Source organism: Lapidilactobacillus bayanensis (assembly GCF_003946695.1).
GTDB lineage: Bacteria > Bacillota > Bacilli > Lactobacillales > Lactobacillaceae > Lapidilactobacillus > Lapidilactobacillus bayanensis.
Genome location: NZ_RHOX01000010.1, coordinates 1 through 87,739, shown reverse-complemented (window position 1 = coordinate 87,739; position 87,739 = coordinate 1). Strand labels below are relative to the sequence as shown.

Genomic DNA, 87,739 nt, shown 5'->3' with positions numbered 1-87,739 from the left:
TCGACTTATGATTCCGACTACTACGGCTCATAGCGGACTTTCACCGCCTAGATAACAATCATGCCGAGCGCACCAAAAAATGGAACTGGGCTTTTCATCCCAGTTCCATTCTACTCGCTTAGTCACCAATACTGTAATTTGGTGCTTCTTTCGTAATTTGCACATCGTGTGGATGTGACTCGCGTAAACCTGCACCCGTTATTTTTACAAATTGAGCTTTATCTTGTAATTCTAAGATGTTAGCTGCGCCAACATAACCCATGCCTGAACGTAAGCCGCCTTCCATCTGGAAGATAACATCAGCCAAGGCACCCTTATAAGCAACCCGACCTTCAATTCCTTCAGGAACTAACTTATCAGCTTCGTTAACACCAGATTGAAAATAACGATCAGCCGAGCCATGCGACATAGCAGCCAGAGAACCCATTCCTCGATATGTCTTGAAACGACGACCTTGGAAAATTTCGAATTCACCGGGAGCTTCGTCGGTACCTGCTAACATACCACCAAGCATAACGGCTGTACCGCCAGCAGCCAGAGCCTTAACAATATCACCAGAGAACTTAATGCCACCATCGGCAATAATTGCTTTGCCCCGTTTACGCGCCTCACTAGCAGCGTCATAAACAGCTGTAATTTGGGGAACACCAACACCGGCTACAATTCGTGTCGTACAGATCGAACCAGGACCAATTCCAACCTTAACGACATCTGCACCTGCATCAAATAAGGCAGCTGTACCGGCTGCAGTAGCCACATTACCAGCAATCAACGTCTTATCTGGAAAAGCAACACGAATTTCTGAAATTTTACGTAAAACACCTGCCGAATGCCCATGAGCTGTGTCAATAATAATTGCATCTGCACCTGCATCAAACAAGGCTTGAGCGCGTTCAAAAGTATCCGAAGTAACCCCAACTGCCGCAGCAACTAATAAACGGCCATCAGCATCTTTAGCCGAGTTAGGATATTGTTTAACATTTTCGATGTCTTTAATTGTAATTAGACCACTTAAGCGACCGTTCTCGTCAACTAATGGTAATTTTTCAATCCGATATTGTTGTAAAATCTTTTCGGCAGCCGTTAATGAAGTTCCGGCTTTAGCCGTAATCAAATGATCACTGGTCATAACCTGTTCAACTGGTGCCTCAAAGTCGGTTACGAAACGCAAATCGCGATTCGTGACAATCCCAACTAATTTCAAGCTTTTACTATCCGCAACAACTGGTACACCACTTATTCGATAACGTCGCATTAATTCGGCTGCTTCTTTAGCGGGATGATCGGGTGTCATATAGAACGGATCCGTTATAACGCCGCTTTCCGAGCGTTTAACCTTGCGAACTTCATCGGCTTGCTGAGCAACACTCATATTCTTGTGAATCACACCTAGGCCACCTTGACGCGCCATCGCAATAGCCATCTTAGCTTCAGTAACCGTATCCATACTTGCACTAAGGATTGGTACATTTAAGTGCAGATTAGCTGCCAGATCAACAGACAGATCAACATCATGCGGTAGCACATGGCTTTCAGCTGGAATTAACAACACATCATCAAAAGTAAGTGCCTCTTTTACAAACTTGTGGTCCCAATTACTCATTAAAGATAGCCTCCAGATATATTTTTTTGTTGTAACTTGCTAATAGTTGTTGTTCATTATAGCAGTTAATTTGTTCTTTTTCAGGGAATTATCACGAAATCGCAAATAATAATTCTGCGCAACTTGAGATTGATCAAGAACCGCGTTGTAATGACTAATTAAACGAGCCGTTCTGTTTAACTAAATCTTTAATTAGACCGGACGACAATGTTAAGACATTGGGGCTTAAGTTGTTATTCTCAAACAATATAAAACAAAAGGAACTGGGATTTCCCCACTTCCTTAATTTTAACTTTACATTAATCGTCCCGTAATATGATAGTAGCGGCGGAATAAGTAGCGTGCGCCATAGGCAAGTGCAGCTAACACCAAGTAACCCCAACCTGGTAAAACTGGATTTAACGCTGGGTTAATAAAGGCCGTAATTGAGACTAGCAATAAAACACCAACAGTAGCCAGCGCCCCTTTACCGATAACACCCCAGCTCATTTTTGACTTCTCGCCATTCTTACGACGATCACGGGCAGCTTGCATCTCATCAGTAAACCAAGTTAATAAGAAACCAAAGGCAACTGACATGATTAAGAGACTCAACAGGCCAGACGAGCCGTTGTTTTTGGTATTACTGTTAGGTATTAGGCCCATAACGCTAAATAACACACCCAAAATAACTAGGTACAAGAAAGTCCAGTCAACAGAACGCATCCAATATTTTAATTCCGTTGGTTTTTTCTTTGGATGCAAAAGTTGGTCTACTTGGAAACTTGGTGAACCGAAGATTTGATTGGCCGGCTTACCGATACGTTGATTTTTGATAATTTCTGGTAGAATGCTATCGAGTTTCGCGTCTGCATCCGCATCAGTATAACCAGCCTCAACAAGTAATTTATGCAGTTTAAAAACGTAATCATTATTCTTATTTGTTAATTCAGCGCGTAACTCAGCTGGAGACATCGCTTCGATTTGAGCGTTAGCAGCCTCTTTTGATGACTCTTTGTCGGTCATTTTTTGTGTTTGTTCGTCACGTGCTTGTTGATTTCTTTCTTCTGTAGATGCCAATATGATGTGCTCCTTTTCAACTCATTCATTTAATTCATTAGACGTTAAATCTAAATTCGATAATGTCGCCATCTTGAACTTCGTACTCTTTACCTTCAGAACGCAACCGACCAGCTTCGCGAGCAGCTTGCATACTGCCGTACTTGTCCAAATCAGCGAACGAAACCGTCTCGGCCCGAATAAATCCGCGTTCAAAGTCAGAATGAATCACACCAGCGACTTGTGGTGCCTTCATCCCTTTCTTAAAAGTCCAGGCGCGTGTTTCTGGACCACCAGCAGTGAAGAAAGTAGCCAAGCCTAACAATGAATATGAAGCCTTAATCAACTTATCAAGGCCAGACTCACTGACCCCTTCAGCAGCTAAGAAATCAGCTTTATCAGCATCATCTAACTCGGCGATTTCTTCTTCGGTTCTTGCAGAAATGGCAATCGCCTCAGCATTATCTTGAACAGCATAATCACGGACAACTTGGAAGTATGGATCAGAATCAGGATCAGCCATTGCTTCTTCGGCAATATTTGCAACATAAAGCACCGGTTTAGCTGTTAGTAAGAATAGCCCCTTAACGATCTTTTGTTCTTCTTCATCGAATTCGATTGAGCGAACTGGTTTACCAGCTTCCAATGCAGGTTTGATTGTTTCAAGAACGTTAAATTCTGCGACGGCTTCTTTGTCCTTGGTTGTTCGTGCAACTTTGGCAACGCGCTCATAACGTTTATTAATACTATCCAAATCAGCGAAGATTAATTCCAGATTAATTGTCTCAATATCATCTTTGGGATCAACCGTACCTGTAACGCTGGTAATATTGTCATCATCGAAAGCTCGAACAACATGAACAATGGCATCAACTTGCTGAATATTCTCTAAGAATTTATTGCCGAGGCCCTCACCTTTACTGGCACCTTTGACAATTCCAGCAATATCGGTAAATTCAAAAGTTGTGTGCACTATTTTCTTAGCGGGAATAATTTCATCAATTCGAGCTAACCGAGTGTCAGGGACTTCAACCATTCCCACGTTAGGGTCAATTGTCGCAAAAGGATAATTGGCCATCTCGGCACCTGCTTTAGTAATTGCGTTAAATAAGGTTGACTTGCCAACGTTTGGTAAACCAACAATACCAGCTGTTAATGACATGATTATACTTCCTCTTTTTTATTTATTTGCATGATTTTTTAGAGTCGCGGACGTTTAATCTCTGCAGGGACTAAGTATTCAGGCTCCGTGCTGGGATCAACTTCTGCAGCTGGTTGCATGATCTTTTTCATCTTTCTAGTGAAATCATGACGCGACAGCATCACTAAATGACCACAGCCCATACATTTGATTTTAATATCAGCGCCCAGCCGGATAATTTCCCAACGGTTTTCGCCGCAAGCGTGAGGCTTTTTCATTTGAACTAAATCACCTAATTCAAACATTGAACTACCTCCTTAATCGACTTGAATGTTTAAAGTATCAAGAATTCGATTTAAATCTTTAACTGATGTGTAGTTAATCTCGATTTTACCAGCGCCGCGTTTATTAGCGTTGATCTTAACTTTAGTCCCTAAACGATCAACTAGCGCTGTTTCAGTAGCCCGAATATAAGGCGATTTCACAGCTTTACTAGTTTTTGCCTTTGGTCTATCTGCATTCAACTGGAGCACCAATTGTTCCAACTGCCGCACTGTTAAGTTTTCTTTGATCGCTTTTTGAGCAACATCGTTAATTTCGTCTTTTTTCTTCAGGCTTAACAAGGTTCGTGCCTGCGCCATTGATAATTTACCAGCTTGTAAATATTTCTTTGTTTCATCTGGCAAAGTTAAGAGCCGTAGATAGTTGGCAATGTATGGCCGACTTTTGCCGATTCGTTCAGAAACTTCCTCCTGCGTTAATGCTAACTTCTTGATGAGCGTTTGATAAGCTTCTGCTTCTTCAAGTGGTGATAAATCTTCTCGTTGTAAGTTTTCCAACACAGCAATTTCCATCATTTGTTGCTCATCCATCTGCCGGACAATTGCGGGAATGGTTTCTTTACCGGCCATCTTGCTTGCTCGATAACGACGCTCGCCAGCAATAATTTCATAACCATTTAAACTTTTACGTACGATAATAGGTTGAAATACTCCACTTTGGGCAATCGAATCAGCCAATTCTTGTAACGCCGTTTCGTCAAAAGTTTTACGTGGTTGGTAGGGATTCGGACGAACATCAGTTAACGCTAATTCTTCAACGACTTCTTGATCCGTATTTAAAGATTCAATGTCAGAGAAAAGTGCGTCAATTCCGCGGCCAAGTCCTTTTGAATTCTTATTTATCGCCATTAGCTATTAGAACCTCCCTTGCTAAAGCTTCATAAACTTCCGCGCCACGGGAACGATGATCATAATCAATAATCGCCATGCCGTAACTTGGCGCTTCTGCTAAACGCGTAATGCGCGGAATGACTGTTTGGTAAACTCGTTCTCTAAAGGTCTTGCGCACTTCTTCAATCACTTCTGCACCAAGGTTCGTTCGCACATCGTACATAGTTAACAGAACGCCTTCAATACTTAGCTCTGGATTAAAATGCTTTTGAACTAAGCGCACGGTGTTTAGTAGTTGGCTCAATCCTTCCAAGGCATAATATTCACTCTGCACCGGAATAATAATCGAGTCGCTGGCGGTAAAAGCGTTGATTGATAATTGGCCCAAAGACGGCGGGCAATCAATCAAGACATAATCATAGTCTTTCTTAACGCCGGCCAAGCCTTTCTTCAACCGTTGCTCGCGGCCAGACTGATTGGTCAATTCGATCTCCGCACCGGCCAATTGAATTGTCGCGGGTACAATATCAAGGTGTGGTCGCTTCGTGTGATAGATTGCCCTTTTCACCGGGGTTTCATTAATCAAAACATCATAAACATCACGGGAAACATCTGATTTCTTAATTCCCAGACCACTGGTTGCATTACCTTGAGGATCACTATCGATAATCAAAATCCGTTTGCCAGCCTCATTTAAGCAAGCTGCTAGATTGATAGTAGTGGTGGTTTTACCCACGCCGCCTTTTTGATTTGCTATGGAAATAACCTTGACCATTTAATTCTCCTCTTTACTGTTGGGCTGATCTACTGAGACATCGATCGTAATCGTGTAATGATCCTGGGAATGCTTTTCTTGATAAGTGATTTTTGTTTGGTCCGTCGTCATTTTTTTAAGTGTTTGTTTAATCTTGACTGCAACTTTGTTTAAATCTAGCGGTTTATCAACTATTTGCTTGGTTGCCTTTTTTTGCTTGGCAACTGTTTGTGGCGCCTCATTCAAGCTAGCAATCAATTGATCCGTCTGGCTAACCGTCAAATGATCCGTCAGAATTTGCTTTAACACAATTGTCTGTGTGATCGAATCTAACTTCAGAAGTGTCCGGCCATGGCGTGCGGTAATCTGGCCAGCAGCAATTGCTTTTTGCGCCGCTTCTGGTAGCTTTAATAATCGTAACTGGTTAGCCACATAAGACTGACTCTTGCCTAAACGCTGCGCCAATTGACCCTGTGTCACATGAGTCACATCTAGTAACTTCTGATAAGCATTTGCTTCATCAATCGGATTTAAATTCTCACGCTGTAGATTTTCGATAACGGCCATTTCTGCAGACTCTTGGTCCGTCATCTGCTTAATAATTGCGGAAATGTTGGCCCACCCTAAAGATTGGACCGCACGAAAACGACGTTCACCAGCAATAATCTCGTAATGATCACGACTGTATTCACGCAAGACAATTGGTTGCAATAAGCCATGAGCAGCAATTGTGCCCGCTAATTCAGCAATTGACTCCGCACTAAATTGCTTACGCGGTTGAAAACGATTAGGTACGATTTGCAAAACCGGAATCTGCTGAATATCTTCTTCAGTCTGATCATGACTGTTTTGCCTAATATTATTTGAATGATTTGGTTGTGAATCAAAGAAAGCCATTTAGATCCCCCTTAAGTCAGCTAAACGTCTAACCTATTAGTGGTGCTTTGCTAATCGTCCCCGGTTTACGCGGATAGGTCTTGGGCGTCTCTTTTGTTTTCTTAACAACAATAATTGCGCGTTGGTCATCTGTAATTGGTAATGCTAAAGAAACCGCCTGTTCCAACTTGCCGCCCAAAACATGCAAGGCGTGATCAGCAACATCAAGTTCAGTGAGCCCCTTACTGCCCTTCATGGCAATAAAGTAGCCACCTTTTTTCACTAATGGCAAGCACAGCTCTGCTAAGACTGGTAAGTTGGCTACCGCGCGTGCTGTTACGACGTCATAGCTTTGACGATATGGCGACCGTTTGCTACCAAAGTCCTCAGCTCGTTGATGATAAAACGCCACGTTTTCTAAAGACAATGTGGTGGCCAGTTCTTCCAAAAACTTAATGCGTTTATTTAATGAATCAACAATACTAACTTGTAATTGCGGAAAAGCAATTTTAATTGGGATTGATGGAAAACCAGCACCAGCACCAACATCTAATAAAGATAGCGATTCCGTTCGTAGCTGTGGAAAAGCCAATACTAAAGTAAGTGAGTCATAAAAGTGCTTCAAATAAACGTCATTTTTTTCTGTGATTGCAGTTAAATTAACGTTTTTATTCGTTTCCACTAACAATTGATAGTAGTCAGCAAACTGCCGCATTTGTTGTTCAGTTAAGTTGATGCCTTGTTCTGCCAAAGCAATTCGAAATTCTTCGGGTGTCATATTAACCTCGCGTTCTTCGTGAAACAAATAGTTGTTTCACGCACTGAATTAACTTTAACGAAAAACGCCACCATTTGCAAGTTCATAACGCGTTATATCGCGCAAAACTATTAGGAAACTTACGGATTTGACAATCGCTCAACAGCAATCTTTTACGTAATCAAACCTTTAAATTCAATTTTAAAAAAAGAGTCTTGCTAACAATCTTAGCCTCGGTCTCCCAGTCAATCCCGCGAGAAGCTTTTTAGAAAAGATAAATTACGCTTTTTCGCCAACAGACGTATAAAACAGCCGTGTAATCGATTACAATGTGGTGGGAGGTTTTAACCATGAAAATAGATAAAATAAACATCGCCATTATTGGTTGCGGCGTCATTAGTGATATTTATATCACTTCTCTGCAATCTAAGTTTGAAATTACTAATGTTGTCGCTTGTTTTGATCTTAATCGTAGTAAAATGCTCGCTCAAGCCGCTAAATACAACATTAAAGCCATGAGCTACGAGCAAATCTTAAATGATCCTGATATTAATTTGATTATCAATCTAACTAATCCGGCGGCGCATTACTCAATTACGAAGCAAGCGTTAGTACACGATAAAAATGTTTTTTCAGAAAAAATGCTTGCTGTAGATCTTGAGGAAGGTCAAGAATTGTGTCGGTTAGCCAGAGAGCATCACGTTCGGCTGGGTGTCGCGCCTGATACTTTTTTAGGTGGTGGCATCCAAACTGCCCGTTATATTCTTGATCAAGGCTTAATCGGCACACCACTTTCCGCTGTCGTTTCGCTCAATCGTGACTTTGGTGTCTACGCTGATATTTTCCCCCATATGAATCAAAGGGGCGGGACATTACCCTTCGATACTGGTTGCTATTACCTGACAGCACTTGCCAATCTTTTCGGTCCGGCCACTTAAGTTAGCGGTATGGGACGAATTTATCACAAACAGCGCATCGGCTTACGAACGGACAAACCCTGGTTTAACGAACCAACAACCGTAGCAGCTGCAAATATTCTCACCGCGTTAGTTCAATATGATAATGGTGTCTTAGCCACTGTTCACGTCAATTCTGAAAATATTTTAACGGAAGAACCGATTCTAACTGTTTATGGGACAGAAGGCATTTTGAAACTCGGTGACCCTAATTGTTTCGGTTCACAAAACTATCTTCAAAAACCAAACAACGAAATTACAGCATTTCCATTTACACACGGTTATCTAGCTGATTCTCGTGGTCTTGGTGCCGCTGAAATGGCTTGGGCAATGCGTGCAGAACGCCCACATCGCGCAAGTATGGAAATGGGCTATCACGTCTTTGAACTCATTCACGGCATGTACATTAGTTCTAAAACCGGTGACCGTTATCACATGCAATCCACTTTTGAAAAACCACAGCCCTTACCATCCGGTTTTCTTGATAACGGATTTTGGGGACCAACTGAAGAAAGCGCACTAGTCTGACTGGAGGACAAAACGATGCAAATTAAACAAATTGCTCATGTTTCTTTTAAAGTAACTGATATGAATGCCGCCTTAAAGTATTATGTTGACGGCCTCGGCTTTACCGATAAATTCGAGCTTAATGACGAAAAGAATCGGCCTTGGATTAAATATTTAGAAATTACACCGGGCCAGTTTCTAGAACTCTTTTATGATCTTGATAATCGAGAAAAGGCCACTCACGGCTATCAGTTTGATGGTTATCTGCATTTAAGTCTGGAAGTTGAAGATATTCAAACGCTTGAACAATCGTTACGTGCCAAAGGACTGCCCGTTAACAGCGAGATTTGTTTTGGCCCAGACAATTCCTACCAATTATGGAGCGAGGATCCTGATGGGAACCAAATTGAATTCATGCAATACACACCCGACTCATTTCAGCTACGTTAAACATCGCGCTAATTAAATCGACGACGATCAGAAAGTAGAACAAAATTCTAACGCTAGGTATTTTAGATTGTTGTAAGACAAAGCCTGAGTACCAATACCTAACCACACTGTTTTATTCGAATAAAATGGTCAAACAAAGTGACTAAGTTTATTAGCCAACTCAGCGCGGCTTTCGTCCCACTTTTATTTTTGTACCTTTATTCATTGAATCAGATCAGCAATCGTAGCGGTGTCATTTTTTGACTATCTCTGCAACGGCCGTTTTATTTGTTGATATCGAAGCAATTAGCATGACGTTTCAAAATAGATTTGCGCAAATTCATCAGAATCATCATTCTTTAAAATATGTTCGATTGATATTGAGTTAACAACAGTTTCAAACTGCCAGTTTTTTGCTTGCAGTTGACTAAGTAAATTCTTAGCCACTTCTTCATTTAATCCTTGCCCAATCGTCACGTGAGGAATATAGGCCAAGTCTGCCCGTAAATAGCGACTGAATTCAAGCTGCTGATACAAGGCATCGTGAAGTGCGGTAATAATTGCTGAGCCATTTGCAACTTCCAGCCAGACATAACCGGCTTCCGGAGCACCACCAACGTTACTTAATTGAATTGCAAATGAACCAAACTGCGTTGCTATTCGTTTAACCGCGTCGATAATTAAAACATCTGGGCAACTACTTTCAAATGGAAATACCAAAGAAATATGCGGGCGAATATGTGTTGCCAATGAATCATACTGAGCTCTAATCTGATCAATTTCGAATTGATTTTCAAAGCTGGGGAAAAGTAATATTGACCTGAACATAATCATGGCCTCCTGTCCTGAAATAAGCTGCTAACGACACTGTTTTCTAGCCGTGCGTGTTACGATGGTGACATTTCAACCGGTTCCAGCAGGTGCCAACATCACTTGTGGTATGGACTGCCTTCATTAATCATAAACGCGCGATAAATCTGTTCCGTCAGAACAACCCGCATTAATTGATGCGGCAGTGTTAATTTACCGAAGCTTAACGTATCAGCACCGCGTCTTAGCACTTCTGGGCTTAACCCTAATGAGCCACCAATAACAAAGGTGAGATCGCTATGACCATAAGTGGTTAGTCGTGCCAATTCTTTAGCAAATTCCTCAGAAGCTCGTTGTCGCCCTTTAATCGCTAAGATAATCACGTATTCTTTATCTTTAATTTTGTCGAGAATCCGTTCACCTTCAAGTTGCATCACTTGATCCATTTGAGCCTGGCTTAACTTTTCCGGTGCTTTTTCATCTGGAACTTCAACAATTTCGAACTTGGTAAAGCGACTTAATCTTTTGGCATACTCCGCAATCGCCGCCTTGAAATATTTCTCTTTTAATTTACCGACACAAACAATTTTAATGTTCATCATCTTCAACTCCCTACTTCAACTAATACTCATTTTACACTCAAACACCTGAAACGAAAGTGAGATCAAAAAAGATTCGCCGCGATGATGAATCAATCGTTTCATTTAGCTAAATTCTGTGGTCATGTAGCACAAAACTGACAGGATCAGTTTGACCCAAGCCTTTCCGTCACAACAACGTCAAATAATCGTGGTTAGTATTTTGACCCGCGATTTTAGAACCTTCCGATTAAAAAATCGCATTGTAGTAAGTTGACCATTTAATTTACTGAACAACATTATTTACGTTGGATTCTGCGTAACGTCACTAGAATCCTTGCTATTTGATGAACATCTGTTATATTAGTAACCGGACAATGTCCACTGTAGCACTTCTGAATCCGCGAGGTTTCTCCTTTGGCTACAGTTAATTAGTGGCACAATTCGTGTCATAAAGGAGTGCATGAAATGACAAAAGAACAGAACCACTTGCGCGATTTAGTTATCGCCGCAATTATTGCCGCATTATATGTGGCACTGACTTATTTAAGTCAGATGTTTGGCCTCGGTTATGGTGCAATTCAGTTACGTCTTTCCGAGATGTTGGTTTGCTTGGTGGTTTTCAACAAGCGTTATATCTGGGGTGTTACCATTGGCTGTGTCTTAGCCAACTTATCCAGCACTTTAGGGCCGGTCGATATCATTTGGGGCTCGTTAGAAACTTTGCTAGCATTGACTGTAATCTACTTTGTTAGCAAGCGTCTCCACAACCTCAAGGCCAAATTAGCTAGTGCCGTCATTATTGGTACGGTCTTCATGTTCATGATTGCTGCAGAATTAATGGTTTTACTTAAGTTTCCTTTCTGGATCACTTATTTAACCACCGCTGCTGGTGAATTTGCTTCACTAACAATCGGCGCCGTTTTACTTTACTTTATCAGCAAGCGCGTCGATTTAGTTTCGTAATTGAATAATCCTGCGACAAGGAACTGGGAGAAATCCCGGTTCCTTTTATTTTGCACTGTTGTAAACCGAAAACCTGCATGCTAATCACTTAACTACACCGTTTTATTCGATCAAATAATTGATCCAACTAAACAGTGAAGTCAGTTACTGCATTCGATTCAGCGCTCTCCTTTTTCTGTGTCATTTTGACCACGCGAATAACTTATCCACATCTTTATTTTGCAACCGAAACAAATTAGGAACGAAAAAAACAAATTCCAGAAAAATCCACAGCTTTTACGGGTATTTATAGTTAGTCAGACTTTTAATATGTGAATATCCCCAAGTTATCCACATAGTTATCCACTTGTACACATGTTCGCCGCGAAATCTTGTGTCAAAAAATAGGCTTGATACAAAATAAGCGATTGAACGATGTCAAGCAATTTATTTTATTTTTTATTTCTCAGCGTTTATACACACTAAGAAAAGTTCTGCCGGTATCGTGAAACAGTTGACCTGATGGGGGTTATCGTAGATTTCACTCATCTGTTCAAAAGTTATTCACAGCTGTGAACAATTATGTGCATAACTTTTGAGGTTCGCTAAATCCCATTATTATTGACTATGCACAATTTTGTTCACAGGCTGTGGATAAGTATTAAACAATACACAGGTACTTGACAAATTTCCAATCTTTGCTTAGCAATTATTAAGAAAAGGTTAAGAGACTTCAATGTCTTATTTGCGAACAATCTTGTGAAACCAAAACGAACTGATTATTCAATTTTATTAAGTTATCAAGACTAATTTGATATGGCTTTGCTGCTAAATTAACTTTGATGACTAATATTTTTATGCGTTCTGGAACAAAATACGAGTTGTCAATAAAACATGTCCCAGCAATAACCGAATAATTACTAATAATTACTGCTTATTCAAGTCTAGTTTACAAATATTAGTTACTTACCACTAATAACAGCCCTTGCTAATTGTTGAAGAATTTGAACTTGACTCCACAAAAAACGCCTAACCTTATTTAGGTTAGACGTTCTCACTGATCACTTTAATTTAATTAATTACTGCTACTGCTTGAACTTGTCGAACTACTACTAGCTTCTTGATCTAACGTAACTGTTGTCGTATGGGCAGTACCATCACGATAATACTTGACTTGAATCTTATCACCTAATTTATGGGCATAAACAATCGTATGAATCGTGGCGATACTATCAACTTTCTTACCGTCAACTGCAACAATCGTATCATACTTCTTTAAGCCAGCAGTTTTTGCTGGTGAACCGGAATTAACTGATGCGATTACCACGCCGCTCGTTACTGAAGATGGTAATTTCAAGGTTGACTTTTGCGCATCAGACGTTACATTGGCTAAGTCGACAATTGAAACCCCTAATGCCGGACGGGAAACTTTACCGTTCGTCACTAATTGATTCGTAATTGAAACAACTTCATCACTAGGAATAGCAAAGCCCATTCCTTCAACTGAAGTACCATCTGAACTTGAAGCCAACTTACTAGAATTAATTCCAATGACTTGACCGGAACTATTAACTAGGGGACCACCAGAGTTACCTGGATTAATCGCCGCATCAGTTTGAATAACAGTTGCTTGACCTGTCACCTGATTAGAATCTTCATCCGTAACGTCGATTGTCCGCGCCTTGGCCGAAACAATTCCTTGCGTCACTGACGTTGCATAGTCACTCCCTAATGGCGAACCAATCGCAATGACCGGTTCACCAGTCGTAATTGTCGAAGAATTGCCAAAAGTAGCAACTGTTTTAACTTTGGCGGCATCAATTGACAAGACGGCTAAGTCAGTCGTTGCATCAGTCCCGACAATTTTAGCAGTTAACTTCGTCCCATCTGATAAGATAACTTCGATTTTATCAGAGCCGGAAACAACGTGATTGTTAGTGGCGATATAAGCTTTGCCATCGGCTTTCTTATAAATCACGCCAGAACCTTCACTAACTGTTTCCAATTTCGAATCGCTACTAGAAGAACTGCTGCTGTCATCATCACTACTGTCACTACTACCGCTATTACCAAACAAGCTTGCAAAAGGATCATCAGATTGTTGACTTTCCTTTTGCTGATTAATCACTGAAACAACCGCCCCTTCCACTTTGCTGAAGGCTTTAGTCATTGAACTACTTGTTTTAACCGATACATTACTAACTTTGGTTGTTCCTGCTGCACTTGAAGTTGTACTGCTATCAGAAGAGGTTGCTTGATCTTTATTAACCATTTCAAAGCCAGCAAAGGCGACACCACCACCAATTAAAGCAGAAATAACAGCTACAATAGCGATTTGCCACAGGGAAACACCTTTTTTGCCCCGATGTTGACCGCCATTGGCGTTTTGACTATTAAAATCATTTAGATTATTTTGTTCGTTCATTATCTATCCATCTCCTTAAAAAAATCACAGTATTGACTGATCATTCAATTTACATATTACTGAGAAAGTATGAAAAAACTATGAACTAACCTTTGCTAAATCGTTAACTAATCATGTTATTTTTCGTAAGGAAAGATAACAATTCAATTAACAACACAATTAAAGCAATTTTGGTTTTGTCCATAGTTAAATAATAAAACAAATCACAAAACTGAGCTCTAAAAAAGCTCACTAAATTTTAGTCAAGGGATCAGCAAGCGCCGGATCTGTATCAAGGATCTTAAAATCCTGACCCACTGCATAGTCATGGTCCTTTAAAAACTCGGTGACCGTTGCATGCGCTAAATCTTTAAAATTATTTTCCTGACTTAAATGACCAAGAAAAATATGCTTAGTACGATGGCCGAGAACCTCCATTAATGTCTGGGCACCATCATCATTAGATAAATGTCCGCGATCACTAAGAATCCGTTGCTTTAATGACCAAGGATAGGCACCATTGCGCAACATGTTTAAATCATGATTACATTCCATTAAGTAGCCGTCGGCGTCCTTGATTGTCCCCGCCACACGGTCAGAAACATACCCTGTGTCAGTTAAAATTGCAAAGGCCTTATCATCGTGATGAAACTGATAAAATTGCGGTTCAGCTGCATCATGAGACACGCCGAAACTTTCAATATCTAAATCACCCAACGTCAAAACTGTTCCCATTTTGAAAATATGTTGTTGCTCTAGCGCCACCTTACCAATTTTAGGAGCCATCGCTTGCCACGTTCCCTCATTGGCATAGACAGCCATATGATAACGCCGCGCCAAAACACCAACACCATGAATATGGTCCGTATGTTCATGCGTCACAAATAAAGCATCGACATCATTGAGATCGCGGTGAATACTGCTCATTAATTCTGCTAATTTTTTACCAGACAGGCCGGCATCAACTAATACCTTTTGCTGTGGTGTTTCAATATACGTCGCATTACCTGAACTGCTGCTAGCTAAAACACTAACGTACATTCCCTGACTTTGTTCCAAAGTCATCTTATAAAGCTCCCCTTCGCTAAAAAATAAACCATCGTTAGCTTAGCATGAACAACGCCAAGATGCGATTGCTAAAGACTAATTATTAGAAAAATAAAAGAGATTGCGCCAATTTCAAGCATTAGCCTCAATCTCTGATCATCGCTGAATTGTTAATTCGTGGCTGGAATTGCCGCGGAATCTGTGGTCGTACTACTGGAGGTATCAGAACTAAGAATTGAACTGGCATCAACACTTGTTGAGGCATCATTCGTTGACGTATTTGAATTTGTCTCTGTCGTACTCGAAGACGAGCTAGAGGACGTTGTGCTACCACTAGAACTTTGATTTTTAATAACAGTGCTATTTAAAGCGTTGACCTTCTTCAAGGCTTCATTATTCGTTCCTTTATGCTGAACCATGACATTCCACACCGGCACAAAAATCACACTGCCACGAACATTTATTAATTCTGAATAACCTAATTTACACCAAATAATTTTAGAATTTTCAGGAATTTCACTGGAAATATAAAGTAATTGCACAGCGTCGTAAGCACTGATTGTCGTTTGCTTTTCCCGCAGAACTGTTAAATCACTGACATATGTTTGCGTGTAACTGACTACCGCATTATTGGAGATTTTAAAAACCAGTTCCCCCTGTGAATCGATAATTGCCCCGTGCTTAGTCTTTTGAATAAAAACAATATTATCATTCGAGGACAGACCAGCAGAATATTCATAGTGACTACCAAAAATAATATTATTACCAGTCTTAACATAGAGCTTTAATTCAGCGACTGCCTTCTTCTTAGATAACAGTACTGGAATCCCGAATTCACTGCGCAATATATGTGTGGCACGGTTGTATGAATAAGTTTGATTACTAAGCTCACTAAGATATTGGCGCAGCGGATCAGTGACCTGACTAGAAAGATAATAACCTTCACTTTGCTTAGTCGAAAGTGAACCAACCGTAATATTATCATCGCGCATATCGCGTAAGATTGTACTGCTAGTAGAAGCAGTTTGATCATCGGAGAAAACAATGTTGTTATTATTTTGCATGTAAGAAACGCCTAGGAAGATATCAAGACCGATAAAAACGATCAAAAAGATCCATTCAATGCGACGAAAATCCATTCAGTTCACCTCCTACTTCGTTTTATCTGCTAACCAATCTTGGTAATCACGCCAGCGATTATCAATTTTAACATAATAGGTTGGCCTTAAATCAACAATGTCCGTTTCATCAGTGTCAGGTACCCAGCGATAGCCAACCGCGAAATCTTGAATTTGTTTTTCCGTATAGCCAGCCGTTACTAATTGTTGAATCATTACTTTAGTTGCTGGTAAAACAACTTTAGTACTCTTGGATGGCACTGGCACTTGCAACGTTCGACTTGAAAAGTTAATCGTACTACCAGTATTGTTAAAATTAGCTTCAAAGGCACCATAATCACTTTGTTGAAAAATCGGGTAGCCTTCAACATAACTTCGATAAGAAACACGATGCGTTTTTTCATCGGCACTAAAATAACGAATGTCCGCCAATGGATTGCCAACATCGTTGATGGCAGTAAAGCCCTTTTCTAATAAACCTTGTAATGAATCAGGCAAGCTCGTAACCGTGTTATCAACAAATTTCAATTGATCACGGCGATGGTCAACCGTTAATTGACGATTACGATAACTACCGCCATAATAAATCGTCTTACTACCAGACTCGCGTGTGTCGACAGCAGAGTTGGTACTATCGCTCAACAACGCGGAAATATAGGTGTTTTCATTGCGACGATTAATTAAATAGCTGTAAGGCGTTAACGAAACTGGTTGTTCATAATAAGTTCGTAGCTGGCCATGTAAATGTTGTTGGTCAACAGTGGTAGAAAAATCTGCCGCTTTAATCAGTTTCGTTACTTGGCTAATCTTTACATTACTTACTGAACTTTGCCAAACCTGCTTTGTCTTATCATTAACGAAATAAACAGTCCCCATTTGCGTATCAGTCGAGAAAATAATCCGAGTAAATTTATGATCGCGATTAAGTTTCTGCAAGGTTGTTTGCGATTCAACTTTACCGAACAACTTCAATGAAATAAAATCGCGATAACCTAATTGCAACGTCGACGGCGAATCAATCAAGTCTGAATAATTAGTGTAACTGGCGCGGACAATTCGAAAACGCCATTTCTTCATCACATCGCGCAATTCTGCCGCCAAGCTAACCTGATGATCATAAATCAAATGGTGCTGCTTACTAGCGGTCACATTCACAACTTGAGTTGGCAAGTAAACTTGTTCAAAGTTGGTTTGTTCAGTCGTCGTTTCTTCACGTTTAGCACTCGTTTCAGTATCTGTTTTACGTTCATAACGCTGATTATTCGTCCAAATTAAAACCGACAACACCAGACTAATAATAACCGCAATAATCAATAATAAACGGACCAAAAGATTTGTTCTACGCATCCCATTCATCTCCGTCTTCATAAGGCTGATAAGGTAAAGAAATATAGAATGTTGAACCACGACCCTCAGCACTATCAACCCAAATACGACCATGATGTGCTTCGACAACTTCTTTAGAAATCGCTAAGCCCAACCCAGTACCGCCTTGTTTACGCGAGCGGGCTTTATCAACCCGATAAAAACGGTCAAAGACTTTGGAAATATCTTTACGGGGAATACCCAAACCTTGGTCACTGATACTAACGACCACATTATCATGGGCTTCAATTAATCGAGCGGTGATCACACCGCCATCTGGTGAATATTTAATCGCATTGTTCATGATGTTGTCGATGACTTGCATCATTTTATCGGTGTCAATTTCAACCCAAAGATCTTTCTGCGTTAATTCGCGTTTAATTGAATAGTGCTTCTGCTTAGAATCAGGCTTTCCTGTTTTCAGCATCATATCAAAACGGTCTAGAATATAACCGAAGAACTCATTCAAGTTGACGTATTCCAAATCCATCTTAGCCGTGCCCTGATCCATTCGCGAAAGCGCCAGTAATTCGTTGATCATGCGAATCATCCGATCGGTTTCTTCTTGAGTAACGGTTAAGAACTGCGGTGCCAACTTCTCATCTTTCCAGGCACCATCAGTCAAGGCTTCTATATAACTACGTACACTAGTTAGCGGCGTCCGTAATTCATGGGAAACATTGGAAACAAACTCTCGCCGTTCGCGTTCATTTTTTTCCTGCTCCGTAACATCATGTAAGACGCAGACAATACCTGATATGAATCCTGTCTCTCGTTGAATCAAGGAGAAATCAACTTTCAAAATCAACTTGCGCTCATTCAACGGTAGTGGCTGAATCGTCTTATTAGCAGCATCGCCGGTGGCTTTCTTGCTAGGTTCAATCACCATGTCGCGTTTATTCTCTAATAAGTCACGTAAAGAATATTCGTTCTCAATACCCAGAACATTTAAAATTGATTCGCCAATTGTTTCATCCACATTTGTACTTAGAAACGTTTGTGCTGCCTCATTAATAATCGTCACGTTGCCACGCCGGTCAGTCGCAATCACACCATCGGTCATGTGACTCAAAACCGAATCTAGCCGCCGCCGTTCCGCATCAGAAACCTCTTGAGCTTCTTCCACACGAATCGACAAATTATTAACCGCTAATGCTAATTGCCCTAATTCATCATGACCGTAAACGCGTACTTGTCCAGAATAATCCCCATCAGCAATTCGAATCGCTTGTTTCTTCATTTCATCAATTGGTTGCGTAATCGCGCGGGCGATGAAAATTGCAATGACCATCCCCAATAAACCTGCGACTAAAGAAGCCGTCAAAAAGATGACCGTCACTTGATTAATATTACGATAAACCGTGTCCATGCTTGCGCGCACATAAATTGCCCCAACAACTTGGTTCGCATCGGTACTTTGATTCGTTAATGGTGCAATCGACGTGTAGAAGCTGCCATCAGAAGTTGACGTGATTTCAGTTTTTTTATGATTGGAGTAAATGACACTTTTAATATCAGACCGCGGTGTCCGCAGACCAATACTTGCTTGATCATTGGCATTACTTGTGCCACGAACAATCCCTTTATTATCGACCACCAAAACTTCAGAGATTGACGAGTTGTCAACATCAGCAACAATATTTTTGATATTGCGGTTAGCTGTTTCGGTATCTTCATCAGCCAGTTCTGTTGACAATTGCGTTGTAATATAGGGTTGAATCGTGACCAAGTTTTCAAAATTAGTGATATTCTGCTGTTCCAATTGCTTCACAAAATAAGCCCCAATGATTTCAATGGTGACTAATAGCAATAGCACAAAGACAATCGCAATTTTGAAATGAATTGATTGAAATGGTTTAATTTTTCCGTTCATTCAGTAAGTCACGCATTAATTGCGCCCTTCACTTCCTTGCTTCTAACTAAAAAAGCCAAAATAATTGGTGCGTGTTACCACGCTTCATGCATGCTCAGTTATCCCTCGTTACTAAAGTTCAACTGATGAGCTGCCTAACCTAATTATTTTAGCCCTTTGATTATTATTCGTTATCTGGATTCTTCAAGAAATAACCAACACCGCGTCGCGTTATGATCCATTTAGGATAACTAGGATCATCCTCGATCTTCTCTCGCAATCGTCGAACGGTCACATCAACCGTCCGCACATCGCCGAAATAATCATAACCCCAAACAGTTTGTAATAAATGTTCACGCGTCATGACTTGACCTAAATGTTTAGCTAAATAATGAAGCAATTCAAATTCACGGTGAGTTAATTCAATCTTTTCACCACGCTTTGCGACATCGTAAGCATCAGGATAAATTGTCAAATCACCGATATCAATTTCGTGATGCGAGCTCTCATCAGCGTCTGCTACTGCAGTCGCTTGCCGGCGCAAGTTAGCTTTAACACGTGCAACTAATTCGCGGTTAGAAAACGGCTTGGTCACATAATCATCAGCACCTAATTCCAGACCAATTACTTTATCAATCTCGGAATCTTTCGCCGTGACCATAATAATGGGCATGTCATGAGTTTTGCGCACTTCACGAGCAACTTCCAAACCATCAACTTTTGGTAACATCAAGTCCAACAAGATTAAATCAGGATTAACTTCTTCTACTTTCTTTAAGGCCTCTTCACCATCATAAGCCACTGAAACATCGTAGCCTTCTTTGGTTAAAGAAAACTTGACAATATCAGAAATAGGCTTCTCATCGTCAACAACTAAAATTTTCTTTGCCATCTACATGGTTCCTCCTTAGGAAACGCTACTCCCATTATACTAACTTTGTGGCAAAAGCACAAAACTTCATTAAAAGCACGAAAAATAACGGTCTGGTGACATAAATTCAAACGGAAGATCATCGCACATCAACACAGTGAGCTTCACGCTTAAACTCACTGGCACCAGTTGTTTTAAGCGCGTTTCAGCTTACTCTCAAGGTCCGCGAATTGGTAAACCTGTCAGCATTTTATTTACGTTGAGACAAGATGTACTGCAAACTTATCTAAAAAAAAATGGACCATTATAAGCAGTCAACGTATTTCAACGCCACTACTTATAATTGCCCGTTTTTTCAAAACTTTTCTTTAATAACTTACTTATTCTTGATCATACGCTTCTTGGAACAATTGAATTAACTCTTCTTTAGTTCCTTTACGCGGATTAGAGAAGGCATTGCCATCCTTTAAAGCATTTTCTGCCATCAAAGGGAAGTCCTCTGGCTTTGCGCCGATCTCTTTAATGCTACGCGGGATCCCAACATCATCTGCCATTTGCCGCATCGCTTTAATTGCTAATTCAGCAGCAGCACGTGTTGAAAGACCCTCCGTATTCTCGCCCATTATCTTAGCCAACTCAGCGAAGCGCTCTGGTGCAGCAATAATATTGTAACGTTCTACAATTGGTAATAATAAGGCACAACAAACACCGTGAGGCGCATCATATTGACCACCTAATTGGTGCGCCATCGCATGAACGTAACCTAAATCGGCATTGTTAAAAGCCATACCAGCTAACATTTCAGCTTCGACCATTTGCGTCCGAGCTTCAACGTTGTGACCATTAGCAACAGCTTCGCGCAAACTACCTTCAATTAACTTGATCGCTTGAATACACATACCGTCAGTTAATTCATTCCGGTTAGTTGACACATATGGTTCGATAGCTTGAACGAAAGCATCCATACCGGTGGCAGCAGTTAGCTTAGCAGGAACATCAAGCATTAATAGAGGGTCATTAAACGAAACCAGCGGAATATTCCGCCATGAAACAACCACAAACTTCAAATGAGTTTCTTGATTAGTGATTACACAATGACGCGTTAATTCTGAACCAGTTCCAGCAGTCGTATTAACGGCCATCAATGGTGGCAATGGTTTATCCAACGTTTCAATACCAGCAAGTGATGTGATATCTTCGCCATTAGTTAGAATGATGCCAGTACCTTTACCAGTATCATGAGCAGATCCACCACCAACAGTAATAATACTGTCACAGTTTTCAGCTAAATAAAGTGCCTTAGCTTCTTGAATATTATGAATCTTAGGATTAGGTTCAACGCCGTTATAAATGGTATAAGTAACACCAGCTTTGTTCAATGAAGCTAAAGTTTGCGCAACAGGACCATCTGCGACACTCTCTAGAAATTTGTCAGTGACAATTAAAGGATGATTCATATTTAACATCTTAGCGCGATCGCCGATCTTTTCGATGACACCAGGGCCAAAGAAGTTAACGCTTGGTGATAAGAAATCAAAATTTGTTTTCATGTTTTTTCCTCACTAGCTTATAGAATAAGTCGATTATAAATCAACGCGTAAAAAAATAATATTGACAGCTATTATCATCTGTCAAAATTTTAGACAAATCTCACAAAAAAGTTAGAAATTCAAACTTTTTCACCACCAAGGGTTGCAGGTATACGTTTCCTATGATAATATATTTAAGTCGTCAAGTTCATATGGGTGGTTAGCTCAGCTGGCAGAGCAACGGACTCTTAATCCGTGGGTCCAGGGTTCGATCCCCTGACCACCCATCAAATGACATTAACCAGTGATCACGCAGTGGTAAAACACCGTGGTTGCTGGTTTTTTTGTTGCCTTGAATGTCATTGAAAAGTAGCTAGTGACCGTCAATGACCGTCAAAATGACCGTCACGGATCAACTAAAAATTAGCATAATTAGCTAGCTTTTCAACCGCTTCTTTATTTTGCTTTTTGGTGACATGAGTATAGATATTTAACGTTGTAGCCACATCAGCATGACCTAATCTAAGTTGTACTTCTTTAATGCTTGCGCCTGCTGAGAATAAAAGCGATGCATGCGAATGCCTAAAACCGTGGATCGTGATAGGTTTTAAATTATGATCGGCGATGATAGGTTTCAACCACTTAGCAGGTGTATTAAGCGAATGGTAGCCGTTCTTAGTATTTGAAAAGATTAATTGGTTAGGTTGTAACGTATTGATGCCTAGCATTAAATATTTGCGTTTCTGAACGGCTTTCCAGTGCTTTAGATAATTAACCGTGGCTGGATCTAAATCAATCGTACGCCGTGAATGCTTAGTCTTAGGCGACTGGACTATTTGCTTTCCGCCCTCTCCTTGTGTCAACGTCTTATTAATTCTCATCGTGCTATCAGTGAAGTTAATATCGTTCCAAGTTAAGGCTAAACACTCACCACGGCGGACACCACAAAATGCTAACACTCTAAATAAGGTATACTTTTCGGTTTCCTTATTTGGGTCAATGTAACTAAAGAATGTTTCTAATTGTTCTTTATCCCAAAAATTCTCTGGAGCATCGCCTGCTGATGCGTGTTTCTTAGGCAATGTAACCAATTTGGCAATGTTTTTCTCAATATAACCACGCTTTAAGGCAAATTCAAAGACATTAACAACGTAGTTATACCACCGCTTATAGTTACGGGTAGCAATCTTAAACCACTTATTAACTTCTTTTTGTACTTGATCTACCGTAATCGTCCTAATGCGATATTTTCCTAAAGCTGGTAGAATATGGTTATCAAACATACCCGCCGTTCTATTCCAAGTGCTTTCGCTAACGGTATTGATATAAGCTTGATACCACTCATCATAGACGGCTGAAAATAGAATATTGTTTTCCTTTTCAAGGTTTCCTTGCGATGCGTCCAGTTCTAACCTAGATGCTACAAGCGAAGCCTCTTTTTTTGTCTTAAAACCACGTCTAACCGTATGTTTTGGCTTTCCAGTTTGTAGATCAATACCAAGATAAACATCTGTTTTCCACAACTTAGTGCCGTCTTTTGTTTCATATTGCTTGAATGATGCCATAGTTATCAACCTTTCATAGCTTGCTGGCGGGCGTGCTATGTATTGGTTATGCTGTGATAAAAGGAATTACTACAAATATTGCTTAATATATTAAAAATTGTTTTATAACCTGGACTAATTCTTTTTTAAAATTTATTCACATTAGATTTATATTCATCGTTCAAAGTGTTAATTTCTGTCTTGAAACTTTCAATTAGATTATACATTCTTCCCGAATAATAACTTTCATAGACTGACCGTGGATCGTCTCTAGAATCTCCCCCGTATAACTTTACATATTCATCAATGGTCATATTTTCAGGAATTAAAGTAATGTTACTCGTGTTACTAATATCAATCAGTGCATTTTTTAATCTTTGGACTTCACCAGAAAACGTTGCTCCCCGGCCTATGGTTTCTGAAACAATGCATCGCGTAGCAACTTGAATGATTTTTTCATCTTCATAGCTAATATTATTGTCTTTTAACTCCTTCATTATATCTGGTAAACATGCTTGTAATAAGCTTTCAATGTAGTGTCCCTTCAATGCTAGTTGAGAAATCATTGTATCAGTAGGTGGTGTCATAGTGAATTTTTCTGCATCTTGTTTAATCGTTGTCAATCGTGAAAGATATTCATATATTGCACTTGTAAGTTCATTAGGTTCATTATCCATTTGTTTCCATTGATATTTAATTAAGTCAACAACATAACTTTGGAGTGAACCAAAAAGGATATAATTTTCATCGACCCCTAAAAAATCAGCCAACTTTCTTAAAGTCTTTTTATTGGGTAAAGTTCGTCCTTTTTCCCACTCATTAACAGTACTTTTCCCTGAAACGTTAATTTTATTCGCTAATTCAGACATACTTAAGTTTTTAGCAGTTCTTAATTCATATATACGTCGACCGACTTCTATCTTATTTACTTTCAATAATCACACCGCCTTTCATCAGTATGTTATTACAAAGTCCTGAAAAAGTACATAGTTACATTTGATTTTACAATTAGTTTTGTGTATTATGATAACGTACATCGAAAGTACATTTTAAAAAGGAAGGTGCAAAAATGATTTTAAGCATCAAACGCTATCGTCAATTTGCTGGACTAACTCAAAAAGAATTGTCTAGTTTAGCTAATATGAATCTCTCATCTTATCAAGCAAAGGAGCAAGGACGAGTTTCTTTCAGCGATGATGAAAAAGTGACTATTAAAGAAATTATTTCAAATAGAATTAATGGTCCTGTTAGTATTGACGAAATTTTTTTTGGTAGCAATGTACAGAAATAGTCCATAGAAAGAAAGGGTGCTAATCATGCAACACATTAAAGAATATTTTGGCTTAGGTAACGGATTAGATGCTGATTTAATTATTATTGCTTTTAGTTCATTGCTCATCGCCGTTTTAAGCGTTTGGCTATGGTCAGTATCAATCACAGGACTTTAAAGGAGGTGAGAAAATGGCAAGCGAGTTAAAAATAGCTATTCCCGATGAAGCATCAACAGAGATCACAGAAATGTTTATTTCATCAGCAAAAAAGGCTTTTGATGCGTTAGTACAGGCGCAAAGCTATCCGCCCTATATGAACCAAGGACAAGCGAGCGACTACTTACATGTGAGTGTTAAGACTTTTAAACAGCTTAATATTCCAGTAGTAAGCCTAGACGGTATAAGCCGTTATTCAAAGGCTACTTTAGATCAGTATTGCAAAGAAAACGAAATTTAGACGCTGGCGGGCGCGCATATTAATTAGGAGAGCAAACATTATGGATAATACTAATCGTTTTTTTATTAAAGAAGATGACGAACCAATAGAACCACTAGTAACCGTTATAGAGATTCTATGTAATATTGCTGGTCTTTATCGAGGTACTGAAAATATAACGTTAGAACACGCTAGAGACTTAGCGGAAATAGCAATCAATGAATTAAGTGATACTGAAACTTATGGCGATTTAGTTATGAAGTTGCTACCAGATACAAGGAACTAGCGATGCTTTTAATTATGAATAAGGGCAAAAAAATAGCCGTTGCATTTAGTCCTAGCAGACCACAACGGATATACAGAAAACGGCTTTATATAGCTGTTTATTGCCTTTATTATACAGTATTTTTACTAATTAATAAAGAGGAGATTAACAATCATGACTAAAGAGAAATTAGATATTACCGAATTAGGCGAGATCACTTATAACATCGAACAAGCAAGAAATTTATTATTAGTACTTTCAGATAATTTAGATCGAGCACAGCCAAAAACAGATACTGTTAAAGAAGCCACTCAATCAGAGGTTTTTCTTTTAGCTTACGAAATTTATCGTGATTATGATAAATGGATCGTGCTTATAGATATTGCAACAGAGAAGTTAAACGACCAGATTAAGCGATTGGAAAATGCCCAATGATTTACGGTCAGACAGGGCTTCACACTAACCAACTAATAAGCGTGAAAGAAACTCAACATAACGCTACTTTAGATGATTTTAATTTCATTAAGAGCATTAGTCCGCAGAACGCAACGAGCACTCATACAGGCAATGCTATTGAGATATTTAAGCAGACTAAAGCTAAGTATTTCATCGCTGGTGATATGGCTAATCTAACTCGTAGCAATGACAATCTATTAACTCGATCAGTCCTAGCTTTAGATTTTGATGAAACGGACAACGAGCAAGCCCTATTAACAACGTTCGATAACGTCTTTAGAAATACCGCGTTTATTCGTTATCCAAGTATTAGTTATGGTTTCAAAGGCGCGCGTTATCGATTGATATTAGCCGTTGATCGTTCATTCAATGCTAGTGAGTACGAACAACTATATTCTTATTTTGCCAAGCATTTACCACTAGATACAGGCGCTAAGGCATGGGCTCAAGTATTCGGTTTACCAATTATCAACCGTTACAGCGCGAACTTGACTAATAAAGGCTATCTGATGCACGAAGGGAAGCCACTAGCTATAGATAAGACGCTAGAATTATGTAAGGACATTAAGCCACAACCAACAAAAAGCTTTATCACCAGTAACCGACCAACTAGAAACTACACAGCAAGAGTGATTAATGAAACTAATACACCTATTACAGACGGACAACGCCACACCGCCCTAACTAGCTATTGTGGCAAGTTGTTTAGAGCTGGGATAAATTCGCGTATGGTTTATGAGTTATTATCTATCAAAAATAACTATTGTGAGCCACCTTTACCAGAGCGCGACGTTATAAGCATCTTTACCAATATCGCTAAAAAAGAACAAGCGAAGGGGGCGACAGGTTGAACGGCGAACTAGAACGGACAATTAAAGATACGGACGAAGCTATCAAAAAGCGCAATAACATTGTAACAATGGATAATAGTACCGCCCTACCGAACGGTATTAGAGCCAACGCTAACGGCGGTGTTAATTCAAACTCTATCCTTAATGTAGAAATATTTATCGAAACTGACAGTAAATTAAAAGAGCTATTGTCATATGATGAGTTTTCAGATCAGATAATAAAAACTAAAGATATTCCAGATTTACATTTTAAAAAAGGCTTTTGGGGCGATAACGACATCGCTCTACTTAGGGGCTATCTAGAAAAAAGCAAAAACGTATTATTTAGCAAAGATAATATATCTGATGCTGTAATAAATATTGCTTTAAAGCATGCCGTAAACCCCGTTAAAGCACGTATCGAAAGTGTTAAATGGGATGGCGTGAAACGTGCTAGCCGTTACTTTATTGATTATTTAGGGGCAGAGGACAACGCCTATACACGGTCGGTAACTAAAACGTGGTTAACAGGTATGATTGCCCGTGTTTATCGTCCGGGAATTAAGTTTGAACTTGTCCCTATCCTAGAGGGCAAGCAAGGCATAGGTAAAAGTACAGCCATTAAGAACCTGTTTCCTGATAAATTCAATGATAGCGTAAAAGGTCTTGGCACTAATAAAGATGATTATCAGCAATTACAAGACAGTTTAATTATTGAAATTGCTGAGTTATCGGCGATGAAAAAAACAGACGTTGAGAACATGAAGAATTTTATTAGCGCTGGCGTAGATAAGTACCGCGGTTCATATGGACGTTTCTCAACACCACACCCTAGAAAATGCGTATTTATCGGTACAACCAATCAGACCGATTATTTAAAAGATGCTACAGGGGAACGGCGCTTTTATCCGATTAAATGCGGGGTAACATCGCCAATTAAAGACGCTTTAAACGTTGATGATAATGAAATACTTCAAGTCATTGCAGAAGCTAAGAGTTGGTTTGACAACAACGAACCGCTATACCTGGATAAAAAAACCATTGAAACAGGCAAACAGTATCAAGAAGAAGCTAAAATTATTGATCCGTTGAAAGATACTATTGAACGCTATCTTAATACAGAAGTCCCCACTAATTGGGACGAACTGTCAGACAGCCTAAAGCATAGTTATATTGCCTATGATAAAGGCGACCTAGCTCATGAATTAAGTGACAAGTACGACAAAACAAAGATGCCACTTCAAAAAACTAGTTACCGTGAAATACTAGCGGTTGTGTTTGATAAATCGCCTGATAGGTATCTTAGCGGGCGTACTAATGCAGAAGCGAAGCACGTCAAACTCATTATGGATAATATGCCAGGTTGGGAGGCAAACGGCAACGTTAGCATTAACAGACATCGCCAACGCGGATATGTAAGAAGCAATACCTAATACCTTTATATATTAACCCGTGTAACCTGTGTAAGGTGTGTAATATCAATAGTATCAACGGTTACAGAACTTAGTTACGTGTGTAACACCTGTGTTGACCAGTGTAAGAGCATTTATTTCTACACAGGTAGGTTTAATCTTACACAGGTAAAAACCCTTATGTATCAACGTTTACGCACGTTACACACTTACACGGGTTGTTTTTAAACTTTTATACAGACAGGACAAACAAAAATTAACAGCCTATAAGAAGGAGATTGAATTATACATGAACACAATAGCAAACGACGAATTAAACAGAGTATTACATCTATTGCCACGCGGTAACGAACGACTAATAACAGCTAATGAAATCAGCCAAGTAATTGGAATTGATAAGAGAGCAGTATATAAAGACATCGCCCTATTAATTGATCGTTACAATATCCCTATTGGTGGCCTGCGAAGTGATGGCAAGCATGGTTACTTTATCATCACTAATGAAACGGAACGCAAACAAGCACTGTCTAGTCTTAGGAAACAGAGTATTGAAATGTTAAAGCGAATTGATAAAGTTGATAGCATCGCGCTATAAATAAAAGAGCACACGTTCAATAGCGTGGCTGTTTTAGTTTAAATTGGAGTGATGATAATGGACAAAGCTATTTATAACCACGTTAAAAAATTGCTTAGAGACTACCCTAAGCTTGATAAGTATATATAGAGATAGATGTATATAACATGTAGTTAATCATAGTGAGGTAAATAGTTGAACCAACTAACTAACTAAACCATTGAAAGCGAAGCTAACTTAATCAACTAACAAAGCGATGCAAGCAACTATTAATATCAATAACAGTAATAACAGATACAACCATAAAACGAGCAATACTCAACGACTGTCTAAGCGATCAAGTAATCAGTAGTAACGCAAACGATCAGCAATAGTTAGCCACACCCTAGCCGTTATGTATCGCGTTATACCATACCCCGTTGTTATTAGGGGGCTGGGGGTAAGAAATTTTTTTAAACGGCCTGAGGTTTTCTCTGTTTAAAATTCCCAAAATAAAATTAATTAAGAACACTTAATGTTATTACAGCAAGCATTAATACAGTGTGATGCTTTTGAGTAATATTTAATTCGATCTATATGCTAGCTAAAGTGTGCCGATAAAACAGATAGTATTAAGCAAGCTATTTTGTCTTATTTAGCCCTGCTATCAAGATTAAAGACTAATACACCTTTCACGGCAGGTTAGCATCATTTTAGTAGTTATATATTCAAAGTTACCCCCCGTACACTTGACTAGCGGAGGAGCACACTCATAGCCGTAACCTTATAAAAAAGTCGTATTTTGAAACTTTTACCCTAGGGGGCTACAACTAGATAAACCTTTCTAAAATGCGTTATTCGGATCACTCAGCATTGATATAAGTGCCCCGTTTTACGAGTAGTATAATTATATTAATGTGTACTGGAACGCGTCATACACAAGCTTAAGGCGCAATTATTACACCGTTAAGGACTGATGCACCGTGTTGAGTGGCTGTTACACTTTTTGTAATAACCACATAGTTCAGACATTGATTTTTGGGTTGCCCAAATTGTTTCATCGCCGAATAAGCTAGAATATTTTGAAGTTAGTTTTACCCCGTGTTATACTATGTATGCGATAAAGAAACGAGAAAAGTCCATAGGTAACACAAAAGCCCAACCTATTGCGAGTAGGTTAGGCCTTTTTTATACACTTGTTGCGACTACAAGCGTGTGTGGTTAGGGCAACCTTTTAATTATCGGCGATGATCTAACCAATCATTGAATAGCGAGATTGCTATTCCCACTACTAGCGGGGCGATAATTAAAGAAACGAGTTTATCCATAGGTTAACACCCCCTTAGAGGGCAGGTTGCCAATCAAAAGTATATCATGCTAGTAATGACTTATGTAAAACAACTTAAAAAACAAACAAAAACACTATCCAGTTTAACTTGAATAGTGACATGCGCGCCCGTCAAAATAGCTTAATTTTTGAATATGACCGTCAAAGTAACCGTCACTGTTTAAAATTGCATCACCTAATGCCATGTAAATGCTGGTATATAGGCGGTTATGCTATATGTGTACTCAAACCCCTGACCACCCATCAAATGACATTAACCAGTGATCACGCAGTGTTAAAACACCGTGGTTGCTGGTTTTTTTGTTGCCTTGATTGTCATTGAAAAGTACGAAATGGTAATCACGAAAACATATTATTAAATGAACTAAAGCCTGTCGAAGTATATAATATCACTGCTCAAATTTTGGGTAGTGTATTTTTTTAGCTTTTTTATGCTAACTGACATGTCAGTTAGCACTATAAGTTTGAACAAGTATTTACTGCGGATGATGTGTTTTAGCATATCTCCCTAAAAGCAACATAACGGGCAGCTATTTGTTATTCTTTCAAGATATCTCCTCATTTACGCACTTTTGGAGAGATATTACTAGCGCCTGATGTGACACACTTTACTAGATTTATTAAATTAGTTAAAAAATGAGGTTATTTCAATCATGAACTTTAACCCAATCTCGTTTATAAAACACTTTTTTATTATTGCTACTTTCTGAAATAATTGATAATAAGTTTTATTCAATTGCCATACTGATAGTTTCTACTTAGAGATTGTTTCATATAGTTTTAATCGCTCATTATGATTTTGTTCATCTGTCATACTGTTTGTGATGATGTCAGTTCCATAAAGACTATTTTCAAGAAATTGTTTAGTTGATTTTAATTCATAAATTGATAACTCTAGAAACCGATTAATATTAGTGATGAGAACTTTATCATTAGCTAATTCACTGGATGTAATATGAGCGTTTTTGCACTCATCAATGGCTAAATTTATTTTAGCAAGTGATTTTTTTAGTGGCTTTTTACCTGTACCCGGCCGTCTAAATAAATTCAGTGCTTCAAAAATTATTCCATCAACGCCATCTATGCGTTTATGTATTCTTTGTATGTTTTCAATAACCTCTGATTTATAGTCTGATTGTGCTTTTCTTAAACTGATTGCTGACTTGGAAGCAGCTTGAGAGGATGCTTTACTTGAGTTTACCGCTGCTTCTGTTGTTGCTTTATTTGAACTTGCTGCTGCTTCCTCGGCTTCTAACTTCTTTTGTTCATCAGTTTTTTTAGACGGTTGATATGCACCAAACTTTTCAGCATCCTTTGCAAGTGGCACCCACAGTTTCTTGGCATGTTCAATATCAGTCAGTAATTTATTCTTTTCTTTTGAGTCTTTAAGCTCTTTTACTTCTTGTTCAACAAGTTTAATTGTATCAGATGACGATGCCCCTCTTAGTAGCTTTGTATGACTATCATTATCGAATAATGCGTTGGTATCCTGTTGTGCAATTTTAAGTGACTTACCAATTTTCTTTTTAGAACTAACACGGCTACTTGTGCTAGATTTTATATCTTTATCGTTATTGCAACCAGACAAGGTCATGATCGATAGAAGTAAAACTATTACGGTAAGCCACTTTTTCATAATGATGTCTCCTAAAATGTTCTAGTTCGTTTTATGTTATTCCTTTATAGTCTGTCTAATTAGTTCGTAGAGACAAAAGAAGGATGATTTCATCACTTATTAAATAATGTTGGTTTATCTTAGTATTTAAAATGGCCTTAAAATATTTGTATAATGTATTTCAGTTGATGGTAAGATGGGGGCTTATATCAATACTAAATGAATCGTTAGCCAAACAGTCTAATAATAGCGAACTCCTCACATCATCCGTAAAATAAACAGTGCCTTTGTTATCAACAATCTATTGTCAGGGAGTGCACTTGTTACCAAGCGTGTTTAAATGCTAAGAATATGTGTTCCTAATAATGCGGATGTGTTGTCTGTGAAATTCGGAAGTTGATAAATTTCGTCGCAAAAATAGCCGAGATACTTTTGGCGTACGACCGGATCAATTACGATTTCCTTCTGGATTGGGCGAAGTTTGAGCAGTTTAAATAATGGGTTCGTTTGCTTTAAATAACAGTAGGATTGCGGTGCAAAGAAACGACCAGTTATTTCCTTAGCCTGTATCAGGCTAACAGTTTCGGCGAATATTTCAATTTTTTCGATCGGTATGGCGAACCTCGCACCTTCAGCTTCGTGTTGTTGAATTCTAATTATCCCCTGTTCATTGCCTGCCAGTTGTGTCGTCAATTGACTTAGCTCAAGTCGTTCTGAAACTAACATTCTGCCGACAATCGCTTTAATCGGCGCGGACAAATAAAGATAGACAATAACCTGATTCTCTGGAAATCGTGGACGATATTCAAAGCCCTTAATTCCGCTGCATAGTGCAGGAAATACTTGGGGCTGAAAGCTCATAATGATTGTCTCCATTAACTTCCTCCAGTAAAAGATTCATGAAAAACAGACGTATATTCTCTGAAAAAACCAGTGTAAGATACACGGCTATGCTACTGAACTTCTTCAAACTGCCAAGATCTCTTTACAATTCCTTTAGGGTTGTTACACATAAATTCTGTCACTCTCTCCGACAAAGTTCAATATGATAATTAATAATAACGTGTATTGTGAATTGAGTCATGCTATTTCGAAAAGAATCGGAAACAGTAACTATTATTCTTCAAGCCTTTTTAGCATTTATAGAAATTAAGCATTACCATCCATCAAAATAACATTAGCCAGCAGCCACGTAGCGTTATAACGCCGTAGTTACTGACCTTTTTGTTTTCTCTCAATAATTCTTAAGATCTTGAAATGATAACCACTAACTATATTAACAAATAAACAGCTAAGGCTTGTCGCGGACACGCACATCACGATCTATAGAAATAAATAGTGTTTTTAAAAAAGAGATTGTCACACACTACGCTATTACGTCAATAGCTAGTAACTAAGTGGTTAAGACATAAAATAAAAAATCATTTTGCTTATCTTCCAAAACAAAATGATTTTTGAAATTTTATCATTTATAATAATTCACTATTCAAAAATCGAATCATAAAAAGCCTGATAGTTCTTCTCAAGATTCCGACATTTTAAAATCCTAAAGATTTCAATTGAATCTACCATCATCTGCCTTCCTTTTTCTGCTTCTCCTAATTTAACGAAGTATGTACCCTCCGCGAATCTAAAAACATTCCTTTCATAAAGATCCGTTTCTTCTTCAATTATGTCCGCGATGTGCTGCCTAAAAAAGCTAGCTTTATTCAATTGATCGTTCTCAACACAAGCAATGAAAATATTGATCAGTGTTGACACAACAATCCGTCTGTTTTTCGGAATGTTTCTGTAATAATTTGTACGATGAAGCAATTCCGTAGCCAGCATGGTAGAAAGTTCCAGCCCGATAAAATAGGAAATATTACCGAATAATAAAATTTCGTACTGTCCCCACTCTGCAACACCAATCAAATAATCAGAAATTTCAGTCTTTTCAGACTCGCTTAAACTAACTTCATCATCTACATCCGACAAAACTGCTTTTACTAATATCTTGTTTAAACGATGAAATTTGACCTCTGATTTAAGATCTATTTGTTCGTTTTCTTTGATAAGTAATTTTTTCAACATTCGCGCATTCCGCTCAATAAAATATTTCCTTAAATCTAGCAATAATTCATCGAATTCGGACTTTTCAAAATCTCTAACGACTAAATTAAACTCCTCTGGTGCAACACCAATTGCATCCAAAGCTAAAAAAAGTTTACTTGCCGTAATCTCACTATCACCACGTTCAAACTTGGATAGCTGAGATGCGGAGAACTGTTCACCAGCAACATCGTTTAAACTCATTTGTTTACTTATCCGCAGTTCACGGAAAACCTCGCCAAGTTTTTTCTGCATTTTTCGACCTCATCTTGTCCAATTATCACATATGATAAGTTTCTATTCATGTCCTACTAATAGTGTAGGCTATAACTTATACCCGTTCAACCAAATTTATGCTAGTTAAGAATGAAGAACTATGACCATAAAAGTTTATAGCTACACCAACGTAGTTTTTATTAAGTGCCACAATTATTGTCACAGAGATAGCACTAAAAATAATATTTGATAACATGAAGCTGAGCTAATGGAAAAAGAGAAGAAGTCAAATCGACAACTGAGATGGTCCGTTATTAGCAATCTATTCGGTTCTTTCGGAAGTAATATTTTCGCATTCGGCTTAAGTTTGCTGTTACTTGATAAAACAGGATCTGTCTACAGTTTTGCAATATCTTCAATCGTTGGGCCAATCGTTAATTTATTATTATTACCGATTGTTGGACCGATCATTGATAAATTTCCACATCAACGTGTTATTTTCATTAGCCAATTTGGCACCATTATTAGTTTGGTTCTTTATTTTTATGCTCTTTTTCATTTTGAAAACCAACTCATGTTAATTAGCATCTTATTGATTATTTTATTGAAAATTAGTGATTCGTTCACGTCAACTGCACAATTAGCTGCGAAAGTTAATCTTGTATTACCTACTGACTTAACTAAGCTAGCCGCATATACACAAGCTGCAAATTCAGTCGTAGGAATTGTCTCTTCCGTTCTTGGGGCCGTCCTGTATAGTACTTTATCATTTAACGCCTTCATTCTTTTCGAATTGTTCACCGAAATTGCCACCTTGCTAATTACTTGGCATTTAGACTTTAACTTCATCATTGCCACGGTTAGCGATGAAAATAATACGCCCCAGAAATGGTCAAAAATGTTTCTTGCTGGCGTAAAATACGTCAAGCAGCAACGGTATTTACTCGGAATTACGTTATTAGCAACTGCAGTTAATTTTTTCTCAGCAATTCTGACAGTTGGATTGCCTATCTTGGCACTAACGGTCATGGGTAGCAGTAAAATTCAATATGGGTTCACAGAATCATGCTATGGAATTGGTATGATCATTGGTGGCTGGTGGCTTGGCACCCGAAAGCGGAAACAAACAGCTCCTTTAGGAACGATGTACTCAAATATTCTGATAATCGGATTATTTATCAGTCTGATTGGTTTATTACCAATCCTCCAGTTATCACGAATCCATCGTCTTATACTGTTAGATCTTGCACTTGCAACGTTAAGTTTCTTTATTGTCACCATGAATATCCCCTTTAACGTGTGGCTTCAGCTAGAGATTCCGCAAACAATGCAAGGACGTGTTTTCAGTATTTTGAATACTATTGGTCTGGCCATCACACCAATTGGTTCTTTTATTTATGGCTTATTCTTTGGATCTTCTATGTGGTCAAAAAAGACGGCAAGTATCTTAATATTCACACTGAGTGGTATTTCAATAATGATTGTCGCAACTTTTATCATTCACCTATTAAAGCTGGATCTTAAAAATGCGCAGATTTACTCAATACACGATGACGATAAATGTACTAAGGAAAGTTCCCTCCTGCAGAAAATTAAGTAGTCATTTTATTTACGTTCCTAAATACGCGTGATATCCTATAAGCATCGGCTCAGAAGCTTCAAAAATTACTTTCATCTTCTAATTTAGCCAATCGAAACACGGTCGCCGCTATCAACTTGATAGCGTTTTTTTACACAAAAAAGAACAGCACATTAGTCAGACTGCTGTCCTATTCTTCTTTTAACATTTCTGATTAAGATCAATCTATGGAGGATATTATGAAATATTTACTCACTTCTGGTGGTGTCAGCAATGCCTCAATTAAACAGGCACTAATTGAATTGTTAGGCAAACCAATTTCGCAGGCAAAAGCTTTGTGTATTCCTACAGCGGCGTATGGTCATCCGGAAGTCAATCCAGATGGCGTTTGGCGATTCATCAGCGGTCAATCAAGTGCCCCCATGGTTGACTTAGGTTGGCAGTCTGTCGGCGTTCTGGAGCTGACCGCACTACCAACAATTGCCACGAAACGCTGGCATCAGTGGATTGCTGATGCTGATGTGCTGCTCGTTGATGGTGGTGACGCGATTTATCTCAATTATTGGTTACATCAATCTGGATTGGCAGATTTATTGCCTGAGTTGACAGATAAAGTTTGGGTTGGTGTCTCTGCCGGCAGCATGGTACTGGCTCCACGAATTGGCCAATTTTTCGTTAATTGGGAGGCGCCAACACATACAGCAGATGCAACATTAGGCTTAGTCGACTTTGGAATTTTCCCCCACTGGCACCTGTTTCCAGAAAACAACCTTGCCAACGCCCAACAATGGGTGAAGTCCATCGGCATTCCTGGCTATCTTATTGACGAACAGACGGCCATTCAAGTCGTTGACCACCAAACCACAGTCATTTCAGAAGGACAATGGCGCTTATTAAAGCCTTAAAAAACGCGCAATTAGAAAATACAATAGCAAACCACATTGAACTTAATCCTTAATACCAGTCATCAAACCATTGACTGCTGTTATCCTCACTTATCAATTCCCACAAATGAATTACTAATGCGGTTATTGAATGTTGGGGATAATGAATTCATATACTTCAACACCGTAGTTGCTTCACTACCAGTGTATGGCGTTGGTTGATAATCGTTATACGCCGCTGTCGACGAAATTCGTGTAGGAATTACTCGGAATTTAGCCGCAGTAACTTTCTGATCCTGTACTGTCAAATCCGTCTGTAAAATAAAGGAACGCATATCAGATGGATTAGAGTTACCACCAAACGTAAAATTACTCATTGAGTAAGCAATTAACTTACCCTTATACAACTCCATTGACTGAATAACGTGCGGATGTGACCCAATTACCATGTCTGCACCATGATCAATCGCATAATGGGCCAAAGTTTTTTGCGTGTCGTTAGGATAGGCATCACGCTCAATTCCCCAATGAAAATATGGAATGACAATTTGGCAACCGTGTTCCCGTAACTTTTTAATATTATCGCGAATTTTTTTCTTATCAGCACTAGTTGCGGTCCAGCCTTGATAACCTAGAAAACCAAACTTAACGCCTTTAACCGTATGTGCGTATAGATAACCTTCACCGAAATATCCGATTTTATTTTCTTTCAGCGTTTTAATTGTATCGTCAAAACCTTGCTGTCCATAATCCATGATATGATTGTTACTAACGGTTACTGCCTCAATACTAGAAGCGGTCAGCGCTTTAGCAATCTGCGGATTACCCTTGAAGTGAAAAACACGACCAGTTCCTTTGTCGGCCTGTTGATCAGAAGTTGTTAAGGTTGTTTCCAAGTTAGCAATTGTTAAATCATCATTTTGAAAATATTGTTCAACGTTTTTGAAGAAATAATGAGGATCATTATTGTGCTGCGCCCAAACTGTCGGCAAACTTGTTGCAGAATTAAACTTTACATCGGTTCCCAATGTATTATCACCCATAAACGTCAGATGAATTGTCTCTGCTTTCGTTGACTTAGACGTAGACGTCGTTTTGCTTGATTTACTTACCTTAGAACTTGATTTTACTGTTTGACTGCTAGTCGCTTTCTTTGAACTGCCCTTAGTCGAACAACCAGCGAGAACTAACCCAATTAAAACTAAACCACCAATTAATCGTGCCCGTTTTTTGATCATTATTTTTCCTACCTACTTAATTTTTACTTTTCGATTTGATTTTTAACCCAAGTGGTAAATAAGTCTGGCCAAACTTGTACTTCTGGTTGAATGTTATCAAGATTACCCTTTTTTTGTGATTCTTCATTGCCCAAGCTCAAGCCATGACTGCCCGCTGGAAAAACATGTAGTTCAAAATTAATATTGTGGCGCCGCAAAGCTTCAGCAAACATTAGCGTATTTTCCATTGAAACTGCATGATCAGTAAAGGTTGTCCACATGAAAGCTTTAGGTGTGTACTCATCAACTTGATTCTCTAATGATTGGCAGGCACGCTTGTTATCGTCTTTAAAATCTGCACCTAACAAGTTAACCATTGAACCACGATGAGCAAATTGACCACTTGTCAAAACAGCGTAGCTTAACAAAAGACCATTGGGTTGAATTTCTTGAGCGTCATAACCATACTTCTTAAGTAACTCGCCATGCCATAATGTTCCTAATCCAGCAGCAATGTGCCCGCCAGCAGAGAACCCAGCAGCAATAATTTGCTCTGGATCAATATGCCACTCAGCAGCATGTTGGCGAACTATTTTAACTGACTCGGCCAATTCCAATAGTTGTGTGGGAAAGCGGGCTGGCGCAACACTATAGTGCAAAACAAAAGCTTGAAAACCACGAGCAACCATTTGAATGGCAACTGGTTCAGCCTCGCGAGCAGATACAAATGCGTACCCACCGCCTGGGCAAATCACAACTGCCGGACGCGTTTTATCCGCGTCAATTTCTGGTGAATTATCTATGATATAACCTGTTAATGTCGCATCATCTGATAATGATGTTTTTAAATACTGATGAATAATTTGCACACTCTTCACTCTCCTAATCTCACTTATATCATACCATGTAGCGCCGCACCCTGTTTATAAAAACTTAATTTGCTATAATGAACGTAGATTCCTAATAGGAGGTACTTATGGCGTACATTGGTCAAATTGCCATTATTCTAGGTGCAACATTAATCGCGAGTTTCATCAGTAATCGGATTGGCATTCCTGCCGTACTTGGTGAATTGCTCGTCGGAATTGTGATTGGTCCAGCTTTATTCGGTTGGGTAACACCAACAGAATTTATTAAACAAATGTCTGAGATCGGTGTTATTTTACTGATGTTCGCCGCTGGTTGTGAAAGTGATTTAGACTTGTTACGTAAATACTTCAAACCAAGTATGATCGCAGCGTTTTGCGGCATGATATTGCCCATTATTTTAATCGCACCTTTAGGTAGTTACTTTGGCATGATACCACTCCACGCTCTTTTTCTTGGTGTGGTTTTTTCAGCAACCTCTGTTTCAATTTCGGTCGTAGTGATGAAAGAATTGAATTTCACCAACAATCGGGAAGCTAGCACAATCTTAGGGGCCGCCGTAGTTGATGACATCTTAGCAGTAATTGTGTTAAGTATTATGATGTCTTTTGCCGGGCAAGGTAAAGTTGATTTATTATCATTAGCTAAACAATTGCTGATTCAGGTTCTTTATTTCGCCGGTTTATTCGTTGTCGTAAAATGGTTAACGCCCTTTATCTTTCGGATCATGGGTAAGTTACAAGTTCAATATGCCGATGTTATCATCGCACTGATAATCGCCTTCAGCCTCGCTTACCTTGCCGAATCTGTTGGTCTTAGTGATGTGGTCGGCGCGTTTTTTGCCGGTGTTGCCGTCGGTCAAACGCGTTATCGGCACGAGGTTAATTTGGCCATTGAAAATATTAGCAACAGTTTATTCACGCCGTTATTTTTCGTCAACATTGGTTTAAGTATGACCTTTGCCAATTTCTTCGGTCAACTTGGCTTTATTATTTCTTTAGTTATTATCGCAATTATCACTAAAATTATCGGCTGTGGTGGTGCAGTTAAACTACTAGGTTTTGATTGGAATAGTGCTTTAATCGTCGGTGCAGGAATGGTTTCTCGCGGTGAAATGGCCTTAATCGTCGCACAAATCGGCTTAACTAATCATTTAATGTCCGCAACCCACTACTCTGCCGTTATTATGGCAATTATTTTAACGACACTACTGGCACCACTACTATTAAAAAAAGCCATTAGCCGCCAAGCAACTAAATGACTTCAATTAATTTAAATTCAGCTTATTTTGCTAAATTGTGACCAAACACTTCAATTTCAGTTAATGCTGGGAAGGTTGAACTATCTTCATCTTTCTTAAGATCGTCCAGCCGTAACCATTCAATCTGACGTGGCGTGATGTCGAAGAATTGTTCTTCGGCAATTTTTTGGAGGGCAAAAGTCTCTTTACTGCCATCTGAGAAATAAACACTAACTTGTTTCCAATAACTATCATGCGGATAATCGCCGCGCAATACAATGCCAATTCGGTTAACATTCACCTTACGGCCAAAATCTAATTGTAAGTATGCATCAGCTTGCGCGTTAATCCCCCATGATTGGAAGGGATAATTACCATGATGAGCATTGGCGACAATGCCATCAATTGCATTCTTGGCATAAAAAACATATTCGCCGCGCGTTTCAGCATTGGCGCTAGCATGAGGATAGGCATTAGATTCATCATGTTGATCATAACTATTGAATGATAAATTCGTCTGCGTAGCAATTTCTTCTGTGGTTGCTAATCGCGCCGTTGCATAATGATTGCGGCCCTGAAATGCGCCGTCTGGATAAGGCCACTCCCGTTGTAAATTAAACGGAATTTTGTATTCCCATTGTTTAGTAGCAAGATAAATTAATGCCGGCCGAATTGCAGCATCCAGTTGTACGACAACGTAAGCTGGCACTTGATCAACTTCAACTCGGTAACTGTCATTTAACTTGTACTGACTTTGATAAGCTAAATAAGTGCTATTCACGCCAATTCGTTCCTTTTCGACATCAGTACTGTTGTGAACTAAACTTAATTTGATTGACATATTTGATCTCCTCTTTATAAAAAATGCGTTACATTCCTATAAGGAAAGTTAATTTCTAATCTATCCTTAGGCAATATAACGCATTTTCGCTTAGAATTCAATCCAATCACGACTTAATTAATAAGTTATTTAGTTAAATGGTTAAACGCTATCATCTGTTAATTCCGGAGAACACTTTCCCAGTTCAGTTTGAATGGTTAAATGACAAATATGAAAGTCGCTACTCAACTCACGATTCATTTTTGCAATGAATTCATTATTATAAGCCAATGTTGTCCGCACAACATGAACCGTCATAGCAACTTCAGTCGTACTCATGCCCCAAATATGCAAATCGTGAACATCAGAAACCGTGGGATCAGCTAAAATGATTTTTTTAATTCTATCAATATCAATTCCCTCTGGGACAGCATTCAGCGCTAGGTTAACTGACTTATGCAATAAATCCCAAGTGCCAATTAAAATCACTAGCGCAATTAATAGACTAATTGCAGGATCCAACCATTCCCAACCAGTCAACAAACCAATGAAACCGGCAATTACAACGCCTAAAGAAACACCCGCATCTGCTGCCATATGAAGAAAAGCACCACGAATATTTAAATCGCCTTTTTGATCTTTGGCAAATAACACTGCGGTCAAACCGTTGATCACGATCCCCACCGCCGCAACAACAATAACTGTCCAACCAGAAACCGGTTCTGGATTAGCAAACCGTTGAATGGCTTCTACAGCAATACCACCGATCGCAATTAATAAGATCACCGCGTTAGCCAACGCTGCTAAAATTGATGAAGATTTATAACCATAAGTGCGTTGTTTGGTCGGTTGTTTTTGCGACAACCAGACAGCAAACCAAGAAATTAATAAACCTAAAACATCACTGAGGTTATGACCAGCATCAGCCAATAACGCTAACGAACTAACTGAAAAACCGGCAATTGCTTCCACAATAATAAATGTTAAGTTCAAACCAATCCCGATTTTGAAAGCCTGTGTTTTACTGCTGAGCGCAGTTACATCGTGTTCATGTTGCGCCATTATCATCATTCCTTTGTAAAACATATTTATATATGAACATTTATGCATATGTATTTGATAACTATATTATGCCACCGTTTTCATTAAATAGCAATCACTTTAAGTTACGCAACTAATTAATTTTGTTATCTTAACCGAACGTTAAAGTCCATTAAAAAAGAACTGGAATAAAAATTCCAGTTCTTTTTTCGACGTTATGACGACATTTCGAAGCGATTAATCGATTTGAATTTGGTGTTCAGTATTGTTATTTGGCGCGGCCTTTGGCAATGTAATCTTCAAAACACCTTGATCATACTTGCCAGAAATTTTATCTGCTTCGATATTTGGTAAATGATATTGACGAACAAATTTACCATAACGACGTTCGCTCATCAATGTGTTACCTTTTTGATCACCATGATCGACAAAGCTGTCCTTTTGACCACTGATTGTCAAAACATCTTGATCATAACTGACTTTAATATCATCCTTATTCATTCCTGGTAACTCAACATTTACTTGATAATCCTTGTCTGTTTCTTTAATATCTGTTTTCAGTTCTTGATTTGATTCGCTCAGACCATAGAATGTGCGTCCTAGATTGTTAAAGAAATGGTCACTGAATAGATCATCAAAACCTCCAAATAAATCATTACGACGATTCATTACTTCATTTGCCATAATTTTCTACTTCCTTTCTCTAACTTACAAATACATTGTAGTGCCATTTTTTCTGGAGTTCAAATATTTAGCACTCTTTTACTGAGAGTGCTAAATATTTGGCTTTAATTTTTAACCACGTAGAAATTTAGAAAATTGGGATGAAGAGCGAACTGCTTTATCTTATATTGCGGTAAAACTCAACTGGCCTTCATTCGCCTTCCATTCTGGCATAGCGCTCACCGTCTCGCCAAACACCACCGTGCGCTTCTGCAGCATTAGCCACTAGAATAAACGCTTGTGGATCAATTGCTCTAATTGTCGTCAACAGATGATGATAATCAGGATTTTCAACAATAATCATTAACATTTCTCGTTCATTACCTGTATATCCACCAGTGACATTAAAGATGGTTAACGCCTTACCTAAATAAGCCATTTTTTGTTTTAACTCATCTAGATCGTGTTCACTCATCACATAAATAATTTTCTTGCGATCTAACCCAGTTTCAATAAAGCTCATCACAATCGTCGTTAAAATCTGCGATAAAATGGCCAAGAACATCGTTTCAATTCCGGCGACAAAAACGTTCAATAAACAAATCATGCCATCAATAATTAGTAGCGTTGTTGAAGTCTTCACGCCAAAGTACTTCCTAATAATTAACGGTGGCACCGTTGTTCCGCCACTCGACGCATCAAGCTGATAAAGAATGGAAATGCCCACCGCAAAAATTGCGCCACCCACAATGACTGTTAAAAGCGGGTCTTTAATTAACTTAATTTGTGGTGTCAACGCTAAACAGATCGGCAGTAAAATACTGCCAATAGCGATTCTTAATGTTGTCCCTTTACCTAAGAAAATATATGACAGCACTAACATAACCAGGTTAATTAACATGACGACAATTGAAATATTGAGCCCAAATGCGGCCTCTAATAAAATTGCAATCCCCGTTGCACCACCAGCAGCAATTTCGTGCGGTGCATAGAACATGTTGATACTCACTGCTAATATTTCGATGCCAACAAACAGCAATAATAAATTAAGTATTTTTGATTCTGTGCGTGTAATTCTAGCCACCCTGACACTCCTTTTGGTTTAATATGATTGATTTCTCATCAATACTTCCGCAAACGACAATCCATTTAACTAAATTATGACAGAAACAAACTATCAAACGCTAATATTTTGCTTATGACTATCATTATTGAAAAATTAAAATTAATTTTTCATTGACATTCTTTAGGTTGAACGTTATGATTACACCATAAAATTTAAAAGCCACAATGCAATAGAGGTCGCGAGAATCACGAAGCTTAGGAAGTGTCCAAACACGTCGAACTAAGTTATTCAGGAGGATCGCCGAAGTGAAATTATTTTTTGGAAAATAATTTTGTTGGGGCATGGATCAATAATCCATGAACTGTCTTAACGTTTTCTCGTTAAGGAGCGCTATGATTTTGGGATGAATCTATTTACGTAAATTTATTCAGCAATGAAATTATGGTTAAGACCTTTATTGAATGTTATTAACATTTGATAAAGGTCTTTTTTGTGGACTCGTTGGAGGAATGAGTCATGAAAAAGCATCGCAATTTTTGGTTTTTCCTGGGGGCACTGCTATTGATGATTTTAGCCGTACCTACTGTAACTAGTCAGGCAGCTAGTGGAACATTTAAGGTCGGTATGGAAGCTGGCTACCCGCCCTTTAATTGGACACAGAACGATGCTAGCAATGGTGCCGTCAAAATTCAGGGCAGTTCCACTTATGCCAACGGCTATGACGTGCAAATGGCCAAGAAAATCGCCATGGCACTCAATAAAAAATTAGTTGTCGTCAAGACCGAGTGGGATGGCTTGCAACCGGCCCTAACCTCTGGCAAATTAGACGCCATTATTGCTGGGATGTCCCCTACGGCACAACGACGCAAAGCAATCGATTTCACAGACACTTACTATCGTTCTAAATTAGTTATTGTTGTTCGTAAAGATAGCAAGTATGCCAAAGCAACTAGCCTCAAAGATTTCAAAAACGCCAAATTAACAGCACAACTCAACACCTATCACTACACTGCCTTAGGACAAATCCAAGGTGTAATTAAAGAACCAGCCATGAAAGACTTTTCGGCCATGCGCGTGGCGCTAGAATCAGGCACAATTGACGGCTATATTTCTGAAAAGCCTGAAGGTATTAGTGTAACTAGTGCGAACCCTAACGTTAAAATGATTCAGTTTAAAGGCACTAACGGTTTCAAAACCAACCCTGAAGATACCGATTTAGCAATTGGCCTTCGTAAAAACGATCCCGCTCGTGTCAAAATAAACGCTGAACTCGCCAAGATTTCTCAAGCTGAACGTGATAAACTCATGGCCAATGCAGTCAATGAACAACCTCAAACCAGCGGTAATTCTGAAAATTGGTTCTTGGCAATTCTGAAACAATACGGCAACATGTTATTACGTGGTACTGGTGTCACTTTATTAATCTCAATGGTCGGCACGATTGTTGGTTTTATAATCGGTTTATTGGTAGCAATTATTCGGACGATTCCCACTGCGGGTAGTCGTTTCCGCCGTATCCTTTTAAAAGTGATCGATTGGTTATTATCCGTTTATATTGAGGTTTTCCGTGGTACTCCTATGATTGTTCAAGCTGCTGTCCTATATTATGGGGCCGCTCAAGCATTCGGTTGGAACATGGATCGTTTAGTTGCAGCCTTATTAATCGTTTCAATTAATACTGGTGCTTACTTATCCGAAATCATGCGCGGTGGAATTATTTCTGTTGATGACGGCCAATTCGAGGCTGCTCATGCACTAGGTATGACTCATTTACAAACGATGATCAAAATAATTCTGCCACAGGCGGTTCGCAATAGTCTGCCAGCTGTTACTAATGAATTCGTGATTAACATCAAGGATACTTCCGTCTTAAGTATTATTTCTGTTTCGGAATTATTCTTCACTGGCTCAACCATTGCTGGGCAGAACTTCCAATTCTTCCACACTTATCTGGTTATCTGCTTGATTTACTTGATTTTAACGTTCACAATTACTCGAATCTTGCGGTTAGTTGAACGGCGTTTAGATGGTCCCCAGAATTACAACATCATGGCCAACCAAGATCAAGTTTCTACACCAACGGATCATAATTAGGAGCTTAAAAATATGACAAACTTATTAGAAGTCACGCACCTAGAAAAAAATTTTGGTACCCACAAAGTTTTAAAGGATATTAATCTACACGTCGAACCCGGCGAAGTTTTATCAATTATTGGTTCATCTGGTTCTGGCAAATCAACTTTACTCCGCTGTATTAACTTATTGGAACAACCAACCAGCGGTAAGATTGATTTTCATGGCGAAAATGTTCTAGCCAACAGTTTCAATGTCACTGATTACCGTGCAAAAGTCGGTATGGTCTTTCAATCCTTCAACTTGTTCAATAACTTAAACGTTTTACAGAATTGTACAATTGGGCAAACGACCGTTTTGCATCGCAACGCCGCTGAAGCTAAGACGATTGCCTTAGAACAATTAGAAAAAGTAGGAATGGCGCCTTATGTTGATGCCAAACCAGCACAACTTTCTGGGGGGCAGAAACAACGTGTCGGCATTGCCCGCGCTGTCTCGATGAGTCCTGAAGTTTTACTATTCGACGAGCCTACATCGGCCTTGGATCCAGAAATGGTTGATGACGTGCTTGATTCTATGCGCGCTCTAGCTCATACCGGCTTAACAATGATCCTAGTAACCCACGAAATGGCTTTTGCACGAGATATCTCTGATCATGTGGTCTTTATGGACCAAGGTGTCATCGCCGAGGAAGGAACTGCCAATCAAATTTTTGGCACACCACAAGAGGAACGAACGAAGACGTTCCTAAAGCGTTATTTGAATCGCGTCTAAGATTAAAGCAATTAATAATTCCGCTTAAAATAATTAAGACCCAAATCCGTTTTCTGGATTTGGGCCTTTTTGAGTTTATATTTTGTAGAACTTTTTCATACTTTCGAGAAACGCTACGAGCGTTAATTTAAGTCGTATCAAAATTAAATTGATTCAAAGATTGGACATGTTAGAACTATTATAATTGTAGTTCTTCATGCCTGCGGGAAATGCGAAATCCTAGAACTGTTATGTCGCGGTTCTTCGTGCCTGCGGGAAATCCGCTGGTGGAACGGAGCTGAATCAAAACTAATTCGTCTTAGATATGGACTTTATTTTAAATGCAAAGTCCTAGAACTGTTATGCTGCGATTCTTCGTGCCTACAGAAAATACGCTGGTGGAACGCTGCGAGTATTGGTTTGAGCCGAATCAAAACCAATTCGTCTCAAACTCAAGCTTTCTTGTAAATGGTAAACCATTAACAAGAATTCCGCGGCTGACCGCGATTTTCCTCCGGCACCGACAAAAGAGATGATATGGTATGATTTAATAGCAAATTTGTACTCCTGAAAATTAGAAGTACTTTAACCACACGTCAATTCAGCGCTTGCGCAAAGGTTGCCATCTTACTTGTTTAGTGAGGGAAAATAAATACCGCTCAGTGGTGATATTACTGTTGGTGGTTTACCACTTACAGTAAGACCTGTCTTGGAGACAATTTTGCAAAAATTGGCTTCAAGCAATGCCCACTACGTTCCAGCGCAAAGTATTTCTGTTCCTCACCACAACAACTGTCACACGCTACGTTCGTCTCTAAAACGTCTTAGTAACCGTTAACTGAATTGGCTTAACAGCTGTTAAATATTCAGTCCGTTCATCTGGTTGACCAACACCGATACTAAACGTGAACTGACCGGTTGCTGAATAAGTTTCACCTTGCTCATTAACGACTTCAAAAGCATAAGCAGGGACAGGAATGGTCACCGTCTTTTGTTCACCTACTGCTAATGCAACTCGTTGAAATGCCGTCAGTTTAGCATGCGGTGTCGCGTCTGTTGAATCGTCAGCATGAACATATACTTGCACGACTTCTTCAATATCAAAGTCACCAGTATTCTGAACAGTCACCTTAACCGCAGTATTTTCAAGTGTCTTGTTAAAATTCTCAATCGTCGCATTTGTCAAAGCGACCTTTGAATAAGTCAGGCCGTAGCCGAATGGATAAAGCGCTTGATTCTCCATATAACGGTAAGTCCGATTCTTCATGCTGTAATCAGTAAAGTCTGGTAATTCCGCAGTCGTTTGGTAGAAAGTGATTGGTAACTTACCACTAGGACTAACTTTACCAAATAAAACATCAGCAACTGCGCGACCACCAAGTGCGCCAGGATACCAAACATCCATGATTGCAGCTAAAGCTGGGTTTGTTTCTTGAGCATTAAACGTTAAGGCGCTGCCGGCCGTAATTAATAGAATTACAGGCTTACCAACAGCCAAGACTTCTTCTAGCAAATGTTGTTGATGACCAGGTAAATTCAAGTCAGACTTGTCGCCTGCAGCATAAGCGTTCCCGGCGTCACCTTGTTCACCTTCAATCGTTGAATCAAGTCCCAAACAAAGGACAACGACATCGCTATGTTGCGCCATCATTAATGCTTCTGATTCACGATCATCCGCCTTGGCTAATGGTTCTACCCGATCCTTAAATAAGTGACACCCTTCGGAATAATTAACACGAATCTTTTCGCCGGCTGCTTGCCGAATACCAGCTAAAATCGTTGTGTTGTTCGAAGCCGTGCCTGCATAGTTACCTTGAAGAATAATCGTACTATCAGCTGTTGGCCCAATCACCGCAATCGATTTAAGCTGATCTTCACTTAAAGGTAAGATCCCGTTATTTTTTAATAATACAAAGCTCTTATAAGCAGCTGTCAGTGCCTGTTGGTGATGCTCAGTTGTGTCGTTATTTTCAAAACCAATTTCATCATAGTCATTATCAGTAGCATGTAACCCTAGTAAGACACGGGTTGTTAGTAATCTGGTAACGGCACCATTAATTGCTTCTTCGGTAATCAAACCTTCTTGCAAGGCTTGCCGTAAATATTTAACTAAATGACCGGCACATAAATCACAACCAGCTTTAATTGCTAAGGCAATTGTTTCAGCGTCACTCTTTGTATAGTGATGGTACTGCTTAACATCTTCTTCAGCGCCATAATCTGAAACAACGTGGCCTTCAAAGCCCCATTCTTCACGTAATGTTTTTTCCAAGAGTTGTGAATTAGTAGGCGCTGGTACACCATCAACAGCGTTATAAGCGGCCATAACGCTCTCAACATGTCCCTTTTGTACAGCCGCTTTAAAAGCGGGCAAATAAGTTTCAGCTAAATCTTTTGGTGCAACATCAACATTAAAGCCGTGCCGAATACCTTCAGGGCCACTATGGACAGCAAAATGTTTAGCACAAGCTGCCAGCTTCAAATATTTCTCATGTCCTTGTAATCCCTCGATATAGGCCACGCCATTAGTAGCCGTCAAATATGGATCTTCACCATATGTTTCATGACCGCGGCCCCAACGTGGATCGCGGAAAATATTAACGTTAGGTGACCAGAAAGTTAAGCCTTTATAAATATCACGATCGCCAAGTTTTGAATACTCATTATGTTTTGCCCGAGCTTCTGTTGAAACGGTCGTCCCAATTTGTTGTAACATTTCCGGGTCGAACATTGCTGCTAAGCCAATTGATTGTGGAAATACTGTGGCAGTACCTGCACGAGCGACACCGTGTAAAGCCTCGCCCCAATAATTATATTCGGGAATATTCAAATGAGAAATGGCTTTAGCATCATATTCAAGCTGGCCAATCTTCTCATCAATCGTCATTTTATTAACAAGCTCTGTGGCAGTTTTGCGCGCTTCTTCGTGCGAAATTCTCTCGTTGGTCATTTGTAATCCCTACCTTTTCAAAAAATTATTTTGTTTCTAAATCTAATAATTGCTTGGTTAAAGGTTGTGTCTGCGTATAGACTTGATGGTAAACCTGATAATATTCACGATAACGAGCGACATTTGCGGCGATTGGATGATAAACTGTTTTGACTTTAATAAATTGACTAGCGCAATCACGGAAGTTTTCAAACCAGCCTAGACCGACAGCTGCAATCATTGCCGCCCCCATACCTGGCCCTTGCTCACTTTCCAAGCGGACAATATCTTTATTGAAAATATCTGCCTGAATTTGCAACCAGAGTGGGCTCTTAGCGCCACCACCAATTGAGACCAGTTCTTTAAACTCTTTCCCGTTTGCTTCGTAGATATTCAAAATATCTTTGAACGAAAAGACAATCCCCTCTAAGACAGCTCGAATAAAATCTGCGCGTTCTTGTTTGCCATCAATCCCGATGAAACTACCACGAATTTTAGCATCAGCATACGGCGTTCTTTCCCCAACAATGTATGGTGTAAATAATAATCCGTGCGCACCAATGGTTGATTGCGCCGCACTACCAACGAAATCATCGAATGAGGTATCTGGAGCAAAAGTCTTCTTAAACCAGCTCAAACTGTACCCCGCGGCCAAAGTTACCCCCATTGAGTAAAAACGGTCGGGAATAGCATGGTTAAAGAAATGAACTTGACCATGATAATCAACGCTAGTATCCGGTTCGTAAGCCAAAATAACGCCAGATGTACCGATACTGCACATTGCTTGATCCGGCTTCAAAATGCCAGCACCAATGGCGCCACACGCGTTATCAGCACCACCGCCAAAAACCTGAGTCTTCCGATCAAGTCCAGATTCTACAGCAAACTCAGCAGAAATCGTCCCGACATTTGTCGTTGCCTCAATTAATGGCGGACAAATTGAACTTGGAATCGCGAAAGCATCGCAAATTTCTTGACTCCATTCTTTTTTAGCAACATCTAACATAACCGTTCCAGCAGCATCTGATAACTCCATGTTGATTTTACCAGTCATGCGATAACGAACATAATCTTTAGGTAAGACGAAGCTAGCCACTTGCGCAAAAATTTCTGGTTCATTTTCTTGAACCCATAAAATCTTCGGTAATGTAAAACCTTCTAATGGTCGATTGCGGGTAATTTCAACGAAACGCGCCCCCATCTTATCCATAATTTCCTCAGACTGTTTCGTCGTCCGAGTATCATTCCAAAGAATGGCAGGACGTAATACTTGTTGGTTTTGATCTAACAAAACCAGGCCATGCATTTGCCCAGAATAACTAATCCCTTCAATATCACTAGCAACAAGCGCCTGACTAGCAAGTAATTTTTTGATTGCTGTCGTCGTGCCGATTACCCAATCCTCAGGATTTTGCTCGCTATAACCAGGTTGCGGTTGTTGTAATGGATAACTTTCACTCGCCTGCGCGACAACCGCGCCTTTTTGATCAACCAGCAGAACCTTGACAGCACTAGTTCCTAAGTCCACACCAATGACATATTTCATGATTAACCCTCACTTATTAATATTAAAAAAAGTAAGGCCGACGTGCGGCTAGCAGCCGGAATTCAGAGCCTTACTTTTTATTGATCTTAATTAACGAATTAAATGCGCTTAAAGCGGTTGTTGACTTTCCTGCACTCTGATCTGAAACGTGCTGCAAACAACTGACTGCGCATAATTTAAGCGTAAATCTCGCTGTGTTAACACACATCGATCTTTTCGTTTAAATTAAGGCAGTCAAATCGTTGTTCTCCGCACTCTATTTTGAAACGTGCTGCGAAGCGCAGTTAGTTCCGGTTAAGTTAAACCAGTTTAAATCTTAAAACCAAGATTTAAACTGGTTTGAACTTAATCCTCACTAACTACCCACGCTTCTCCGCGCTCTGATTACTTTAGAGTTTCGATCATGTAATGATTCAAAGTATCCTTTAATTCTTCGATACGACCAGACTTAGTTGCTGATAATAATGCAGATTGTGGCTTGTCAATAATATAGTCGTTCAATGACTTGAAATCAGCCTTGCCACTTTCGATATCAACACCAACACCGGTTGTATAGCTTGCGTAACGGTTAGCGATAAAGTCTTCGAATACTTTATCTTCTTTCAAGCGTAAAGCAACTTTCAAACCAGCAGCGAATGTATCCATACCAACAATATGACCGTAGAACATGTCATCAGTTGTGAATGAAGAACGACGTGGTTTAGCATCAAAGTTCAAACCACCACGGCCTAAACCGCCATTTTCAACAACTTCATACATTGCTAAAGTTGCTTCGTATAGGTCGGATGGGAATTCGTCGATATCCCAGCCAATCAACTTGTCGCCTTGGTTAGCATCTAATGAACCTAACACACCTGCTTCACGAGCAGTACGAATTTCATGTTGGTAAGTATGACCAGCTAAATTAGCATGGTTACCTTCAAGATTTAACTTGTAAGTTCCTTCAAGATCATATTCTTTCATGAAAGCAATAGTGGTTGCAGCATCAAAGTCATATTGATGCATCATTGGTTCCTTAGGTTTTGGCTCAAGTAATAATTGACCTTCAAACCCAATTTCTTTAGCGTAATCTGCAGCCATGTGGAAGAATTTAGCTAAATGTTCTTGTTCGAGTTTCATATCAGTATTCAAAAGTGATTCGTAACCTTCACGACCACCCCAGAAGACATAGTTTTCAGCACCAACTTTTTTAGCTGTATCCAAACCTTCTTTAACTTGGCCAGCAGCATAAGCAAAAACATCTGCAAATGGTGAAGAAGCAGCACCAGAAACGAAACGAGGATTGGTAAACATATTAGCTGTGTTCCAAAGAACTTTCATACCAGTTTGTTTCTGATATTCAACAAACATGTCTGTAATTTCGTCAAGGTTCTTGTTCGTCTCACGTAAGGTCAACCCTTCAGGAGCAACGTCACGATCATGGAAGCAATAGAAGTCAACGCCTAATTTATCGAAGAATTCGAACGAAGCTTCAACACGAGCCTTAGCCAAATCCATACCAGTTAAATTGTTCCAAGGACGAATGGCCGTGCCATCGCCAAAGATATCATTTAATTGTTGACCAAATGTGTGCCAGTAAGCAACAGAGAAACGCAACCAGTCACGCATCTTTTTGCCGCCAACAACAGCGTCAGCATCATAATAGTGAAAATCCATACCAGATTTTAGAGAACTTGTACCCTTAAAAGGAATTTTATCTACATCGGGAAAATATGTTGTCATAAAAATTGACCTCCATTTTTTAGTTTAGTTTACTAACTAACTTACAATTCTTATTTTACCGCTTACATTTAATTGATTCAAGCCCTTTTACGCATTTCTTTTAAAAACTTATGCCCAAATTTAAGCTAACCTTGCTCTGTTTCCATAAAAGATATCTCCCCAGAATTAATTTCGAGCGTACTACCTATTATTACTGAGATACCGCCAAGTAATATTGAATATCTTGAATTTTTAGAAAGTATAATTTGAGTTTTCTCGTCTGTTAAATACAAAATATTGGACTTTATCTCCTGCAGAAGTTGGGGTATATCCGAAATTAAGTTTGAATTGATAATAACCATTTTGGGATCCAGCGAAACGATTAAATTGTGAATGATACTTGCTGTATAGAAACAGAAATCACTCATTATTTTTCTGACTTGCTGATTATTTCTATCATATAATTCTTTGATTTCAGCATGTGTAAGTTTATCTACACTTATTGCTTCGCTGATCTTAGCCACAATCGCATCTTCTGAACAAGACTCTTCGATTGAATGGCGCATACTCTTGTGTTCTTCGCCAGATTCAAATACGACTGCATGTCCAATTTCACCCGCCTCACCACGAATTCCAGTGTACAAGCGATTATTTAGAATAATTCCGGCACCGATTCCTTTATGAATGCTAACGCAGACTAAGTTATCAATGCTCTCTCTGCTTTGAAAGTCTCTTTCATAAACTGCGGATAGATTTGCCTCATTTTCTAAAATAACCGGAACCATGAATTTCTTTGTTAAAATCCCACCAAGATCAATATTTTTAAAATTAATATAGGGCGTATATAAAATCTTATTATTTACAACAATTCCGTGAACAGCAATTGAAATCCCTAGTAGGCCTGCCTTAGTTTGTACACCTGCTATCAGTTCTTCAGCTATTCTTTCAATTATTGCTATTCTGTCGAAAACTGAGACCGTACTGGCCTTTTGGTGTATCACATTAACTTGTTCACCATTAACCAGCGCGAGCATTCCTTCGATGTAGTCAAATTCCAAATCAAAACTTAACACAAAACCATAATTAGCATTAATTTGTAATATTGTTGGTTTGCGTCCACCTTTGCTGGAGCTGACTCCCTTCCCCAACTCGCAGATATATTGTTGCGCCATTAATCTGGCGACAATTTCTGAAACCGTAACTTTACTTAACGAAAGGTTTTTAGCAATCTGGCTACGCGAAATCATTTTATGATTGAAAATCTGTTCTAAAACCTTTTTTTGATTAACATTTCTGAGCTGTGCTTTCTGAATTTCCATGTTTAAAGTCCTATAATGCTCTGGTATGCTACCATAGCAAGTTGCTGTCCACCAAAGTCATTCGGATGCAAGCCATCGCCAGAGTCACTCTTCTTATCTAATAATTTTGAGTCACCTTTATCAACCACTGCCAATTCAAGATCCGCAACTTGATCATAGACATCCTGAGTTCTGATCCACTTATTTAATAGCTGACGCTTATTTTCTACACTATCAGAATAAAATCTAGATTTTTTTAACGGGAGCAAGGTTGCAATCACAGATTTAGAAGCATGCTGCTTGATTATTTCGGCATATTTAGTTAAACCTTCAATAACTTCACCAACATCTTCAACCTCTCCAGGATGAGCAGTCTCTTGTATCAAATCGTTAATACCGTGGAAAACAAACACAATATTTGGATCGGACTCTCCATAAACATCCGTTTCAAAGCGTTTAATACCTGCAATGCCATGTCGATACCATTTATCCATCATGGGATCGGTATCAAACAGAACCCGGTTTCCACCAATACCACAATTATTAACAAAATATTGATTGGGATTTTTTCTCTGTAATTCTTCTCGTAAATGATTTACAAAAAAGCCTTGTTGCGTAATTGAATCTCCAAAGACTGCTACTGATTGCATATCTTGGGTATTAGTCATTGCTATTCCGTATAATCCAAAGAAATATGTCATTCTTGAATTGTCTTGCACCATTTTACAATAATCAATTTGGTTTAATTTCTTATTCTGTTCTATTGACCAGTTTTCGACCTTTAAATCTAGTAATGAATACGTAACAACGCCAGAAGTTAGATATGTTGTCTTCGGCAAAGTAAGGCTTATTTGCAGCAAGTCATCTTCTTTAAATTCATAGTCTATTTCATCGCTAATAATTTTCTGATCTATATTTAAGGCCAGTTCATTGCTTCCTCCGAAGGTAATAGCATGTTCATAGACATTGCAGTTATTACGAATCACTTTTAATTGCAAATCTACTAAATCTAATTCAGAAACACCATTTTGGTTAGTAAAATAAAATTTGATTGCTGAACTTTCTAGGCCGGCGCGTCGGGTTATTATTTGAGTTTGAGGTGCACTCAACGATGGCCATGTACGGTAATCAACAGGTTGATATGACCATACTTTTCGAAATCTATCTTTATACACAAGCTATTCCTCTTTTACTTAAAAAAATACTTAAACGTCTCAATAATTAGCGATATATCTTTCGCTGCTGGACATCATCAACACCAGACATTCTATAGAAGAACGTATTAACTTGATCACACCATTCCTTCGCATTATCAACCTGCTTTTGCAAACGCAACAAAACATTTTGATAAACAGACTCTGGTACCTTTCCCTGCAAAGTTACCCACATATTCAAATATTGAACAACTGCTTCATACCCTTGAAAATGCGTATTATAAATGTGTTGAATGACTGTTTCACCATTATGCAGTACATGAGAATACGATACATGGTGGAAAAACAAAAGTAATTCGTCTGGACACGTAGCTAAATTCTCATACAATTCAAAGTTATGATTAGAATATTGGCGTGTATATCCTGTCCCAGTAGCAAGTGTTCGGTCAACACCGAGCCCATTACGATCAGCATAATGATAAGTTCCCCATCTATCATACTCATATCCATTAATAGAGGGGCCATAATGATAATGAGGGGTTACCATAAAGCCAACTCCTAGCGGTGCTGTATAATTCTCGTATGTTTCATTAGACGTAGCTAAAATTTGGGAGACTTTACCGCATACCTCTGAATCAGAAAACGTGAGTTGTGTCCATTCTGCCAAAATTTGATCAGGTGTAAGATCGTTATTCCACGCGATTCGACCGAAACCGTACAAATTAGACTGTGCTAATTGATTACCCGTCCAATTCTCGTCCCGACCAATATTACTAACCGCTGCAAAACCAGAGTTAGCAGAAATAATTGAGTTGCGACTAGGAATATCTTTTAATAAAGCTGATTTATTATCTTCAAAAGTATCAAAATGTAGGACGCGATGCCATTGTGGTAGTAAATAATTAAGATCTATCTGGTGTCCTGTGTATTCTTGTGTAATCTGAAATTCAATAATCTGATTTGTGTGTTTTAATGCACCAAATAATGGTTGCACAGGTTCGCGTGTTTGAAAATCAATTGGGCCAAATTTGATTTGTAAAACAACATTATCCATGAATTGACCGTCTAAGCCAATAAAGTTGTCAAATGCTGCACGTGCACGATCGACCGATTTATCTCGCCAATCTTGTTGGCTGTTATAAACAAAAGCTCGCCAAATTACCAAGCCATTAAATGGTTTCAATGCCGCAGCCAACATGTTAGCACCTTCCGCATGATTCCTACCATACGCAAATGGTCCCGGTTCTCCTTCAGAATCTGCCTTAACTAAAAAGCCCCCAAAATCCGGAATAACACGATAGATTGTTTTAGCCCGATCAATCCACCATTGCTTAACCTCTGTATCTAAAGGATCCGCTGTCTTTAAGTTACCTAAACGTATTGGTGAAGCAAAATTGATACTCAGTAGAACTTTAATTCCAAACTTTGCAAAGACATCTACAATTTGTTTTATTTTAGGCAAAAATTCGTCAGAGATAAAAAATGTTTCACGTTTATGAACATTTACGTTATTGATAGCAATATAATTTATGCCAACACTCGCCAACAATCTAGCATACTGCTCAATTCGCTCATAATTACCGAGGAACTCATTATGATCGTAGAAAATTGATTCACCCGCATAACCACGCTCGATTGACCCATCAAAATTATCCCACTGATCAATCATCCGAATTGCTTGATCTGGCTGTTTTAACTCATGATTCTGTAAGTCGCCTAGATGGTAATGAAGGCAGAAATAATAGAGGCCATACAACAAATTTTGATTATTGGCTGCGGTGATGATATATTGTCCACTATTATTTAGTATTTCAAACCCATCCTGAGATGCCGCATCTATTCCTAAAATTACATCGGTATGAGTCTCATCTTCAGTAAGATTCGCTTTAAAATATGTGACGATCTCAGATCTAATATTAATTGAGACACGATCTTCCTTAGTGATATTTTTGATGTAAAACTGCAATTGGCTAACTGAGTTCACAACATTATTATTTAACCAACAATTGTCTGTCATAAGGGCAAAACTCCATTCCCGTGTATAAAAGGCAAAGAATGATATCTGCTAGATTTTTAATTCCAGTAGTAAACATCCTTTGCTTTTTATCAGTTTATTATTTTGATTCTTCTTTCATCAAGCTTGTTGAAACAAATATTTTTTTATCTACTATTCTTGCAATCAGGACAATTGATACGCCAAACAAAATAAAAACAGAAATTGCCGGGCTTAAAATTGTAATAACCCCAAGTACAATTAAAATCAAACCTATTATCGCTGTACTTCCAACATTCCGATAACTATACAAAACGGCATCCCACATGACTTGACCTATTGTCCAGTCTTGGTGCAGCAACTTAATTCTATATGCAAAGAACATACTTGCCACTAAATAGATAACCGTGATCAAGATTGGTAGCATTAAACTTCTAACCGCTGCGAATTTCATGATAAGCTGTAAGTCCATCAACCCAATGATCATAATAAATGAATAGATCAATGAAAGTTGCCATGTGTTCTTCAGCATTGATAAATAGGCGTTAAAGAAGTTTTTAAAAACCGCGCTAGCACTTTCTTGCCGATTTAATTGTGAAATACTATGGAGCGTTGTCGCAATTGAAGGACCAAGTAAAAATATCGGAATGAAATATATAATCAAAGTAGGAAACGATAATTTTACAAATAACGCACATCCCAACAATAAAATATTGGAAAGCAAGATACATAAATCAATAATAAAGGAGTAATAAAATTTATATATTACATCTACTGATGCTTTATTAATTTGGTTTATGACGACTTCAAATAAGTTATGTTTCATTATTTAATACCTGTCGTTGCAATACCTTCAACGAAATACTTCTGTGCTGAGAAGAATACGATTAATGATGGCAGAACAGCAAGTACTGACATCGCCATTAGTTGTGCATAATTAACAGATCCTGTACTGTCCATGTTCATTTGCAATGCAAGAGCAACTGGGAATTTCGATGTTGATGATATATAAATCAACGGCCCCATAAAATCATTCATTGTCCAAACAAACTGGAAGATGATACAGCTAATAATTGCTGGACGTAATATTGGCAATAAAACACGAATTAAAATCTGCCAAGAATTGGCACCATCCATCGTTGCGGCCTCGTCAAGAGAAGTTGGCACACTTCTGAGGAACTGAATGAGCATGAACACAAAGAATGCCTGTGTTGCAAAAATGGTAGGTGCAATCAATGGCGTGTATGTGTCCAACATACCCAACTTTCTAAATAGTAAATACATCGGGATCATCGTGACAACTTGTGGCAGAAACATTGTTGCCATCAATGCAGAAAATAAAATTTTCTTAAACGGAAACTCAAATCTAGCAAAACCGTACGCCGTTAAAACACTAGAAACAACGGTGAAGAAAACTTTAGGAATCAATATCTTGAACGTATTAATAAAATACGTGGTGAATGTATAACCAGTACCTGTTTGCCATCCATGAATATATGGGGTGAAATCAAAGTGCTTCGGAATAAATCCGATTTCCGTAAAAATCTCATTATTCGTTTTAAAGGACGAACCTATCATCCATAAAATTGGATACATCATAATAAAAGCAATAACTGTAATGATCACATAGCGAATGACTGCATTCGTCCTATACATCCGTTGCTTATGCTTAATTGCCGCTGAAACTTCATCCATTTTTAATTCCCCGCTTCATCTGAGTAATATACCCATTTCTTTTGTGACCAGAACAGAATTCCGGTTACGGCCATAATGATAATAAATAGGATCCATGATGCTGCACTTGAATATCCCATCTTAGAATACTTAAATGCATTGTTATAAATAAACATTGATGCTAAATACGTCTTATTTAGCGGCCCACCACCAGTAATTAAAAATGGACCATTAAATTCTTGGAATCCGTTAATTAACTGCAAGACAAGATTGAAGAAAATTGTTGGTGTGATTAACGGAATTGTGATTGAGAAGAACATATGGAATCTCGACGAACCGTCAACTTCTGCAGCCTCATATAATTCAGTCGGTATATTTTTCAAAGCGGCAAGAAAGATCAGCATCGCCGAACCAAATTGCCATACTTTTAAAATCGTCAGTACGGTCATTGCACCACCTGCAGTTGAGAACCATGAAACTGACTTTAGACCAATCATATTTAGAAGTTGATTAACCAAACCTGTGGAACCAAACATCAAACGCCAAAGTAAAGCGATGGCAACATTTCCACCGAGTAATGAAGGAATATAGTAAGCGACTCGGTAGAAACCAATTCCTTTGAGTTTGAAATTCAAGACAAATGCTATCAATAATGCAAATATTAACTGTAGCGGTACCGTCAATAATACATACTGAAACGTTGCAACAAGCGAGTTTTTAAAGTCTGGATCGGACGTGAATAATTGAATATAGTTTTGTAATCCAACCCACTTTGGAGCATCAATCATATTATAATTAGTGAAACTGTAATAGAGCGCCGCAATAAATGGATAGATTGTAAAAATAACCAGTCCGATTATCCATGGCAGCAAGTAAAGTAGGCCTATCTTACCACGTTTCATATCGTAAATATCTCCTTCAATAAAAAATAGAAGAGTTGCGACTTTTTAATTTCATTCGCAACCCCTCAAAATATTATTTCAAATTAGCTAATGATGACTTGAGTTGAGTATAGAGTGCGTCAGTAGTTGCATTCAAATCGCTCTTTCCAAGTTCATAGCTTTCAAGCTGTTGTTGCCATACGTTAGTTACATCACTATTTTCAAGGTTAGGAACTTCTGGGATGCTCTTAACTTTTTGACCATAGTCGTATGCGTCCTTAACAATTCCGGTTACAATGCCTTCATCCTTAAGGGTCTTAGCAGCAATCTTACTTTCTGGAACACCTCTTGAAGTGCCCATTAGCTTAATTCCAGTTGGGTTGTTAAACAAGAACTGAAGTAATTTTGCAGATTCCTTTGGATGCTTTGTATGCTTACTAATATAGAACAAGAATGTTGGTTTCGAAATTGCACCTGAAGCCTTTGCACCTTTAATTTGTGGAATTGGCGCAATAACAACTTTTTGGTTCTTAGCTTTCAAAGCTGTTTCATTTGCAAGAAGTCCACCTGACCACTCGTAGTCTCCTGCCCATTCACCATTAATCCACTTCGAAGTAGAAGCAACAGGTAATGACTGAGAGCCAACAGCATCTAGATATTCTTGACGAGAAACAAACACGTTCTTATCAACCATATCCTTATACCACTTTAAGCCTTGCTTTAATTGAGCCTTGGTATAAACTAACTTGTTTGAAGCAGTATATGGACTCTTTCCAGTTACTTGTTCCAAATATGTCAAGACCATAAACATTGGAGATGGGTTAATAATTGGATGTGATCCTTTAGGGAACTTTTTAGCGGCCTCAACGTAGTCATCCCAAGTCTTTGGCACTTCTTTAATTCCTAATTTTTCAAATTCTGACCAATTCAAAGCAATTTCCATCGTGTTCTTACCATGTGCTAAACCATTAAGAACACCATTGGAAGACCGTCCCTGGTCTAACGTTGCTTTAGAATATTGTGACAAATCTAAGGTACCCTTTAGTTTTTCCAAATCATAGTAGCCATCGCCATTTTTTGAGTACTGTGGTAACCAGGCATATAATCCTTGCATAACATCTGGCTCAGTTCCCCCGGCCATTTGTGTACCAATCTTTTGATCCATAGAACTAATTGGGAAAATTTCTGCTTTAACTTTAATATTAGGATTCTTTTTTTCAAATGCTTTGATTGCTTGGCGAGTTGCTTTATTACGAGCTTCATCACCCCACCATGAGAATCGAATTGTAACTTTACCTTTTGAATCACTAGACTTATCACTTGATGAGCTCTTGCTAGAGCATCCCGCAAGTAATAGTACAGATAGCGCAGCAATTGCAGTACTAACTAATGCTTTTTTTAACTTCATAATACTTCCTCCACTCGTATTATATAAATTACTATTAGGTCCTGTTTAAACAATTCACCTCGCAACAGAATGTTTATTAACCTTACGAACTAAGGATAATCATTCACAAATGTTTTGTCAAGCGCTTTCAACAAAATATATCAATTTAGCTAAAAATTCTTTTAGCTCTTGATGAAGTCAAGTAATCAGTCTATAATGCTGGTTGTTTAGCACAAATATTAATATATTACAAATTTATTATCTGTTTTTAATATAATTTTTTATGGAGGAATAATCTCGAAAGAAAATAAAATAAGTAATTTTCTATTAATTGGTGGTGGTTGGCGCGCCGAATTTTATATGAGAATTGCACGAAAATTACCTAATTACTTTAATGTAACCGGAATTTACTGCCTGGATCAAGTGCTCAGCAAAAAATATAGTGAATTAGGATATCGCTGTTTTGACAGTCTCGATTCTGCATTGTCTAACACCACACCAGACTTCATCGTTATCTGCGTAAACCGTTTTGCAACGGCGCAAATCATTACTGATGTTGTAAAAAACGGAACGCCGATTCTTACAGAGACTCCTATTGCAACCTCACTTGATGAAATGAACAAGCTTCTTCAACTAGAAAATACTGGTCTGGTCCAAGTCGCTGAACAATATCATTTAAGACCTGATCAACAGGCTAGATATCGTCTCATCACAAATGGCATCATTGGTGATCCTGAGCAGGCAAGCATCTCACTTACTAATAACTATCATGCGATCAGTTTAATGCGTTTTTATCTGAATACGCCCGGTTCACGTGGTTCAATTTCTGCGAAAAAGTTCTCCCTTCGAGGATATCCAGGCTTCGAACGCGATGGTGTTCCAGAAAAACTTACACTTAAATCCTATGATGAAATCATTGCGCTATTTGATTTTGAAAATAAAATTGGCATCTATAATTTTGAAAGTGATCAGCATAGAAGCTTTATGCGAACTCAAACCATTCAAATTAAAGGTACAAGAGGCGTTATTGATAATGATCTTGTTAAGTATTTAAATGCTGATGACGAACCTATTACCTCTAACTTAACTAGAATTAACATTGGCCAAAATGAAAATATGGAGGGAATCGACAGTCTTAAGGGTATTCTCTTTGAAGGAAAGTGGGTTTATAAGAATCCATTTATCAACACGCCATTCTCTGACGATGAGATTGCTTTGGCGACTTTACTCTTAAAGATGTCACAATTCTGTGACGGCGGCCCTGTTGTCTATTCGCTTGAAGAGGCTGCCCAAGATTTCTATTTAACGTTATTAATAGAAAATGCTATTAAGGAACAACAAGATTGTAAAATAGAAAAGCAATTGTGGACTGACAAATTGGGAGAACAGAAATAATGAATAACCGACAATTAATAAACGGTGTTGAGATACCAGCAATTGGCTACGGTACAGGGATGCCATCTGATGAGGCGCGTACTTGTGTAAGCGAGGCGATTAGAACTGGTTATCGTTTAATAGATACTGCCGAAATGTATCATGATGAAACTGGTGTTGGACAAGGAATCAAGGATACAAAAATTCCGCGAAATGAAATTTTTATCTCCTCCAAATTAAATAACCCCATTCGCAATTACGATGAAACCATCGCGGCCTTTAATCAATCACTTAAAGATTTACAAACTGACTACTTGGATTTATTCCTAATTCATTGGCCTAATCCCAGTGATATTCGTCCAAATTGGGAAAAGAGAAACGCAGAATGTTGGCGCGCACTTGAAGACTTATACTTACAGGGTAAGATTCGTGCAATCGGCGTATCTAATTTCTGGGTACATCACTTAAAAGCTCTCGAAAAAACACAAAGAGTAGCCCCCATGGTTAACCAATTATTACTGGCGCCCGGCGAAAAACAAGAAGAAGTCGTCGCTTACTGTAAACAGCATAATATCCAGTTGGAAGGTTACAGCCCGCTTGGTAAGGGCAAGATCATGAATGTTGATTTATTAAAACAAATTGCGGATACAAATGGTAAAACCCCTGCACAAATTGCGCTGGCCTGGTCAATGGTGCATGAGTTTATTCCGCTTCCCCGTAGTACTAAAGCAACTAGAATGAAAGAAAACTATGAAACATTAGATGTGCGTTTAAGTGCCCAGCAAATCGACCAAATTGACCAGCTTGATGGTGTTTTAGGTAAATCTGCTAATCCTGATCTTATTTAATTAAAAATGAGAGAGTAACATAAAAAAATGACTTCCAATTCCAAACAGGAATTTAGAGGTTGAAGTGAACCCCTGGTATTGGACCAAAATACAATACCAGGGGTTCACTTCATATAGTCCTTTTTGTTTGGTGTTAATATTTAATTACTTGTCAAAGCGTTGAAGTAAATCAACAAATGTATCCATAGTACTTTGTGAGAATTTAACTGTGTCAGCATTAGAAATCTTTAATTACTCAAGAACTTTTTTAAATTACGAAAAAAGCCACATCATCAGCATTAGCAATAATGCATGATAATATAGCTTTTTAAAACGTTTTTTTAATCATTATTTTGCTCTGAAAATCTCATTCTTTCTCTGCGCAAACCAAGGACAGTTCGTGTGATCAGTGCGCAACCACCTAACAGGGTTGCATTTTTTGAATTGCTTGATATTTTTACTGGTGTTGCTTGATGTGTTGTTGTTGAAACCATCCTTGGAAAACCATCTAACAACTCTGGTACTTCAACAAATAAATCAGAATTGAGAATAACGCTCACCGGGCTGAAGGTCATAATAATATTTTCGATTAGTAAAACGAGGTGTTGCTTAAACTCTGCAACAACTTGCGCCGTGGCCTCATCTTGATTGACGATTAAGTTGCGTAGCTCCTTGAAATTTATCTTATCTACATTCTGAACGCGAGCGACATTTCGCAGCAACGCCGTTTCAGTACAATAATCTTCAAATGTTGCCTGCCCGTCAATGTTCGTATGTCCTAATTCACCGGCCTCACCATTCATCCCACGGTATAGCTTATTATCAATAATAATCCCTGCGCCTAAACCGTGGTGAATGCTGACACAAACAATATTGTCTGTTATTTCAGCATCATTGGCAAAGTCACGTTCATACACTGCTGCTAAATTAGCCTCATTCTCAAGTAAAATTGGTACATGATATTCATCTTCTAAAACCTGCGCGATATCAATATCAGCCATTTCTACATGTGGAGAATATAATATTTCATTGTGATAAACAATTCCGTGAATCGAAACACAGATGCCGGCTAGCCCAGCACTGGTAGAAGTAATCATATTCTGATTAATAATTTCCTTAATTAACTTGATTCGTTCGCCGGGTGACATACCTTCAGTGTTCACCCGATCATATTTGATAATTGAGCCATCAAGATAATTGGTCATATAATCAATATAGTCATAGGCAAAATCAAGCGACATCGTAAAACTGTATTCTTTATTAATCTGCAACAAAACCGGTTTTCGCCCGCCAACATCCGAGCTTTCGCCTTCACCAATTTCTAAAACCAGGTTATTAGCAATTAACTTCTTCAAAATATCGGAAACAGTTACCTTGTTTAAGCCAACTCTTTTAGAAATTCCTGCTCTTGAAATACCATAATTATTATATATTTCGTTTAGAATCGTAAGCTCATTAACCTTACGCATCATTTCTTTTTTCATCTTAATAAACTCCAAATACGCCACTAGCGTAAAGTTTTGTTATTTCAAAATCGGTTGCTCTTATAACGCTGTGACATCGCCCGCACTCTTATACAAATGCATTGGTAACATCTTATCAGCATACAATTTTGAGACTCGAACGAAACTAAAATCTTGTTTCTCAAGTTCGATTAATATTTTATCCAAAATATTGGCAGTTGCTGGTTGCAAATCATGCAATAAACAAATATCGCCGTCTTTTGCCAACGTCGTCATTCGGGAATATATCTGTTGCTCATCGTGAGATTTCCAATCTTCAGAATCCAAACTCCAGGTCACAATTGCCTTATTAATCTGACGAGCAGAGCGTTTATCAATATCGCCATAAGGTGGTCTGCACATTTGTGGTGTCTTACCAATTAGTGAATAGATTAACGAATCTGTTTTCTCTATTTGCTTATTAATCTCTTCGTTGTCAAGGTCTGGAAGAGAGGGGTGCGAATAAGTATGACTACCAATTTCAAAACCATTTTGATGAAGTGCAACTAGTCCCTCGGGATAAGTCTGAGCATGTTCACCCCAGATCATAAAGGTTGCATCAGCGTTATGTTTGCGTAAAGCCTGAATAATTCTGTCGGTATTGCCAGGTATTGGTCCATCATCAAATGCTAAAGCAATTTTTTTCATCTTAGTAGGTCCAATCGTGAATTAGATATCTTTACTTTATCACATTATTAAAACAAATAACTATCTCTATATGAACATTTCCTGATATTTGTTAGAATTTTATTATAATATTACCGGAATATTTTATAATTAAATTCTTGCTGATAAGTTTGTGAGTCTGTTTCAATAAATACTAACTATCCTTTTAATAAACTAATTCATACGCGTAGTGCTAGTTTGTAACATCAAAAAATTTAACAAAAAAGCCCAACATAGTTAGACTTGTAAGTGACTAAACTTAAAAGGAGTTCTAACTATGTTGAGTCACCTACAATTTAAGCAAAATCGTCATCAATTACAAGTCAGTTTTCATTACTTTTATCGTCTGTGTTCTTTTCTTTACCGTCGCTATTGTCCACGTTACGTTACTGAACGTCGCAATATTGAGCATACTAAGATGAACGATATTGATTTATTAGCCTTGCTTTGTCTACAGACAGTACTCAATTTACAGACTCAGAGTTTCTTTTGCGCTTTGATGAGTGCTCTTTTGCCCACCAAAATTGTGATTACACGTTCTCGCTTCAATCGACGCGCACACCAATTATTGCCCGTTATCAATGCCATGCGTCAAGGTATTGCCCGTGATTACGCTCAGACCGGTGAGATTGCAATTATCGATAGTTTACTCAATCCATTATGTGCCAAGGTGCGAAATTTCAGAGCCAAAATATTTTCTGGTTCCGCTAATATTGGGTATAACGCAACCAAGAAAATGCCATTTTATGGTTTTAAAACTCATATGGTTGCGACAACTAACGGTTATATCTTGAACTATGTGGTCACAGCGGCATCGGTACATGATGCTAAGGAAGCAACTGAGCTTATTCATGATTGCCCATGTCCCGATATTCTTGCAGATGTTGGCTATGTTGGTAAAAGACTTCGTACAGAATTTAAACAAAGTGGCTATACTTTGTGGACATCGTATCGATCCAACATGAAGGGTGCTAAGCAACATAATAACGCTAAGTTAAAGGCTTTACGTCGAACAATCGAATCAAGATTTTCTGTGTTAGTTGATAAATTTGGTATTGAGAAAAACTTGACAAGAAGTAATGTTGGCTTTCAGTTGAAGTTAGAATTAGCTATCTTGGTTTATAATCTTGGATTTTTTGATTTTATTACGAACTAGCACTAGGCGTAGTCAATATATACATTTAATACAAACTAATTAGACAAAAAGTAAACAGACCTAGAATAAAAGTCCTAGGTCTGTTTATTTTTGTCGTGAAATGAAGGTCTAGATTCAAACGCCTTAATTAAGTCGTTCTGCTCGTCCAAAGATTTAACTAGCCAGAACGGTTAAATTAATCAGTAAACTCAACGTGGCTTTTTCCGCTCTCATTTTGATTTTAAATAAGCTGTCTACTCAGTAACACCGGTTTTAAAGATAGCAATTCCATGGATTCCATATTTTTCGTTATTCGTTTTTTTGCCACTAGCAACATCAATAATGAATTGAATAAACTCAGCGGACAAGTCATCCATTGAGGTACTTAACAAACGTCCAGCGTCAAAATCAATCCAACGTGGCTTTTTCTCGGCAATATACGAGTTTGACGCAACTTTGATTGTCGGCACATATGTTGCAAATGGTGTTCCCCGACCGGTCGTAAACAAAACCAGCTGACAATCGGCAGATGCTTCGGCAGATGAAGAAACTAAGTCATTACCAGGAGATTGTAACAACGACAGACCCGGCGATTTAATTTTCTCACCATATTGTAAAACATCTTGAACAGCAGAAGTTCCGGATTTTTGTGTACAGCCTAATGATTTATCCTCTAGGGTTGTAATGCCGCCTTCTTTATTACCTGGTGATGGATTCTCATAAATTGGTTGATGGAACGACTCAAAATAACCTTTAAAGTCATTAATCAAATCAACTGTTTTATTAAAGATTGCTTCATCCTTAGCTCGTGACATTAAGATGGTTTCTGCACCAAACATTTCAGGAACCTCGGACAAAACTGCGGAACCGCCCTGAGCCGTAACAAAATCTGAAACACGGCCTAGTAACGGATTAGCCGTAACCCCTGATAAACCATCGGAACCTCCGCATTTCAAACCAATCTTTAATTCACTAAGCGGTTGTGGTGTTCGCACATCATCAGCTGCTGCGATATTTAGCTCTTCCAACATGTCCAATGCCATGCCTAATTCATCATCAACTTGTTGTGATATCAAGAATTTCATGCGCTCCGGATTAATTGGACCGCCTTTAGCCTTTAATTCAGCAATCATGCCATCCATTTGATTGTTCTCGCAACCAAGTCCAAAGATTAATACACCACCTGCATTAGGCTGTAAGGCAGCATCTACTAGAATCTTCCGAGTCTGTTCAAAGTCATCGCCTAATTGTGAACAGCCGTAAGGATGCTTAAGAATCATGACATTATCAAAAGAACCATTATCTGGATGCAACGCCTTAAATTGTTCGACAACAATGTCTAACAATGGATTGATACAACCAACGGTGGGAATAATATAAAGATCATTACGAATACCGACTTTACCATTAGCACGTTTGTACCCCATAAAGGTTCGCTCATCTTTAGGAATATCGTGGTGAATTTCGATTGGCTGATACTGATAAGATAGTTCACCAGAAAGATTAGTTTTTAAATTATGCGTATGAATCCAGGCACCCTGCGCAATATCCTCAACTGCATGTCCAATTGGAAAACCATATTTAATGACATCATTTCCTTTAGGAATATTCGCTAAAGCAAATTTATGACCGCGTTTAATTAATTCAGTTGTTACCACAGGCCCTTTTTCAGTCACCAATGTTGTTCCTTCAGGAATGTCTTCAAGTGCCACGCCAACAGAGTCTTTGGGATTTAAAATAATAAATGAATTCATGAGTTAATTTCCTCTCTCATTAATTAGCCGAACAGCTTTACGTGTACCAGTCGTTTTAATGACATTTAAATCTTCTTTAATTAAGTCTTCTAAGCCCTTATATTGAGTGAGATCTTCACCCCATAAGTTTTTATCAGCCAAGGCGGCAGCGATATAATCATCAGTTTTAATTAGCTGAGCAAACTCTGCCATCACTTCAGGTGTATCCTGTGGCATAAAATCTGCTCGTCCAGCATAGACATATAAATAAGCGGCTAAAGCTAATGAAATTCGCTCTGGTAATTGCTGACGATTTGTAACATAACGTTTAAATGTAGGTAGCAAGCGCGCCTTAAACTTAGAAATGCTGTTTAATGCGATTGAACTCAATTCATGGTTAACGTAAGGATTCTCGAAACGTTCCTTAACCCCTTCGGCATATGCGCTCAGTTCATCTTGTGGTAAAGCAATCGTTGGGATAATTTCATGGTACATCTCATCATTAATAAATTTATAAAAGTCAGAATCGGCCATAACTTGACCAACGGTTTTGAGACCAGCTAATCGTGCAATCGGACTCATTGTTGTATGTGGTCCATTTAGTAACGATACTTTACGATTACGATATGGTTGCATATCGTCTGTCACAACAACATTAAGGCCCGCTTTCTTAAGTGGTAATAGTTGTTCCAGCGCTCTGTTACCCTCAATCACAAATATTAAGAATGGTTCCGCCTTCACAATTAAATTATCTTTGTAACCAAATTCTTGCTCCAGCTCACTAGCGCGATCTCGTGGATAACCAGGCACGATCCGATCAACTAATGTTGAATAGAAATTATTCTCTTGATTAATCCAATCAACAAAGTCTTGACCTAGTTGCCAAAGCTCGGCATATTGGCACACAATTTTTTTCAGCGCGTCACCATTATGATTAATTAATTCACAAGGAATAATTTTGAAACCTTTTTTGCCCAGCTTGAAACGTTCGTACAATAGTGCGGTCAACTTACCTGGATATGAATTTTGAGGACGATCATCCAACTTGTCGTTTTCATCAAAAGCAATTCCAGCCTCCGTTGTATTTGAAAAGATAAATTCGAGATCATCATTCTGTGCCAGGTCTAAATAAGCTTGATAATTTTCATAAGGACGGATCGTTTCATTGATATCTTCAATCACTTCATGGCTTTGAACCTTCTTGCCACCTAACTTACCTTCAAGCAAGACTGTATATAAGCCATTTTGATCATCTAATAATTCGGTCATACCTCTTTCAATCGGCTGAACAATCGCAACGCCACCTTCGAAAAGGCCAACCTTATTCATCTGCTGAATTTGCCAATCAATAAAGGCACGTAAAAATCCACCTTCACCAAATTGAATAACTTTTGTTGGATATTGAGGTAATTTTCGAAACGAATTGTTTAATAGTTGCAATGCCATTATTTGACCCCCAAAAAATAAATTTTATTTATTCAAAGTTAATTTAATACCCCAAACAAACAATTAGTATGCTCTTGGAATTATTGTGTTAGCACATTATGTTAGCGTTAACATTTAATTTAAGATTAACACTTCTATCGGCAACACTCAATACTATTTTGATAAAACAACGAATTATTCTTGGTGAAAACTAAAGAAGCAAGCAGGAATGGATCACCGAATTTCCATTAAAGTGCACCGCCTGAATGACTCGTACAAAAAGGACCATGGAGACCTATTCTTATCGTTGCTAAACAATAAGAATAGAGCTTCATGGCCCACAGACAAAATACCATTTCTCACCATGTCCAACAACTCAACTCTGGAAAAAATAGTACTACTGGTTTAATACCTCGCACCAACAACACTCATCTGACTAAGTCACCAGGTAAAATTACCGTCTTGGTGTGTATTATACGACTTAAGCTCGAATTCGACGCCAAGCTTGTTAACAAAATTTTGCTAACCTAAATACTTTTTGATAAATTAATTCAATCCAATGCACTTATCGCTTGAACTGATTCTCGAATAATTAATTCAGGCTCAAGAATGACATGATTATCAGCACTTAACGTATCGCCATCAATCAATTTCAATAAATCTTCAATTCCCCGTGTTGTCATTGCTAGTATAGGCTTTCTAACAGTTGTTAGTGCTGGAACGCTCATGCTTGCATAATAACTATCATCAAATCCCATCACAGAAATTTCATTTGGCACCCGCACACCTGCGGCATAGCATGCACGCAGCGCGCCGATCGCTGTATCATCATTGGCGCAAAATACAACGGTTGGTCGTTGTTCCTTCGGTAATCGTAAAATCTCAATCATTGCTTGTTGACCACTCGTCAGTGAATAATCCCCGATTTGAATCGCTCCGGGATTTACAATTAATTGATTAGCTAAAACAGCTTGATCAAATCCTTGCCGACGTTGCGTAGAACTAGTAAAACCAGGGATTCCCTCAATCATTCCGACCCGCTGATGACCTTGTTTGACTGCGTAAGTCATTGCATCCTTAACCCCTCGCAAGTCATCGCCTGAAATATTCCGTATATCAGGATCATTTAAGAAGCGGTTGATCACGACTAGTGGCAGTCCCAAGGCCTTAACTTGATAGATGAAATCATTATCTCGGTCAGATTGACTCACAACAATGACGCCATCCATTCGATTACGAACTAGACCATTAATATCTTTCACACTACGAATGTCATTCACAGATAACAAATAATTGTCCGGCAGCGCCTCATATGCAGTACTAATAATACTCGAAAGGAAACTACGCGACGTACCATCACCCATACTTGAAAAGAATATCCCAACAACAAATTTCTTCTTCGTAACTAAACCACGGGCATTATAGTCTGGAACATAACCAATTCGTTTGGCGATATCCAGAATTTGTTGACGCGTTTTATCTTTAATCACTGCTTTTTCATTAAATGCGCGTGAAACAGTTGTCATTGAGACGCCTGCCAATTTCGCAACATCTTTAATTGTTACCATCACTAAAACCTTCTTAATTTTTATCGGGAGTTGAAACAAATTATCGTCGCCAAAACTTAGATCAAATTAGTAGCGTTATGTTAGCGTTAACTCTTAACGGACTTAATGACATCATAACCTACTAACATACTTTCTTCTAGTCATATTAAAAATATCATCAAAAAATAATAAATAGGATGAGAAAAGAACTGGGTTTGTTGATTAACCCCAGTTTTCATTCCACAATACCCAAAATAAAAGGAGCTGGGATTTTCCCCAGTTCCTTATTTTTGATTATCTTAATTCATTGATGTGGTCTAATAATCTAGTTCTTACTTTGTTTGTTGTAACTAGCTGTATATTCCTTGATGATTTGGTCGCCGCCTTGAGAACGGAACTTCTTAATCGCGTCTTTCCAACCATCCATATTAATTTCACCCATCATATACTTGTAGTAGGCATCAGATACGCCTTCAATCAATGTTGAATATTGCGTATCATAAGTTGTTGAAGTTAACGACTGTGCTGGATTGACAACTGCATACTTCTCATTTTCGGCAATCTTTTTATCTTGAAGTGTTCTTAACGGGTCAGTATATTTAAGTTGCATAACTAATTCTGAAGGACGTGAAGAAGCATATGGTTGTACTTCTTGTTGCCACTTAGTTTGGTCAGTAATTTCGTATTCACCTTTACTATTAACCGAGTAATCTTCACCCTTAACACCTTCAGTCATAAGTAGGTATGGCTTTTTATCCATTAAATCATTAATGAACTTCAAAACAACTTTAAGATCAGCTTCGGTCTTAACTTCTGACTTAGGAATTGCAAGATAGCCACCAAAGCCACCTGCAGTGTCAGATAAGATATGTCGTTCGCCTTTATAAGTGATATCGTTAATTAACGCCCACTTCATCTTACCTTCTTGACTTGTTCCTTTGGCAGCAGCAACATAGTTACTTGCTTCCATTAAACCAGAAATGACAATACCACCCTTACCTTGAGCAATATAATTCTTCTGATCGTTCTTAGCCATAACTGAAAAGTCTGAGTTCATCCAACCACTTTTATAAATATTACGGAACCATTTAAGTGCCGTTGTATATTCTGGCTGCATAAACGATGGTTCAACTTTACCAGACTTGGTGACAACGAAGTTATTACCAGCACCGAAGTAACCAGTTAAGCTACGGAACCCAACATTGAATGATTCGTTCCGTTCGACAAATCCGACAGTATCTTTCTTGCCATTACCATCTGGATCGTCTTCCGTAAATGCCTGGGCAACTTTTTCAAGATCATCAATCGTCTTTGGCGTTGATAAGCCTAAATTATCTAGCCAGTCTTGCCGAACTAAGACACCATAGCGGGCAACTGGCTTTTGATAAGGAACACCATAAAGATGGCCGGCAACTTTAGCAGAACTGATACGTTCTTTAGAAATTTTAGCTAAATTAGGATAATCCTTCAAATATTTCTCAACATCCCAAAACATTCCCGATGATAATGCCTTACGAACTGTTGTATTGGTCATATCAGTCAATGAAACAATATCCGCTAATTGTTTAGATGCTAGTGCGGCATTGATCTTTTCATCTTTAGAAGCATCAGGTATCCAAGTGAAATCTATTTTCTTACCGGTATATTTCTCCAGCTTGGACTGAACATCGCCCGATGGTGCCGTCGCTGTATGTAACATTGACATCCACGTAATTGTTTTGATTGATGACTTACTTGAGCTGTCGTTTGTCTTTGCTTTGCTACTGCCGCTATTTCCACAAGCAGCTAATAACGTTGCGGATAACAACAATATGGATCCGGTTTTAACGAGCTTTTTGATATTCATAACATTCTCTCCTCTTATAAATCGCTATATAATTTCCCCCACTGGAACAAAAAGTACAAACGATTATTTCAACCGCAACACCCTGCTTCGTCTGAATTGTTTATTTATAAAACGCTTACAATCCATAACTTAAACTATTTACTGAGCAAATTCTATAATCATTTACTCAGTGTCGTCACATTGATTCTGAATGATAACAATCGTTCATTAATTAGCGTTTATTATGCTCAGAATCACACTTAATAATCATTATCTGTTCTTATTTATCGCTTAAAACCCGATAGTTAAAGTAATCAAAATCCGCATATGACGCATTCGTTTGATTCAAATTTGTAACACTAATCCCAATAAAATTCCCTGTGAAACCACCAGATAAAAATCGTGTATCGATGGCTTCTTTAAATACATGCCAATCCTGCTCATTAGGGTTTTTATAGTACATGGCACAACTCAAACCATGTCCAACGATTCGAAGCTGTAACGGCGTTTTGTTGATGGTAACTTTCTGTGGCTCAAGTTGGAATTGGTCTTGATCATATTTCATTAATCGTAAAACCGTTCCTAATTGTTCATCATAAGTCACGTAAAGATAAATAAACTTTTCATTGGTTAAAAACAGCATTATTCCAGCAAATTCATTGAATGTTTTAGGAGTGAAATTAAGTTCCGTTTCGGCAATGTAATTAAAATCGCTTTGGCGAATTGCAACGAGATGATGATTAAATGTTGAAGCAGGTGATTCGCCACCATAAATACGTAGCTGCTTTTCTGTCTCTCTTAACTGCAACCACGATGAATCTGGCATTACCCGCAAGAAATTCCAACCGGGCGTTAACTGCTCTTGATCAAAATTATCTTCAAAATCTAATTTCAACACTTGCTGAACAGTTTCACTTATTTCAATAGTGGGTGTTAAATCAGGACCATTACCATCAACTGTTGATTCTAACCACCCATCTTTAGTCCAATAAACTTCCTCAATAGCAGTTTCACGTCCAAGAATATGATAATCATGATCTAAAATTCGACACGTCAGAAAGACCATGTACCAATGACCCGTATTTGATTCAACCAAACTAGCGTGTCCAGTACATTGTAAAGGTGAATTGGGTTTATCACTCGCGGTTAAAATCGGCGAATTCGGCGCAAGCACATATGGCCCCGTAATTGTCTTCGAACGACAAACCGTTACCGAGTGATTCTTGCCAGTACCACCTTCAGCTGTGATTAAATAATAATAACTATTGTGTAAGTATATTTGTGGTGCTTCAGTTTTTGCCAAGGCGGTACCGTTAAAGATTTTATAAACCTTACCAACTAATTTTTGTTGTTGTAGATCATATTCTTGTAATACAACCCCGGCAGATTTATTCGAAGTTGTTAATCGATAATCCCAAATCTCATTAACAAACCATTTCTTACCATTTGGATCATGAAACAACGCCGGATCAAAGCCACTACTATTTAAATAAATCGAATCACTCCATGGCCCAGTAATAGTTGGTGCAGTCACTAAGTAATTGTGGCAATCTTTAAACGGACCATGGGCATTCTTTACATCAGTATAAGTTAAATAAAAGGTCCCTTGATCATAGGAAATTTGCGGTGCCCAAATACTTGCCCCTTGGGGATTTCCCCGCAAATCAATTTGGGTCGTCAAAATATCGGTCAAGAATTCCCAATTAACTAAATCATGCGATTGATAAATTCGAATACCCGGCATCCACTCAAATGATGAAACAGCAATATAATAAACATCAGCAACTTTTAAGATGTTAGGATCAGGATTAAAACCAGGTATAATCGGATTTTTAATCTGTACTTGCGTCATCTTTACTTGTGTCCTTTCTTAAAAAGCATAATGTGGCGACAACGAAAAAGATAAAGGCAATTGGATAGGCAATCATTTGTGAACCAAATAAAGTCGCTAGTCCAGCAGCAAGATATAAAATACCGGCTAAATTAATTCGCTTATGTGCTCGTAACAGCATGCTTGCAATAGCCACTAAAATTAGCACTGCAATTACAGTGAACCCAAACCAGGCACCTAATGTTTTAAAAAGTGTCAATCCTTTTTGAGTGGGAACTTCTGTTAGGTATTTTTCAAACACAGGATAAATAACTGTCTGATATTCATGCTTCGTCAAAATATTCATGACCACCGTAAAACCGCCCATGAATATAACAACAATTCCCGCACCGATATAACCAATTATCAATTCTAACCGTCTACTCATCGTCTAATCCTTCTCTAATGAAATCAACCCAGTTTGGTCGTTGAACCGTTGTTTGCTCGTAAAAACATTGTCGTTCTTGATAATGGACTGTTTGCCGATTCGATTTCTTATTCCAATCATGCCACCCTGCATTAGCTAGATTAATATCAAATAAACAATGTTCAAATATTGTGACCGCATGCTCACGCCAAGGACGGCCTAGAAAATAGCGCTGTTTCTGTGCACTTTTAATATCACAGCGCTTAAAGATAAAACCTTGGCTGCCGCTTGCAGAGCTTGCTGCAGTCAAATAATCGACTTCACCAGCTTCTTCTCGGGCAAGCGCCACTAATTGACAATTGTTAAAGACAGCTTGACCACCACCAAAAATAAAATCAACCGTACCAGAAATTTGGCAATGATTAAATTGATAGTTCTGAACTAAATAAACTTGATTAATTTGTTCGGTTATAAATGGCGTCCCATTCTTCTGTAAATCTGGCAATGGTCCCAAACAAATTGTGTCCTGATGACCTTCAATAACGCAATTTTGTAACGTTATATTGTTCCCTTCACCATAAAAGGCTATGGCTTGACCAATTTTCTCAGTATTATTACCAGCACTATTAACAATTGTCAGATTTTCTAGCAATACGTTTGCCGCATTAACGAAAAAAGTGGCAGTACGGAAGGTACCTAGTTCCTCACCGCCACTTCCTGTTCGCCGTGCATATAAATGATGGTGAATCCTGACTTGGCCAACGCCCACTAACCGAATATTATTGCGGTATAGCGTAATTTTTTCCGGATAATCACCAGTTAAAATAATAATTTCAATTGCACACTCAGGTAATTGTTGAGCGGCATCAATTGCCCCTTGAATCGTTGAGTAACAATTAGCCTGATTCTTAGCAACAACTAAGGTTACAAGTTTCTCTTCATGAAATTCATCCATCGTTTTCTCATCTCACTTGTTTCTTGATGACCACCTGTCAATGCCAAGGATTCCCAACGATCTGGCGCCTGCTTCTCTTGATAAATTGTGGTTAATTGTTCATTTAATAATTCAACCCCAGCAATGGGACACATGTTGTCGCTTTTACCAACTAAACTTAGTCGATACCGTGGCGCGATTAATGCTTGAATTGATAGCGTTGAAAACTTCGTTAATAAACGTGGTACGTAATAATAAAAGCCATGATGATCTAATCCGCGCTCATCAATCAATGCTTGTAATTCTACTTGCCCCGCAATATCAACAGTTAATTTCACCCGTGAATCTAACGCGGCTAGCCACCAACTCATCATGCCACCCATTGACATACCAATCGTAGCAATGCGATCTCCTGCGACCTCTGGACGTTGCAATAGATAAGTAATGAACTGTTGATCGTCATAAATACGCATGCCCCAAAGTGTTCGTCCCTTAAGCAGGAACTCTTTAACTAATTCACTCTCTTTTTTACCCTGGCGTTCGCCGAAGCCCCACATATCAATGCAGCCAACGGCATAACCCATTTCAATCAACGTGTTGAGAAATGATGGTTCTTGAAGATAACAATTACCATCAATTAATTCTTGCTTACCTAACTGAAAATTACCACCATGTGAATGGTTAAAAATAACTAGCGGATAGTTGCTCAAACCGGTATTCGGATATGCAAAATATCCAGGAACTGTTTCTAAACTATTCAATTGTAAGCTTAGTGTTTCTATGGTGTATTTTGAAAATTCTTGTTTGAACAAAATCTGACCTGTTGGTGTAACATTGGCATTTTCACCTAACAATTCAATTAGTTCAGCACGTGTCGGCAATTTAATCCGCCACACTTTCTATTTTAGTCGTACCATTAATCATTTGAACTTGTGTTGCATCTTGGATGTTGAAGGCGCGTCCTTCATGATTTTTAATTTGAACATGATCAAAGGTCACATCATCAGCATTCATTAAATAAAAACCTTGATTAGTCATGGCTTTAATTCCAGCCATCATCGCTGGCTTTTCTGCGATTGCGTTTGCACCAGCCATTTCAATTTCAATATTGCTAAATTCAATATTTGACACAACACTTTCTGGCAGTCCGTAAATGTAACCTGCCGCGGCACTGACATTTTTAGCAAGAATGTTACTGAAATGAATTTGTTTAAACTCAGGCGTACGTTCATCTACTGGATAAGCTTTTTTATCCGAAACGTAGGTCTCCTTGCCTTTAGGTCCGCAGAAATAATACAGGTTCAAAACAAATGGGCAAATTGTCGTATCAATAATAATATTGTTAACCAATACCCCTTCAATTACCCCACCACGACCCCGCCGCGACTTTATTCGAATACCACGATCCGTTTCCTTAAAGACACAATTACTAATGACAACATTTTTGATACCGCCAGACATTTCACTACCCAAAACAACGCCACCGTGCCCATGCAATAACGTACAATTCGTAATTGTAATGTTCTCACAGGGAATACGGTTAGGATCATCTTCAGTTCCAGATTTGATGGCAATACAATCATCGCCAACATCAATTTGGCAATTCATAATACGAATATTTCGTGACGATTCTGGATCAATGCCGTCCGTGTTCGGTGAATCTGCCGGATTTTTAATACTAATATTATCAATTGTAATGTTCTCACTATTGACAGGACAGACTGTCCAACTTGGCGAATTAGCAATTTCAAAATCTCGTAAAACAATCCGACGGCAATTATCAAATCCCAGAAATTCAGGACGAGGATATTTTAGTTGCTCGCGTTGTTCACGAAAAATATGCCACCATTTAGAACCATTACCTTCAAGCTTCCCTAATCCTGTAATTGAAATATTTTCAGCGTTACGTGCATAAATACATGGTTGATAAACCTGGCGAGTAACACCTTCCCAGCGTGAATCTACAACTGGAAAATCAGCAAAGTCATCTGAAAAAGTCAAAACTGCACCAGCACTTAAATGTAGCTCAACGTTACTCTTCAGTTCGATTGCACCAGTCAAATATTGACCACAGGGAATAATTAAACGTCCACCACCATGATTAGCTAATTCATTAATACTGCTTTGAATAATCGTCGTCACGAGTCGACCATCTGTTGTTACCCCATGATCACTAATATTAATTATCAATTATTCCACCTCACGTTTTTATTCTTGACTCAATGGTGCCATTTCTAAAGTTGCTTGTAAAAATGCACCGTACCCTTTAAAGTCATTGGTAATGATTGGTTCACTAATATAATAAACGAAAGAACCATCACGCTGACCAGCACCACCTAAGCCAGCCACTGCGCAATTCCGAATGAGATTCAGCCAACCTTCTTTGGTCAAATAAACAAAATTATCTTGCAACCCTTGATACGACTCATCAATAAATTCCTGCCAATCCCTCGTCAGAATGTTCATGCGTCTTGCCTTCGCCATCCCATAAATAATCATCGCCGATGCTGATGCCTCTAAATAATTCCCGGGCCGTTCCCCTTCATCCACCACTTGATACCAAGCATGTCGCTTAACATCACGGTACCGCTTAACGGCCGTTATTGTTTTCATAAAAATAGTCGCGAGAGTTTGGGCTTCGTCTGGAAAATCAGTCGCAATTATTTCATAGGTATCAACTAATGCCATTAAGTACCAACCAATTGCGCGACCCCAAAAATGCGGAGAGTGTCCTGTGGCTTGCTCCGCCCAAGGTTGTTGTCGATCCTCATTCCAAGCGTGATATAACAAGCCGGTTTTGGTATCAACAGTATGTTGATAACTTAATTCAAATTGTCGCACAACATCTGTCATTTCTTCTTTGGGACGAAACTTAGTAATATATTCCGCGTAAAAGGGTTCGGCCATATATAAACCATCTAACCACATTTGCGATGGATAAATTTTCTTATGCCAAAAACCACCATCTGTTGTACGCGGCATATTCTGTAGCTGTTTAAATAATTGATCACTCGCAATTCGATACTTAGCTTCTTTGGTCTGCTGATATAAAAACAGCAGTAGCTTACCATTGTTGATTGAATCCAGATTAAAGTGCTCATAGTCATAATTCTTGATCCGACCGTCATCTTGAACATATAACGCCATTGTCTTCACAATATATTGCAAATATTTCGAATCATTTGTCTGTAGATAAGCTAGTTTAACACCTTGTAACACAACACCAATATCATAAGACCACTTACCATGATATTGAGGTAATTCAGGAAGCAATGGATATCTATTAAATAAAGTTTCTAAAGTAATATTTGTTAGCGATTTACTCATTGTCGACTCCTACTTAATTATTATGATGATACTTCTTGCTTACTCTCTAAATTTCTTAAGATCCAGTTACCATCAAGACTTAAAACAAAGCCGACAAACCCGATACCATAAATTGGTAGGAGAATTGGTACTAGCTTTGAAATTGCTAAATAAATTGCACTAATCACAACCCAAGCAAGTGCAGTTTGCAATAAGTAACCGAACCCTAAAAGAAAGGCACCGCGAATTAACTCATAAATCTTTTTAAAATTTGTCGCAACCATCACCTTGAATACATGGGTGAAAGCAATCAGGATAAAGAATAAGAAAACAATATTAACGATTCGCAAAGAATTATTTTTTAAATTAAATAAATTAACCAATACAACAACAAGTCCTGCGGCATAAATTAAACTAACGATCACGGACTGCCAATACCGTTCAAAAAAATAATGCGTAAAATTTTTAGTAATTGGAATCTCCCGCTTTAATCGTAACCACTGATCCAAATACTTACTCATGGCATAAGTTGCCGGGCCAATTCCAAACACACCTAACCCTAAAATAGAAAAAACAAACCATAAAATATTTAAATAAATAACCTTAAACATCCCGACAAAAATATTATTGATTTTTTGTAAATTTTCTAATGTCATACCATTCACCGCAATCAGTTATTTTAATAGACACCATCTTCGCCAACAGAATGTGCTAGTTTGTTTGCAATCATGACGAGAACCAAACCTACTAATCCCTTAAATAATCCAACGGCTGTTGAATAGCTTAACTGACCATTTTGAATACCGGCAGTATAAACATAAGTGTCAAATATTTGAGCAACATTCTTGTTCATTGAGTTCATTAACAAGAACATATGATCAAAGCCAAGATCCATTACCTTACCGATTTGCAAAATAAACAATGTCACAATGGTTGGTCGAATACATGGTAACGTAATGTGCCACATCTTCGTTAACTTGCCAGCACCATCCATATCAGCTGCTTCATACAGTTGCTCATCAACGTTGGTAATTGCAGCCAAGTAAATAATTGTTCCCCAGCCTGATCCTTTCCAAATTTCCTGGAAAATATACATCGGTCGCAACCAATGTGTATCAGTCAAGAAGGAAATTTTCGCATGGCCCATTGAGGTTAAGATGTTATTAACAACACCATCTTCAGTTGTTAATAGGACATAGAATAAGGAAACCACGATAACCCATGACATGAAATGGGGAAGATAGATAATCGTTTGCACCGACTTTTTAAATTTAGCGCTCTTCAATTCATTAATTAGTAACGCCAAAATAATTGGAAATGGGAAAGCAAACAAAATATCTAGTCCAAAAATAACCAATGTATTCCGAATTAACATCCAAAACGTATCTTCAGAAAATAATCGAACGAAATTTTGCCAACCAACAAACTGACTATGTGTAATTCCCAAGAATGGTTGATAATCTTGGAACGCAATCACAAGTCCCCCCATTGGAATATACTTGAACACAATAAAATAAATAATTCCAGGTAGCAACATTAGATATAAGGCATGATTCTTTTTTATCTCTTGCCATTTTTTCTTTTTGACACTTTTTTTGATTTCTGCGCGATCTGCATCGCTTACTGTCAATACATGCTGCATGCTTATTCCCTCACTTTTTATTTACTCCGACCATACTCCTGTAATATACGGTTTGAAATACATTACGTAAATAATCATTTACTGATTTTGTTACATAAATAACTATTTGATGTGGCGTTATAAACGCCTCAATAAAGCCGAATTAAAAGAATGATCATCTGCAATGATGATTATTAACGTTATGATAAACGCGTGTTATATTGGCATTGTTAGCGATTACATCTGTTTGCTAGGCATTCCGATAAATTGGAGGATTTAGTCATGAGTTCAAATAGAACCATTAGAGTATCAAAGAGTGAAAAGATATTTCACATCATAATTGTGATTTTCTTATTAATTTTTACACTGATGTGTTTATTACCTTTTATTAATGTTTTAAGTAGTTCTTTTGCAAGTCAAGCAGAATTAACAGAATCACCATTCATTTTAATTCCGCATTCATTTACACTAGACGCTTACCGTTATATTTTATCCACGCCAACAATTATTCGTAGTATTGGTGTTTCATTATTTATCACAATTGTTGGTACAGCTTTAAGCATGATCTTAACATCATTTATGGCTTATGCCCTTTCACGGAAATATTTGCACGGCCGTAATGTGATCAATTTTCTGGTTGTCTTCACGATGTTATTCAGTGGTGGTATGATTCCTTCATTCTTACTTGTTCAGAATTTAGGTCTAATGAATTCATTGTGGTCACTAATTTTGCCAAGTGCAATTAGTGCTTATAACATGATTATCATGCGTAATTTCTTTCAAGGTATTCCTGATAGTCTTGAAGAATCTGCAAAAATGGATGGTTGTACCGATTGGGGCGTCTTCTTTAAAATCATCCTCCCGTTATCATTACCATCAATTGCGACAATTTCATTATTCTATCTTGTTTCTTATTGGAACTCTTATCAATCAGCAATTCTATATATTACTAGCGCTGACAAATGGCCAATTCAAATCTTGTTGCGTCAAATCGTCATTGTTTCGAGTGGTGTAGAAGCTGATGCCTCATCAGTTGATGTTATCCCACCAGCGCAATCTGTAAAAATGGCAGTTATTATTATCGCAACATTACCAATGTTAATTGTTTATCCATTTATTCAAAAATACTTCGTTAAAGGCGCAATGATTGGTTCTGTAAAAGGATAACTTTTTCCTTTATATCAAATTATTTTAAATACATTCAATTGTTGAAAGCGATTTATGTTACGATGAGAAAGAAGAATAGCTTATTAAGCAATATGGGGTTGCGTCATGATTAGAAATAAATCGCGTTTTTTTTAAGTATCCTTGTTCCAATTTTGCTTTTTGGCGGCATCATCATTGGTGGTTTCAGTATTTATGTTTACAAACAGACTTATAGCAATATTTTAAGCCGTTCAATTGAAAACCGTCGTAGCTATTTGGATCAAGTGCAGAGTAACCTAGAACAAAAGATTAGAACTGTTGAATATTCATTTTCAACGTACAGTACCACAACATCTCTCCATAAAATTATCGATAAATCCCTAACTTATAAAGATTTTCGTCAAGTTAAAGACGTCACCACGGAATTATCTTATATTCGCGTTATGGGTATTGAAAATACCAATTATGGATTAATCAACCTTAATAAGAATTGGGAAATCAGAAATGGCTCTCTCAAAAAAGTTTCTGCAAAACGCAAAGAAACTCTTTTGAATTTGATAGCCAAAAGTGATGCCCAACTCTTTTGGCGTGTCCACGATCATGGTATTCAAATGCTAGTTTCACTGCCTTTCTTTGAAAGTGAACGTGAAATGTTAGGAACCGCTGATATCGATAAAACAACCATTGAACAGATTATTAGCGACAAAAAATATTCGTACTTAGGTATTCTTTCTTCTGATCACCAACTTTTATTTCAGAATCAAAACTTTATTTCCAAAGATGTTAAAAAACAAGTTAAAGAAAAGTTAGCAAATAATCATTCTAATGGTCATTTTCAAGATTCTGCTGGTAACGTTTATATCTATTCTCAAGCCAAATATAACAACTGGACTTATATCACTCGTCTGAATCACAGTCAGGTTGTTTCCCAAATTAGCACTTTAGCAATTGCCTTAGTCGTCATCACATTGATTATCATTGCATTGTTATATATTGTGGCCTACATGATTGCTGAACATTCTACGAAGCCAATTATGGAGATTCGTGAACGATTAGCGGTTTCAACAAAAGAGCAAATTTCTACCTCTGAGGAAGAAATTGGTCAGATTTTAGGTGGCATTGACAAAATTGTCAGTGAAAACGAATTATTAAACAAAACGATCAGTTATCAAAAACCCGAGCTTGAAAATCTCTTTATCTTAAACTTATACCGTGATTACGTACCTCAAGAAGAAATTAGCAATCGTCTGTCACAGTTTGGTTATTCTAATATTTCCAATAAAAAATTCATTACTGTCTTAATCCAAATTGACGACTATGGCCACCATACTTTTAATGCTAATGATATCCTACTAATGGCAATTGAAAATATCGTCTCAACAATTGTTCCGGCAGAGCAACGTCTTAAACCAGTGCTCGTTAATAAAGATACCCAAGCAACAACGTTAGTTTTCACAGCTAATGCCGATATTAAAAAAGCGGTCCTGCAATACTGTAATCAAATTCAACAAGCAACTTCAAAATATCTAAAAATCAAAATTAGTTTAGGAATTTCTAATGTTTATGAGGACCTAAAAGATAGTAAAGCATCCGTTGATAATGCAAAAGAAGCCCTTCATTTTCGAATTAATTTAGGTGAAGAAGCCATTATATTCTATGATGAAATTGCAACTAAACTTAATCAATCTGCTATTATCAAGTACCCTGCGAATAAACAAGAAATGATGGACGCTATTCGTGCTGGCGACAAAGAAGCTATTGAAGAGCTGTTCCCCAAAGTTATTAATCAGATCTTTGTTGAGAACACTAACCCTCTTAGTCTAAAGACCAGTATCTTAAGATTAGTTGGCGACATTATTCAATTGGGGCAATTATTAGGATTGAACTTCGAACTTTCTCACGGTATTCGTCATATTTATTACGACGTTATAACGATTGATAATCAAAACAAACTGATTCAAATGCTTTATATCTCATTAGTTGATCCAATCGTTAACCGTTCCTCTGATCGCAACCAAAACGACCTTCAGTCTCTTTCGGACAAAGTAATTCGCATCGTCCATACACGTTATGATGAAGATATCTCTTTAGATATCATTGCTGACGAATTACATTACAATGCAAATTATTTAAGCAGCGTCTTTAAAAAAGAATTTGGTGCTAATTTTAGTGATTATCTACAAAACTATCGGATTGAAATTTCTAAAAAATGGTTGGTAGAAACCAACATGACCGTCAAAGAAATCTCAAATAAACTTTGCTACAACAATCCACAAAACTTTATTAGATTTTTTAAGAAACGGGAACGAATTACACCTGGTGCTTATCGGCATCGCTATAAATCATCTTAAGATTGGAGGACCATATCTTGCACACTATTTATATTGCTGGTGACTCTACTGCTGCTACTAAGTCTTCAGAGGCACGACCAGAAACAGGTTGGGGTGAGTATCTTCAAGAATTCTTTGATCCAACTAGAATTAGAATTGTTAATATGGCGAAAAATGGACGTAGTACAAAGTCGTTCATCGCTGAAGGTCGTCTGACAACAATCGACCAAATCATTCAACCGCAGGATTATTTATTCATTCAATTCGGTCATAATGACCAAAAACTTGAAGATACAGAACGTGGTACTCATCCTGATAGTGACTTTCAAGAAAACTTACACCAATTCATTGCAGTTGCACGACAACATCATGCTACTCCTGTTTTGTTAACATCCTTTACTCGGCGTCAATATCTACCTAATTCAGATAAAATTGACGCAACCAGTTTAGGCCGTTACCCTGAAGCAATGAAATATTTAGCTGCTAAAGATTATGTTTTATTACTTGATCTCAACATGATCTCTCGTGACTTTTTAAATCAACAATCAATTACTGAAACTGCTAAGTATTTTCTTCACTTAAAGCCTGGCGAATTTCTTAATTATCCTGACGGCCGTAATGATGATGCCCACTCCAGCCCACTTGGTGCTAGAATCAACGCAGAATTAGTTGCGCGAGCAATTCAAGATAGTAACATTGAATTAAGTCAAGATTTATTATTGAACAAGTAAAGGAGTTGTCCAGATTTGCTACCATTAAATTTAGGGATTCGTGCTCATGACCTGCAGTTCACTGATTTAAACTCATTAATTGGCGAACTCAAACACTATCACTTGCACCATATTCAATTTGCCCCCACTAAATGTTTTCCAGATTTATTTGATCAACGCATGCCCACAAAAGGTCTAGCTGATTACTTCGCTCAACAATTCAATGATCAAGGCATTAAAATTTCAATTTTAGGTTCATATGTCAATTTAGCATCATCTGATTTAACCGTTAGGAAGCAAGCCTTAACTAAATTTAAAAAATATACCGAGCTGACGAAGAACTTTAATGCCACTGTTATTGGGACTGAGACCGGCAGTGTTGGTCAAGGTTACACCGATAAAAATTTTACCGAAGAAGCTTATCAGATTGTTCTTGAGTCTGTCGGGCAACTCGTTACCTATGCTGAAGATTTAGGTGTCACAATAGCAATTGAACCAGGCCTAAATCATCCAATATACACGAGTAAATTAGCTAAGCGACTAATTCAAGATATTCAGTCACCTAATTTGAAAATCATTTTAGACTTTGCCAATTTAGTAAGCCCAGATAATTATCATGATTTAGACTATCTAATAACTCAGGCCATTGATGATTTACAAGATAGCATTGAGGCGATTCATCTCAAAGATTTCGTGATCGAAAATAATCGGGTTAAAATCGTGCCAGTCGGACAAGGATTAATGAAGTATCACAATATTCTTAAATTCATCAAGTATCAAAAACCTTTCATCTATGCGTCCTTAGAGGAGACTCAGGCGCCCTTTATTGAACCCGCGATCAAAGAACTCACCAATCTTTATAATTGCATCTAACACCCTTTAGAGCGCAAAAAATGGAATCGGGATTTTTTATCCTGATTCCATTTTTTTGTTGTCTTTGGATGGGAGTCTGAATTTGAGCACTTTAACTACGTAGTCTTTTCAACTAAAAATTTGGTCAAATAGAACGGTTAGTTTAATCAGCGAGCTTAATTCGACCTCTCCACCTTTTTTATAACAATGATTTAGTTAGCTTTTTTAAAGAAGCCGAAATAATTGTATGCATTATTGTAGCTAATGTCTTGAACGATCTTACCAATAACTCCTAAATCGTCAGGTACACGGCCCTGCTCAATCAACTTACCATAATAGTTGCAAAGAACGCGACGGAAATACTCATGACGAGGATAGGATAAGAAACTACGTGAGTCAGTTAACATGCCCACAAAATTAGGCAATAAACTCTGTTCTGCAAAAGTTGTTAATTGCTGTGTCATTCCTTCTGCAGTGTCATTAAACCACCAAGCCGCACCAAGTTGAAGTCGTTGCACCCCATTACCTTGGAATGATTGCATCATTGTCATTAATGATAGCCAATCATTGGGGTTCAAAGAATAGATGATTGTCTTGGGAATTGCATCTTCAGTAGATAGCTTCGTAAATAACTTTTGGAATTCAACCACAATATCTGGTTGTGACCCCATAGCATCGTAACCTGTATCTGCACCAATTTTTGCAAATTGCTTAGGATCTAAATTACGAGCCGAATTGATATGGAACTGCATTGTCCAATCGAATTCATTATTTAGCTTCATCAATTCTTCAACTAACATTGTCAAATATTGATTTAATTCTTGATGACTCAATGACTCGTTAGCAACACCCTTAGCTATAATAGCATCTAATTCTTCATCTGTTGCTTCGACGAAAGTAAAATCTTCTAACGAATGATCAGACAGTGAGCCCCCCATATTAGTGAAGAATTCATAACGTTGATGTAACGCTGCGACTAAAGTTCTAAACGAATTTATTACAACACCAGAAACATTTCCCAGTTCTTGTAAATAATTACCATAAGTTGCATCTTTAATGTGGAATGCTTTATCAGGCCGCATTGCCGGTAATGTTTTGAATCCATTAGCAGCTTCGTCTTCTTTAAGCAATTTATGATATTTCAAATCTGAAGCAGGATCATCAGTTGTACAAATAGCCTTAACATTGGAATTACGAATCAACGCTCGTGCTCCAAAGTTATCTGTCTTCAACAATTCATTAGCTTTTTTATAAATTGCCGGTGCACTTTTGACGGTTAACAAGTCATTGATACCGAAAAAGCGGCGTAATTCCAAATGAGTCCACTCATAAAGTGGGTTACCCACTGACTTTTCGATCGTACCAGCCCAGGCAACAAACTTATCATAATCATCGCCATCACCTGTGATCAATTCTTCAGGTACGCCATTAGCACGCATCAACCGCCACTTGTAATGATCACCATAGGTACCCTCGTTTAACCAAATTTTTGTGATGTTGGCAAATTTTTTGTTTTCGTAAATTTCTTCCGGGTTTAAATGACAATGGAAATCAATAATTGGCATTTTTTCCGCATAATTGTGGAACAACTCTCGTGCTGATTCTGTTTCAAGTAAGAAATTCTTATCTAAAAATGACATGATAGCTAACACTCCTTATTTATTTTTTAGCAACACTTAATGATGCTTCAATTAAGGTATACTCCTGAGATACAGTTCCAACAATAATCATTTTCTAACGATGAAACTAAATTGATTCTCTGAACTATAAATCGCGGTAGTACGCTTAAGTTAACGCTAACATACTCATCATAAAAGTATTTGTAACCGATGTCAAATTGATATAGTAGTTTGTAAAAACTATTTAATCAAAAAAATACCCGGATTTACAATTCAAGTGCAACACCAAATAACTATACCAAAAGTATACAAATAGGCCATGGAGACCTACACTTAAAGTGACTAAACTCAAGAAAGGACAACTCCATGACCCAACATAAGAATACCACCATTAA

General features: G+C 38.2%; 78 protein-coding genes, 1 tRNA gene and 1 riboswitch. Of the genes, 25 read left to right on the top strand and 54 right to left on the bottom strand.

Translation table 11 applies throughout. From position 1 onward, the window contains the following. Positions 1-118: 118 nt before the first annotated feature. The 8 genes from guaB to rsmG form a co-directional block, all read right to left on the bottom strand. Entirely contained in the window at positions 119-1,603 is a 1,485-nt protein-coding gene (gene guaB / locus EKM65_RS05440; protein ID WP_125606416.1) for an IMP dehydrogenase, read from the bottom strand. A 294-nt stretch (positions 1,604-1,897) separates the two neighbouring features. Then, positions 1,898-2,662, bottom strand: a complete 765-nt coding sequence (locus EKM65_RS05435; protein WP_125606414.1) for a DUF1129 family protein — start codon at positions 2,660-2,662, stop codon at positions 1,898-1,900. Between the two features lie 37 nt (positions 2,663-2,699). Beyond that, positions 2,700-3,803 carry a redox-regulated ATPase YchF gene (gene ychF / locus EKM65_RS05430; RefSeq protein WP_125606412.1) on the bottom strand — a complete coding sequence of 368 codons (1,104 nt, stop codon included), beginning with the start codon at positions 3,801-3,803 and terminating at the stop codon, positions 2,700-2,702. A gap of 38 nt (positions 3,804-3,841) precedes the next feature. Next, positions 3,842-4,087, bottom strand: a complete 246-nt coding sequence (locus EKM65_RS05425) for a DUF951 domain-containing protein (RefSeq protein ID WP_125606409.1) — start codon at positions 4,085-4,087, stop codon at positions 3,842-3,844. A gap of 12 nt (positions 4,088-4,099) precedes the next feature. Then, complete coding sequence (locus EKM65_RS05420) at positions 4,100-4,972, bottom strand: ParB/RepB/Spo0J family partition protein (RefSeq protein WP_125606407.1); 873 nt, start codon at positions 4,970-4,972, stop codon at positions 4,100-4,102. Beyond that, positions 4,959-5,729 (bottom strand): ParA family protein, encoded by a 771-nt coding sequence (locus EKM65_RS05415; protein ID WP_125606405.1) that lies wholly within the window; start codon positions 5,727-5,729, stop codon positions 4,959-4,961. The genes EKM65_RS05420 and EKM65_RS05415 overlap by 14 nt, the downstream gene beginning before the upstream one ends. After that, on the bottom strand, positions 5,730-6,605 hold the full coding sequence (locus EKM65_RS05410; RefSeq protein ID WP_125606403.1) for a ParB/RepB/Spo0J family partition protein: 876 nt from the start codon (positions 6,603-6,605) through the stop codon (positions 5,730-5,732). A 28-nt stretch (positions 6,606-6,633) separates the two neighbouring features. Next, a complete protein-coding gene (gene rsmG / locus EKM65_RS05405; protein ID WP_125606401.1) occupies positions 6,634-7,362 on the bottom strand; it encodes a 16S rRNA (guanine(527)-N(7))-methyltransferase RsmG in 729 nt (242 codons plus the stop codon). Between the two features lie 329 nt (positions 7,363-7,691). On the opposite strand from rsmG, the gene EKM65_RS11455 reads away from it, so the two are divergent. From EKM65_RS11455 to EKM65_RS05395, 3 genes are read left to right on the top strand one after another with little or no spacing between them, the layout of a single operon-like run. After that, positions 7,692-8,279: a Gfo/Idh/MocA family protein gene (locus tag EKM65_RS11455; protein WP_225420410.1), complete on the top strand. Its 588-nt coding sequence runs from the start codon at positions 7,692-7,694 to the stop codon at positions 8,277-8,279. A 9-nt stretch (positions 8,280-8,288) separates the two neighbouring features. Next, a complete protein-coding gene (locus tag EKM65_RS11450) occupies positions 8,289-8,825 on the top strand; it encodes a hypothetical protein (protein WP_225420409.1) in 537 nt (178 codons plus the stop codon). A 15-nt stretch (positions 8,826-8,840) separates the two neighbouring features. Then, positions 8,841-9,254, top strand: a complete 414-nt coding sequence (locus EKM65_RS05395) for a VOC family protein (protein ID WP_125606399.1) — start codon at positions 8,841-8,843, stop codon at positions 9,252-9,254. A 285-nt stretch (positions 9,255-9,539) separates the two neighbouring features. Here EKM65_RS05395 and EKM65_RS05390 read toward each other — a convergent pair whose 3' ends face one another. Continuing rightward, positions 9,540-10,061 carry a 2'-5' RNA ligase family protein gene (locus EKM65_RS05390; protein WP_125606397.1) on the bottom strand — a complete coding sequence of 174 codons (522 nt, stop codon included), beginning with the start codon at positions 10,059-10,061 and terminating at the stop codon, positions 9,540-9,542. 101 nt (positions 10,062-10,162) lie between these two features. After that, the gene (gene rlmH / locus EKM65_RS05385; RefSeq protein WP_125606430.1) at positions 10,163-10,642 is read right to left on the bottom strand and encodes a 23S rRNA (pseudouridine(1915)-N(3))-methyltransferase RlmH; all 480 of its coding nucleotides are present in this window, start codon (positions 10,640-10,642) and stop codon (positions 10,163-10,165) included. A gap of 447 nt (positions 10,643-11,089) precedes the next feature. Between rlmH and EKM65_RS05380 the strand changes: the two genes are divergently transcribed. Beyond that, on the top strand, positions 11,090-11,587 hold the full coding sequence (locus EKM65_RS05380) for a QueT transporter family protein (RefSeq protein WP_125606394.1): 498 nt from the start codon (positions 11,090-11,092) through the stop codon (positions 11,585-11,587). A 1,054-nt stretch (positions 11,588-12,641) separates the two neighbouring features. Here EKM65_RS05380 and EKM65_RS05375 read toward each other — a convergent pair. The 7 genes from EKM65_RS05375 to EKM65_RS05345 form a co-directional block, all read right to left on the bottom strand. After that, positions 12,642-13,994 (bottom strand): S1C family serine protease, encoded by a 1,353-nt coding sequence (locus EKM65_RS05375; RefSeq protein ID WP_404803131.1) that lies wholly within the window; start codon positions 13,992-13,994, stop codon positions 12,642-12,644. A 228-nt stretch (positions 13,995-14,222) separates the two neighbouring features. Beyond that, the gene (locus EKM65_RS05370; RefSeq protein WP_125606390.1) at positions 14,223-15,035 is read right to left on the bottom strand and encodes an MBL fold metallo-hydrolase; all 813 of its coding nucleotides are present in this window, start codon (positions 15,033-15,035) and stop codon (positions 14,223-14,225) included. Positions 15,036-15,187: 152 nt separating this feature from the next. Beyond that, positions 15,188-16,156 (bottom strand): two-component system regulatory protein YycI, encoded by a 969-nt coding sequence (locus EKM65_RS05365; RefSeq protein ID WP_125606388.1) that lies wholly within the window; start codon positions 16,154-16,156, stop codon positions 15,188-15,190. Between the two features lie 12 nt (positions 16,157-16,168). After that, positions 16,169-17,482, bottom strand: coding sequence for a YycH family regulatory protein (locus tag EKM65_RS05360; protein WP_164506835.1), 1,314 nt, complete (start codon positions 17,480-17,482; stop codon positions 16,169-16,171). Then, positions 17,475-19,373, bottom strand: coding sequence for a cell wall metabolism sensor histidine kinase WalK (gene walK, locus EKM65_RS05355; protein ID WP_125606384.1), 1,899 nt, complete (start codon positions 19,371-19,373; stop codon positions 17,475-17,477). Before walK ends, EKM65_RS05360 begins: the two co-directional genes overlap by 8 nt. Positions 19,374-19,536: 163 nt before the next feature. Then, complete coding sequence (gene yycF / locus EKM65_RS05350; protein WP_125606382.1) at positions 19,537-20,244, bottom strand: response regulator YycF; 708 nt, start codon at positions 20,242-20,244, stop codon at positions 19,537-19,539. A 359-nt stretch (positions 20,245-20,603) separates the two neighbouring features. Continuing rightward, entirely contained in the window at positions 20,604-21,773 is a 1,170-nt protein-coding gene (locus EKM65_RS05345; RefSeq protein WP_125606380.1) for an iron-containing alcohol dehydrogenase, read from the bottom strand. A gap of 193 nt (positions 21,774-21,966) precedes the next feature. Between EKM65_RS05345 and EKM65_RS05340 the strand changes: the two genes are divergently transcribed. Beyond that, positions 21,967-22,039: transfer RNA gene (locus EKM65_RS05340), tRNA-Lys, on the top strand. Positions 22,040-22,168: 129 nt separating this feature from the next. Here EKM65_RS05340 and EKM65_RS05335 read toward each other — a convergent pair. Together EKM65_RS05335 and EKM65_RS05330 are read right to left on the bottom strand one after the other, a co-directional pair. Continuing rightward, positions 22,169-23,317, bottom strand: a complete 1,149-nt coding sequence (locus tag EKM65_RS05335; protein WP_125606378.1) for a site-specific integrase — start codon at positions 23,315-23,317, stop codon at positions 22,169-22,171. Between the two features lie 125 nt (positions 23,318-23,442). Next, positions 23,443-24,231, bottom strand: coding sequence for a helix-turn-helix domain-containing protein (locus EKM65_RS05330; RefSeq protein ID WP_125606376.1), 789 nt, complete (start codon positions 24,229-24,231; stop codon positions 23,443-23,445). Between the two features lie 134 nt (positions 24,232-24,365). Between EKM65_RS05330 and EKM65_RS05325 the strand changes: the two genes are divergently transcribed. The 8 genes from EKM65_RS05325 to EKM65_RS05295 all read left to right on the top strand — a co-directional run bounded on the left by EKM65_RS05325 (position 24,366) and on the right by EKM65_RS05295 (position 28,561). Next, positions 24,366-24,587 (top strand): helix-turn-helix transcriptional regulator, encoded by a 222-nt coding sequence (locus EKM65_RS05325; RefSeq protein ID WP_125606374.1) that lies wholly within the window; start codon positions 24,366-24,368, stop codon positions 24,585-24,587. Between the two features lie 25 nt (positions 24,588-24,612). Beyond that, entirely contained in the window at positions 24,613-24,744 is a 132-nt protein-coding gene (locus EKM65_RS11545) for a hypothetical protein (protein WP_263853610.1), read from the top strand. 13 nt (positions 24,745-24,757) lie between these two features. Continuing rightward, positions 24,758-25,024 (top strand): hypothetical protein, encoded by a 267-nt coding sequence (locus EKM65_RS05320; protein WP_125606372.1) that lies wholly within the window; start codon positions 24,758-24,760, stop codon positions 25,022-25,024. Between the two features lie 40 nt (positions 25,025-25,064). Then, complete coding sequence (locus EKM65_RS05315; RefSeq protein ID WP_125606370.1) at positions 25,065-25,289, top strand: hypothetical protein; 225 nt, start codon at positions 25,065-25,067, stop codon at positions 25,287-25,289. Positions 25,290-25,442: 153 nt separating this feature from the next. Next, on the top strand, positions 25,443-25,703 hold the full coding sequence (locus tag EKM65_RS05310; RefSeq protein ID WP_125606368.1) for a hypothetical protein: 261 nt from the start codon (positions 25,443-25,445) through the stop codon (positions 25,701-25,703). Then, the gene (locus EKM65_RS05305) at positions 25,700-26,575 is read left to right on the top strand and encodes a primase alpha helix C-terminal domain-containing protein (protein WP_125606366.1); all 876 of its coding nucleotides are present in this window, start codon (positions 25,700-25,702) and stop codon (positions 26,573-26,575) included. Before EKM65_RS05310 ends, EKM65_RS05305 begins: the two co-directional genes overlap by 4 nt. A 68-nt stretch (positions 26,576-26,643) precedes the next feature. After that, positions 26,644-27,987 (top strand): VapE domain-containing protein, encoded by a 1,344-nt coding sequence (locus EKM65_RS05300; RefSeq protein ID WP_125606428.1) that lies wholly within the window; start codon positions 26,644-26,646, stop codon positions 27,985-27,987. Positions 27,988-28,255: 268 nt separating this feature from the next. Further along, the gene (locus EKM65_RS05295) at positions 28,256-28,561 is read left to right on the top strand and encodes an HTH domain-containing protein (RefSeq protein WP_125606364.1); all 306 of its coding nucleotides are present in this window, start codon (positions 28,256-28,258) and stop codon (positions 28,559-28,561) included. Between the two features lie 1,196 nt (positions 28,562-29,757). Here the strand turns inward: EKM65_RS05295 and EKM65_RS05290 are convergent. The 4 genes from EKM65_RS05290 to EKM65_RS05275 form a co-directional block, all read right to left on the bottom strand. Next, positions 29,758-29,847: a type I toxin-antitoxin system Fst family toxin gene (locus EKM65_RS05290; protein WP_125606362.1), complete on the bottom strand. Its 90-nt coding sequence runs from the start codon at positions 29,845-29,847 to the stop codon at positions 29,758-29,760. 774 nt (positions 29,848-30,621) lie between these two features. Continuing rightward, positions 30,622-31,503 carry a toxin Cry1Ac domain D-VI-related protein gene (locus EKM65_RS05285; protein ID WP_125606360.1) on the bottom strand — a complete coding sequence of 294 codons (882 nt, stop codon included), beginning with the start codon at positions 31,501-31,503 and terminating at the stop codon, positions 30,622-30,624. Between the two features lie 315 nt (positions 31,504-31,818). Next, positions 31,819-32,358, bottom strand: coding sequence for a hypothetical protein (locus EKM65_RS05280; protein ID WP_125606358.1), 540 nt, complete (start codon positions 32,356-32,358; stop codon positions 31,819-31,821). A gap of 606 nt (positions 32,359-32,964) precedes the next feature. Then, positions 32,965-33,828: a helix-turn-helix domain-containing protein gene (locus EKM65_RS05275; protein WP_125606356.1), complete on the bottom strand. Its 864-nt coding sequence runs from the start codon at positions 33,826-33,828 to the stop codon at positions 32,965-32,967. 229 nt (positions 33,829-34,057) lie between these two features. On the opposite strand from EKM65_RS05275, the gene EKM65_RS05270 reads away from it, so the two are divergent. After that, positions 34,058-35,389 carry an MFS transporter gene (locus EKM65_RS05270; protein ID WP_125606354.1) on the top strand — a complete coding sequence of 444 codons (1,332 nt, stop codon included), beginning with the start codon at positions 34,058-34,060 and terminating at the stop codon, positions 35,387-35,389. Positions 35,390-35,607: 218 nt separating this feature from the next. Beyond that, a complete protein-coding gene (locus EKM65_RS05265) occupies positions 35,608-36,273 on the top strand; it encodes a Type 1 glutamine amidotransferase-like domain-containing protein (protein ID WP_125606352.1) in 666 nt (221 codons plus the stop codon). 86 nt (positions 36,274-36,359) lie between these two features. Here EKM65_RS05265 and EKM65_RS05260 read toward each other — a convergent pair whose 3' ends face one another. Both EKM65_RS05260 and EKM65_RS05255 read right to left on the bottom strand, forming a co-directional pair. Continuing rightward, complete coding sequence (locus tag EKM65_RS05260; protein WP_125606350.1) at positions 36,360-37,490, bottom strand: CapA family protein; 1,131 nt, start codon at positions 37,488-37,490, stop codon at positions 36,360-36,362. A gap of 23 nt (positions 37,491-37,513) precedes the next feature. Next, entirely contained in the window at positions 37,514-38,332 is an 819-nt protein-coding gene (locus tag EKM65_RS05255) for an alpha/beta hydrolase (protein ID WP_404803130.1), read from the bottom strand. 113 nt (positions 38,333-38,445) lie between these two features. Here EKM65_RS05255 and EKM65_RS05250 point away from each other — a divergent pair, with 113 nt between their 5' ends. Beyond that, positions 38,446-39,597 (top strand): cation:proton antiporter, encoded by a 1,152-nt coding sequence (locus EKM65_RS05250; protein ID WP_125606347.1) that lies wholly within the window; start codon positions 38,446-38,448, stop codon positions 39,595-39,597. Between the two features lie 22 nt (positions 39,598-39,619). On the opposite strand, the gene EKM65_RS05245 is transcribed toward EKM65_RS05250, so the two are convergent. From EKM65_RS05245 to EKM65_RS05230, 4 genes are all read right to left on the bottom strand, one after another. Continuing rightward, positions 39,620-40,417, bottom strand: coding sequence for a discoidin domain-containing protein (locus tag EKM65_RS05245; RefSeq protein ID WP_125606345.1), 798 nt, complete (start codon positions 40,415-40,417; stop codon positions 39,620-39,622). Between the two features lie 141 nt (positions 40,418-40,558). Continuing rightward, positions 40,559-41,458, bottom strand: a complete 900-nt coding sequence (locus EKM65_RS05240; protein WP_164506834.1) for a cation diffusion facilitator family transporter — start codon at positions 41,456-41,458, stop codon at positions 40,559-40,561. Positions 41,459-41,674: 216 nt separating this feature from the next. Then, a complete protein-coding gene (locus EKM65_RS05235; protein WP_125606343.1) occupies positions 41,675-42,121 on the bottom strand; it encodes an Hsp20/alpha crystallin family protein in 447 nt (148 codons plus the stop codon). A gap of 190 nt (positions 42,122-42,311) precedes the next feature. Continuing rightward, positions 42,312-43,184 (bottom strand): YitT family protein, encoded by an 873-nt coding sequence (locus EKM65_RS05230; RefSeq protein ID WP_225420407.1) that lies wholly within the window; start codon positions 43,182-43,184, stop codon positions 42,312-42,314. Positions 43,185-43,388: 204 nt separating this feature from the next. Then, positions 43,389-43,567: riboswitch (Lysine riboswitch) on the top strand. Positions 43,568-43,682: 115 nt separating this feature from the next. On the opposite strand from EKM65_RS05230, the gene EKM65_RS05225 reads away from it, so the two are divergent. Then, a complete protein-coding gene (locus tag EKM65_RS05225; protein ID WP_125606341.1) occupies positions 43,683-45,260 on the top strand; it encodes an ABC transporter permease subunit in 1,578 nt (525 codons plus the stop codon). 12 nt (positions 45,261-45,272) lie between these two features. Next, entirely contained in the window at positions 45,273-46,013 is a 741-nt protein-coding gene (locus EKM65_RS05220; RefSeq protein ID WP_125606339.1) for an amino acid ABC transporter ATP-binding protein, read from the top strand. 793 nt (positions 46,014-46,806) lie between these two features. Here the strand turns inward: EKM65_RS05220 and EKM65_RS05215 are convergent. The 10 genes from EKM65_RS05215 to EKM65_RS05170 form a co-directional block, all read right to left on the bottom strand. Further along, positions 46,807-48,942 (bottom strand): glycoside hydrolase family 3 C-terminal domain-containing protein, encoded by a 2,136-nt coding sequence (locus EKM65_RS05215; RefSeq protein WP_125606337.1) that lies wholly within the window; start codon positions 48,940-48,942, stop codon positions 46,807-46,809. 25 nt (positions 48,943-48,967) lie between these two features. Further along, positions 48,968-50,467 carry a xylulokinase gene (xylB, locus tag EKM65_RS05210; protein WP_125606335.1) on the bottom strand — a complete coding sequence of 500 codons (1,500 nt, stop codon included), beginning with the start codon at positions 50,465-50,467 and terminating at the stop codon, positions 48,968-48,970. Between the two features lie 384 nt (positions 50,468-50,851). Further along, the gene (gene xylA, locus EKM65_RS05205; RefSeq protein WP_125606333.1) at positions 50,852-52,189 is read right to left on the bottom strand and encodes a xylose isomerase; all 1,338 of its coding nucleotides are present in this window, start codon (positions 52,187-52,189) and stop codon (positions 50,852-50,854) included. Positions 52,190-52,314: 125 nt separating this feature from the next. Next, positions 52,315-53,487, bottom strand: a complete 1,173-nt coding sequence (locus EKM65_RS05200) for an ROK family transcriptional regulator (protein ID WP_125606331.1) — start codon at positions 53,485-53,487, stop codon at positions 52,315-52,317. 2 nt (positions 53,488-53,489) lie between these two features. Continuing rightward, entirely contained in the window at positions 53,490-54,641 is a 1,152-nt protein-coding gene (locus EKM65_RS05195; RefSeq protein WP_125606329.1) for a GDSL-type esterase/lipase family protein, read from the bottom strand. Between the two features lie 46 nt (positions 54,642-54,687). Beyond that, positions 54,688-56,637, bottom strand: a complete 1,950-nt coding sequence (locus EKM65_RS05190) for an alpha-glucuronidase (RefSeq protein ID WP_125606327.1) — start codon at positions 56,635-56,637, stop codon at positions 54,688-54,690. 97 nt (positions 56,638-56,734) lie between these two features. Next, on the bottom strand, positions 56,735-57,439 hold the full coding sequence (locus EKM65_RS05185) for a DUF624 domain-containing protein (RefSeq protein ID WP_125606325.1): 705 nt from the start codon (positions 57,437-57,439) through the stop codon (positions 56,735-56,737). Beyond that, positions 57,439-58,308, bottom strand: coding sequence for a carbohydrate ABC transporter permease (locus EKM65_RS05180; protein ID WP_125606323.1), 870 nt, complete (start codon positions 58,306-58,308; stop codon positions 57,439-57,441). The genes EKM65_RS05185 and EKM65_RS05180 overlap by 1 nt, the downstream gene beginning before the upstream one ends. 2 nt (positions 58,309-58,310) lie before the next feature. Then, on the bottom strand, positions 58,311-59,189 hold the full coding sequence (locus tag EKM65_RS05175; RefSeq protein WP_125606321.1) for a carbohydrate ABC transporter permease: 879 nt from the start codon (positions 59,187-59,189) through the stop codon (positions 58,311-58,313). Positions 59,190-59,262: 73 nt separating this feature from the next. Beyond that, a complete protein-coding gene (locus tag EKM65_RS05170) occupies positions 59,263-60,576 on the bottom strand; it encodes an ABC transporter substrate-binding protein (RefSeq protein WP_125606319.1) in 1,314 nt (437 codons plus the stop codon). A gap of 225 nt (positions 60,577-60,801) precedes the next feature. Between EKM65_RS05170 and EKM65_RS05165 the strand changes: the two genes are divergently transcribed. Both EKM65_RS05165 and EKM65_RS05160 read left to right on the top strand, forming a co-directional pair. Then, entirely contained in the window at positions 60,802-61,950 is a 1,149-nt protein-coding gene (locus EKM65_RS05165; RefSeq protein ID WP_318531110.1) for a Gfo/Idh/MocA family protein, read from the top strand. Beyond that, positions 61,950-62,777: an aldo/keto reductase gene (locus tag EKM65_RS05160; protein ID WP_125606315.1), complete on the top strand. Its 828-nt coding sequence runs from the start codon at positions 61,950-61,952 to the stop codon at positions 62,775-62,777. Before EKM65_RS05165 ends, EKM65_RS05160 begins: the two co-directional genes overlap by 1 nt. 320 nt (positions 62,778-63,097) lie before the next feature. Here EKM65_RS05160 and EKM65_RS05155 read toward each other — a convergent pair whose 3' ends face one another. Then, a complete protein-coding gene (locus EKM65_RS05155) occupies positions 63,098-64,240 on the bottom strand; it encodes an ROK family transcriptional regulator (protein ID WP_125606313.1) in 1,143 nt (380 codons plus the stop codon). Positions 64,241-64,300: 60 nt separating this feature from the next. Then, positions 64,301-64,906 (bottom strand): polysaccharide deacetylase family protein, encoded by a 606-nt coding sequence (locus tag EKM65_RS05150; protein WP_125606311.1) that lies wholly within the window; start codon positions 64,904-64,906, stop codon positions 64,301-64,303. Positions 64,907-65,201: 295 nt separating this feature from the next. On the opposite strand from EKM65_RS05150, the gene EKM65_RS05145 reads away from it, so the two are divergent. Beyond that, the gene (locus EKM65_RS05145) at positions 65,202-66,080 is read left to right on the top strand and encodes an IS982 family transposase (RefSeq protein ID WP_125606309.1); all 879 of its coding nucleotides are present in this window, start codon (positions 65,202-65,204) and stop codon (positions 66,078-66,080) included. 233 nt (positions 66,081-66,313) lie between these two features. On the opposite strand, the gene EKM65_RS05140 is transcribed toward EKM65_RS05145, so the two are convergent. The 12 genes from EKM65_RS05140 to EKM65_RS05085 form a co-directional block, all read right to left on the bottom strand. Then, positions 66,314-67,813, bottom strand: a complete 1,500-nt coding sequence (locus EKM65_RS05140) for a UxaA family hydrolase (RefSeq protein WP_125606307.1) — start codon at positions 67,811-67,813, stop codon at positions 66,314-66,316. Positions 67,814-67,816: 3 nt separating this feature from the next. After that, a complete protein-coding gene (locus tag EKM65_RS05135; RefSeq protein ID WP_125606424.1) occupies positions 67,817-69,232 on the bottom strand; it encodes a tagaturonate reductase in 1,416 nt (471 codons plus the stop codon). A 536-nt stretch (positions 69,233-69,768) separates the two neighbouring features. Beyond that, on the bottom strand, positions 69,769-70,785 hold the full coding sequence (locus EKM65_RS05130) for a LacI family DNA-binding transcriptional regulator (RefSeq protein WP_125606305.1): 1,017 nt from the start codon (positions 70,783-70,785) through the stop codon (positions 69,769-69,771). Between the two features lie 304 nt (positions 70,786-71,089). Continuing rightward, a complete protein-coding gene (locus EKM65_RS05125; protein ID WP_404803128.1) occupies positions 71,090-72,610 on the bottom strand; it encodes an extracellular solute-binding protein in 1,521 nt (506 codons plus the stop codon). Positions 72,611-72,869: 259 nt separating this feature from the next. Next, entirely contained in the window at positions 72,870-74,441 is a 1,572-nt protein-coding gene (locus EKM65_RS05120; protein ID WP_125606303.1) for a glycoside hydrolase family 43 protein, read from the bottom strand. Next, complete coding sequence (locus EKM65_RS05115; protein ID WP_125606301.1) at positions 74,422-74,847, bottom strand: DUF4064 domain-containing protein; 426 nt, start codon at positions 74,845-74,847, stop codon at positions 74,422-74,424. Before EKM65_RS05115 ends, EKM65_RS05120 begins: the two co-directional genes overlap by 20 nt. Beyond that, positions 74,840-75,781 (bottom strand): pectinesterase family protein, encoded by a 942-nt coding sequence (locus EKM65_RS05110; RefSeq protein ID WP_125606299.1) that lies wholly within the window; start codon positions 75,779-75,781, stop codon positions 74,840-74,842. The genes EKM65_RS05115 and EKM65_RS05110 overlap by 8 nt, the downstream gene beginning before the upstream one ends. Further along, positions 75,751-76,641 carry a dienelactone hydrolase family protein gene (locus EKM65_RS05105; protein WP_125606297.1) on the bottom strand — a complete coding sequence of 297 codons (891 nt, stop codon included), beginning with the start codon at positions 76,639-76,641 and terminating at the stop codon, positions 75,751-75,753. The genes EKM65_RS05110 and EKM65_RS05105 overlap by 31 nt, the downstream gene beginning before the upstream one ends. Position 76,642: 1 nt before the next feature. Then, positions 76,643-77,947: a glycoside hydrolase family 28 protein gene (locus tag EKM65_RS05100; RefSeq protein ID WP_125606420.1), complete on the bottom strand. Its 1,305-nt coding sequence runs from the start codon at positions 77,945-77,947 to the stop codon at positions 76,643-76,645. Positions 77,948-77,968: 21 nt separating this feature from the next. Next, positions 77,969-79,087: a glycoside hydrolase family 88/105 protein gene (locus EKM65_RS05095; protein ID WP_125606294.1), complete on the bottom strand. Its 1,119-nt coding sequence runs from the start codon at positions 79,085-79,087 to the stop codon at positions 77,969-77,971. 20 nt (positions 79,088-79,107) lie between these two features. Further along, a complete protein-coding gene (locus tag EKM65_RS05090) occupies positions 79,108-79,722 on the bottom strand; it encodes a YesL family protein (protein WP_125606292.1) in 615 nt (204 codons plus the stop codon). Between the two features lie 23 nt (positions 79,723-79,745). Next, positions 79,746-80,708: an ABC transporter permease gene (locus EKM65_RS05085; RefSeq protein ID WP_125606290.1), complete on the bottom strand. Its 963-nt coding sequence runs from the start codon at positions 80,706-80,708 to the stop codon at positions 79,746-79,748. A 261-nt stretch (positions 80,709-80,969) separates the two neighbouring features. Here EKM65_RS05085 and EKM65_RS05080 point away from each other — a divergent pair, with 261 nt between their 5' ends. The 4 genes from EKM65_RS05080 to EKM65_RS05065 all read left to right on the top strand — a co-directional run bounded on the left by EKM65_RS05080 (position 80,970) and on the right by EKM65_RS05065 (position 85,746). Beyond that, positions 80,970-81,854, top strand: coding sequence for a carbohydrate ABC transporter permease (locus EKM65_RS05080; protein WP_125606288.1), 885 nt, complete (start codon positions 80,970-80,972; stop codon positions 81,852-81,854). Between the two features lie 152 nt (positions 81,855-82,006). After that, positions 82,007-84,184 (top strand): helix-turn-helix transcriptional regulator, encoded by a 2,178-nt coding sequence (locus EKM65_RS05075; RefSeq protein WP_125606286.1) that lies wholly within the window; start codon positions 82,007-82,009, stop codon positions 84,182-84,184. Between the two features lie 17 nt (positions 84,185-84,201). Then, positions 84,202-84,894: a rhamnogalacturonan acetylesterase gene (locus tag EKM65_RS05070; RefSeq protein WP_225420406.1), complete on the top strand. Its 693-nt coding sequence runs from the start codon at positions 84,202-84,204 to the stop codon at positions 84,892-84,894. A gap of 15 nt (positions 84,895-84,909) precedes the next feature. Beyond that, positions 84,910-85,746 (top strand): sugar phosphate isomerase/epimerase family protein, encoded by an 837-nt coding sequence (locus EKM65_RS05065; protein ID WP_125606283.1) that lies wholly within the window; start codon positions 84,910-84,912, stop codon positions 85,744-85,746. A gap of 191 nt (positions 85,747-85,937) precedes the next feature. Here EKM65_RS05065 and uxaC read toward each other — a convergent pair whose 3' ends face one another. Then, positions 85,938-87,365: a glucuronate isomerase gene (gene uxaC, locus EKM65_RS05060; protein ID WP_125606281.1), complete on the bottom strand. Its 1,428-nt coding sequence runs from the start codon at positions 87,363-87,365 to the stop codon at positions 85,938-85,940. Positions 87,366-87,739 lie beyond the last annotated feature (374 nt).

Bases quoted from the DNA above. Each gene is read 5' to 3' on its own strand.
- guaB (WP_125606416.1), bottom strand. From the start codon at position 1,603: ATGAGTAATTGGGACCACAAGTTTGTAAAAGAGGCACTTACTTTTGAT.
- ychF (WP_125606412.1), bottom strand. From the start codon at position 3,803: ATGTCATTAACAGCTGGTATTGTTGGTTTACCAAACGTTGGCAAGTCA.
- EKM65_RS05425 (WP_125606409.1), bottom strand. From the start codon at position 4,087: ATGTTTGAATTAGGTGATTTAGTTCAAATGAAAAAGCCTCACGCTTGC.
- EKM65_RS05420 (WP_125606407.1), bottom strand. From the start codon at position 4,972: ATGGCGATAAATAAGAATTCAAAAGGACTTGGCCGCGGAATTGACGCA.
- EKM65_RS05415 (WP_125606405.1), bottom strand. From the start codon at position 5,729: ATGGTCAAGGTTATTTCCATAGCAAATCAAAAAGGCGGCGTGGGTAAA.
- EKM65_RS05410 (WP_125606403.1), bottom strand. From the start codon at position 6,605: ATGGCTTTCTTTGATTCACAACCAAATCATTCAAATAATATTAGGCAA.
- rsmG (WP_125606401.1), bottom strand. From the start codon at position 7,362: ATGACACCCGAAGAATTTCGAATTGCTTTGGCAGAACAAGGCATCAAC.
- EKM65_RS11455 (WP_225420410.1), top strand. From the start codon at position 7,692: ATGAAAATAGATAAAATAAACATCGCCATTATTGGTTGCGGCGTCATT.
- EKM65_RS11450 (WP_225420409.1), top strand. From the start codon at position 8,289: ATGGGACGAATTTATCACAAACAGCGCATCGGCTTACGAACGGACAAA.
- EKM65_RS05395 (WP_125606399.1), top strand. From the start codon at position 8,841: ATGCAAATTAAACAAATTGCTCATGTTTCTTTTAAAGTAACTGATATG.
- EKM65_RS05390 (WP_125606397.1), bottom strand. From the start codon at position 10,061: ATGTTCAGGTCAATATTACTTTTCCCCAGCTTTGAAAATCAATTCGAA.
- rlmH (WP_125606430.1), bottom strand. From the start codon at position 10,642: ATGAACATTAAAATTGTTTGTGTCGGTAAATTAAAAGAGAAATATTTC.
- EKM65_RS05380 (WP_125606394.1), top strand. From the start codon at position 11,090: ATGACAAAAGAACAGAACCACTTGCGCGATTTAGTTATCGCCGCAATT.
- EKM65_RS05370 (WP_125606390.1), bottom strand. From the start codon at position 15,035: ATGACTTTGGAACAAAGTCAGGGAATGTACGTTAGTGTTTTAGCTAGC.
- EKM65_RS05365 (WP_125606388.1), bottom strand. From the start codon at position 16,156: ATGGATTTTCGTCGCATTGAATGGATCTTTTTGATCGTTTTTATCGGT.
- EKM65_RS05360 (WP_164506835.1), bottom strand. From the start codon at position 17,482: ATGCGTAGAACAAATCTTTTGGTCCGTTTATTATTGATTATTGCGGTT.
- walK (WP_125606384.1), bottom strand. From the start codon at position 19,373: ATGAACGGAAAAATTAAACCATTTCAATCAATTCATTTCAAAATTGCG.
- yycF (WP_125606382.1), bottom strand. From the start codon at position 20,244: ATGGCAAAGAAAATTTTAGTTGTTGACGATGAGAAGCCTATTTCTGAT.
- EKM65_RS05345 (WP_125606380.1), bottom strand. From the start codon at position 21,773: ATGAAAACAAATTTTGATTTCTTATCACCAAGCGTTAACTTCTTTGGC.
- EKM65_RS05335 (WP_125606378.1), bottom strand. From the start codon at position 23,317: ATGGCATCATTCAAGCAATATGAAACAAAAGACGGCACTAAGTTGTGG.
- EKM65_RS05325 (WP_125606374.1), top strand. From the start codon at position 24,366: ATGATTTTAAGCATCAAACGCTATCGTCAATTTGCTGGACTAACTCAA.
- EKM65_RS11545 (WP_263853610.1), top strand. From the start codon at position 24,613: ATGCAACACATTAAAGAATATTTTGGCTTAGGTAACGGATTAGATGCT.
- EKM65_RS05320 (WP_125606372.1), top strand. From the start codon at position 24,758: ATGGCAAGCGAGTTAAAAATAGCTATTCCCGATGAAGCATCAACAGAG.
- EKM65_RS05315 (WP_125606370.1), top strand. From the start codon at position 25,065: ATGGATAATACTAATCGTTTTTTTATTAAAGAAGATGACGAACCAATA.
- EKM65_RS05310 (WP_125606368.1), top strand. From the start codon at position 25,443: ATGACTAAAGAGAAATTAGATATTACCGAATTAGGCGAGATCACTTAT.
- EKM65_RS05305 (WP_125606366.1), top strand. From the start codon at position 25,700: ATGATTTACGGTCAGACAGGGCTTCACACTAACCAACTAATAAGCGTG.
- EKM65_RS05300 (WP_125606428.1), top strand. From the start codon at position 26,644: ATGGATAATAGTACCGCCCTACCGAACGGTATTAGAGCCAACGCTAAC.
- EKM65_RS05295 (WP_125606364.1), top strand. From the start codon at position 28,256: ATGAACACAATAGCAAACGACGAATTAAACAGAGTATTACATCTATTG.
- EKM65_RS05290 (WP_125606362.1), bottom strand. From the start codon at position 29,847: ATGGATAAACTCGTTTCTTTAATTATCGCCCCGCTAGTAGTGGGAATA.
- EKM65_RS05285 (WP_125606360.1), bottom strand. From the start codon at position 31,503: ATGAAAAAGTGGCTTACCGTAATAGTTTTACTTCTATCGATCATGACC.
- EKM65_RS05280 (WP_125606358.1), bottom strand. From the start codon at position 32,358: ATGGAGACAATCATTATGAGCTTTCAGCCCCAAGTATTTCCTGCACTA.
- EKM65_RS05275 (WP_125606356.1), bottom strand. From the start codon at position 33,828: ATGCAGAAAAAACTTGGCGAGGTTTTCCGTGAACTGCGGATAAGTAAA.
- EKM65_RS05270 (WP_125606354.1), top strand. From the start codon at position 34,058: ATGGAAAAAGAGAAGAAGTCAAATCGACAACTGAGATGGTCCGTTATT.
- EKM65_RS05265 (WP_125606352.1), top strand. From the start codon at position 35,608: ATGAAATATTTACTCACTTCTGGTGGTGTCAGCAATGCCTCAATTAAA.
- EKM65_RS05260 (WP_125606350.1), bottom strand. From the start codon at position 37,490: ATGATCAAAAAACGGGCACGATTAATTGGTGGTTTAGTTTTAATTGGG.
- EKM65_RS05250 (WP_125606347.1), top strand. From the start codon at position 38,446: ATGGCGTACATTGGTCAAATTGCCATTATTCTAGGTGCAACATTAATC.
- EKM65_RS05245 (WP_125606345.1), bottom strand. From the start codon at position 40,417: ATGTCAATCAAATTAAGTTTAGTTCACAACAGTACTGATGTCGAAAAG.
- EKM65_RS05240 (WP_164506834.1), bottom strand. From the start codon at position 41,458: ATGGCGCAACATGAACACGATGTAACTGCGCTCAGCAGTAAAACACAG.
- EKM65_RS05235 (WP_125606343.1), bottom strand. From the start codon at position 42,121: ATGGCAAATGAAGTAATGAATCGTCGTAATGATTTATTTGGAGGTTTT.
- EKM65_RS05225 (WP_125606341.1), top strand. From the start codon at position 43,683: ATGAAAAAGCATCGCAATTTTTGGTTTTTCCTGGGGGCACTGCTATTG.
- EKM65_RS05220 (WP_125606339.1), top strand. From the start codon at position 45,273: ATGACAAACTTATTAGAAGTCACGCACCTAGAAAAAAATTTTGGTACC.
- EKM65_RS05215 (WP_125606337.1), bottom strand. From the start codon at position 48,942: ATGACCAACGAGAGAATTTCGCACGAAGAAGCGCGCAAAACTGCCACA.
- xylB (WP_125606335.1), bottom strand. From the start codon at position 50,467: ATGAAATATGTCATTGGTGTGGACTTAGGAACTAGTGCTGTCAAGGTT.
- xylA (WP_125606333.1), bottom strand. From the start codon at position 52,189: ATGACAACATATTTTCCCGATGTAGATAAAATTCCTTTTAAGGGTACA.
- EKM65_RS05200 (WP_125606331.1), bottom strand. From the start codon at position 53,487: ATGGAAATTCAGAAAGCACAGCTCAGAAATGTTAATCAAAAAAAGGTT.
- EKM65_RS05190 (WP_125606327.1), bottom strand. From the start codon at position 56,637: ATGACAGACAATTGTTGGTTAAATAATAATGTTGTGAACTCAGTTAGC.
- EKM65_RS05185 (WP_125606325.1), bottom strand. From the start codon at position 57,439: ATGAAACATAACTTATTTGAAGTCGTCATAAACCAAATTAATAAAGCA.
- EKM65_RS05180 (WP_125606323.1), bottom strand. From the start codon at position 58,308: ATGGATGAAGTTTCAGCGGCAATTAAGCATAAGCAACGGATGTATAGG.
- EKM65_RS05175 (WP_125606321.1), bottom strand. From the start codon at position 59,189: ATGAAACGTGGTAAGATAGGCCTACTTTACTTGCTGCCATGGATAATC.
- EKM65_RS05170 (WP_125606319.1), bottom strand. From the start codon at position 60,576: ATGAAGTTAAAAAAAGCATTAGTTAGTACTGCAATTGCTGCGCTATCT.
- EKM65_RS05160 (WP_125606315.1), top strand. From the start codon at position 61,950: ATGAATAACCGACAATTAATAAACGGTGTTGAGATACCAGCAATTGGC.
- EKM65_RS05155 (WP_125606313.1), bottom strand. From the start codon at position 64,240: ATGAAAAAAGAAATGATGCGTAAGGTTAATGAGCTTACGATTCTAAAC.
- EKM65_RS05150 (WP_125606311.1), bottom strand. From the start codon at position 64,906: ATGAAAAAAATTGCTTTAGCATTTGATGATGGACCAATACCTGGCAAT.
- EKM65_RS05145 (WP_125606309.1), top strand. From the start codon at position 65,202: ATGTTGAGTCACCTACAATTTAAGCAAAATCGTCATCAATTACAAGTC.
- EKM65_RS05140 (WP_125606307.1), bottom strand. From the start codon at position 67,813: ATGAATTCATTTATTATTTTAAATCCCAAAGACTCTGTTGGCGTGGCA.
- EKM65_RS05130 (WP_125606305.1), bottom strand. From the start codon at position 70,785: ATGGTAACAATTAAAGATGTTGCGAAATTGGCAGGCGTCTCAATGACA.
- EKM65_RS05125 (WP_404803128.1), bottom strand. From the start codon at position 72,610: ATGAATATCAAAAAGCTCGTTAAAACCGGATCCATATTGTTGTTATCC.
- EKM65_RS05120 (WP_125606303.1), bottom strand. From the start codon at position 74,441: ATGACGCAAGTACAGATTAAAAATCCGATTATACCTGGTTTTAATCCT.
- EKM65_RS05115 (WP_125606301.1), bottom strand. From the start codon at position 74,847: ATGAGTAGACGGTTAGAATTGATAATTGGTTATATCGGTGCGGGAATT.
- EKM65_RS05110 (WP_125606299.1), bottom strand. From the start codon at position 75,781: ATGGATGAATTTCATGAAGAGAAACTTGTAACCTTAGTTGTTGCTAAG.
- EKM65_RS05095 (WP_125606294.1), bottom strand. From the start codon at position 79,087: ATGAGTAAATCGCTAACAAATATTACTTTAGAAACTTTATTTAATAGA.
- EKM65_RS05090 (WP_125606292.1), bottom strand. From the start codon at position 79,722: ATGACATTAGAAAATTTACAAAAAATCAATAATATTTTTGTCGGGATG.
- EKM65_RS05085 (WP_125606290.1), bottom strand. From the start codon at position 80,708: ATGCAGCATGTATTGACAGTAAGCGATGCAGATCGCGCAGAAATCAAA.
- EKM65_RS05080 (WP_125606288.1), top strand. From the start codon at position 80,970: ATGAGTTCAAATAGAACCATTAGAGTATCAAAGAGTGAAAAGATATTT.
- uxaC (WP_125606281.1), bottom strand. From the start codon at position 87,365: ATGTCATTTTTAGATAAGAATTTCTTACTTGAAACAGAATCAGCACGA.